We start from the raw sequence: 115,343 nt of genomic DNA on the forward strand, positions 1-115,343 counted from the left end.
TATTGAGCACTTCAAGTTTATAGATAACACATCAACAGCAGAGGATTATTTGTTTGAGGTTGAATATTATATTCCAGTAATCTATTAGTACTAAAATGGATTAGCAAAATGAATAATATCTGTTTGGTATTTCTATTTTTTGCAATTATTAATACTGCTCCTGCTGTGGCCTCTATTCACACTTCGAGATTTATTGTTGATAAATGTGAAATAAACCCATCAAATTGGCACGTAAAAAATTGCGTTGTAAACCGCGAATAGCATTTTGTGTTATCATAAAATACCTGGTTTAAATAGCAGTGGAGTAAGGGTGAATTAATGTATGATGAGATCGATTTGAAATATAGTGAGGGTCGGATAAACATTAATGGTGATAAAAGCACGGATTGCACGTTTTGGTTATACCCTCCGTTATGTTTAACACATACCGAATTACAAATACTTTATTGTATCTTACAAGGAAAATGTGTTGATGATATCGCAGAATATCGAAATAGAAGTTCAAAAACAATATGGGGGCAAAAGAAACAGATTTATTTAAAATTGGGGATTCAAAGTGACACAACGCTTTATCGTGATTTAATAAAAAAAGGAATAATTAATTTCGAAAAAAATAGCATTAAAGAATAATGGTTGACCAATGTCTGACAAAACTAATGAAGAGCACAATAACGATGAAGAGTTGGCTCCAATGGTTGATGGTCTCAGTGGTGCATTATGTATATTTATACTTATCACTACAGTCTTTATGATTAGTGGGATTGAGACTGTCGTTACCGGAGGGGGGAGATATTTCACAGGAGAGAACACCTCAGTAAACTATGATCAAAACACCATCTATTTTGAAGGTGTTATCTCTTTACCAAAAGATGATTATGATAAAGTTACTTCTAAAATAAACTCCAGTGGTGGAGATAAAATAATTTTTGAAGCATTTACTTCGGATATGTCGGAGGGTGATTCATTAAAGGCCAAAAGAAAATTAATATATAACTTATTAGAATTCAAAAAACAACTTAATATTGAAGACATGCGAATAACGCTAAAAGTTTCCGAGGTTGACTTTTGCGGCAGTGCAACATCATGTATTAAATGGAGAGTGGAATAATGTATTTGATTGGGTTCTTATTTTATATAATAATCGCACTTTCTTATTTTTATATAGATGAAATATATGAGATAGTGAATCAATCATATCTCTTGGCTCAATCGATAACAATAGGTATGGGAGTTCTGTATATTTACCCCCTTGCAATTTTTGTTTATATTTGTGCTTTATCTAAGAGAACGGATAAACACAAACATATTATAGACTCGCAAACTAAGATTGCTGCCTCGGTATCGGTGTCACTCGGGTTGATTGGTACGTTCCAGGGCTTGACTGCGATGGTCTCCTCTATTGCCAGTTCAATGGGGGGAGAGGGCGATATAGCGGAGAAAATGAATTCAATGCTTTCCGCAATTTCATCGGCGCTGTCAGCGATGTCATACGCTTTTTTGACGTCAATTCTGGGTGTGGCAGTATCCGTATTATTACTTTTAAGCCTTAATTTTTGGCTATTCTATTTTAAGGAAACATCGCCTAAAAAAAATAAAAGCCGTTCTCTTACCATCAATTACGGAAAGGTAATTGTGGATAATTTTGGGGAAGTAGAAGAAAAACTATCATTAGTAAATGAGAAACTCGATAGTCAGAGAGACATAGAACAGCAGGCTCTTCTGCTAAATCAGCAAGTGCTTGCTTCGCTATCTGATATATCAGATAGTTTGAAATCCATAAATCAACAATTAGAGGAAACACAAAAATACCAACGCGAACAAATATCCGGAATTAAGACTAATTTTGAACAGTTTAAAACGAACCTTCGAAACACAATGGAGATTTTGATCAAATGAAGTACGCAGGTATTTTTCTGTTGATATTTGTAATGGTATCAATGAAGAGTTATGCGGCTGCTAATGATTATCATAGTTATTTAAAAACAGTTCTGGATAATGCGGAAAGCGTCAAATCAAAAGAGGCTTTGGTCAATGCTGAGGAATTAAATAAACTTAGTACCCAACTTTATGCCGTACCTAAAGTGTCAGCCTCTGTAACACCAAAAGCAAGTAAAGCCAATAGCAATAAGCAATATGTCGAAAGTAAGGTAACTCTTTCCTCATTACTTTTTGAGGATACATTATTTAGCAACATCAAAGCCCAGAACTATAAACTACTGGCGTCAGTCGTTGATCTGGATAAAGAGAAGGAGAGAATCACAACCGCTATTATGAGCGATCAGATACATATTTCTTTATATGAGAAATTACGTGATAACGCTGTACAGTTGAAACGTGAAGCGGAATCACTTTATCAAAAGATAAATGTAAAGTACGATTTCGGTATCATTAAAGAAAGCGATGTACAGTTGGCCAAACTTTTAGTACAAAAGATTAATAATGAAATTGACAGTATTGAACATGCAATCGATCGTCTTAAAATAAATATTGAATCAAATGCTTTGCATCCTTATCCAACCGAAGGGATAAGGATTGAAGATTCTAAAATCGATGCGCTGTTGAAATTCAATAATAAAGAATCCGCATTAGTTAATAACTTTGATCTTCGAAAATTATCTCTCAGTAAGGATGAAGTAAAAGAAAATGCGCGTAAGCAGGATTCAATGCTGTCAGTCAGTGTTGTAGCAGAAAATAAATGGAACGATGACAAAACAGTAAAAGACGATTCTTATGTTGGCCTAAAATTTTCGGTCAATATATTTGATCTTGACAATAAGCTAGCGAAATCAGCAGGTATTGAGAATTATAAATCTCTATCCTGGGATTATGACCATAAATATAAACTGCTACTAAATCAAATCAAATTAGCGAAATTGACCTCTGAAGCAAATATTCGAGAGATCACTAACCTGGAACGTCAATATAAAACAACAAAGGAATTAATTAAAAATCAGGAACGAGAATATGGAATCAATCAGGCATCGGTATATGAGATGCTAAACACACGTTTCGATCTCTTTCAGCTAGAGAAATCTATTACTGAAATGAAAGTTTCAGAAGCGAAAAACAAAATTAATCTTTTGCAGGTTTATGGGCAAGTCCTTGATTTTTTCATGGGTGAGACTTAAAAGTGAAAAAGATTTTCAACAGCATTTATAGTAAAGTAAAAAAACATCGGTCGCCGTTTATTATGTTAACAGTGACCATGATGGTTTTTCTTTATATTATCTTTAGTGAAATTGATATCGTGTCGCCTGGGCAGGGTGTGATAACCGGAGGAAATGATAAGGTCGTTATTAAAAGCCCTAGTTCCGGATTTATTAATAGTTTTAACTTACAAGAAGGCGACCAAATTGAAAAAGGAATGGTTTTATTTTCTTATACTAATCTTGATTATACTTATAAGGGAATAACTCTTAAAGACCTTATTGCTTTCAATAATAAGAAAATAAAGTTTTTACAGCAAGATAGTAAGCTATTGGAAAGCTTATTGGCTACGCCCTCTATTCCTGTTGACCTTGATAAGGAGGCTACATCAGAATTTGGAACTCTTAGTTATTATTCCTTTAGAGAGGAAAATGATGCTCTACTGATGGAAGAACAAAGTTTACAAGAGAAGGAGAATCTTTTGAATGAGGAGGTTAAACTACGTGAGAAACAGATAGCTCATCTTCAGCGGAAGGATAATCTGTTAAGAAAAGGTGGGGCAAGTGATATTGATGTACTAACTAATACTGCGGATATAGAGCGTCAAAAAACGGACCTCATTAATGTTAAAATTAATTTTTTAACTTTAAAAAATGATATTTCAAATGCAAAGTCAAAGTTTAAAGTTAAACTTTATGAGCAAATCCATAGTATTAGAGATAAAATATCTGACCTGGAGCGGAGTAATATTGAAAATAGGGGGGAGTTAGAATTAATGAACGATAAGGTTTCTACCAATAGCGTTACATCCCCTTTCTCTGGCAAAGTTTTAAAAATAGAACACAATTTAAAAGAGGGTTCGTTTATTGAGCAATACCAGCCGATAGTGACCGTCAAGCAGGATAACATTGGTCGTGTTATAGAAGCAAAATTTGATACAAAGTATCGCCCTTATTTATATGAAGGCGCCGATGTTAAAATCGCCGTTAACTCGACGGCATTCAAGAAGAACTTCACTGGTAAAATATCCAAAATTAGTGCTGACTCTTTTGTCGATAATGCTCCAAACAACAGTGAGCAGCGTTATTATAGTGTGACGATAGATACCTTTGAAGAGATTGACCCTTCCCTCCTGCCTGAGGGGATAGAAGTTAACGTTTTTGCAACGAGTAAAAAAGTATCAATTTTTGAATATATGACTGCAACACTTAAATCTAATATTGTATTTAATGTTTGGTGAAAATATGCTTGGATTCGTCTCTGCGCTATCTTCAACACTTGCTATTGTCGTTTTAATATCATCAGTTTTATTGGTGAATCTTCTCACTTTTACCTTAAAAAAAAGTGAGAAGGATTTTCAGCTAAAGCTAAATGAAAACGTCATGAAACAAGAGGAGGCATCAAATGACGTACAGAATGGTGTACAGGGGAATGAGCAGGACAAGTCGTCAGGTATCAATTTAAGTGGAGCCAGCATTAGTAAAAATATTATTTCACTGAAGGAGTTACCACCCCGTAATTCCAATATTAAAGATATGGTGACGGGATGTTCTTTTGGTAATAACTTTAGCTACGAAGTGGCATCCAAATTATCAGCGCTAAATTATATCATTCTGGCGAAAAACTTTATGGGTACAAACGTAAAGATAACGCTTGAAAAACCAAAGCTAGATGAAAACAAAGTGAATGATTGCTGGGTAAACCTGGATGACGGAGACAAATAAAGATGCTGATGAGCGCATTTAACATTTATTGTAAAAAAATAGGTGTTACATTTTCAGTAGATCAAAATATTACATTAATGGAATTGATGAATAACATCAATGAATATATTGATGATGATTATTTTGATTATAAAGTTCAAAGTTTCGTTTGCCATGACATAGTCGAACTCCCAGATATTTTTATTCTGGAGAATAATGGCGATGAATTTCTTTTATATGAAAGGATTATGGATGATTTCTGTTGCCTTTCAGAGGGGGAGCATGCTGAGCGCAGTTCGTTTTTAGGCAAAAAAATTCTTATAATTACTTCGGAACCAAAGAGTACAGATGCAAATGATGTATATAATATAATTAAGAATAAACTTCCACGTATGAATTTTCTATTTATACCGTTGGTTGTATTTTCATTATTACTGCCGTTCTATTCGAATCTGTTCAACTCCCGGTTAGTATACAGTTCATCGTTAATGTCGGTAATTTACATCACTGTTTTTTTTATCTTCTTCGCGGTTTTGGAGAAGGTATTAAGAGGTTGGATATACCAGTTGGTCGCAAAGACCAACCATGAAAATAGTATTAAATTAAGCAGTTTTCTGGTGTGTATGTTATCAGTAAGTAAAGATAATGCTGCTCCAACAACATGCCGTACTATCGAAACATGTACTGCCGGATACTGGAAATCAGTGACGGCGTCGCTTATCGATATTGCGTTGTTTTCTGTGTTTTTTGTTTGCATTATGTTGATGCTTGGAAAATATAGCATCTTGTTGCTTTTGTACTATCTATTATTTTGTTTTTTATGCATTTATGTGCGATTTGAATCATACGAAAACACACTTAAAAATATGCAGCTAAGTACCGATCGGTTAACAGATCATTTATCTTTGCATTCTAATCGCATCCAGGCTCGGTTTGTCAAATTTGACAGTCTGCGGAATTTTTTATTTGCAAAAAACTGTGGCAGCGAAAAATTGGCCTTACAATTAAATATGCATAACCATCATTGGGGGGAGTTACTGAAGTTAAATACTTTTATTTCAATGATCGTCATGTATATTGCATGCTACCTTGCAGTTAATGCGGGAAGCTTGTCGATAGGAACGATCATCGCTGTAATGATTGTCAACTCTCGTTTATCTGCTTCATTGATAGGTTCTGTGAATGGAATATATAATATAAAGGTTCATCTACATCAGATAAAATTGAGCCTGTTGAAACTAATGGACAATATAGATTCTGTCCGGACTAAAACACATCTTAACAAAATAGAACAGGTATCAATTGAAAATGTCACTATTGAACCACATGGTAAGGCTACGCTGTCTGATTATAGTGGGAGTTTTACTTCAGGAGACATAGTAACAGTATCAGGAAAAGTGGGTGCCGGGAAAAGTACGCTATTACGTAGTTTAGTTGCTTCCAATGAGATGTATCACGGTACTATCCGATATAATCAGGTTAATATATGTAATATTAATAGAATGACTTTTGAGAAAGAGGTCGCCTTCTATGACCCTAGTTTTCAGTTCTTTACGGGCTCCTTACGTTTTAACTTTAACTTGCATGGTATCTACGCAAATGATCGTATTTTAGAACTACTTAATCAATGTTGCCCGGGGCTAGCAGTGGATTCAAGTATTCTGGATGAGGGCGATGCCGCTTCTTTAAATCTATCAGCGGGAGAAAGACAGAAGCTTATGATAGCTATGATTCTGGAGAAGAAACCATCGTTGATCGTATTAGATGAGCCAACCTCCTTTATGCCTGATCATGAAGGGTTAGTATTTTTACAAAACTTAATTAAACGTCATGAAGATGCGATATTCTTTATTGCCACACACGATCAGCGGATTAAACAACTTTCAACGGCATCAATACATATTACCCCAGAATCGGTGCACAAGAAGATCTTTATTAATACCCCGGGCCTGGTGCATAATTGCTGATGGTTGATCTCATGATTAGATAGGGCCGAAAGGGTTTATTTTATAGTCAAAGGTTTTATAAAGATGACATACAATTGTTGAAGTTTTAGCCACGCCACCAACATCGTTATTCATCATCTATATGGAGCATCTGATGAAAACTGTTAATATAAATACTTTTGATGCAAATAATTTTTCTGTTGATAATCTCAAAGTTTCTGGATTTGATGTAATTATTACTGACATCAAAGGGGAAACAATTAGAATTGCGGACGGTTTACCTGAACTTTTATTGGGTAATATCAAGCTGAAACATGCCGATGGTCAACATATTGAAACCTCCGATATATTGAAGTCAATTGATGCGAGTAAATTGGGCCTCGATGTGGCTGTTCTCGGTGGACTTATTGAAGGTTCTGATGTTAAGGGGGAGCAAAAAGGTACTAAATTACCTTCAACAGAAGATACCGCAGGTACTGATAAGAAACAACTTGATGAATTACTTGATGAAAACAAAAAGCTTAAAGAAAAACTGGCAGAAGCAGAAGAGCAACGGGAAGTGGAAAAGGCTGAGATAACTTCAGAACCTATTCAAACCGTTTCAACAGAATTGAATGAACAACCTCAGGTTCAGGCTCAGGTTCAACCTGCGCCCGTTAACGTACCGAAAAGGAAACTGCCGTTAGAGGAAGGGGGGGGAAGCTCTTCTTCCGGGTCAGCTCAAACGAAGAACGCTAATTCCGGGCAACAAGAAAATGATGCGTCCCAGGGAACTGCTATTCCATTAAGTGCTGAGCTGAAAAAGGAAAGCGATACGGGGATTGCCGGGGACAATATCACCGCTGATCCACAGCCAGTTTTTACTGGTAAGACGGCACCGCTAGCTGAAGTGCTACTAACTATCGGTGGCAGCACTTACACCACTATTGCCGGAGCTGATGGTAGCTGGAAAATTACCGTGTCCAATCCACTTCCGGAAGGTAGCAACACCTATACCGTTAGTGCTAGTACCTCTAACGGTGTTACCGGCATTCTGCAGGGTGGGATCATAATCGATACCCAATCGCAGGAGGTCACCGTGGAGCTGGACAGCATATCGGATACCGGTGTGAAAGGGGATTTCACCACTCAAGTTCAGACGCCCACCCTCAGTGGAACGGCGGAGGCAGAAGCGACGCTGATACTTGAAATCGGCGGACACAGTTACACTTTCAGCGCAGATGCATCGGGGCGCTGGAACTTTACCCTGCCTGATGCATTAGGCGAGGGAGTACATAATTATACACTTACCTCTACCGATAAAGCGGGTAACAGTACTGCCACACAGGGCATACTGACGATTGATACGACTGGTCCTCTGCTAAATGTGCAGTTGGATGAATCCAACAATATGCTTATGGATAATGTCCTTGGTAATAACCAGCCGACATTCTCAGGGAGCACTGAACCAGGCCTGACGGTAACGATTACGATCGGTGACAAAACATATCAAATCGTTGCTGATGGCAACGGAAACTGGAGCTTTACAGTGCCTGTTGCCCTGGAGAACAAGACCTGGGAATACACGGTGACGGCAACCGATGCGGCTGGCAACCAGACGTTTATTAAAGATCAGGTTGTGATTCAGCATCAGGAAAGCGTGGAAACTCTTCCTTTGACGGGAGGGCTGGATGCGGGTAGCGACTCCGGTGTCGCAGGTGACAAAATTACCAGTGTTAATAAGCCAGTTTTTAGCGGCACAACAGTACCTGGCGCCTCGGTTACCGTTTCAATCGCGGGAAATGATTACACTGCAACGGCTGATCTGAATGGGAACTGGGAGATCGAGGTAACCGATACCCTTCCCGATGGTGTATACGATTATACGATTACTGCAACAGGAGCAAACGGGGATACTGGAACAGTAAATAATTATCTGACAGTAGATACGGAACTGCCATATACGGAAATCCAGATTGATGCTGCCTCGGATTCCGGTGTTAAGGGCGATAACATCACTAATGTTAACAAACCTCTCTTAACCGGCACTACGGAACCCAATGCGATTGTCAAAGTTGTTATCCAGGGCGTGGAATATGAAACAAAAGCCGACAGTTCTGGCCAATGGAATGTACAGGTTTCCGCACCGCTCTCTGAGGGAAATAATAGCTACACCGTGACAGTGACAGATGCTGCGGGTAACAGCAGCAGCACTACGGGGGAGCTCATATTGGATTCTACGGGACCGAGCCTGTCAGGAATTAAGTTTGTCGATGGTTACGACGATCGCTATTCAAATACTTACACTCCAACGATCGGTGGATGGGCAGAGGCAGGGTCAACCGTGTATATTCAGATCGGTAGCCGGCAGTACAGTGTAACTGTGCCATCCAACCGTCAATGGCAGTTCAAAGTTCCTGCGGGATTCATTACTGAGGGTAACCCACACCAATATATTACTTTTATTGCTGAAGATGCGGCAGGTAACCGAACACAACAAACGATCAAGTTTTCCTTTATTACGGATAAACCAATAATCACAGCTGATATCTCTGTGAATACCGATACAGATATTGTAGGTGATAAAATAACAAGTAACAACAGGCCGACGTTAACCGGCACAATTGAGTGCAAGGGACAGACTGCAGCTCAAATAGCAATGGCGAAAGTCACTATTTCTATTAATGGGAAGATTTATGAGAATATTTCCGTTAGCAGGGATGGAAAGTGGACATTCGCTTTACCTGATGAATTAGTAAACGGTAATACTTATAACTATACAATTACTGTTACGGATTTCGTCGGAAACACGAATACATATCAATCTTATGTAACTATTTCGACGCTGTCGGGTTCGCTGGATGCCGGGAGTATCACTGGTCTGGGCTCTGACCAGGCTACCTCTGATGTTACGCCAACCCTCTCAGGAAAAGCTAATGCTGGATCAATGTTAACTATCCTGATTAATAATAAAAATTATCAGGTACAAGTTGGAAATAATGGACAATGGTCGTTTAAGATCCCTGACACACTTGGTGATGGGAAATATGATTATAAAATAACGGAGAGTACAACGGATGGGAAAACAAATACGTTCTCTGGCTACTTTGTCGTTGATACAAAAGCACCACAAACTCTCAGCGCAGGGCTTGAAGAGCATGCTTCAGGTGCTGTGAATATCTCGAATCGCCCCGATCTAACCCTTAAAGGCAAGACAGAGGCGTTGGCACTGGTAACCATAGTGGTTGCAGGTGTAACGTATCAGACATTAGCGAATGAAAAAGGTGAATGGTCATATACCTTTGATAAAAATGCATTCAGTATCAATACGCCTTATAACTATACGGTTACTGCCAGCGATGCTGCTGGAAATAAAACCACCATAACTGGTAATTTTACTATTGATACTATTACTGTTAGCGCGGATATTGATGATGCAACCAACTCGGGTAATACTTCAGACAATATCACTAACAACGCAAATCCCAAAATAACCGGTGTAACAGCCCCGGATGCTACTATTACTTTAGTTATCAATGGTAAAACTTATAATACGACCGCAGACAGCAATGGACACTGGTCTATAACCATAGATGATACCTTAGGTGATAACACGTACAGTTATACTGTCACGGCTGAAAAAGACGGTAAAGTTAACTATGCGACTGGTAACATTGTTATTGATACATCTTCGCTCACACCAACGCATGAGCTCGATAGTAATAGCGATTCAGGGGTTAAAAATGATCACATCACTAATGTTTCAACCCCGACATTAACGGGAAAAGCAGAAGCTGGAGCTACAATTACCGTAACATTAAACGGTACCTCTTACACAACTATTGCTGCGGATGATGGAACATGGTCATTGGTTGTCAACTTACAAGAAGGCGTTAATCACTATACCGTTATGGCAGAAGATAAAGCCGGAAACATGTCTGAAGTTGTAGAGGGTGAAGTGACTCTGGATTCACAAGCTCCTGCTACAACGTCTGGTTTAGTCAATGAAGACAACAGTGGTGATACAACGGATACCATTACTAATGTCTCAACGCCATCGTTAATGGGCAAAACCGAGCCCGGCGTGACGGTTACGGTTGAAATAAATAGCCATGTCTATACGACCATTGCGGGAGAGGACGGCTCGTGGACAATTCAGATCGTTGATCCATTAAACGAGGGAAGAAATGAATATACAGTAACAGTGGAAGATATTGCGGGTAATCAGAGTCAGACGAAGGGAGAGATCACTCTTGATACAACAGCGCCGGTAATCAGCGGGGTTAAGATGTCTGCATCTGATGATGCAGATGGCGATGGGGTAACTGAAACGAATAGACCAACCATTGAAGGCAAAGTGGATGAATATGATGTCGAGATGACAATATCATTTTCCGCAGGTGGTCCAAAATATCCTGTAGATATAAATAGCGATGGTACATGGAGTTATCAGCACCCCGAGGAGTTTGCGCCAGGAAAACATGAGTTTATCCTGGAAGTTACGGATAAAGCAGGTAACACTTCATCCAGTTCAGGATCTTTTGAAGTGGTTTCACCTGGGGGGGCGCCATTGCCTTTTGAAGAAACAACCGCACCTGTAGAATTTGAGGGTGTTACGCAAGCAGGCTCTCATGTTCAGTTATCCGTTGGCGATGATATGTACTCAACGCTTGCCGATGAATCGGGGAAATGGGCAATTACCAGTCAGAATTATTCCCAGGGTAATTATGCTTATAGCATTCAGGTTACCACGCCGTCGGGGGATATTTTCTCTGATAAAGGTGAAATAACCGTAGCTGAAGAGCGTTCAATAATGGAAAAACCGGCAAATAATCACGATTCGTCAGAAACATCGTCATTCTTTGTTAATGCTTTTGATGCTACGACTGAACTCAGCAATAGCGAAGAAACTCTATAAAAATAAATAGAGTTAATACCCTTCGTGGCTGTATTCAGCCACGAAGGTTTAGTTCTGCTGAAGGAAGATAATCCGAGAGGGTTGATGCAAAAAGCAGTGGATAAAGAAGAGACAATAGATTCTCATGCCCACCAAAATCCAACGGAAACGGCCAGCATAACGATAAAGGAGAGCGGGGTATCAAACCAGTACTTGCTGGTCACTGGTGAAATATACCCTCTCCATGCCCATTGCGTCACCTTTTACCACAATGGTTTCATTTGCGAAGCCGATATCCTTGGCAGTTGCAGCTAAATATACATCGTTGTCTATCCCACTCAACGCTAACTGATTTCAAGAAAGCAAACATGAATACTCTACCCAGAATCACCCCGCAGGTGGAGAAGCCATACCTGTCGACCGTGGCTATTTGGAAAATGTTACTTAGTCGTTTGCTGGAACAGCACTATGGTTTGACGCTAAAAGATACATCGTTCTGTAATGAAAGCGTTATACGGGAACATATCGATGCCGGTATCATTCTGGTTAATGCCGTTAACTATCTGGTAGGGAAGTATGAGTGGGTTCGTATCGATCGCACTGGATTTAGCTGGCAAGCACAAAATCCATATCTCACGATTTTGATATCATGAAAACCCGCCGAGCTCAGGGATTACTAAATCGTCATTAGTCTGATGCTAACAGTATCGCTGCTTTTGAGTGCGCCTGCGATTTAGTATCATTCGCTATCTACTGATTTATCGACAAAAGGGAACTGGATGAAATGGTAGCATCCGTGCTTTAGGGGGGGATATAAACTATAATAATAAAATTACTTTATTTTCAATTAATTAATCTCCTGTTTCGATTCCCTTCGCACTCCACTTAGTAATGTTAAATAGCGACACCGGAATCCGGTGGCAGCGTGCTGTTACCTTCACCCAGATTACGTTGTAGCAATACCGTGTCGAGCCATAGCCCATGTTTGAAGCCAATGTTTTTCAGTGTGCCGATTTCCGTAAATCCGGCTTGTTGATGGACTTTTAACGATCCCTGATTATTGCTGTCGCCGACGATGGCAATCAGTTGCCGATAGCCCTGCGCTTCAGCCCAGCTAATCACATGACGCAGTAATGCTTTTCCTACACCCTGACGCTGAGCCGTTGGAGCAATATAAATCGAATCCTCAAGGGTATAGCGGTAGGCATAGCGCTCGCGGTAGCGGGTGAGGTAGCAATACCCGATGACCTTATCTTCCTGCAGAGCGACGACCCACGGCAGCCCGAGGCTGCGGATTTTTTCCAGACGAGCAAGCATCTCGTGTGCATCCGGCGGGTCGGTTTCAAAGCTGCCGGTACCGTGAAGAACATGATGTGCATAGATATCGCGTATGGCGGGGATGTGCTTTTCTTCTGCGTTAACGATTTTCATTGACCAGCTCCCATTGGCGTCTTTGCCCAGATTACCTGAAAGACTGAGGGGAAGGTAAGTGCAAAAAGTTATGCTTCTATCAGTTGCTTGCAATGCAAATAGGCCTGCATATTGTAAGGGGAAATAATTGCTTGTGGTTGATGTTGTCAATAATACGCAAGGTTGGTAAATACATTAACGCGTAGAGTAATACACAATTATTCGTGCACGTCTTCGAGCGTGTATCCAAATACCAATTATGGTAGGTTTCGAAAATTGACGAATAAAGTTGTTTTATTTCAATGTGTTGTTACTGTATCTAATTCCTCCTGCGCCTGTACCTTTATTTTCATTTCATTGGCCCTGTTTGAACCCCAAAAATTAAGTTATATTTTGTTGTTAGCAGAGAGCCTATTATCAGATTTTTCTCTATTCCCCCTCTCAAAATAGTTACCATGCAAACAGTTGCGCGGTGTAGCTATGCTAACCAGCAATAGTAAGCATCGTCACATGATGTCACCGTGCAAACTTTGTTTAAATCCAGAATTCAATCCCAAGAGTATTAGGATTATTTAGTCTAAAATACTTTTTTGCCTAAGACTTTTCTTATTGCATAGCAACAAACTACATGGAGTGATAAAATTCCCGAGTTTATGCCTCCTGTCCAACGATTAGAGGACGCGGTGAGGGTAGTCAATAAGACGAAAGAATTAATTGCTTCATAACCCTATTACGAAATAAGCGGCAGTGCATCTTACATGGTCGACAATCGTCAAGGATTGACCTTAACTTATTGAAAACGCTTATTTTTACTCTGATGTAAGATATAAGGGCAGATATGTTCAGTATGCGTCGACATGCCAACTTCATTAAACGTTTTAAGTCTGTAAGCTGTTTATTTACAGCAAGCATTCTTTTCCCTATGCAAATCTCTGCTGCGGTATCAGATTATGATGCTTTGGTTATTGAGGCGCGGGGGGGGAATAGTGCGCCGCTATTGCGCTACCTTGAGGATCAGGGAAAGAAAAGTGCGCTAACGCCAAATCAGGTTGCCGACTGGCTGCAAGTTTCTGGTTGGGTTGAGAACAACGATAAAACAACAATTGAAATCTGGCAGCGGTATCGTGGGCAGATGGATGTGCCTGCACGGGGCAAAGTCGCAGCAGCACGTGCGTATCGTAACCAGAAAAACTGGAATGATTCATTGGCAGTGTGGGAAAGCGTTTTACAGGAAGAACCTGATAACGTGGATGTACGCACCGGCTGGATAATGACGTTGGCGGATGCGCGCTACAATCAGCAAGCCCTTACTGAAGCGAATAAATGGGCGCAGGCCCATCCGGGCGCAGATTCCGACGCACTGCTTGCCTACGTATATCATTCTCAGGGGAAAAACTGGGATGCACTGTTGGTTGCCAGCCAGGCGGATGACGTCGATCCAGGCAACAAAAATGCAAAATCCACGCTGCTGTCTGCGCTGTCGGCGAACCGTGTTTCCGGACCCGCTTTAAATATGTCGGAGGTCGTTCCCACGTCTGATCCGGTGAAGCGCCGCCTTGAGCTTGATGCGGCGGCTGAAATGGTCCGATCCTCTTATACGTCCGCACGTAATGAAGAAGAACGTTTTATCGTAGCGGATAAAGCGCTGGCCCGTTATGACCAGCTGTTGGCGGCCTGGAAAGATGAGCCGTCTGCGCAGAATGATGTCCGCCGGGCGAGAATTGACCGTATGGGTGCCCTGTTGGTGCGTAAGCGTACTGCCGAAGTCATCGAGGAATATGAGTCCCTTTCTGCGAGCGGCGAAGTACCAAACTATGCAAAACGCTGGGTGGCATCAGCATGGTTAAGCGAACGTCAGCCGGAAAAAACCGAAGCGATGCTGGCGAGCATCTACTACCCGAATGGACCTATCCCGGTCACGCCGCTCAGTCCTGAGGATCAACAAGATCTGTTCTACGCGCACATTGATAATGAAAACTTCGATGCTGCGAAAAAACAAGTCGATGATCTGATCAAAGAGAGTCCGTATCTGCGGCGTATCTATGGCTCGCCAACGCCGCAGCCTAACGATAACTGGCTGCTCGGACAGTCGCTGCTGACGCAATATCATATCGCTGCTAATGAACTGCCGGAGGCGGAAAAGCTTGCAGAGCATCTGGCACGAACTGGCTCCGGTAACCAGGGACTGCGCATTTCCTATGCCTCTGTGCTTGAAGCGCGTGGATTGCCGCATGCGGCGGAGAAAGAGCTTAAGCTGGCGGAAGTAATTGAGCCAAGCAACCTGGAGCTGGAGCGCCAGCAGGCTTACGTTGCGCTGGATCTCCAGGAATGGAAGCAGGCCGATGAACTGACGGATGACGTTATTGCCCGTAGTCCGGATGATGAAGCGACGCTGCGCCTCGCGCGTATTCGCGATGTCCACAAAATGTCGGAAGTGCGCATTAGCGGTACGCAGGGGATCTCGTCCGATAGCCCGGTCAGCGGTAAGAATGACTTTAACATCAACACGGCTATTTACAGTCCGCCGATTAATGACAACTGGCGACTGTTTACCGGGTTCAACTTCGCTACCGGTGAATTTGAGGAAGGGAAGGGCATCAGCCGCGATCTGGCGGCGGGTGCAGAATGGACTTCCCGTGATTACTGGGCGGAAATGGAAGTGTCTGGCCGAAATTATGGCGATGGTCAGAAGATTGGTGGGCGTCTATCCGGCTGGCATGACTTCAATGACAACTGGCGCGTTGGTGGTTCGGCTGAGCGCCTCTCTCGCAACACCCCGTTGCGCGCGCTGCGTAGTGGTGTGTATGCCAACGGCGGCGATATGTTCGTTCGCTGGTATCAAAACGAACGACGTGAATATCAACTGTCGTTTGCCGCATCACATTTCTCGGACGGTAACGATCGCATCGAATACGGAGTCAGCGGAAAAGAGCGCATGTGGACCACGCCTCGCTTCACGCTGGACTTTACGCCGGGTATTGGCGGGAGCACCAACACCAAAGAAAATGTTCCGTATTACAACCCGAAGAGTGATTTTTCGGTTGTCCCTGGCCTGAGCGCAGAGCAGGTTCTTTACCGCCACTATGATACCGTCTGGACGCAGCAAGGTCTGGCAGGCGTAGGTGGCTACTGGCAGCAAGGTGAAGATGCAGGCGCTATCGTCCAGGTGGGATACGGGCAACGGCTTAAATGGAACAACGTCGTAGATGGCGGGGTGATGCTGATTTGGGATAAACGCCCCTATGACGGTAAACGTGAGCGGAATATCTCCCTCGCTTTCGATTTAAATGTCAGGTTTTAAGGATTGTTCATGCTGAAAAGATGCCTGTGGCTTAGCGCATTAATCGCTGGCTGGTTGATGATTACCGCGTGCAGCAGCGCGCACAATACAACGCCTCGCTATGTTCCTCCCGGGGAGAGAACACCGCTGACGGCGGATCATCAGTGGCCGAAAAATAGTTTCCTGGTGCTGGGTTATCACGATGTTGAAGATGGTGCTGCCGACCAGCGTTACCTCTCTGTACGTACCAGCGCGTTGAGCGACCAAATGGCCTGGCTGCGTGATAATGGCTATCAGCCGATCAGCGTGCAGCAAATTCTGGACGCCCATGACGGTAAAATTGTACTGCCGGAAAAAGCGGTATTACTCACCTTTGACGACGGGTATAGCAGTTTTTATACCCGCGTCTGGCCATTGCTGAAAGCCTACAACTGGCCTGCGCTCTGGGCGCCAGTAGGCAGTTGGGTCGATGCGCCAGCCAACAAAAAAGTCGATTTTGGCGGCTTAATGACCGCACGCGACAAATTCGCCACATGGAAGATGGTCGAAGAAATGGGCAAGTCGCCGTTGGTGGAAGTCGGTGCGCACACCTGGAACTCGCACTTTGGCGCTGAGGCCAACCCGCAGGGGAGTAAAGAGCCTGCTGTAGCGAACCGCCTGTATGATAAGAAAACCGGCACTTATGAAACGGACGAACAGTACACGCGACGTATAAACACGGATATCTCTCTGATCACTAACAAGATCAAAGCGGTGACCGGGAAATCGCCGCGCGCGTGGGTATGGCCTTACGGCGCAGCCAACGGCACGACGCTAAACCTGGCCAAAGAGCATGGCTATAAGATGGCCTTTACGCTTAATGAAGGGTTGGCGAATGCCGCGTTTCTGGATGATATTCCGCGCGTGCTGATCTCTGATAACCCATCCCTTAAGCGTTTTGCCAGTCAGGTCGCTCAGGTCCGTGAACCTCAGACGATGCGCGTGATGCATGTCGATCTGGATTATGTGTATGACAAAGACCCTGCTCAGCAGAAGCGAAACATCGATAAGCTGATCCAGCGTGTTTATGACATGCGCATTTCTCATGTTTTCCTGCAGGCGTACGCCGATCCGCAGGGCGACGGGAATATTCGCGAGGTCTATTTCCCCAACCGCTGGCTGCCGATGCGTGCCGATCTCTTTAACTATATCTCCTGGCAATTACAAACGCGGGCAGGGGTGACGGTGTATGCCTGGATGCCGGTTCTGGCTTTCGATCTCGACGCGTCGATTCCACGCGTAACCGCATGGGATCCGAAAACGGGACGTACTGCTATCAATCACGAGAACTATGTTCGTCTCTCTCCCTGGGACAGCGAAGCGCGTAAACGCATCACTGAAATCTATGAAGACCTGGCGAAGCACGCCAGCTTCAAAGGTATTTTGTTCCATGACGATGCTTTCCTGACGGACTTTGAAGATGCGTCGCCGGAGGCGTTAGCCGCCTACCGTGCCGCAGGGCTTCCAGGTAGTATCGAGCAGATACGTAATAATCCTCAGGCGTTTGAGCGCTGGACTCGCCTGAAAAGTAAGATGCTGATCGACTTCACCAAACAACTGACCCGGTCGGTGCGTAATATTCGCGGTCCACAAGTGCAAACTGCGCGCAATATTTACGCCATGCCGGTACTGGAGCCTGAAAGTGAAGCCTGGTTTGCACAAAACCTGAATGATTTCCTCAATACCTATGACTGGACGGCGCCGATGGCGATGCCATTCATGGAACAGATCCCGGCCAATGATGCCAACGCATGGCTTGACCGACTGGTGAATGCCGTTGCACAAACCCCTGGGGCGCTGGATAAAACCGTGTTTGAACTGCAGGCACGAGACTGGCGTAAATCCGGGGATCAGGCTGAAATCAGCGGAAAACAAATAGCCGAATGGATGCGCCAGCTGAAATTAAGCGGTGCAGGTAACTACGGCTATTATCCGGATGATTTCATCAGCGACAAACCTGAGATGTCAGAGATTCGCTCGACGTTCTCCTCATACTGGTATCCGCAAAAATGACCGATCGCATTATTGCTTTCCTGATACTTTGCCTGATGTTCAGCCTGCCGTTTGGCGTGGCGGTCATCTTTACAGGTGAAGTGATGTTGAACTTCGTCTTCTTCTGGCCTTTGTTCATGTCTGGCTTATGGATAAGCGGCGGGGTCTATTTCTGGTTTTACCGTGAACGTCACTGGAAATGGGGAGATGACACGCCACCACCGACATTGCAGGGGAATCCACTGGTTTCCATTCTGATCCCCTGTTTTAACGAAGGGATCAACGCGCGTGAAACCATTGAGGCCGCGCTGGCACAGCGATATAAGAATATCGAAGTGATTGCCATCAACGATGGTTCAACGGATGACACCCACGACGTGCTGGAACAACTGGCAGTGGAATACCCCAGCCTGCGGGTGATTCATCTGGCTGAAAACCAGGGTAAAGCGCTGGCGCTCAAGACCGGTGCAGCCGCGGCGCGCAGCGATTATCTGGTGTGTATTGATGGCGATGCGTTACTGGAGCGCGATGCCGTCGCTTATATGGTGGCTCCGCTGATCCAGTTCCCACGCGTTGGTGCAGTGACGGGGAACCCGCGTATTCGAACCCGCTCTACGTTAATCGGTCGTGTGCAGGTCGGTGAGTTCACTTCCATTATCGGCTTGATTAAGCGCACTCAGCGAGTCTATGGGCAGATCTTTAGTGTCTCAGGTGTGGTTGCGGCGTTTCGTCGTCGCGCGCTGGCCGAGGTCGGTTACTGGAGCCCGGACATGATCACCGAAGATATCGATATCAGTTGGAAGCTGCAATTGCGCCACTGGTCGGTATTCTTTGAGCCGCGCGCACTGTGCTGGATCTTAATGCCTGAAACGTTAAGAGGGCTGTGGAAGCAGCGTCTGCGCTGGGCCCAGGGTGGTGCGGAGGTGTTTATCGTTAACATGCGTCGCCTGTGGTCGTGGGAGTTCCGCCGCATGTGGCCGCTGTTTCTTGAGTTCTGTTTTTCTACCGCATGGGCATTTGCCTATGCGATCAGTATTGTGCTGTTCCTGTTAGGGCTGATGATCCCGATGCCGGACTCGCTGTATGTACAACATCTGTTCCCACCGGCCTTTACCGGGCTTATCCTCGGTGTGGTGTGCTTGCTGCAGTTTGCGGTGAGCCTGATGATTGAACGACGCTATGAAAAAAATATTGGCGCTTCGTTGTTCTGGATTATCTGGTTCCCGGTGGTGTACTGGATGCTAAGCCTGTTCACCACTCTGGTGTCATTCCCGAAAGTGATGCTCAAACGCAAACGCGGCAGAGCGCGTTGGGTGAGCCCTGACCGTGGTATTGGGAGGATCGAATCATGAACCAGCCACTGATCTTCACGGAGCGGCGTCTGCTGCCGCGCATCATCGATGTGTTGTTGACGGCCATCGCATGGGTTGGATTTATCTATTTGATCTATAAAGGGCTGATCACAGCCCTGGCGCATTCACCGTATATGGGTGTGCGGCCCTTTTTCACCACGCTGGATACGGTCACGTTTTATATCCTTGTTGCCCTGGTCAACGGCCTGGTGCTGATTGGCTGGGCGAAGTACAACCAGTTTCGTTTTCGGGTGGAACGCCGCAGTCGCAGACCCGGGCTTGAGGATCATGAGCTGGCAGAAAGTTTGCGTATTACCCGGGAGCTGGTTACGGAACTGAACAAGGCGAGGGTGTTGACGGTCCACCATCATGAGAATGGCGAAATCAGTCATATCGATGTGGACAGGGATATTGCCGATAACCGCCTCCCGCCGCCGACGCCTGCGATGCTGGAGTATTTGCCACCAGAGCCGCAGCCGTCGATACAGAAAAAGCCTGAATGATATTTCTGCTTTCAGCCGCTTCCTTCAGCCTCGCATAGGTCTATGATTAGACCCAGACAATAAAAAATGCGAGGCAATGTCGTGGATAAGGAACTACTGGATGCAGGTTACCGGGCCTATACCGGCGAGAAGATTGACGTCTACTTCAACACGGCGATATGTCAGCATTCGGGCAATTGCGTGCGGGGAAGCGCGAAGCTGTTTAACCTGAAACGTAAACCGTGGATCATCCCGGATGAGGTGGATGTTGCGACGGTCATCAAGGTCATCGATACCTGTCCGAGCGGTGCGCTGAAATATCGCCAGAAATAAGTGAGGGAAGCATGGAAATTCTTGCAGGCCATAACAAGTTTTATGTCAATGATGCTGAGGGCAACCAGGTTGCCGAGATTGTTTTCGTGCCGACGGGCGAGCATCTGAGCATCATTGAACATACCGATGTCGATCCCAGCCTGAAAGGTCAGGGTGTCGGCAAACTGCTGGTGGCGAAGGTGGTAGAGAAGATGCGCGCCGAAAACCGCAAAGTTATTCCGCTGTGCCCGTTTGCCAAACATGAATTTGATAAAACCCGCGAGTACGACGATATCCGCGCCTGATTATCTTATGTGCACCGGAAGGTAAAACAGCCATCCGGTGCATCACGCCCGATGCAGCAAATCCTGATAAATCCCCGTCAGTATCCCTTGTGGGCCAAACTCCTTTTTAATCCACTGAGTGACTCGACCGGTTGCCGAATGCTGGGTTGCCAACAGCATTCGTGAATCCTGACGCGGGTTGTGGATCTGTCGCGTCACCAGCAACGACTTTTCCATCGCCTCGCGCACCATATAGTCTGGCAGAAAACCGATGCCCTCCCCCAGGATCTGGCACTGGCACTTGGTATTAAAATCGGGAACCAGAATCGACTCCTGCCCGTGTAACAGCCAGCCGACCTTTTTGTTGATGGTGTGTGCGGTGTCTTCCACCATGATGTTCGGGTACAGACGCAGCTGGCTCTCAGAAATGGGTTCAGGCATAAACGCCAGCGGATGATCCGGGGCAATCGCAAACGACCAACGGATCGCGCCGATCTCGGTGTAATCAATTCCGCCGCCGTCCAGTAACGTATCGGGCGCGCCAATGGCAATATTGGCGAGGTTGTTGATGATCGAATCCCAGACGCCGTTATACACCTCGGTGGTGACGGTTATCTGGCAGGTTGGAAACTGTTTCTTGAGTACTTGTAGCAGCCGCGCCGTATGTTGAGGGGTATACAACAGCTGGTTAATGCAGATGCGTACCCGGGCTTCAATTCCCTGAGCGATGGTATCAATGCTGCGCTTGATGGCGTGGAAATCATTGAGCAGGTCGGTCGCCTTGCGAAACAGGTAGCGCCCGGACTCGGTCAGCTCAATGCTACGAGTACTGCGGGTAAACAGCACCACGTCGAGACCCATTTCCATGCGCTTAATGGTGTAACTAATTGCCGATGTGGTTAAGCCAAGCTCCTCCGCCGCCTTGCTGAAACTGCTATAGCGGGCAGCCATCGTAAATGCCAGTAGGTTTTCCTCGGTAAATATTGAATTCATCTTTCTCCCCTCCGGCGACAATGCGCATCTGCAACACGATGATTGTTGAATGTATTTGTAATCCTTATACAGAGCAATCAGTTTTGAACAGAATTTAACACTAGTTTTACATTTGATTTGAAGGCAATCACACTTCTGTATTTTAATTGCAGGCCGCTATCCGTGCAGCATACCGCCTGATTTCCCGGACTACTGATTAATGGCTAAAAGGGCCCCAGCTATAAGGGAAAGATTGCACTACAGCACGTTTTGTTCTCATTGTTAAAATTGATTCAATAATCGATGCGCTAACGATGAATGAAATTTAAGCGGATGTTATTCTCTGCACTCTGTTGCTATTCTCAGGTTATTGGATATTTAAAAAGTCTAAAAAACTGCAGGAGAGCGATTATGTCAGAGAAAGAACTCATTACTGAATTTCTGCTGGCGGCAGAACAAGGCAATGCCGATGGATTAAAATCCTGCCTGGCAAAAAATGTGGATATTAATGCCACTAACCGCCAGGGGCGTACTGCCATTATTATTGCCAGCCTGAATAAACATTATGACTGTGTTTCTTTATTGATTGCAGAGGGTGCCGATATTAATAAACAAGATCAAACTTGTTTTAACCCCTTCCTGATTAGCTGCCTGACGAATGATTTAACGCTGTTGCGTACGGTATTACCGGCTAACCCCGACCTCAATTGCCTGAGCCGTTTTGGCGGCGTCGGTATTACTCCAGCCAGCGAAAAAGGCCATGTCGAGATCGTGCGTGAGCTGCTGCTGCGTACCGATATCAATGTCAACCATACTAATTTTGTTGGCTGGACGCCGCTCCTGGAAGCCATTGTGCTGAATGACGGCGGTGCGAAGCAGCAGGAGATCGTTAAGCTGCTGCTCGACCATGGCGCAAACCCGCACATGACGGATAAATACGGTAAAACCCCGCTGGAACTGGCGCGTGAGAAAGGGTACCACGAAATTGCCGAGCTGCTGATTGCGGCCGGAGCCTGACACAGGAGCGCCATTATCGCTACGTCATCACGGCGATGCGTACGGGCGCTAACCGCAGACAGCGCGTTTCTCACTTTCCGGGGAACGGGACGGGTTGAACAGGTTTTTTCCCACGCGGTAAACCTGTTGATACCCGAACAGCAGCGGCTGCTGACGTTACTGAGTGAAGATTGTGATAACGCACCTAACAGCTGTCGGGTGGCGCTGACGCATTGTGAAGACCTGTTTCACCCCGGTGAGCTGGTCAGTTTTAGCGGGTCGGGAATAGTTGTTGGCAATGATAAATGGATAGAAACCGCCGGTTGTCTGCTGTGGCGAATACCACGGTGGACATCTGATGCAGCAAGCCTTGCCGCAGTCGGCTGGCAGCATTGGGAAGAGGTTATCCGCCAACAGCTAAGAAGCGACGACACATTATTTCTGTACCAGGGTGACAATCCGTTTTATCAGGAAATCACCCGTCAATTACTCAACCGCCGACAAACATTACTGACGGCGTTGCGTACAGGAGAAAATATCACTACGGCGGTCAGCCATTTAATTGGTCTGGGGATGGGGCTGACGCCCTCATCGGATGATTATTTAGTAGGCTTAAGCACTATTTTATTTATTCCTGGACATCCGTTGAGGAAATATCGAGACGATTTTTTAGCAGCATTGCAACGTGCTGGAAATAATACAACGCTACTCAGCAAAATAACGCTAGAAGAAGCATTTAATCAGCGTTATCGGGAAAACGTCGGACGGCTGCTGAACCAATTTATTACTGAGCAACAACCCGTTTCTACGCAATATATTACTGACATTAAAAATATCGGCTCAAGTTCTGGCTGCGACATGCTGTATGGCATGGCAGATGCCTGCGCCCTGAGCCACAGGTCCGGAGGGAATTATGTCAATCAGGATAGTTGTTAAAAAGAACACGTATTTTGATTCTGTCTCACTGATGTCTATCTCCACGCGCGCAAATAAGCTAGATGGCGTTGAGCAGGCGTTTGTGGCTATGGCGACAGAGATGAATAAGGGCGTGCTGAAGAATCTCGGCCTGCTGACGCCTGAGCTGGAAGAGGCGAAAAGTGGCGATCTGATGATTGTCATTAAAGGCGCCAGCGACGAAGCAAACGCGCAAACGCTGGTGGCTATCGATGAACTGTTTACGCATAAAGAGCAGGGTGGTCAGCACGAAGCGCGCTATGCCACGCTTGCCAGCGCGAAGAAGCATGTTCCTGACAGCAATCTGGCGGTGATCTCGGTTAACGGCCTGTTCGCGGCCCGTGAAGCGCGTCAGGCGCTGCAAAATAACCTCAATGTGATGCTGTTCTCTGACAACGTCTCTCTTGAGGACGAGCTGGCGCTTAAGCAGCTGGCGCATGAAAAAGGGCTGTTGATGATGGGGCCAGATTGCGGAACCGCCATCATTAACGGCGCGGCGCTGTGTTTTGGCAATGCGGTGCGTCGCGGCAACATCGGAATTATTGGTGCCTCCGGTACCGGTAGCCAGGAACTGAGCGTACGCATTCACGAGTTTGGCGGCGGGATTTCCCAGCTGATTGGCACAGGTGGACGCGATCTAAGCGAAAAGATTGGTGGTCTGATGATGCTTGACGCGATTGGCATGCTGGAGGCCGATCCGCAAACCGAGATCATCGCGCTTATCTCCAAACCCCCTGCGCCAGCGGTTGCGCGCAAGGTGCTGGAACGTGCGCGCGCCTGTCATAAGCCCGTGGTGGTGTGTTTCCTGGGCCGTGAAGCCGCGCCTGCGGATGAAAAAGGCCTGCAGTTTGCCCGCGGTACTAAAGAAGCGGCGCTGAAAGCGGTGCTGCTGACCGGCGTGAAAAAAGAGAACCTGGATCTGCATCCGCTCAACTGGCCGCTGATTGAAGAGGTTCGCGCCCGTCTGACCCCGCAACAAAAGTATATCCGTGGCTTGTTCTGCGGTGGCACGTTGTGCGATGAGGCGATGTTTGCTGCCATGGAAAAACATGCCGAAGTTTACAGCAACATTCATCCGGATCCGGCGTTCCGCCTGAAAGATCTCAACCGCAGCGTGGCGCATACCTTCCTCGATTTCGGTGATGACGATTTTACCAACGGCAAACCGCACCCGATGATCGATCCCACCAACCGCATTAGTCGTCTGTTGCAGGAAGCGCGCGATCCTGAAGTGGGCGTGATCGTGATGGACTTCGTCCTTGGATTTGGATCGCATGAAGATCCGGTTGGCGTAATGCTCGATGCGATCGTTGAAGCCAAAGCGATCGCCGCCGCAGACGGTCGTCCGCTTGAGATCCTCGGCTATGTGCTCGGAACCGATCTTGATACGCCGTCGCTGGAAAAACAGTGTCAGATGCTGACCGACGCCGGGGTTATCTGGGCGAGCAGTAGCACCAACACCGGATTGCTGGCGCGTGAATTTATCTGTAAAGGGGAGGAAGCCTGATGAGCCAGACACTGTTTAACCAGCCGCTGAATGTGATTAACGTCGGTATCGCAATGTTCAGCGATGACCTGAAAAAGCAGAACGTACCGGTGACCCAGCTCGACTGGACGCCGCCGGGCCAGGGCAACATGCAGGTGGTAGCGGCACTGGACGACATTGCTGATTCACCGCTGGCAGACAAAATCGCGGCCGCTAACCAGCAGGCGCTGGAACGCATTATCCAGTCACATCCGGTGCTGATTGGCTATGACCAGGCGATCAACGTCGTGCCGGGTATGACCCGTAACACCATCCTGCACGCCGGACCGCCAATCCGCTGGGAAAAAATGTGTGGCGCAATGAAGGGGGCGGTAACCGGGGCGCTGGTATTTGAAGGGCTGGCGAAAGATCTGGATGAAGCCGCCGAACTGGCCGCTTCGGGTGAAATCATCTTCTCTCCGTGCCACGAGCATGACTGTGTCGGCTCGATGGCGGGCGTGACGTCCGCATCGATGTTTATGCACATCGTCGAGAACAAAACCTATGGCAACCGCGCATATACCAATATGAGCGAGCAGATGGCGAAGATCCTGCGTATGGGCGCGAACGATCAGAGCGTTATCGATCGTCTGAACTGGATGCGCGATGTGCTGGGACCGATGCTGCGCGACGCCATGAAACTGGCGGGTGAAATCGATCTGCGCCTGATGCTGGCGCAGGCGCTGCACATGGGCGATGAGTGCCATAACCGCAACAACGCCGGGACGGCGCTGCTGATTCAGGCGCTGACGCCGTGGATTATTCAGACCGGCTATCCGGTTGAGCAGCAGCGTGAGGTGTTCGAGTTCGTCCTCAGTAGTGATTACTTCTCCGGACCGACCTGGATGGCGATGTGTAAAGCCGCCATGGACGCTGCGCACGGCATTGAATACAGCACCGTGGTGACGACGATGGCGCGTAACGGCGTTGAGTTCGGTCTGCGTATTAGCGGCTTACCGGGCCAGTGGTTTACCGGTCCGGCGCAGCAGGTGATTGGGCCGATGTTTGCGGGCTACAAACCGGAAGATTCCGGACGTGATATCGGCGACAGCGCGATTACCGAAACCTACGGCATTGGCGGTTTCGCTATGGCGACGGCGCCGGCCATCGTGGCACTGGTGGGCGGTACGGTCGAAGAGGCCGTTGATTTCTCTCGCCAGATGCGAGAAATCACTCTCGGCGAAAACCCCAACGTCACCATTCCACTGCTTGGTTTTATGGGCGTACCAACTGCTATCGATATTACGCGCGTAGGCAGCACTGGCATTCTGCCGGTGATCAACACCGCCATTGCGCATAAAGATGCGGGGATCGGCATGATCGGCGCCGGAATCGTTCACCCGCCGTTCGCCTGTTTTGAAAAGGCGATCCTCAACTGGCGCGACCGCTACTGCCAATAACAATAACCGGGGCTAACGCGGTTAGCCCCACAGTAGCGAAGCGAAAAACGTTGCTTACCTGCAGGGCTGGGCGATCTCCGCGATCGCAAACGATGCTTAACCTGTTAAGGATATTCCATGAACAGCATAAAACTAGAATGGAAACGTGGTGACTGGGCGGCTTACTTTGGGCTGATGACCAACAACCTGACTAACCTGCTGACAATGATGGGGCTGCTCATTTTTGTCGTCGGGATCCCTACCGAAATTGTCTATGGTCGCATTGCGCCTGCCTTTGGTCTGGCGGTGCTGGTGGCCAGCGTCTGCTACGCCTGGTTTGGCCTGCAGATGGCAAAGCACACCGGGCGTAAAGACGTGACGGCGTTGCCGTCCGGACCGAGCGCACCGTCAATCTTTACCGTAACTTTTCTGGTGCTGATGCCGGTTTATCAGCAAACCAAAGATGCCAACTTCGCGATCCAGATAGCCCTGGTGTGGTGCTTTGTCGAAGCGTTGATCCTGGTCGGCGGCTCCTTCCTGGGCGAGACCATCCGCAAGATGATCCCGCGTACGGTACTGCTTTCTTGCTTGTCCGGCCTGGGGTTGTTGCTGCTGGCGATGAACCCGATGCTGCAGGCATTTGAAGCGCCGACGGTTTCTTTCATCGTCTTGTTGCTGATCTTCATTAACTGGTTCGGTAAGAAGCCGATTTTTGCTCGTATTCCTACCGGTTTGCTGTTGCTGATTGCCGGTACGGCCCTGGCGTGGATCTCCGGTTTACAAAGCCCGGAGGCCATTAAAGCGTCGATGTCTTCCTTTGGCTTCAACCCACCGGAAATTCATGTCGACAGCTTCCTGCAAGGTTTGCCGCACGCACTGCCGTATCTGGCTTCCGCGGTTCCTCTGGGCCTGGCGAACTACATTTTTGACCTTGAGAACATTGAAAGTGCGCACGCGGCGGGCGATGAGTACAACACCCGTAAGGTCATGATGGCGAACGGTTTTGCCTCCATGCTCGGCTGCATGCTGGGTAACCCGTTCCCGGTGACAGTGTATGTTGGGCATGCGGGCTGGAAAGCGATGGGTGCCAGCATCGGTTATACCCTCGCTTCAGGCATCACCATGTTCCTGGTGCCGCTGTTTGGGCTGGGCGCGTTTATGCTCGCCATTATTCCGATGACCGCGATAGTGCCGATTCTGGTGTTTATCGGCGTGGTGACCGCCAACCAGGTGGTGCGAGAAACGCCCAAAGTCGAGGTTCCCGTCATCTTCATCTGTCTGTTCCCGTGGATCGCCAACTGGGCGTTGACCATCGTCAACAGCGTAATGGGCGCTGCCGGAACATCCGCGGGGAAACTGGGTAGCGACTTGCTGCACAGCAAAGGTGTCTATTACGACGGACTGGTGCATCTGGGAAGCGGCGCGCCACTGGCCAGCATGCTGTGGGGCTGCGTCGCTATCTTCGCCATTATGAATAAGCCGCTGCGCGGGGCGATTGCCGCAGCCTTTGGCGCGCTGCTATCGCTGTTTGGCGTGATTCACTCCCCTGCGGTTGGCTTTGCAGAAGGCAGCTCGATGATGTTTGTTGTGGCCTACCTGATGATGAGCGGCATGTTTGTCCTCAAGCATGTTCTTGATAGCCGTGAAGCGGTGACTGCGCCTGAGCAGGAACCGACGAAAACGACCTGAATCGCCTGCAAGCGGAAGATAACACTATGAAAGAACTTGTGGTCGTTGCCATTGGCGGCAACAGCATTATCAAAGATAACGCCAGCCAGTCGATTGAACACCAGGCTGAAGCGGTGAAAGCGGTAGCGGATACGGTGCTGGAGATGCTGGCATCGGACTACAACATTGTGCTGACGCACGGTAACGGGCCACAGGTGGGGCTGGATCTGCGGCGTGCGGAAATCGCGCACGAGCGTGAGGGGTTGCCACTCACCCCGCTGGCAAACTGCGTTGCCGATACGCAGGGCGGTATCGGTTATCTGATCCAACAGGCGCTGAATAACCGTCTGGCGCGACGCGGTGAGCAAAAGGCAGTTACGGTGGTCACGCAGGTGGAGGTCGACAAAAACGATCCGGGCTTCGCTAATCCGACCAAGCCCATTGGGGCGTTCTTTAGCGAAGCGCAGCGTGATGAACTACAGCGGGTCAATCCGGGCTGGCGCTTTGTTGAGGATTCGGGGCGTGGCTACCGTCGGGTAGTCGCCTCTCCACAACCGAAGCGCATTGTCGAGGCGGAGGCGATCAAAACGCTGACCCAGCAAGGCTTTGTGGTGATTGGCGCAGGAGGCGGCGGGATCCCGGTGGTGCGTAGCGATCAAGGGGATTACCAGAGCGTGGACGCGGTGATTGATAAAGATCTCTCCACGGCGCTACTGGCACAGGAGATCCGCGCCGACATTCTGGTGATTACCACCGGCGTCGAGCAGGTCTGTATTCATTTTGGCAAACCCAATCAGCAGGCGCTGGATACGGTGGATGTCGCAACGATGACCCGTTACATGCAGGAGGGACATTTCCCACCTGGCAGCATGTTACCCAAGATCGTTGCCAGTCTGGCGTTCCTGGAGCGTGGCGGTAAACGAGTGATCATCACCACGCCGGAATGCCTGCCTGCCGCACTGCGCGGTGAAACAGGCACCCATATTGTCCATTCCTGAGAGGAGACGTGAATGAAGGAAAGTAACAGCCGCCGTGAATTTTTAAGCCAGAGCGGAAAAATGGTGACCGCTGCCGCGTTGTTTGGCGCGGTCGCTCCGGTCGCGTATGCTGCTAATCCTGTCGGGAACACCTGCGGGTCGAAGAGCACAATGACGATTAACGATAAGCACTATTACCTGGATAACGTCCTGCTGGAAGCGGGCTTTGATTACGAAAACTCAGTGGTGGTGCACACCCGCACCGCGCTGCAAACCGTTGAAATCCAGGACGGAAAAATCGTTGCGCTGCGCGAGAATAAGCAGCATCCGGATGCGACGCTGCCGCACTACGATGCGGGTGGAAAGCTGATGCTGCCCGCCATGCGCGACATGCACATCCATCTGGATAAAACCTTTTACGGCGGTCCCTGGCGTTCGCTGAACCGACCAGCGGGCACCACTATTCAGGATATGATCCGCCTGGAACAAAAGCTGCTGCCTGAACTCCAGCCTTATACGCAGGAGCGCGCGGAAAAGCTGATCGATCTGCTGCAATCAAAAGGCACCTCGATCGCCCGCAGCCACTGCAACATAGAACCGGTTTCCGGGCTGAAAAACCTCGAAAACCTGCAGGCGGTGCTGGCGCGTCGTCAACCGGGTTTTGCCTGTGAAATTGTGGCGTTTCCGCAACATGGCCTGCTGTTATCAAAATCTGAACCGCTGATGCGTGAAGCGATGCAGGCGGGGGCGCATTACGTCGGTGGTCTGGACCCAACCAGCGTCGACGGGGCGATGGAAAAATCCCTCGACACCATGTTCCAGATTGCGTTGGACTACGATAAAGGCGTAGATATCCATCTGCATGAAACCAGTCCGGCAGGCGTGGCGGCAGTGAATTACATGGTGGAAACGGTGGAGAAAACGCCGCAGTTGAAGGGTAAACTGACCATCAGTCACGCGTTTGCGCTGGCGACTCTGAACGAACAACAGGTGGATGCGCTGGCGAGCCGCATGGCGGCGCAGCAGATTACCATTGCTTCGACGGTGCCGATCGGTACCTTGCACATGCCGCTTAAGCAGTTGCGTGATAAAGGCGTGGAAGTGATTACCGGAACCGACAGCGTGATTGACCACTGGTCACCGTACGGGCTGGGAGACATGCTGGAGAAGGCAAATCTGTACGCGCAGCTCTATATTCGCCCTAACGAACTGAACCTGTCGCGGGCGCTGTTTCTTGCTACCGGCGATGTGCTGCCGCTAAACGATAAAGGCGAACGCGTCTGGCCGAAAGCGCAGGATGAAGCCAGCTTTGTGCTGGTGGATGCCTCCTGTTCGGCGGAAGCTGTCGCGCGAATTTCCCCACGCACCGCGACCTTCCATAAAGGGCAACTGGTGTGGAGGAATGTCGTCGAAAGCTAGCCTGGTTTTACGCGCAGCGGCAATCGCTGCTGCGCTCTCTTAGTGTTAACCGACGATCCCCATATAGCCGTGAATCCCCATATATAAGCCGACCATCGCAATGAGCACACTGGAAAAATAGGGTGCTTTGCGTGCCATCGTGTTAAATCCGCTCCAGCGTTTGGCTGCCTGCTGCACGCTGATTGCCGCTCCCACGCCCACCGTTACCAGCGTCAGCGCCAGCCCGAGGCTAAAGCACAGTACCATGGTGGCGCCCAGCGTGAAGGCTTTGAGCTGGATGCAAATCAGTAGCACCGTAATGGCGGCTGGGCACGGGATCAGCCCGCCGGTCAGGCCAAACAGCAAAATTTGCCCGTTGGTGACCTCTTTGCCCGCAAAGCGGCGCTGAATATCGGTGGCATGCGCCCGTTCGTGGGCATCCTGATACTCTTTCGAGCCTTCGGTGAGTCCCGCCAGTGCGGCATGGTCGTGATTATGCTCGTGCTCGTGCTCGTGATGATGATGGTGATGATCGTCATCGTGGTCATGATGATGGTGGTGATGGTCGTCATGATCATGGTGGTGGTGATGCCTGTGATCGTGGTCGTGATGCGTCTGGGCCAGCCAGTTCTGCTCTCCCTGCCACGTTCGCCAGAACATCCAGAATGCGGTCCCGAGAATAATTATCGCCGAGACAAATTGCAGCCAGGGCTCAACGGCTTGGGCGGTAAACGCTTTGCTGATATACATGCCACCGAGCGCAATCAACCAAACTACGGCGGTATGCGATAGCGTTGCTGCCAACCCCAGCATCACCGCCTGTTTGATGGTCCCCTTAATGGCAATAATAAAGGCCGCCATCATCGTCTTGGAATGCCCCGGCTCCAGGCCGTGTAACACACCCAATAGAATCGCGCTGGGAATGAAAAACCAGGCGTTGCCTTGCTGAAGAAGCGTAGAAAACTCACCCATGAGAATGATTCTTAGTTGGTTAATTTCGCTTGATTCTACTCCCCCCCAGTATCAAATACTACCCCCCAGTAGAATGTCGATGGTATTGTCCCTACAGCCAGACGTTAAAAAGGTAAAGTTATGTCACATACGATCCGCGACAAACAAAAGCTGAAAGCCCGAACCAGCAAGATTCAGGGGCAAGTAGCGGCGTTGAAAACCATGCTGGATGAACCGCATGAATGCGCGGCGGTATTGCAGCAAATAGCGGCAATCCGCGGGGCGGTAAATGGATTAATGCGTGAAGTGATTAAAGGCCATCTGACCGAGCACATTGTGCATCAGGGCGATGAAATTAAGCGCGAAGAAGATTTGGATGTGGTTCTGAAGGTACTGGATTCGTACATCAAATAAGCCAGTTTAACGGCTCATCCACGTTCAATACCGTCCAGTTAAGCATGTAGGGTGAACATGTGATTCTTTCTCAGGGTTCCGTTCACCTCAGCAGTGTTATTTTTCTGAAGCATCGATACCCGTGAACGTGTAAAGGGCGTTCTTCGCCACGCCCTTTACAATCCCGGCTCCCGGCGGGAAAATTGCCGCTCCGCGGTCCCCTCCGCTTATTCCTCCAGGCTACCGGGTCGGGCGCGAGGTAGCGTCCCTGCAAAGCGCGCCCTGAGCCAGCATCCATGCTGGCTCTCCCGGGCTTACGGAAACACGTCGGCAATTTTCAGCCGGACCAGCCCACACCTCACCATCTGCGTTTTTGGTATGAACAGCAAAACAGATTTAACTGGAAATCAGAGCGTTGAAGCGATGACTCGGGTCCGGCTGAAAATCGATGAGGAGTTGACGTCTGACCGGGGCTGTCCGCAGGGATGCGGACAGAGGGGACGGCCTGCATGGACGCAGGCTCGCGCCCGACCCGGCAGGCAGACGGCATAAGACGAATGAATCGCGTAGCGACGATTTTCCCGCCGGGAGCCTGGGTTGCAAGGGAGGCGGCGGTGAGCCTCCCTTGCACGTTCACAGGAATCGGTGCTTCAGAGAAACGATGAACATGAGGTGAACGGAACCCTTCTCTGAGATAGCATGTTCATTACTTCCGCCAACACAGGTTGATACTTTCTGAAATTGAGTCGTTAACTGAACGACATCGCACCCACTTTCAGGAGAATGAGCCGTTAAACACACGTTCTAGCCAAAAAACATCACAGATACGCACAGCAGACCGACAATCAGGGTGATCAGATTACCCACTGAACGGTACGGCTTCAGCGCCGGGATCAGATAGGTAGACAATGTCGGCATGATAAACAGAATCATGGCAATCAGTGGGCCGCTTATCGCGTAAATCATCGAAATGGCATTAGGGTTAATGCAGCAGATGATAAACGTGATAGCCGAGACCAGCATGATGGACAGAGCGCGATTAAAGGCCCGGCTTTTCTTCACTCCCACCTGATGCAACGACGTTTTTACTACCTCCGTTGCCCCTTCAATCACGCCAAAGTAGGTGCCGAGGAACGATTTTGACATCGCGACGACGGCAACGATGATCCCGGAAATCGACAGCCATGCCGGCGCGTTTGGCATCATCGACAGCGCGGACAGAATAGTCACGCCTTCATTTTTCGCGTCTTCGATATAGTTTGTCGGAATCGAAAGCAAACAGCTGAAGACGAAAAACAGTACGCTCAGGCAGATGATGACGTAGGCTACCTTCATGATTTTTTTGCATTTACCCATGGCCTGCTCGCCGTATTTCTCTCGTCTGTCGATGGCGAATGTAGAGATAATTGGCGTATGGCTAAAAGCGAAAACCATCACGGGAATAGATATCCAAACCTGATGAAGCGTGTGCTGATCGAAAGACATCTGGCCGGTGAGTAGCGTTGGCTGCCAGCTTCCGGTCAGGTAAAGCGAAAGGAACAAAAAGTACGCGATGAGCGGGAACACCAAAAAGCCCATGACCCGAATGGTGGCTTGTCGGCCCATCAGAAAAATCAGGTTCAGCACCAGCACCACGCCAAAACTGACCAGCATGCGGATCCGCAGATCGATAGCGATATGTTTTGCCAGCTGTTCAGTGAGTGAATTGGTTATCGCTACGGCGTAGATCAGCACCACCACAAAGAAAGCAATAAAATAGAGGGTGGTGATCAGGCTGCCAATCTTCTTGCCGTAGTAGTGCGTAACCGCGCCAGTGATCCCTTCACCAGCCGACGTTTTTGAGGACAGGATAAACTGGCACAATGCCTTGTGCGGCCAGTAGGTTAAAGGCCAGGCGACGAGAGCGGTGATAAACAGTACCACCGCGCCTGCAGAACCTAGCTGTATGGGGAGGAATAGGGTTCCTGCGCCGACGGCAGTCCCATATAGTGCGAAGCTCCAGAGAGTCTCTTCTTTTGACCAAAATTTCGACATTATTTGAACGTATCAACTATAAAATAAACAAAAAGAAGCGCAATTTACCACAAATGGCAGGGGCTGGGGGAGGTGTGAACAAGCGGGCGAGTGAATGGGACAATAGCCGGAACCGAGAAGATTCCGACTATTATTTTAATTATCAGGCAGTAACGCGCTGCTGGCGGCGCTTCATAACACGCTCGCGTAATGTGTCATAAGCCCAGTTATAGAACATGGTGTACGGCAGGAAGAACAGGAAGAAACCTATTTCCAGTGTGAATGCCTGAAGCAGGCTAACGTTCAGCACATACGCCACGATGCTCACCCCGATCACAATAAAACCGCTCTCGAAGCCTAAGGCGTGAAATGCTCGCACTTTCGCCGTACGTTTTACCAGGTGCGACGGCCACAGGCGATCAAACAGGGCGTTATAAATGATATTCCAGATCATCGCCGTGGTGGCGAGAAGAATGGTCAGTCCGCCCATTTCCAGTACCGAACGCTGCATCAACCATGCGGTGGTTGGTGCGAGGATCGCGGTGGCAATGCCTTCAAAGCAGACGGCATGAAAAATACGCTCCACTAACGAGCGACGTTGGACTGTATCGTGTTGCATAACCTAAAACCTTCATTGATGCCCGGATAACGGAATGGTGGCAATTTTATCGTTTTATATGATATCTAAAAGATAGTATCCATCGATAAAGTAGATAGTTCATGCGTTATTCTCCTGAAGCATTAACGGCATTTGTGGAGACCGTTTCCTGCGGTTCATTTTCTGCGGCTGCCCGGCGGCTGCGCAAAAGCCAGTCCACTATCAGTACGGCCATTGCGCATCTGGAAGCCGATCTTGGTTTTGCGCTGTTTGACCGCTCATCCCGCCAGCCGACGCTGACCGAAGAAGGTAAGCGGGTGCTGGGCTATGTGCAGGCAATTTTGACGGCCAGCGAACGCCTGGATGAAGCGGCGATCTCGCTGTCGGGTGAAACGGAAGCGCGTCTGACTTTCGTGCTTTCGGACACGCTGCATCCAGATGTGCTGGAAGAGTTGATGGTGCAGTTTGATCGCAAGTTTCCCCATACCGAGTTTGAATGCCTGATTGGCGAAGATGAGGACGTGATCGATCTGCTACAAAAAGGACGTGCGCAGGTGGGATTGATCGAAGCGCGTGAGGATTACCCGACCGACATGGGCGTTACGCGTCTGCCGATGCAAACCTGGATGGGATTATACGTGGCGGCATCGCATCCGCTCGCGGCTCAAGAAAAACTGCAGTGGGAGCAGCTACACACCTGGCGCGAGCTGCGTTTGAATACCTATCTGGAAAGCGGTACCAACGTGGCGCGCGGCCCTGTCTGGTCGGCTCCTAACTACCTGTTATTGCTAAGTATGGCGGTGCAGGGATTCGGCTGGTGCGCGCTCCCCTGTGCGCTGGTGGAGGAGTTTGCGGCAGAAAAACCACTGGTGCAATTAAAGATGCCTGGCTGGCCAAAGGCTATCTCTATCGATCTGTTGTGGAATAAGAAATCACCGCCTGGTGTGGCAGGAAGCTGGCTGCGTGACCATTTACAGCAAAGTGGCGTTCAGATTACCAATAAGTGATATGAATTTCCTTTGTGATAAAAATCACCGTTTTTAAACAACCTTGATAACTCTTTTTAACAATCATCTACTATTGCGGTGTTATTTTGCGCTGAGGTAGTGATGAAAGAGGTTGTGATCGTCGGGGCATTAAGGACACCGATTGGCTGCTTCCAGGGGACGCTGGCGCGCCACTCTGCCGTTGAGTTAGGCAGCATGGTGGTCAAGGCGTTACTGGAACGTACGGGCGTGGATGTCCACGCTGTGGATGAAGTGATCCTCGGACAGGTGCTTACCGCAGGTGCCGGGCAGAACCCGGCGCGTCAGTCTGCCATCAATGGTGGGCTACCCAATACCGTTTCCGCCATCACCATTAACGATGTCTGTGGCTCGGGTCTGAAAGCGCTGCATCTGGCGACCCAGGCTATCCAGTGTGGCGAAGCCGACATTGTGATTGCGGGTGGGCAGGAGAATATGAGCCGTGCACCGCATGTCCTTACCGATAGCCGCACTGGCGCACAGCTGGGGAACAGCCAGCTGGTCGACAGCCTGGTACATGACGGTCTGTGGGATGCCTTCAACGATTATCACATGGGCGTTACCGCGGAAAACCTGGCGCGAGAATACGGCATCAGCCGCGAATTGCAGGATGCCTACGCGCTGCACTCGCAGCACAAAGCGCGGATGGCAATTGATGCCGGACGCTTTAAAGATGAAATCGTGCCGGTGGTAACACAGCGTAACGGGCAATCGTTCGTGGTGGACACCGACGAACAACCGCGTACCGATGCCAGCGCCGAGGGGCTGGCGCGTCTGGATCCTACCTTTGACAGGCTCGGTTCGGTAACGGCGGGTAACGCGTCATCCATCAACGACGGCGCCGCCGCCGTGATGATGATGAGCGAGGCCAAGGCGCAAGAGCTGAACCTACCGGTACTCGCCCGTATTCGCGCCTTTGCCAGCGTCGGGGTAGATCCCGCGCTCATGGGGATTGCGCCAGTGTATGCAACGCGTCGCTGCCTTGAGCGTGTGGGCTGGCAACTGGCTGATGTTGATCTTATCGAAGCTAATGAGGCCTTCGCCGCGCAGGCATTATCCGTTGGGAAAATGCTGGAGTGGGACGAACGACGGGTGAATGTGAACGGCGGGGCTATTGCGCTCGGCCATCCGATTGGCGCATCTGGCTGTCGTATTCTGGTTTCGCTGGTACATGAAATGGTGAAACGCCGGGCGCATAAGGGCCTGGCAACGCTGTGTATTGGTGGTGGTCAGGGGGTGGCGCTCGCTATTGAACGAGACTAATTTTCCTTCGATTTCTCTGCTTAAACGCCTTTCCTGATGACTTTCTCCTGCATCTATAAAAAAGCCCTCCAACAGGAGGGCAAGGCCAGTTACAGAAACATACACTCTAAACCCTGCCAACATATCAAAACGTTGTTTCATTTCATGTGATTGATAGCGCACTTTGTTAGAAAAGGTGTGTGAATGACGTATGAGCCTGGCTGCGTTTTCAATATCTTATCCCTGCCACTAATGATCTACTCTTTTGTGTTTTTATCTATCTAATTGTTTTAAATAATTTTATTGAAACCATTTTTGCGATTTATTTGCGCTAGCGTGATCGCACTTACACTTTTGATAATAAGATCCGGAAAAGGTGAAACATCGTTTTAGTTATAATTGAAAACACATTCAGGGAGGGATATCATGAGCGCATAAGATAAAACGGAACAGCGTTTTGCTATTCGTTTAAGCATTCACGGTCAATTTATCACTGGAGGTAAATGTGGACGTAAGACAAAGCATCCATAGTGCGCATGCGAAAACCCTGGACACTCAGGAGCTGCGTAATGAGTTTTTGGTAGAAGAAGTGTTTGTCGCAGATGAATACACCATGGTCTACAGCCACATCGACCGCATCATTGTTGGCGGCATTATGCCAGTGGCCAAAACCGTCTCTGTGGGTGGCGAAGTCGGCAAACAGCTGGGCGTAACCTATTTCCTCGAACGTCGTGAGCTGGGTGTGATCAATATCGGCGGCCCAGGCACGATTACCGTTGACGGCCAGTGCTATGAAATTGGCCATCGCGACGCGCTGTACGTCGGAAAAGGGGCAAAAGAAGTGGTATTCGCCAGTATTGATGCGGCGAAACCGGCGAAGTTTTACTACAACTGCGCGCCGGCGCACACGACTTACCCAACTAAGAAAGTCACGCCTGCCGACGTTGCGCCAGTGACGCTGGGCGATAACCTCACCAGTAACCGCCGTACCATCAACAAATACTTTGTGCCGGATGTTCTGGAAACCTGCCAGTTGAGCATGGGGCTGACTGAACTGGCACCGGGTAACCTGTGGAACACCATGCCGTGTCATACCCATGAACGTCGTATGGAAGTCTATTTCTACTTCAATATGGAAGAAGATACCTGCGTCTTCCACATGATGGGTCAGCCTCAGGAAACGCGTCATATTGTGATGCACAACGAGCAGGCGGTGATTTCTCCAAGCTGGTCTATTCACTCCGGCGTCGGCACAAAAGCTTATACGTTCATTTGGGGCATGGTCGGCGAAAACCAGGTCTTTGATGATATGGACCATGTTGCAGTCAAAGATCTGCGCTAGTTGCGGGCGACAGCCGTGCCTGCTGCGGCGGGCATTATAAAAAATTAAGGATTTACAATGATTTTGAATGCATTCTCTCTTGAAGGTAAAGTCGCCGTTGTGACCGGTTGTGACACAGGTTTGGGTCAGGGTATGGCGCTGGGTCTGGCTGAAGCGGGCTGCGATATCGTCGGTATCAACATTGTTGAACCGACAGAAACCATCGAACGCGTGACCGCACTGGGCCGTCGTTTTTTAAGCCTGACCGCCGATCTGCGTCAAATCGACGGTATTCCGGCGCTGCTGGAGCGCGCAGTGGCAGAATTCGGCCATATCGATATTCTGGTCAACAACGCGGGTCTTATCCGTCGTGACGATGCGATCGACTTCAGCGAAAAAGACTGGGACGACGTGATGAACCTGAACATTAAGAGCGTGTTCTTTATGTCTCAGGCCGCGGCGAAACACTTTATTGCTCAGGGTAACGGCGGCAAAATTATCAACATCGCCTCTATGCTTTCCTTCCAGGGCGGGATCCGCGTGCCGTCTTACACCGCGTCTAAAAGCGGCGTAATGGGTGTTACCCGTCTGATGGCGAACGAGTGGGCAAAACATAACATTAACGTCAACGCGATTGCACCGGGTTACATGGCGACGAACAATACTCAACAGCTGCGTGCTGATGAGCAACGTAGCGCAGAAATCCTCGATCGTATCCCGGCGGGTCGTTGGGGGCTGCCGAGCGACCTGATGGGGCCAGTCGTGTTCCTGGCGTCCAGCGCATCTGACTATATCAACGGCTATACCGTTGCGGTAGACGGTGGCTGGCTGGCACGTTAATTCGCTTTCCAGAACCGTTAAACCCTGCCATCTGGCGGGGTTTTTTTTCACTTTTAATCATTAAAATCCATATTGTGGTTATAAATTATTCCATATTAAATTTCATATCTATAAGTTTATTGTTTTTAATATTCTTTAATATCAATGAATTAAATTTAATTGAGTGATTATTGGTAAATTTTAAAATTGGAATATCCATCACATAACCATGTGGTGTAGCTATTTAATCCATGTTTTTGCCGTTTCCCGCCTGACGCTTCCTGCAAGGGATCCCTTACTTTCAATGGCATGGTTACTCTGTATCTGGCAGGAAAAAATGGTCTCAATAAATAATGATGCTGCTTTAGCGCCGCGCCCAGTGCGCGATACGCGACGTATGAATATGTTTGTCTCTATCTCTGCGGCTGTCGCAGGGTTGTTATTCGGCCTGGATATTGGCGTGATTGCCGGCGCGTTGCCTTTCATCACCGATCACTTTGTGTTGACCAGCCGTCTGCAGGAATGGGTGGTAAGCAGCATGATGCTGGGTGCGGCAATTGGCGCGCTGTTTAACGGTTGGCTGTCATTCCGCCTGGGGCGCAAATACAGCCTGATGGCGGGCGCGATCCTTTTCGTCGTCGGATCTCTGGGCTCGGCGTTTGCCTCCAGCGTAGAAATGCTCATTTTTGCCCGCGTGGTGCTGGGCGTTGCGGTGGGGATCGCGTCTTACACCGCTCCGCTCTATCTCTCCGAAATGGCCAGCGAAAACGTGCGTGGCAAGATGATCAGCATGTATCAGCTGATGGTGACGCTGGGCATCGTTCTGGCCTTTTTGTCCGATACCGCGTTCAGCTACAGCGGTAACTGGCGCGCTATGCTGGGCGTGCTGGCGCTTCCGGCGGTATTGCTGATTATTCTGGTTGTTTTCTTGCCCAACAGCCCACGCTGGCTGGCGGAAAAAGGTCGCCACATTGAAGCTGAAGAAGTACTGCGCATGCTGCGTGATACCTCAGAAAAGGCTCGCGATGAGCTGAACGAAATCCGTGAAAGCCTGAAGCTGAAGCAGGGCGGTTGGGCGCTGTTTAAAATTAACCGTAATGTGCGTCGTGCGGTTTTCCTAGGAATGTTACTGCAGGCGATGCAGCAGTTCACCGGGATGAACATCATCATGTACTACGCGCCGCGCATTTTTAAAATGGCGGGGTTTACCACCACAGAGCAGCAGATGATTGCCACGCTGGTGGTTGGCTTAACGTTTATGTTCGCCACCTTTATTGCCGTCTTCACGGTCGACAAAGCAGGACGTAAACCGGCGCTGAAAATTGGTTTCAGCGTAATGGCCATCGGGACACTGGTGCTTGGTTATTGTCTGATGCAGTTTGATAATAGCACGGCTTCCAGTGGGTTATCCTGGCTGTCAGTTGGCATGACGATGATGTGTATTGCAGGCTATGCGATGAGCGCCGCGCCGGTAGTGTGGATCCTGTGTTCGGAAATTCAGCCGCTGAAATGCCGTGATTTTGGTATTACCTGTTCCACCACCACCAACTGGGTGTCGAACATGATCATTGGCGCAACGTTCCTGACGCTGCTCGACAGCATTGGCGCCGCCGGTACGTTCTGGCTTTATACCGCGCTGAACGTTGTGTTTATCGGTATTACGTTCTGGCTGATTCCAGAAACCAAAAACGTCACGCTGGAGCATATCGAACGTAAGCTGATGGCGGGCGAGAAGTTAAGAGATATTGGGGTGTAAGTCAGACAAGCATGCCGGATGGCGGTTCAGCCTTATCCGGCCTGCGAGTGGAATCTCTTACAGGCCGGGAAAGCGTCAACGCGACCCGGCTTTTTTATTTAGCACCTTACCCGTGCAGAAAATCTTCGCGAATTGGGGTAAAGGTATCCAGCAGCGTTCCCGGTTTTAAGCAGACGCAGCCATGCATAATGTTGGGCTGTTTATACAGGGTATCGCCCGCCCTAACGATATGTTTCTCTTCGCCGATGGTAAATTCAAACTCACCGGACAACACGTAAGTCAGCTGTTCGTGCGGATGATTGTGCATCGGGCCGATTGCGCCTTGCTCGAAGTTCACCTCAACCGCCATCATGTTACCGTCGTGAGCAAGAATGCGCCGGGTAACGCCATTGCCCAGATCGTCAAGCGTGGTCTCTTTATGAAAAATAAACATCCGGCCTTCCTGTAATTAATTAAAACAATGTTTCATTAAACCTATATCAGAAAATTAAAAAAAGAAATGCACGCCAACAGATGTGGAAAGTTGATCACATCTTTGGTTCACTGGAGAGACAACAACGAGTCAGGGGAAATGATGAAAACGATCGGTCTGTTAGGCGGTATGAGCTGGGAATCTACCATTCCTTATTATCGACTCATTAATGAAGGGGTAAAACAGCGTCTGGGTGGCCTGCATTCGGCGCAGATTCTGTTGCACAGCGTGGATTTTCACGAGATTGAAGTCTGTCAGTCAAGCGGTGACTGGCAGCGAGCCGGCGAGATCCTCGCACAGGCCGCCGCAGGGCTACAGCAAGCCGGAGCGCAAGGGATTGTACTGTGTACCAACACCATGCACAAAGTCGCGGAGGCGATTGAAAGCGCCTGTGATGTGCCGTTTCTGCATATTGCCGACGCGACGGGGCGGGCGATACAAAAGCAGCAGATGAACAACGTGGCGCTACTGGGGACGCGCTACACCATGGAGCAGGATTTTTACCGTGGGCGTTTACAGACTGAATTCGGCATTAGCACGCTGATTCCTGAAGCTGATGATCGGCAGAAAATAAACCAGATTATTTTCGACGAGCTGTGCCTCGGTGAGTTCAGCGAGGCCTCCCGCGATTATTACCTGGGCGTCATTGAGCAGTTGGCGAAACAGGGCGCGCAAGGGGTGATCTTTGGCTGTACCGAGATTGGTTTGCTGGTTCCCACTGAACTAAGCCCACTACCGGTTTTCGACACCGCGGCAATCCATGCGCAAGATGCGGTGGCGTTTATGCTTTCGGCTGAGGGTGTAAAATAGCCTCCAGCGGGTCAATAAGCCTCGGTAGATGGGCCTGCAGATGCGCCGTAAAAGCATCCACCAGCGCTGAAGCGGGGCGATGAAGTGGGTGAATCAGGCTGACCGTAAACGGTACCGAAATACTGAAGCGGCGGATAACGACTCCGCTGCTGGCGTAATCCAGCGCGGTCAGTGGGTTCACCACCGAGATCCCAACGCCCGCCCGCACCATTGCACAAATTGAAGCGGCGCTATGGGTTTCAATCACCATGCGACGCTTCACCTGGTGCTCATTAAACAGGGTATCCAGTAGCTGACGGTAACTGTCGGTCCGTGACAGGCTGATGTAGTTTTCTCCCTGAAAATCCTGCGGCGTTAACACCGCTTTCTTAGTCAGCGGATGCCCCTGCGGCAGCACGCACACTTCATCCAGCGCCAGCAATTCGGTGCGTTTCGTTCCGGCAGGCGTATGCAGCGTTTCCGTTAACCCCAGATCGTGGCGCTGCGCCGATAGCCACTCTTCCAGCAGCGGTGACTCCTGCGGCACTATCTGAATATTGACCTGTGGATAGCGTGCGAGGAATGGCTGTAGCAGCGGTGGTAAAAAGGACTGTGAGAATACCGGCAGGCAAACAATCGACAATTCGCCCTGGCGAAACTCGCGCAGGCTTTCGGCGGCGCTCACAATTCTGTCCAGGCCGTACCACGAACGTTGCACCTCTTCAAACAGACGTAACCCTTGCACGGTGGGGTGCAGTCGGCCACGTGTGCGTTCAAACAGCGTTAATCCCAGTACTTTCTCGAATCGGGCCAGTTCCCGACTGACGGTGGGCTGCGAGGTATGTAGCATGCGCGCGGCTTCCGTCAGATTACCTGCCGTCATGATGGCGTGAAAAATTTCGATGTGTCGCAGGTTAACGGTGGGCATGGGCAATCCTCGAATGAATTAATCCATATCATTTTTGCATAGACTCACGATAAAACGATATTTTTTATTCTTTTCGGGCTGTGGCGTAATCATAAAAAAGCCAATACCGGAGCACACCATGCCACGCCCACTCAATAGCACTGACACTGACCTGACCGCCGACAACCTGCTGCGCCTGCCTGCCGAATTCGGCTGCCCGGTGTGGGTTTATGATGCGCAGATTATCCGCGCGCAGATTGCCAAACTGAGTCAGTTTGACGTGGTGCGTTTTGCCCAGAAGGCGTGTTCGAATATTCATATTTTGCGCCTGATGCGCGAGCAGGGCGTGAAGGTAGATTCCGTCTCGCTTGGCGAAATTGAACGTGCGCTGGCGGCAGGTTTTGTGCCTGGTAAAGATGAAATCGTCTTTACCGCCGATATGATTGATGAAGCAACGCTCGCGCGGGTGCATGAATTGCGCATTCCGGTAAATGCCGGGTCGGTGGATATGCTGGAGCAACTGGGCCAGGTCTCGCCGGGCCATCGTGTGTGGCTACGCGTAAACCCTGGTTTTGGGCATGGGCACAGTCAGAAAACCAATACCGGCGGCGAAAACAGCAAGCACGGGATCTGGTATAGCGATCTTCCCGCGGCGCTGGAGGTGATTCAGCGCTATAAGCTGAAGCTGGTGGGGATTCATATGCATATCGGTTCCGGTGTGGACTACGCGCATCTGGAGCAGGTGTGCGGTGCGATGGTGCGCCAGGTGGTTGAATTTGGACAGGATCTGGAGGCGATCTCCGCGGGTGGTGGTTTATCAATCCCATATCGCGAAGGCGAAGAGGCGATCGATACCGATCACTACTTTGGATTGTGGAACGCTGCGCGTGAGCAGATTGCTAAACACCTGGGGCACCCGGTCGCGCTTGAAATTGAGCCTGGTCGTTTTCTGGTCGCGGAAGCTGGCGTGTTAGTGGCGCAGGTGCGTAGCGTAAAAGAGATGGGCAGCCGTCACTTTGTGCTGATCGATGCGGGCTTCAACGATCTGATGCGCCCGGCGATGTACGGCAGCTATCACCATATCTCCGCGCTGGCGGGGGATGGTCGCTCTCTGGAACAAACCCCGCAACGGGAAACCGTAGTGGCCGGGCCGCTGTGCGAATCTGGTGACGTGTTTACCCAGCAGGAAGGCGGAAATGTGGAAACCCGTCTATTGCCTGCGGTGGTGCCGGGCGATTATCTGGTGCTGCATGATACCGGGGCGTACGGCGCGTCAATGTCGTCAAACTACAATAGCCGCCCGCTGCTGCCGGAGGTTTTGTTTGATAACGGGGTGGCACGACTGATTCGCCGTCGCCAGACCATTGATGAGCTGTTAGCGCTGGAACTTATCTGAGGGAATGCCCGATAGTGCTGCGCTTATCGGGCCTACGGGGATGTAGGCCCGATAAGGCGCTTGCGCCGCCATCCGGCACGTTATTTGTAATACGGCCCCGTCGTCACCGAGTCACGTAATACCAGTTTGCCGGTAAACGGTGGGATTGGCTCGACGCTCTCGCCGTTGGCCAGCCGGATAGCCTGGTCGATTGCCGTGGTTATCATGGTATCAATCGGTAGATAAACGGTAGACAGCCCCGGCTCCAGCCATTTGGCGCTGGGCGCATCATCAAAACCAAACAGTGAGACGTCCGTTGGGATCCTCAGCCCGGCCTGATGTAACGCTTTTGATGCGCCTAATGCCATGTCATCGTTACAGGCGAACAGGGCGCTAAATTTCACCCCTTCTTCCAGCAGTTCACGGCAGGCTTCATAGCCTCGCGTCATCGTGGAGTCGCCGTATTTGACCTTATCGGGATCCCAGGGAATACCGTTTTTTTCCAGCGCCTTACGATATCCCATCAGGCGGGATTTACCGGTAGGCGTATGGCCTGGCACAGTGATACAAGCAATATCGCTATGGCCCTGGGAGATCAGATAATTGACCGCCTGATAGGCTGCGTCTTCCTGTTCAAAGAAAATTGCGCGATCGCGGGCCTGGCTGACATCACGGTTGATGACCAGCAAGGGCATAGCAATGCTGGTCATCAACGACATAATCGCCTTTTCACTCATATAGCGGGTATAGAGAATAATGGCGTCGCACTGTCTGTCCGCCAGCATTTGCACGGCTTCCTGCTCACGCTCTGGTGTGTCGTGTCCGTCAGTGACGATCAACTGCTTGCCATGAGATTCCGTCTGGCGTGAAGCCTGTTGCAGCAGGCGGCCAAAGTAAAAACCATCAAATGTGGAAACCACCAGACCAATGCTGTTGCTAGTGCGGTTTGCCAAAGAGCGCGCTAAAAAATTAGGCCGATAATCAAGTGCCTGCATGGCCTTAAACACTTTCTGGCGCGTGCTCTCTTTTACCTGACCCGTGCCATTCAGTACGCGCGAAACGGTCGCTTTTGAGACGCCTGCGTGTCGTGAAACGTCCAACATCGTAGTCATAACGCTATCCTGGTTAATCGTTTGACGATGAATTCCCCGGCTCTGTCAGCGTCGAAACGGAATGGCGACGCACCAGAGTTGGGTTAAAAACGTGGGTAATTTCAGGCACGGGACGCTTCTCCGCCAGCGCGAGCGCCAGTTCGGCAGCCTGGGTTGCCATCGTCACGATCGGGTAGCGCACCGTGGTCAGACGCGGGCGCACGTAGCGGGAAACCAGCACATCATCAAAACCAATCAGCGAGATTTCTCCCGGTACATCAATGCCGTTATCATTTAATACGCCCATGGCACCAGCAGCCATTGAGTCGTTGTAGCAGGCTACCGCAGTGAAGTTTTTGCCACGGCCAAGTAACTCGGTCATGGCCTGTTCACCGCCGCTTTCATCCGGTTCACCAAACGTTACCAGGCGATCGCTGACCGGTATATTGCTCTCTGCCAGCGCGTCGTAATAGCCTTGCAGACGATCTTCCGCATCTGAAATCGTGTGATTGGAGCACAGATAGCCAATGCGTGTATGGCCCTGCTGAATGAGGTGTCGGGTCGCGAGCCATGCGCCGAAACGGTCATCAAGGGCAACGCAGCGTTGTTCGAATCCTGGCAAAATTCGGTTAATTAATACCATGCCGGGGATTTGCTTCATTAGTGATGCCAGCTCAGCATCCGGGATAATTTTTGCGTGGACAACAAGGGCTGCGCAGCGGTGGCGAATGAGCTGTTCAATCGCCTGTCGTTCCTTCTGTTCGTTATGGTAGCCGTTACCAATCAGTAAAAAATTACCGGTGTTATACGCCACCTGCTCGACAGCTTTAACCATTGCCCCAAAAAATGGATCGGACACATCACCTACCACCAGACCGATGGTTTCAGTGGATTGTTGTGCCAGCGCACGCGCATTGGCGTTGGGGTGGTAGCTGAGTGATTCCATTGCACTTGTTACGGCCAGGCGCGATGCTTCGCTGGCTTTAGGGGAATCATTAATCACTCGAGAAACGGTGGCGACTGATACACCAGCTAGTCGGGCTACATCCTTTATGGTCGCCATGATAGTACCTGTTGTGGGTAAACGCTTACATTCCGTCAGTGTTACGGAAAATGGCTGGCTGTTCAAGCAGATTGCCCGTCAGAACGTCGCAAATGTGAGCGCACACGAGCGAAGTAAGACAGAAAATAGAAAATGCTAATTTTTGCTTACACTTTGCGATGTGCTGTTGCGATTGTTCGCTGGTGAGGGAACTGAGCAGATTGCTAGAGTTGAGATCCCAGAGGTATTGATAGGTGAAATCAACTTTCGGGTTGATCACTAGAATTACACCAGCCTGCGCAGATGCGCAGGTTTTTTTTTACCTTCAGCCTATCTGTAACAGTAACCGATAATTTACACAACTCGTTGCATTTGGGTTCATTCCTTTGCGTTTTCGCACTGGCGTATCTGGCTGCTGACGACCACAATCAAGATCCCAGAGGTATTGATTGGTGAGATTATTCGGTACGCACTTCGTACCTGTCTCTTGCACCAACCTGCGCGGATGCGCAGGTTTTTTTTCGGATTGTATTTACCAGTTACCTGTCGCGCCCATTCCCCAACTCGTATACTCTCCCACCATTGATGTTTATATAATTAATGGCACAGGGAGTTGAGATGCTATTTGGCTTTTTTCGTAATCTGTTTCGCGTGCTTTTCCGCATTCGCGTCACGGGCGATGTCAGCGCGCTACAGGGAGAACGCGTTCTAATCACTCCCAACCATGTCTCATTTATAGACGGCATTTTGTTGGCACTTTTTTTACCGATTCGTCCCGTCTTCGCTGTTTACACCTCGATCAGCCAGCAATGGTATATGCGCTGGCTAACCCCGCTGATTGATTTCGTACCGTTAGATCCAACCAAACCGATGTCGATTAAACATCTGGTTCGTCTGGTCGAACAGGGCCGTCCGGTGGTTATTTTCCCGGAAGGACGTATTTCGACCACTGGTTCGTTGATGAAAATTTATGACGGCGCGGGGTTTGTTGCCGCTAAGTCGGGGGCGACGGTCGTTCCTGTCCGCATTGAGGGCGCAGAACTTTCCCGCTTTAGCCGCCTGAAAGGTTTGGTTAAACAGCGACTCTTCCCGCGCATCCGCTTACACATCCTACCGCCGACACAACTGCCGATGCCGGAAGCACCGCGTGCTCGCGATCGCCGCAAAATTGCCGGAGAGATGCTGCATCAAATTATGATGGAAGCACGCATGGCGGTTCGTCCGCGTGAAACGCTATACGAGTCGCTGCTGGCGGCGAAATACCGTTTTGGCGCGGGCAAAAACTGCATTGAAGATGTCAACTTTACCCCGGACAGCTACCGCAAACTGCTGACAAAGACGCTCTTTGTGGCCCGTATTCTGGAAAAATACAGCGTCGAAGGTGAAAAAATCGGCCTGATGCTGCCAAACGCGGGGATCAGCGCAGCGGTCATTTTTGGCGCCATTGCGCGTCGACGCATTCCGGCCATGATGAACTACACCGCGGGCGTGAAAGGATTAACCAGCGCCATTACTGCGTCTGAAATTAAAACGATCTTCACTTCCCGACAGTTTCTCGATAAAGGCAAACTTTGGCATTTACCGGAACAGCTCACCCAGGTGCGCTGGGTTTATCTGGAAGACTTAAAAGCTGATGTGACCTTTAGCGATAAGCTGTGGATTTTTTCTCATCTGCTGGCACCGCATCTGGCGCAGGTGAAGCAGCAGCCGGAAGACGCTGCGGTGATCCTCTTTACTTCCGGTTCAGAAGGCCATCCGAAAGGTGTGGTTCACAGCCATAAAAGCATTCTGGCGAACGTTGAGCAGATCAAAACGATTGCCGATTTCACCGCCGATGACCGTTTTATGTCGGCGCTGCCGCTGTTCCACTCCTTTGGCCTGACGGTGGGATTATTCACGCCGCTACTGACTGGCGCAGAAGTGTTTCTTTATCCCAGCCCGCTGCATTACCGCATTGTTCCAGAGCTGGTATACGACCGGAACTGCACCGTGTTGTTTGGTACCTCAACGTTCCTCGGCAACTACGCGCGTTTCGCGCATCCGTACGATTTCCACCGCCTGCGCTATGTGGTGGCGGGAGCGGAAAAACTACAGGACACCACAAAACAGCTGTGGCAGGAGAAATTTGGCCTGCGCGTTCTTGAAGGCTATGGGGTGACGGAATGTGCGCCGGTTGTGTCGATTAACGTACCAATGGCGGCAAAATCGGGAACGGTAGGGCGCATCTTGCCTGGTATGGATGCTCGACTGTTGGCCGTTCCGGGAATTGAGGACGGTGGGCGTTTACAGCTGAAAGGCCCTAATATTATGAGCGGCTATTTGCGCGTCGAAAAACCTGGCGTGCTGGAAGTGCCGACGGCAGAGAATGCGCAAGGTGAGATTGAGCGCGGCTGGTATGACACCGGAGACATCGTGCGCTTTGATGAAAATGGCTTTGTACAGATTCAGGGGCGCGCCAAACGTTTTGCTAAAATTGCCGGAGAGATGGTGTCGCTGGAAATGGTTGAGCAACTGGCGCTGGCGGTATCAGCAGACAAAATGCACGCCACGGCGATCAAGAGTGACGCCAGCAAAGGTGAGGCGCTGGTGCTGTTCACCACCGATAGCGAACTCACGCGTGAAAAACTACAGCAGTATGCGCGGGCGCACGGCGTACCTGAACTCGCCGTACCGCGTGATATTCGCCACCTGAAGCAACTCCCCTTACTCGGCAGCGGTAAGCCGGATTTTGTTACGCTGAAAAGCTGGGTCGATGAGCCGGAAAAACATCATGAGTGAGTCAGTGCACACTAACACTTCAATCTGGTCCAAAGGGATGATGTCCGTTATCGCCGCGCAGTTTTTGTCGGCGTTTGGCGATAACGCGTTGCTGTTTGCTACGCTGGCGTTGCTGAAGGAGCAATTTTATCCGGACTGGAGCCAGCCAATCCTGCAAATGGTGTTTGTGGGCGCTTACATTCTGTTTGCACCGTTTGTTGGACAGGTGGCGGATAGCTTTGCCAAAGGCCGAGTGATGATGTTCGCGAATGCACTGAAACTGCTGGGTGCGGCGAGTATTTGCTTCGGCATTAATCCGTTTCTCGGGTATACGCTGGTGGGGATCGGCGCGGCGGCGTATTCACCAGCCAAGTATGGCATTCTCGGTGAACTGACTACCGGCGACAAACTGGTGAAGGCCAACGGCCTGATGGAAGCTTCCACCATTGCCGCGATTTTGCTCGGATCTGTCGCCGGCGGCGTTCTGGCCGACTGGCACGTGATTGCCGCGCTTTCTGCCTGTGCGTTGGCTTATGCGGGGGCCGTAGTAGCTAACCTGTATATCCCGAAACTGGCCGCGGCTCGTCCTGGCCAGTCCTGGCATCTGGGGAAAATGACGCGCAGTTTCTTCTGTGCCGCCTCCTCGCTGTGGCGCAACGGTGAAACACGCTTCTCGTTGGTGGGAACCAGCCTTTTTTGGGGCGCGGGCGTCACGCTGCGTTTTCTGCTGGTGCTGTGGGTTCCGGTGGCGCTCGGCATCACCGATAACGCCACGCCGACCTACCTCAATGCCATGGTAGCAATCGGGATTGTGGTCGGTGCGGGTGCGGCCGCGAAGCTGGTAACGCTGGAAACCGTGTCGCGCTGTATGCCTGCGGGGATCCTGATTGGCGTCGTGGTGCTGATTTTCTCTCTTCAACATTCGCTGCTTCCGGCCTACGCGCTGCTGATGCTTATCGGTGTGTCGGGTGGCTTCTTTGTGGTACCGCTGAATGCGTTGTTGCAGGAGCGGGGTAAGAAAAGCGTCGGCGCGGGTAATGCGATAGCGGTGCAAAACCTGGGCGAGAACAGCGCGATGCTGCTCATGCTGGGGATTTACTCACTGGCGGTGCTGGTGGGGATCCCGGCAGTAGCGATTGGTATTGGATTTGGTGCGCTGTTTGCGCTGGCGATTGCGGCGCTGTGGATTTGGCAGCGCCGCCATTAGTCTGTTAAATGCTGTTGTCGTATCAGGCCTACAGGGAACGCTGTCTGTAGGCCTGATAATCGCAGCGCCATCAGGCGCTAACTGTTACGGTGCAGGATAGGTATACACCTGATGCACCGCTTCAATCTCTGCCAGTACTTCTTCGCTCAACTCCAGATGCAGACTTTCAACGTTGGTTTTTAGCTGCTCCATCGTCGTGGCGCCCAGCAAAGTGCTGGCGACAAACGGCTGACGACGCACGAATGCCAGCGCCATTTGCGCGGGATCCAGATTATGGCGTTTCGCGATATCCACATAGGCCGCAACGGCTTTCTGCGTCTGCTCGCCGCTGTAGCGCGTGAAACGGCTAAACAACGTATTGCGCGCACCGGCAGGTTTCGCGCCGTTCAGGTATTTACCGGTTAACGTACCGAAGCCCAGGCAAGAGTAGGCCAGCAGCTCAACGCCTTCATACTGGCTCACTTCCGCCAGTCCAACCTCAAAGCTGCGGTTCAGCAGGCTATAGGGGTTCTGGATGGTGGCGATGCGCGGCAGATCGTGTTTGTCCGCCAGGTGCAGATAGCGCATCACGCCAAACGCGGTTTCATTGGACACGCCGATGTAGCGAATTTTCCCGGCGCGCTGAAACTCGGCCAGTGCGTCCAGCGTATCCAGCAGGGAAACGACCGGCGCGGAGTCTGTCCAGCTGTAGCCTAACTTACCAAAGCAGTTGGTCGGGCGCTGCGGCCAGTGAACCTGATACAGATCCAGATAATCGGTTTGCAGTCTTTTCAGGCTGTCGTGCAGCGCTTCACGGATATTTTTACGATCCAGCGCCTGATTCGGGCGGATGCCGCTGTCGTTGTTGCGTGATGGACCGCTGACCTTAGAAGCAACGATCAGCTTTTCACGGCTGCCGTGTTTGGCGAGCCAGTTACCTACGTAGGTTTCGGTGAGACCCTGGGTTTCAGGACGCGGCGGTACCGGATACATCTCGGCAACGTCGATCAAATTAATGCCCTGTGCTACGGCATAATCGAGCTGTGCATGTGCGTCGGCTTCGCTGTTTTGTTCACCAAACGTCATTGTGCCCAGCCCCAGTGTACTGACTTCCAGCGAGCTGTGGGGTATACGGTGATATTGCATAGCCGTTTCCTTTTTATAATCACGACATAAGGATTATAAAAATGGCTGAGGGAAGCGAAAAAGGGAAGTAAAATTGTTAAGGCCAGCGCGCTGCTGACCTCAACCATCAGCGTTCAATGATTTGAGACACATCATCGCGGTTAATCTGCATCGCATTGCCCTGCTGGTCGTGATAGCTCACCAGACCGGTATCATCGTCAATTTCTGGTTTTCCATCGGTCAGGATCATTCGACCATCTTTTGTCGCCATTACATAATCGCTGCTGCATCCGGAAACGGCAAAAGCCAGTCCTACGGCGGAAATCAAAACTGCCCATTTTTTCATCTGCTTATCCTCACATGGCCTGCATCTGACAATAGTTTAGTAATAACGCGAAGTTGTGCAGGGTAAAAGCAGTAAAATCTTAAACTGTGAGAAGGGGGAGGTGTGGCTGGCATTCGCTCCCCTTGCGGGGAGCGATGGATTTCATCAGAGCGGATTTTTTTTATTACGCCACAGGTTCAGGGTCTCTACCGCGATAGAGAAGAACATAGCGAAATAGATATATCCTTTCGGAACGTGGACGTCGAAACTTTCCAGAATCAGCGTAAAACCGACCAGAATCAGAAACGAGAGCGCCAGCATTTTTACCGAAGGGTGGCGATCGACAAACTCACCAATTGGGCGAGCAGCGAACATCATCACGCCTACGGCAATCACTACTGCCGCCATCATGATAAACAGATGATCGGACAAACCAACCGCAGTAATCACGGAATCCAGGCTGAAGATAATGTCTAACAACATGATCTGCACAATCGCGCCCAGGAAAGAAGAAACACGGGTTTTTAACCCCTCTTCCTCACCTTCAATGGATTCGTGGATCTCTTTACTGGCTTTCCAGATCAGGAACAATCCCCCCAGCAGAAGGATCAGGTCGCGTGCTGATATCGCCTCGCCAAACAGCTCGAATAGCGGGTTTGTCAGCCGCGTTACCCAGGCGATAGAAGCCAGCAGTGCCAGACGCATGATCATCGCCGCCGCCAGCCCAATACGTCGGGCATGATTGCGTTGCGCTGTCGGGAGTTTGGCTACAACCAGAGAAAGGAAAATAATATTGTCGATCCCAAGAACGATCTCCAGCAGCGTCAGCGTACCGAGCGCAAGCCAGGCGTTAGGATCGGTTATCCATGCAAATAACATCGAACAAAGTCCTGCCAAAAAAAAGAAGCGGTAATTATAGGCCCGTAACGCGGCGGGTGAAAGGCCGGACGGTGCCTATTGCGCCAGGAACAAGAAATGTCGCTCAAGCAATGCGCGGGTGAAGTTCTTTTTCAGGTAAAAGCCACGTGGCAGGGTCAGGATGGGCTCGCCGTTGGCGCCAATGGCCTCGGTAAGCGCGCGGGCGTTGGCGGCTTTAGGACGCAGTTGCAGTACTTCCCCATGGCGAGCGGTGATGCGTTCGACGTGGCCTAACACAATCATGTCCATTAACTCTTCCCAGTCCAGACGCAATTGCCGGTCTTCTTCTTCATTCGGACTCCACAGTAAGGGAGAGCCGACGCGGCGCTCAGCCAGCGGGATGCTGCGTTCACCTTCTACCGGGATCCACAGAACACGTTTGAGTTTGTGCCGTACATGGCTGGTTTCCCAGGTGACGCCAGTATTACCGGTTAACGGTGCCACGCACACAAAGGTGGTTTCCAGCGGTCTGCCAAGACTGTCCACAGGGATCGTTTTCAGCTCCACGCCCAGCGCCGCAAAATCCTGCTCTGGTTTACTGCCCGCGCTGGCACCGAGCCAGATTTCCAGTAGTACGCCAATCCAGCCTTTATCGCGCTTAAGATCCTTCGGCGTAACGATTCCCGCCATTGCCGCTAATTCTCCTAACGCGTAGCCCGAAAGCTGCCGTGCCTGGCTCAGCAACTGGGCTTCAGATTCAGGGGGAGAAAGCAACGGACGGAGTTCTGGCATCGGGTTAACCCTTAGGTGAAAAAATGAGCAATGATTTTATACCGTGTGGACAGAGTTTATCTTTTTCCACATGCTTTATTCAATTATATGATTTATATTGGTTTTTAGATTCACGTTCGCAGAGTTGCGCAACAGCGAAGCGGGTTTTCCAATTCTGGTCACTGACAATGAACAGGATCTTACACCATGTTATCCACAGAAAGATGGGATAACTGTGAAAAACCCCCACTACTGTTTCAATTTACAGCCTTGACGTGCGACGAAAATCGAATTTTCACACAAATTGTGCCTAACTTATTGGCATAATCTGTGGATAAAACCAACGCTGGTCGATCTTTCATCAGCGTGAAGATCGTATGCGTGATGCACATCACATTTCAGTGTGTTTATCTGCGTGGATCGGTTTTAACTTTATGAATGTATAAGACTATTTTTGATATGTGACGAATGTCTTATTCGGACTGTTCTGGGTTTTCCCATAGTAATTCCGTACTTCTTCACAACTATATCCACAGAAAAGGTGAATAAAATCGCCTTGCTTGCCCTTCTTCTGTTTATAACTCGGCCTTTAACTGTGAGTTATTCAATTGTTATTAGAATATCGCACCCTTAACAGAGTGGTTTACCGCCCCTCAGGAGTGTGAAACAATCGTTTGTATATAAGGTTTATGTTGAGGTAGTCCGGTGATTGATGACGATGGCTACCGCCCGAATGTAGGGATAGTAATTTGTAACCGCCAGGGGCAGGTCATGTGGGCCCGGCGATTTGGTCAGCACTCCTGGCAATTCCCACAAGGTGGGATCAACGCAGGAGAGACGGCAGAGCAGGCGATGTACCGGGAACTCTTTGAAGAAGTGGGTCTCAGTCGTAAAGATGTGCGGATCCTTGCTTCTACTCGTAACTGGTTGCGTTACAAGTTACCGAAACGTTTGGTGCGTTGGGACACGAAGCCGGTTTGTATCGGCCAGAAACAAAAATGGTTTCTTCTGCAATTGGTCAGCAGCGATGCTGAAATCAATATGCAAACCAGCAGTACACCTGAGTTCGACGGCTGGCGCTGGGTGAGTTACTGGTATCCGGTTCGACAGGTGGTGTCATTTAAACGCGATGTCTATCGCAGGGTGATGAAAGAATTCGCAAGTGTTGTCATGGCGCTTCAGGAGAGCACTCCTAAGCCGCAAAGCACACCTGCGTACAGACGTAAAAGAGGTTAAGCTACGCAAATTATGCTCACCCGCCTGCGCGAAATAGTCGAAAAGGTGGCCAGTGCTCCGCGTCTGAATGAAGCGCTGAATATACTGGTTACCGACATCTGTCTTGCGATGGATACTGAGGTCTGTTCGGTTTATCTGGCCGATCACGATCGACGTTGTTATTACCTCATGGCGACCCGGGGACTGAAAAAACCGCGTGGTCGCACTGTCGCACTCGCGTTTGATGAAGGTATCGTTGGCCTGGTTGGCAGGCTGGCGGAACCTATCAACCTCGCCGATGCGCAAAAACATCCCAGCTTTAAATACATTCCTTCGGTAAAAGAAGAGCGTTTTCGTGCATTCTTAGGCGTACCGATCATTCAGCGTCGCCAGCTTTTAGGCGTGCTGGTGGTGCAGCAACGTGAATTGCGTCAGTACGATGAAAGTGAAGAGTCTTTTCTTGTCACGCTCGCCACGCAAATGGCGGCCATACTTTCGCAGTCGCAGCTAAACGCGCTGTTCGGTCAATACCGTCAAACGCGCATCCGCGCGCTACCAGCCGCTCCCGGTGTGGCAATAGCCGAAGGCTGGCAGGATGCGACGCTGCCGTTGATGGAACAGGTCTACCAGGCTTCAACGCTGGATCCTGTGCTTGAACGCGAGCGATTGACCGGTGCGCTGGAGGAGGCGGCGAACGAATTCCGCCGCTACAGCAAGCGTTTTACCGCAGGGGCGCAGAAAGAAACGGCGGCGATCTTTGATCTTTACTCGCACTTGCTTTCCGATACCCGTCTGCGCCGCGAGCTGTTTGCGGAAGTGGATAACGGTTCGGTGGCCGAGTGGGCGGTTAAAACGATCATCGAAAAGTTTGCCGAACAGTTCGCCGCGCTGAGCGATAACTACCTCAAAGAGCGGGCCGGAGATTTACGTGCGCTCGGCCAGCGTCTGCTGTTCCACCTTGACGACTCTATCCAGGGGCCGAATGCCTGGCCGGAACGCTTCGTGCTGGTGGCGGATGAACTTTCGGCGACCACGCTGGCGGAGCTTCCTCAGGACCGGTTAGTCGGCGTGGTTGTCCGGGACGGCGCAGCCAACTCTCATGCGGCAATTATGGTTCGTGCGCTGGGTATCCCTACCGTTATGGGGGCCGATATCCAGCCGTCGGTGCTGCATCGCCGTACGCTGGTGGTGGACGGTTATCGTGGTGAACTGCTGGTCGATCCGGAACCGGTATTGATCCAGGAATACCAGCGTCTTATCAGTGAAGAAATTGAGCTGAGCCGTCTGGCGGAAGACGACGTCAACCAACCAGCACAGTTGAAAAGCGGCGAGCGCGTGAAGGTGATGCTCAATGCGGGTCTCAGCCCGGAACATGAAGAAAAACTGGGTAGCAGGATCGACGGTATTGGCCTGTATCGCACTGAAATCCCGTTTATGCTGCAAAGCGGTTTTCCTTCGGAAGAAGAACAGGTTGCACAGTATCAGGGTATGCTGCAAATGTTTAACGACAAGCCGGTGACTCTGCGTACTCTGGATGTCGGCGCCGACAAACAGCTGCCCTACATGCCGATCAGTGAAGAGAATCCGTGCCTTGGCTGGCGAGGGATCCGCATAACGCTCGATCAGCCGGAGATCTTTTTGATCCAGGTCCGCGCTATGCTGCGTGCGAATGCGGCAACCGGCAACCTCAGCATTTTGCTGCCGATGGTAACCAGCATCGATGAAGTGGACGAAGCGCGACGTTTGATTGAACGCGCCGGACGCGAAGTGGAAGAGATGATCGGTTACGAGATCCCGAAACCGCGCATAGGCATCATGCTGGAAGTTCCGTCGATGGTGTTCATGCTGCCGCATCTGACAAACCGGATAGACTTTATCTCGGTCGGAACCAACGACCTTACCCAGTACATACTGGCCGTCGATCGTAACAACACACGGGTAGCCAGCATTTATGACAGTCTGCATCCGGGGATGTTACGTGCGCTGGCGATGATTGCGCAGGAAGCCGAAAGAAGCGGTATCGATTTGCGCTTATGCGGTGAAATGGCGGGCGACCCGATGTGCGTAGCCATTCTGATCGGCCTCGGTTTCCGCCATTTGTCGATGAACGGTCGTTCCGTGGCACGCGTTAAATATCTGCTGCGTCATATCGATTTTGATGAGGCGCAAACGCTGGCGCAGCGCAGCCTGGAAGCGCAGATGGCGGCAGAAGTACGCCATCAGGTAGCGGCCTTTATGGAGCGCCGCGGCATGGGTGGTTTGATTCGCGGGGGATTGTAGGCCTGATAAGCGTAGCGCCATCAGGCATTACGGGGGATAGAGATTACCTATACAGATCTTTTACATCTTCCCGGCATCCGCTTCTAACCCCTTGTGCTATCATTCGCACCTTTGGAGCGCCTGCATTATGCAGGCGCGCTTATCAATTGCTGTCTGACTTCAGCGAAATAACAAGAACTTGTGGTGACAGATGACCAGTAGCTATCTGCATTTTCCGGATTTCGATCCGGTCATTTTCTCAATCGGACCCGTCGCGCTTCACTGGTACGGCTTGATGTATTTGGTGGGGTTTATTTTCGCGATGTGGCTGGCGACGCGCCGCGCGAATCGTCCGGGTAGTGGCTGGACCAAAAATGAAGTAGAAAACTTACTGTATGCGGGCTTCCTCGGGGTTTTCCTCGGAGGGCGTATTGGTTACGTACTGTTCTATAACTTCCCGTTATTCCTCGATAATCCCTTGTATCTGTTCCGCGTCTGGGACGGCGGGATGTCGTTCCACGGTGGACTTATCGGTGTGATCCTGGTGATGATTATCTTCGCCAAACGCACCAAGCGTTCGTTCTTCCAGGTTTCTGATTTCATTGCCCCGCTGATTCCGTTTGGCCTGGGTGCAGGACGTCTGGGCAACTTTATCAACGGTGAGCTGTGGGGACGCGTTGACCCGAACTTCAAGTACGCCATGCTGTTCCCAGGCTCCCGTACCGAAGATATTTTACTGCTGCAAACTAACCCGCAATGGCAGTCTATTTTTGATACCTACGGCTCGCTGCCACGCCACGCCTCACAGCTTTATGAGATGGCGCTGGAAGGCGTTGTGCTGTTTATCATTCTGAACCTGTACATTCGCAAACCGCGCCCGATGGGTTCGGTATCCGGTCTGTTCCTTATTGGCTATGGCGCGTTTCGTATTATCGTTGAATTCTTCCGCCAGCCGGATGCGCAGTTTACCGGCACCTGGGTACAGTACATCAGCATGGGGCAGATCCTCTCTATCCCGATGATTGTCGCAGGCATTATTATGATGGTTTGGGCGTACCGCCGCAGCCCACAGCAACACGTTTCCTGAGGAACCATGAAACAGTATTTAGAACTGATGCAAAAAGTGCTGGATGAAGGCACACAGAAAAACGACCGTACCGGAACCGGAACGCTTTCCATTTTTGGTCATCAGATGCGTTTTAATCTGCAGGAAGGGTTCCCGCTGGTTACGACTAAACGCTGTCATTTACGCTCGATCATTCATGAGCTGCTGTGGTTCTTGCAGGGCGATACTAACGTTGCCTACCTGCATGAAAACAACGTCTCAATCTGGGACGAATGGGCGGATGAAAACGGTAATTTAGGCCCGGTTTATGGCAAACAATGGCGCGCGTGGCCTACGCCAGATGGTCGCCATATCGACCAGATCACCACCGTGCTAAACCAGCTTAAAAATGACCCTGACTCTCGCCGCATCATCGTTTCTGCATGGAACGTCGGTGAGCTGGATAAAATGGCGCTGGCGCCGTGCCATGCGTTCTTCCAGTTCTACGTGGCGGATGGCAAGCTCTCCTGCCAGCTGTATCAGCGTTCGTGCGATGTGTTCCTCGGCCTGCCGTTTAATATTGCCAGCTACGCTTTGCTGGTACACATGATGGCGCAGCAGTGCGATCTGGAAGTGGGTGATTTTGTCTGGACCGGCGGTGACACGCACCTGTACAGCAATCATATGGATCAAACGCATCTGCAGCTTAGCCGTGAACCTCGCGCGTTGCCGAAACTGGTTATCAAACGTAAGCCTGAATCAATCTTTGACTATCGCTTCGAAGACTTCGAAATTGAAGGCTACGATCCGCACCCGGGTATTAAAGCGCCGGTCGCTATCTAACCTGTTTCATGCTGTCACAACCGACGCCCATGTGCGTCGGTTTTTTTTGTCTCAAATCGCGTTCTTCGGCGTGGATTCCTGAATTATTGCAACAGCCTGTAACGCACTAAATATTCCCCGTAGCTCGCCGTAGAAACCGAATTTCCCGCTCGTTATTCATTTTCCTCACGCCATACTGGCGACATGAAAAAACAACAAGGTTACACGCTTCTCGAAACCCTGATTGCGATGCTGATCGTCGCGGCGCTTGGCGCATCGGGGTTGTACGGTTGGCAGCGCTGGCAGCAACAACAGCGGCTGTGGCAGACCGCCTGCCAGGTGCGGGACTACCTGCTGCAACTGCGTGAAGATGCTAACTGGCGTAACCGCGATCACGTGATAAGCGTGATTCGGGATGGCGCATCATGGTGCTTTGTCAGCTCTGCAGCTTCGCAAACCTCGTGTCGACCCGTTTCGTCTTTGGTTTTTACACCGCCCTGGGACGGCGTTGAAATGGCTGAGATAACACCTTCACTGGCTTTTTTTGGACTGCGCAATACGGCATGGGCCGGACATATACGCCTGAAAAATACGGCAGGGGAATGGCGTGTGGTGGTGTCTGGCTGGGGGCGAATCAGGCTTTGCGAGCGCGACGAGGCCCGATTATGTTTGTAAACGAACGGGGATTTTCACTGCTGGAGGTGCTCATTGCCATGGCGATTAGCAGTATTTTACTGCTTAGCTCAGCACGATTTTTACCGGCGCTACAGCGAAATATTCTGCATAACACGCGCCAGCTAGTACTGGAAGATGAGCTCTGGCAGCGGGTCTACACCGTGGCGAAGCATCTTCAGCGGGCAGGGTATTGCCGGGGAAACTGTGTCGGAGAGGGTCTGGTGATATCGGCGAAGGGCGACTGTGTCATTGCACGCTGGGATGCCAACAGCAACGGTGTTTGGGAGGCGAGCCCCGCGAAAGAGGCTGATGCTATCGGGTTTCGTTTACAGGACAAGGCGCTGGAGACTCTGCGGGGAGCAACAGGCTGCGATGGAAAAGGGTGGGAGAAAATGACCGATCCGGCCACGATGCAGATTGAGGTATTCCAGATTGAACGGCTGAATTTCAGCGGATATTCCCCAATTTTTACGCTGCGTTTGCGTGGAGTGAGCAATGACGAACCACAAAAAGTTGTTGAAGCGGTCTACAGCGTTACGGGATTCAACCTGTGAACCGTGAGCGAGGCGTATCTTCTCTGGCAATGGTCCTGTTGCTGCTGGTGCTCGGTAGTCTGCTGCTGCAAGGCGTTAGCAGACAGGAGGCTAGTTTTGCTGCGCGAGTGGTCACACAAAGTCAGGCGCTGCAGCGTCAGGCGGTAGTGCAATCCGTAATGGAATGGGGGCGTATGCAGCCCTGGCGCTTACAACCCGCCGTACAGTGTCGGCGCGATCCCACGCAGGATGCCGCGGTTTGCCTGCGCCTGCTTACCAATAATGTCGTGCTGCTTATTGCCCACTATGAAGGGGTATCGTTATGGCGTCAGGGGACGGTTAGTGATGGCAACATAGAATTCTCGGCGCATGGCTGGATCGATTTTTGTCCGCTAAAGGAGCAGACGTTATGCCAGATCCCCTGAACAGACAACGTGGCTTTAGTCTGCCGGAAGTGATGCTGGCAATGGTACTGATGGTAATGATTGTGACCGCGTTGTCAGGATACCAGCGGGTGCTAATGAACAGCTTTATAATCAGAAACCAGTATCAGCAACTCTGGCGTTATGCCTGGCAGCAAACCCAGCTGTACCCGTTTTCATCACCTGTGAACTGGCAGGTTAACCGAATGCAGACAACGAGAGCGGGATGTGTCAGCATCAACGTTATAATTTCTTCACCCCTCGGCAGGCAGGGTCAGATGACGCGTCTGCATTGCCCGAATCGTCAGTAGTCAGGAGTCGCTATGTTAAGGGTCTACCACTCCAACCGTCTGGATGTGCTGGAAGCGTTAATGGAATTTATCGTTGAGCGCGAGCGGCTGGACGACCCCTTTGAGCCTGAGATGATCCTGGTTCAAAGTACCGGTATGGCGCAGTGGCTACAAATGACTCTTGCACAGAAGTTTAGTATTGCCGCCAATATCGATTTTCCGCTGCCCGCGAGTTTTATCTGGGATATGTTTGTGCGCGTGCTGCCGGATATCCCGAAAGAGAGTGCGTTCAGCAAACAGAGCATGAGCTGGAAGTTGATGACGCTGTTGCCGCAATTGCTGGATGGTGATGACTTCACATTGCTGCGCCACTATCTGACGGACGACACCGATAAACGTAAGCTTTTTCAGCTTTCCTCGCGCGCGGCTGACCTTTTTGACCAGTATTTAGTCTACCGCCCTGACTGGTTGACCCAGTGGGAAGCGGGGCGGCTGGTTGAGGGACTCGGCGATTCTCAGGCCTGGCAGGCACCGTTGTGGAAAGCTCTGGTGGAATACACCGCGGAATTGGGCCAGCCGCGCTGGCATCGTGCCAATTTATATCAACGATTTATTCAGACGTTGGAAAACGCGTCCGAGTGTCCGCAGGGACTGCCTTCTCGCGTCTTTATTTGTGGGATTTCGGCGCTGCCGCCGGTTTATTTGCAGGCATTGCAGGCGCTGGGTAAGCACATTGATATTCATCTGCTGTTTACCAACCCTTGTCGCTACTACTGGGGGGATATTAAAGATCCTGCCTGGCTGGCGAAGCTGATGGCGCGTCAGCGTCGGCACAGTTTTGAAGAACGCCACCTGCCGCTGTTTCGTGATAACCAGAAAGCCGAAGGATTATTTAACAGCGATGGCGAACAGGATGTGGGCAACCCGATGCTGGCCTCGTGGGGCAAGCTGGGGCGTGATTACATTTATCTGCTTTCGGAGCTGGAAAATAGTCAGGAACTGGATGCGTTTGTCGATATTACGCCTGACAACCTTTTGCATAATATTCAATCAGATATTCTGGAGCTTGAAAGTCATGCCGTGGCGGGCGTTACGCTGGAAGAATATTCCCGTAGCGACAATAAACGCCGGCTTGAGCTGAACGACACCAGCGTGACTTTCCATGTCTGCCATAGCCCACAGCGCGAGGTGGAAATTCTCCATGACCGCCTGTTGGCCATGCTGGAAGCGGACCCAACGCTGACACCGCGCGATATTATCGTGATGGTGGCGGACATCGACAGCTACAGCCCATTTATTCAGTCGGTCTTTGGCAGTGCGCCAGCCGAGCGTTACTTACCTTATGCGATTTCCGACCGTCGTGCGCGCCAGTCTCATCCCGTCTTACAGGCTTTTATTAGTCTGCTGTCTCTACCGGATAGCCGTTTTGTCTCCGAGGATGTCCTGGCTTTACTGGATGTCCCCGTGCTGGCGGCGCGTTTCAACATTGATGAAGAAGGGCTGCGCTATCTTCGCTTATGGGTCAATGAATCCGGGATTCGTTGGGGAATTGACGACGATAACGTGCGTGAACTGGAACTTCCGCCAACAGGTCAGCATACCTGGCAATTTGGTTTAACGCGTATGCTGCTCGGCTACGCGATGGAAAGCGCGCAGGGCGAGTGGCAATCGGTGTTGCCTTACGATGAGTCCAGCGGTTTGATTGCCGAGCTGGTAGGGCATTTGGCCTCGTTGCTGATGCAGCTTAATCTCTGGCGTAGAGGGTTAGCGCAGGAACGTCCGTTGGAAGAGTGGCTACCCGTTTGTCGGGAAATGCTTAATGATTTCTTCCTGCCGGATGCGGACACCGAAGCGGCGATGACGCTGATCGAACAGCAGTGGCAGGCTATTATCACTGAAGGTTTAGGGGCCGAGTACGGCGATGCAATACCGCTCTCTCTGTTACGTGATGAGCTGGCCCAGCGCCTTGACCAGGAACGTATCAGCCAGCGCTTCCTGGCGGGTCCCGTTAACATTTGTACGCTGATGCCGATGCGCTCCATTCCGTTCAAAGTGGTGTGCCTGCTGGGTATGAACGATGGGGTTTATCCACGTCAGCTTGCGCCGCTAGGCTTTGATTTAATGAGCCAAAAACCGATGCGGGGCGATCGCAGTCGTCGCGATGATGACCGCTATCTGTTCCTCGAAGCATTAATTTCGGCACAGCAGACGCTCTACATCAGCTACATTGGCCGATCTATTCAGGATAACAGTGAGCGCTTCCCGTCGGTGCTGGTACAAGAACTGATGGACTACATTGGGCAAAGCCACTACCTGCCGGGCGATGAATCATTGACCTGCGATCAAAGCGAGGCAAGGGTAAAAGCGCACATAACCCGTTTGCATACCCGTATGCCCTTTGATGCACAAAACTATTTGCCGGGTGAACAGCAAAGCTATGCCCGGGAATGGCTGCCTGCGGCGAGTCTGTCAGGAAAAGCGCACACGGATTTTGTGCAGCCTCTTCCTTTTGAAATGCCAGAAACGCTAACGCTGGAAACGCTGCAGCGATTTTGGGCACATCCGGTACGCGCCTTTTTCCAGATGCGTTTGAGGGTCAACTTCCGCTCTGAAGAGAGCGAGATCTCGGATACGGAACCTTTCACTCTTGAAGGGTTAACCCGCTACCAGCTTAATCAGCAATTGCTTAATACGCTGGTTGAAGAGAACGATGCTGAACGACTGTTCCGCCGTTTTCGTGCGGCGGGCGCGCTACCCTATGGGCCGTTTGGCGAAATTCTGTGGGATACGCAGCGTCAGGAGATGCAGTCGCTGGCTGAACGCATTATCGCCTGTCGTCAGCCCTGTCAGAGTATGGAAATCGATCTTAACTGTAACGGCGTGCAAATCACCGGTTGGCTGCCGCAGGTGCAAGAAGATGGTTTGTTGCGCTGGCGCCCATCTTTGATAAGCATTGCGCAGGGGGTGCAACTTTGGCTGGAACATCTTGTCTATTGTGCCAGCGGCGGTATGGGAGAGAGCCGGTTGTTCCTGCGTAAAGACGGGGAATGGCGTTTTCCGCCGCAGGATGCAGAACAGGCGTTGCTGTACCTGTCGCAACTCATTGAGGGGTATCGGGAAGGCATGTCGTCACCGTTGCTGGTATTGCCCGAAAGCGGCGGTGCATGGATAAAAACCTGTTATGACGCCGCAAATGATGCCATGTTAGATGACGATACAACGTTGCAAAAAGCGCGCAGTAAGTTTCTGCAAGCCTATGAAGGCAACATGATGGTACGTGGCGAAGGTGATGATATCTGGTATCAGCGTCTTTGGCGTCAACTGGATGCCGATACGCTTGAGGCTATTGTTTTACAGTCTCAGCGCTACCTGTTACCGATTTTTCGCTTTAATCAGTCATGATGATTGTATAAAAATTGCGCAATTCGATGGCTTCCACTATGATGCGCATTCTGTCACGGACTGATTCTTACAAAGAGAAGATGCTGGCTCGTTCAGCACATAGTCTTGCCCTGTTCAGATCATGTATTTATGCGTGGTTTGTAGTGAGCAGGTGAATACGTTAATGATGAGGTTTGTGAATGCCCCGCAGCACCTGGTTCAGCGCATTACTGTTGTTCGTCGCCCTTTGGGTTCCCGTAAGTCAGGCAGATACCGGTTGGCAGCCTTTAGCTGAAACCATCCGTAAAAGTGATAAAGACACCCGTCAGTATCAGGCCGTGCGCCTTGATAACGGCATGGTTGTGCTGCTGGTATCCGATCCTCAGGCCGTGAAATCCCTTTCTGCACTGGTAGTCCCTGTGGGCTCGCTGGAAGATCCGGACGATCATCAGGGGCTGGCGCACTATCTGGAACACATGTGTCTGATGGGGTCGAAAAAATACCCACAGCCGGACAGCCTGGCTGAATTCCTGAAAATGCACGGCGGTAGCCACAATGCCAGCACTGCGCCTTATCGTACGGCCTTCTATCTTGAAGTCGAAAACGACGCGCTGGTGGGGGCGGTGGATCGCCTGGCGGATGCTATTGCCGATCCATTACTGGATAAAAAATATGCCGACCGCGAGCGTAACGCGGTTAACTCCGAGCTGACGCTGGCGCGTACCCGAGACGGGATGCGTATGGCACAGGTGAGCGCTGAGACTATCAACCCGGCGCACCCTGGCTCGCGTTTTTCTGGCGGGAATCTTGAGACATTAAGCGACAAACCGGGCAACCCGGTGCTGCAGGCATTACAAAAATTTCATGAAAAGTACTACTCTGCGAACCTGATGAAGGCGGTGATTTATAGCAATAAACCGCTGCCTGAGCTGGCGCGGATAGCGGCTGACACCTTTGGGCGCGTACCGAACAGGAATATCGCAAAGCCTGAGATTACCGTACCGGTCGTTACTGACGCACAAAAGGGCATCATCATCCACTATGTTCCGGCAATGCCGCGTAAAGTATTGCGTGTCGAGTTTCGTATCGATAACAACAGCGCGCAGTTCCGCAGTAAAACCGATGAACTAGTGACCTACCTGATTGGCAATCGTAGCCCGGGAACGTTGTCTGACTGGCTGCAAAAGCAGGGTCTGGTTGAAGGTATTCGTGCGGACTCCGATCCGGTGGTCAACGGGAACAGCGGCGTGTTAGCCATTTCCGCGACGTTAACCGACAAGGGGCTGGCGAACCGCGATGAAGTTGTCGCGGCAATCTTTAGCTACCTCAATTTGTTACGCGAGAAAGGCGTCGATAAACGCTATTTTGATGAGCTGGCACACGTACTGGATCTCGATTTCCGTTATCCCTCCATCACCCGTGATATGGACTACGTGGAATGGCTGGCTGATACCATGATCCGCGTTCCTGTCGAACATACGCTGGACGCAGTGAATATTGCTGACCAGTACGATGCGAAAGCCGTTGAGCAACGTCTGGCAATGATGACGCCTCAGAATGCGCGTATCTGGTATATCAGCGCGAAAGAGCCGCATAATAAAACCGCTTATTTTGTCGATGCGCCTTACCAGGTGGATAAAATCAGCGACAAAACCTTTGCCGACTGGCAGCAAAAAGCGCAGGGCATTGCGCTGTCGTTACCGGAATTGAACCCCTACATTCCGGATGACTTCACGCTGATTAAAACGGATAAAAAATACGCTCACCCGGAACTGATTGTTGATGAGCCGGATTTACGCGTGGTGTATGCCCCGAGCCAGTATTTTGCCAGTGAGCCGAAGGCTGACGTCAGCGTGATCCTGCGTAACCCGAAAGCCATGGACAGCGCCCGTAACCAGGTCTTATTCGCTCTTAACGATTACCTGGCGGGGATTGCGCTCGATCAGTTAAGCAACCAGGCGTCGGTAGGTGGAATTGGTTTCTCTACCAACGCTAACAATGGCTTGATGCTTAACGCCAACGGTTACACCCAACGTCTGCCGCAGCTTTTTCAGGCGCTGCTGAGCGGCTATTTCAGCTACACCTCAACGGATGAACAACTGGAACAGGCGAAATCCTGGTATGCCCAGATGATGGATTCCGCAGAGAAGGGGAAGGCCTACGATCAGGCGATTATGCCGGTGCAGATGCTTTCTCAGGTGCCGTACTTCTCACGTGATGAGCGTCGTCAGCTGCTGCCTTCCATCACCCTGAAAGAGGTGATGACCTACCGCGACGCCTTAAAAACCGGTGCGCGACCTGAATTCCTGGTCATTGGCAATATGAGCGAAGCTCAGACGACGAGCATGGCGCGGGATATCCAAAAACAGCTTGGTGCGAACGGGTCACAATGGTGTCGCAACAAAGATGTGGTTGTGGACAAGAAGCAGTCCGTCATCTTTGAAAAAGCAGGCAGCAGTACGGATTCAGCGCTGGCGGCGGTATTTGTGCCAACCGGATACGATGAATACGCCAGTTCAGCCTACAGCGCTATGTTAGGTCAGATTGTTCAGCCGTGGTTCTACAATCAGCTGCGTACTGAAGAACAGTTAGGCTACGCCGTATTTGCTTTCCCGATGAGCGTTGGCCGTCAGTGGGGAATGGGGTTCCTGCTGCAAAGCAGTGATAAGCAGCCGTCTTACCTCTGGGAGCGTTATAAAGCGTTCTTCCCGACGGCGGAAGCGAAGCTGCGGGCGATGAAACCTGAAGAGTTCGCGCAAATTCAGCAGGCGATTATTGCGCAAATGCTGCAGGCACCGCAAACGCTGGGGGCAGAAGCCTCACAGTTAAGCAAAGATTTTGATCGCGGCAATATGCGCTTCGATTCACGTGATAAAATAGTGGCTCAGATTAAACTGCTGACGCCGCAAAAACTTGCCGACTTCTTCCATCAGGCGGTGGTTGAGCCGCAAGGCATGGCGATATTGTCACAGGTTTCCGGCAGTCAGAATGGGAAAGCAGAATATGTGCACCCGGAAGGCTGGAAAGTGTGGCAGACCGTCAGCGCGTTGCAGCAAACCTTACCCCTGATGAGTGATAAGAATGAATGATGCCGCTGAGTCCCTTGATCCACTGCGCTTGCCCCTGACGGGCGAGCGTCTGATTGAAGCCTCTGCGGGCACCGGTAAAACCTTTACCATCGCCGCCCTGTATTTACGTTTACTGCTTGGACTGGGCGGCTCTGCCGCCTTTCCTCGTCCTCTGACCGTCGAAGAACTGCTGGTGGTCACCTTCACCGAGGCGGCTACCGAAGAGTTGCGCGGTCGAATTCGTAGCAATATTCATGAACTGCGAATTGCCTGCCTGCGTGAAACTACCGACAACCCGCTATATGCCCGTTTGTTAGATGAAATTGCCGATAAAAAACAGGCCGCTCAGTGGCTGCTTTTGGCTGAAAGACAGATGGATGAAGCGGCGGTGTTTACCATCCACGGCTTTTGTCAGCGTATGCTCAGTCTCAACGCCTTTGAGTCAGGCATGCTGTTCGAACAGCAACTGATAGAAGATGAATCGCTGCTGCGCTATCAGGCCTGCGCTGATTTCTGGCGTCGGCACTGCTACCCGCTGCCCCGCGACATTGCGCAGGTGGTTTTTGAAACGTGGAAAGGACCGCAGGCGCTGCTGAGAGATATCGATCGCTATCTGCAGGGGGAAGCGCCGGTTATTAAGGCCCCACCGTCTGATGACGAAACGCTGGCCTCCCGGCATGAACAAATTCTCGCACGCATTAACCAGATCAAGCAGCAATGGCGTGATTCTGTTGATGAGCTGGATGGCCTGATGGAAGCCTCCGGAATTGATCGGCGCAAATTTAATCGCGGTAATCAGGGGAAGTGGATCGAAAAGATCAGCGCATGGGCGCAGGAAGAAACCCAAAGTTACCAGCTTCCTGACGCGCTGGAGAAATTCTCACAGCGTTTTCTGGAAGATCGCACCAAAGCGGGCGGCATAACCCCTCAGCACCCGCTGTTTGTTGCTATTGATGAACTGCTTAGCGAACCGTTAACCCTGCGCGATCTGGTGATCACCCGGGCGCTGGCGGAGATCCGTGCGGCGGTTGCCGAGGAAAAACGTCGCCGCGGCGAGCTGGGTTTTGACGATATGCTCAGCCGTCTGGATTCCGCATTGCGCAGTGAAAGCGGCGATGCGCTGGCGACGGCTATTCGTACCCGTTTTCCGGTCGCCATGATCGATGAATTCCAGGATACCGATCCGCAGCAGTACCGTATTTTTCGTCGGATCTGGCAGCATCAGCCGGATACCGCACTGCTGCTGATTGGCGATCCGAAACAGGCGATTTACGCGTTTCGCGGCGCGGATATCTTCACCTATATGAAGGCGCGCAGCGAAGTCAGCGCACACTATACGCTCGATACCAACTGGCGTTCGGCCCCCGGCATGGTCAATAGCGTGAATACGCTTTTCAGCCAGATGGACGACGCCTTTATGTTCCGCGAGATTCCCTTCAGTCCAGTGAAATCCGCAGAAAAAAACCAGCCGTTACGGTTTGTTTTGCACGGTGAAACGCAGCCAGCTATGAGTATGTGGCTGATGGAAGGAGAAAGTTGCGGCGTAGGCGATTATCAGAGCTACATGGCGCAGGTGTGCGCCACGCAAATTCGCGACTGGCTTAAGGCCGGGCATTCTGGCGCTGCGCAACTGGTCAGTGGTAAAACGTCCAGTCCGGTACGCGCGTCGGACATTAGCGTATTGGTTCGTAGCCGCCAGGAGGCGGCGCTGGTCCGTGATGCACTGACGCAACTGGCCATTCCCTCTGTCTACCTCTCCAACCGTGACAGCGTATTTGAAACGCTGGAAGCACAGGAGTTGCTGTGGGTGCTGCAGGCGGTGATGACGCCGGAGCGTGAGAACACGCTGCGTAGCGCGCTGGCGACCTCAATGATGGGGTTGAATGCGCAGGATCTTGAAGCGTTAAATAACGATGAAAATGCCTGGGATGCGGTGGTCGAAGAGTTCGACGGTTATCGTCAGATCTGGCATAAACGCGGCGTGATGCCGATGCTGCGCGCGCTGATGACAGCTCGCCAGATTGCGGAGAACCTGCTGGCGACGGCGGGAGGCGAACGTCGACTGACCGACATTTTACATATCAGCGAACTGTTGCAGGAAGCGGGCTCGCAGCTGGAAAGCGAGCATGCGCTGGTGCGCTGGTTGTCCCAGCATATTCTTGAACCCGACAGCAACGCGTCAAGCCAGCAGCTCAGGCTGGAAAGCGACAAGCATCTGGTCAAAATCGTCACCATCCATAAATCGAAAGGGCTGGAGTACCCGCTGGTCTGGCTGCCGTTTATCACCAATTTCCGCGTCCAGGATCAGGCTTTCTATCACGATCGCAGCTCTTTTGAAGCGGTGCTGGATCTCAGCGATGCCGAGGAGAGCGTTGAGCTTGCCGAAGCAGAGCGTCTGGCGGAAGACCTGCGTTTGCTGTATGTCGCGCTAACCCGTTCGGTATGGCACTGCAGCCTTGGCGTTGCGCCGTTGGTACGACGTCGGGGCGATAAAAAAGGGGATACCGATGTGCATCAGAGCGCCCTTGGTCGCCTGTTGCAAAAAGGTGAGCCGATGGATGCCGTGGGTCTGCGTAGTGCGATTGAAGCGCTTTGCAGCAACGATATTGCTTGCCAGACTCCCGCGCAGCCTGACGGTGAACCCTGGCAGGTTGCGCAGGCTGTTAGCAGCGAACTGAGTGCGAAAATACTGCAGCGTAAGCCCGGCGATAGCTGGCGCGTGACCAGTTATTCCGGTCTGCAACAGCGTGGACAGGGTATCGCGCAGGATCTGATCCCTCGACTGGATATCGATGCCGCAGGCGTCGGTGAGGTTATTGAAGAATCAGGACTTACACCGCATCAGTTCCCGCGTGGCGCTTCGCCGGGTACGTTCTTGCATAGCCTGTTTGAAGATCTCGACTTTACTAAATCGGTGGATCCGCGCTGGGTCGAGGAGCAACTGGCGTTGGGTGGTTATGACGCGCACTGGACGCCGGTTTTGACCGAATGGCTGGACGCCATTTTGCAAGCGCCTCTCAACGAGACGGGCGTGAGTTTGAGCCAGCTTTCCGCGCGTGAAAAACAGGTGGAGATGGAGTTTTATCTGCCGATTTCGCAGCCGTTGATGGCCAACCAACTTGATGCGTTAATTCGCCAATACGATCCGCTCTCGGCGGGGTGCCCTGCGTTGGACTTTATGCAGGTGCGCGGCATGCTGAAAGGCTTTATTGACCTGGTATTCCGCCACCAGGGACGTTATTACCTGCTCGATTACAAATCGAACTGGCTGGGTGAAGACAGCTCAGCCTATACGCAGCAGGCGATGGCCTCTGCCATGCAGGCGCATCGCTATGACCTTCAATACCAACTTTATACCCTGGCGCTGCATCGCTACTTACGCCATCGCATTGCTGATTATGATTATGAACGCCATTTTGGCGGCGTTATCTATCTCTTCCTGCGCGGCGTTGACAGTGAAAATCCGCAGCAGGGAATTTACGCGACCCGACCTGACGGAGAGTTGATTGCGTTGATGGACGAGATGTTTGCCGGTGCGGTGCAGGAGACGATGTTATGACAATCCAGAAACGATTTCTGGAGGCTGTTGAGCAAAAACAACTCCGGCCTCTGGATGCCCAGTTCGCGCTGGCGGTTGCCGGAAGTGACAACCCAGCCGTTGCGCTGGCTGCGGCGTTGCTCAGCCGCGAAGCGGGAGAAGGGCACGTCTGCTTACCGCTTTCACGGTTATCCCTGAGTGAAGACGCGCATCCTCTGTTAAGCGCCTGGCTTGCTGAAGCGGGCGAGCCTGAAGACTGGGCGGAATGTCTGTTGGCTTCCAGTGCGGTAAGTCGTGGCGAGCAACCTACGCCGCTGGTGCTGTACGGCGATCGCCTGTATCTGAACCGGATGTGGCATAACGAACGTACGGTAGCTCGCTTTTTTAGTGAAGTGAACCACGCCATTGAAGTGGATGAACAACGGCTGACCCACACGCTGGCATCGCTGTTCCCATCCTCTGAAGGGGTTAACTGGCAAAAAGTGGCCGCTGCTGTCGCGCTGACCCGCCGGATATCGGTGATCTCCGGCGGACCGGGGACGGGAAAAACGACAACGGTCGCAAGGCTGCTGGCGGCGTTGATTCAAATGGCAGACGGTGAGCGCTGCCGTATTCGTCTGGCTGCGCCAACGGGAAAAGCGGCAGCGCGCCTGACCGCCTCATTGGGAGCGGCGCTACGAGAGCTACCGCTAACCGACGAGCAAAAAAAACGCATCCCCGATGACGCCAGTACGCTGCATCGATTATTAGGCGCTCAGCCTGGCAGTCAGCGTCTGCGTCACCACGCGGGAAACCCGCTGCATCTGGATGTGCTGGTGGTGGATGAAGCCTCGATGATCGATTTGCCTATGATGTCGCGCCTTATTGATGCGCTGCCGCCGCACGGACGGGTGATTTTTCTGGGCGATCGCGACCAGCTCGCTTCCGTCGAAGCGGGGGCGGTGCTGGGGGATATCTGTGCTTTCGTCGGTGACGGGTTTACCCCGGAACGCGCCCGCCAGCTCAGTCGCCTGACCGGAAGCGCTATTCCTGCCGGTTCGGGAAATCAGGCGGCTGCGTTGCGCGACAGTCTGTGCCTGCTGCAAAAGAGCTACCGTTTCGGCAGCGATTCCGGAATAGGTCAGTTGGCCGCTGCGATTAATTGCGGCGATAAATCTGCGATAAAAACGATTTTCCAGCAGGGATTTAGCGACATCGAAAAACGCACGCTACACAGCAGCGAGGATTACGCCGCGATGCTGGATGAGGCGCTGGCGGGTTATGGGCATTACCTGGATTTGCTGCGTGAGGGCGCAGAGCCGGGAGCTGTCATTCAGGCCTTCAATGAGTATCAACTGCTATGCGCCCTGCGGGAAGGTCCGTTTGGCGTTAGTGGTTTGAATGAACGCATTGAGCAGGTGATGGCGCAAAAACGTAAAATACATCGTTCGACGCATAGCCGCTGGTATGAGGGAAGGCCGGTGATGATCGCGCGCAATGACAGTTCGCTGGGATTATTTAACGGTGATATCGGCATTGCCCTCGACCGTGGACAGGGCCTGAGGGTGTGGTTTGCGCTGCCGGATGGTTCTATCAAATCAGTGCAGCCCAGCCGCTTGCCTGAACATGAAACCACCTGGGCGATGACGGTGCACAAATCGCAGGGATCTGAGTTTGACCACGCGGCGTTGATTTTACCCAGCCAGCATTCACCCGTGGTTACCCGCGAGCTGATCTATACGGCCGTTACCCGCGCGCGTCGTCGTCTGTCGCTGTACGCCGATGAGCGGATATTGAGCCGCGCCATTGCCACCCGCACCGAACGTCGCAGCGGACTGTCAGCATTATTTAATGACGGCATGATATAGATGTAGGCCGGATAAGCGTCAGCGCCATCCGGCCTATAAAAGATGTGCCAGCGATGTAGGCCGGATAAGGCAGTTATGCCGCATCCGGCAACCACTCCTATGCCAAATCCGCCATCAGTACTTTTGACCGCCGTTGATAGTTATACATCTCTTTCTTGCTTTCCGGCAGCAGGTCGATATCCACCGGCGTGAAGCCGCGCTCCTGGAACCAGTGGATGCTGCGTGTGGTTAACACAAACAGCTTGCTCAACCCCATTTGCCGGGCCTGCGCGGCGATCCGTTCCAGCAACACTTCCCCGCGCGACGAGCTACGGTAGTCCGGATGCACTGCTACGCACGCCATTTCGCCAATTCTCTCTTCCGGGAAAGGATACAGAGCGGCACAGGCGATGGTCAGGTTATCACGCTGAATAATCGTGAATTTGTCGATCTCCATTTCCAACTGCTCGCGCGAGCGGCGGACCAGAATACCTTGCTGTTCCAGCGGGCGGATAAGCTCCAGAATCCCGCCGATATCGTTAATGGTAGCGCGACGGATCTGCTCGGCGCTTTCCATCACGATCTGCGTACCGATCCCGTCGCGGGAGAACAGTTCTTGCAGCAATGCACCATCTTCTTGATAGCTGATCAGATGGCAGCGACGTACGCCACTGCGACAGGCTTTCACTGCTCCGCGCAGGAAGCGCACCGTGCCGGAGCTGTAATCGCCTTTCTCTTCCTGCAACTCAACGCGAGCCTGAGCTTCGTTAGGAAACAGCTCGGAAATAATATCGCCGTCATCGTTGGTGACACCCTGAGACGAGCAGAAGCCGATCATTTTCTCTGCCTTCAGTTTGATAGCCAACTGCGTGGCGACCTCTTCTGACGTCAGATTAAAGCTCTCACCGGTGACGGAAACGGCGACCGGACCCATCAGCACAATCGCGCCGCTGTCTAACTGGCGGTGAATGGCATCTTCATCAATACGACGAATACGCCCGCTATGGCAGTAATCTACGCCGTCATCAACGCCCAGCGGCTGGGAGATAATAAAATTGCCACTGACCACATTGATGTGTGCACCCTGCAATGGCGTATTATTCAGGCTCATCGACAAGCGGGCGGTAATATCAAGCTGAAGTAATCCCGCAGCCTGTTTGACCAGCTCCAGCGTTTTAGCGTCGGTAACGCGCGTATTTTTGTGGTACACCGGCTCATGATGATGCGCCGCAAGATTGGCATCAATCTGCGGTCGTGCGCCATAGACCACGACGAGGCGGATGCCGAGGCTATGAAGAAGACCAATGTCGTTGACGATACTGGAAAAGTTTTCATGCTCGATGGCTTCGCCGCCCAGCATAATGACAAACGTTTTTCCCCGATGGGTATTGATATAGGGAACAGAATGGCGGAATCCCTGTACCAGTTCGGTTCTACGCTCCTTCACCACGGCACACCCTCATTGCATGATTATTCGTAATTTGTGTATTTTTATTCTGTTTTTGCGCTATGCGCAAGCGTAATTTTTACTCATGCCGAAGATTTTTCTCAGTAATGCCGTGAATATAAAAAGAATGTTTACCCTTTTATTGATGACAGATTATGCGTCATTCGCTAAAGTTTCCGGTCAATTCGGACGTTTTACGTATTACCTCTAAAAAGATTTCTTTTGCTCGGGAGAAGCATGTCGGGATCCAATTCAGCAATCAGTCGCCGCCGTTTATTGAAAGGTGCGGGTGCTATGTGGCTTTTGAGCGTCAGCCAGGTGGGTCTGGCGGCCGTGAGTCAGGTCGTTGCCGTACGTATCTGGCCTGCGTCCAGCTACACTCGCGTCACGGTAGAATCTAACCGTCTGCTGAAATACAAACAGTTTGCCCTGAGTAATCCTGAGCGTGTGGTTGTGGATATTGAAGACGTTAATTTGAACTCGGTGCTCAAGGGCATTGGGACGCAGATTCGTCCTGACGATCCGTATATTAAGTCTGCGCGCGTTGGCCAGTTTGATCCAAAGACCGTGCGAATGGTGTTCGAGCTGAAACAGAATGTGAAGCCGCAACTTTTCGCGCTGGCTCCGGTGGCAGGCTTTAAAGAACGTCTGGTGATGGATCTCTATCCCGCGAATGCCCAGGACGTTCAGGACCCGCTGCTGGCATTGCTGGAAGATTACAACAAGGGCGATCTGGATAAACAGGTGCCACCTGCACAAAGCGGCCCGCAGCCGGGTAAAGCGGGGCGCGATCGTCCCATTGTCATTATGCTGGATCCGGGCCACGGCGGAGAAGACTCCGGTGCGGTGGGGAAATACAAGACGCGTGAAAAAGATGTGGTACTGCAGATTGCCCGTCGCCTGCGAGCCCTCATAGAGAAGGAGGGCAACATGAAGGTCTTTATGACACGAAATGAAGATATCTTCATTCCGCTTAAAGTCCGCGTGGCGAAAGCGCAGAAGCAGCGTGCTGACCTATTTGTCTCTATTCACGCCGATGCCTTTACCAGTCGACAACCCAGCGGTTCGTCGGTGTTTGCGCTCTCGACCAAAGGCGCGACCAGTACCGCCGCGAAATATCTGGCGCAGACCCAGAACGCCTCGGATCTCATCGGTGGCGTCAGTAAGAGCGGTGACCGCTACGTCGACCACACCATGTTCGACATGGTGCAGTCGCTGACCATCGCCGACAGCCTGAAGTTTGGTAAAGCGGTATTGAGTAAGCTTGGTAAAATCAACAATCTGCATAAGAACCAGGTTGAACAGGCCGGGTTTGCGGTACTAAAAGCGCCGGATATCCCGTCCATTCTGGTCGAAACGGCATTTATCAGTAACGTTGAGGAAGAGCGTAAACTCAAAACGGCGACCTTCCAGCAGGAAGTTGCAGAGTCGATTCTGGCAGGGATTAAAGCCTACTTTGCCGATGGGGCAACGCTGGCGAGAAGGGGATAACAAAAAAGCGCTGAAAAGCGCTTTTTTTACGGACTGCAGATACAAAAAAACACCCATCAGGGTGTTCATAATGTTGGTTGCGGGGGCCGGATTTGAACCGACGACCTTCGGGTTATGAGCCCGACGAGCTACCAGGCTGCTCCACCCCGCGTCCGTCTTTTTGCTTCGTTGCAAAAATTTCACATCAGATTTTAATTGGTTGCGGGGGCCGGATTTGAACCGACGACCTTCGGGTTATGAGCCCGACGAGCTACCAGGCTGCTCCACCCCGCGTCCGTCATTACTCTTCCATCGAGTAACGTTACTGCTTCTGATTTTAATTGGTTGCGGGGGCCAGATTTGAACTGACGACCTTCGGGTTATGAGCCCGACGAGCTACCAGGCTGCTCCACCCCGCGTCCGTGGATGCGCACTATACTCTGCTCGCATTTTCATGCAACCCTTTTTTCACCTTGATCACGTTTTTAGGGTGAAAATGAACAAAAACAACGCATTCTGGATTATTTTTTGCTCAAAATTTGCGTTCGGGTATGTATACGCATTTCATTAGGTACGGGGGTTTGTTATCTTCGTCTCGCATTCAGGCAATATAAGACGAGAACAATGAAAGGACGTTGGGCAAAATATCTTCTGGCGGGAGCAGTAGTCGCGATGCTCGCCGCGTGTTCCTCAAAACCCACCGATCGTGGGCAGCAGTATAAAGACGGGAAATTTACCCAGCCTTTCTCACTGGTGAACCAGCCTGATGCGGTTGGCGCACCAATCAATGCCGGTGATTTCGCCGAGCAGGTTAATCAGATTCGCAGCGCTTCGCCACGTTTGTACGGTAACCAGAGCAACGTCTACAACGCTATCCAGCAATGGTTACGTGCGGGCGGTGATACGCGCAGCATGCGCCAGTTTGGTATTGATGCCTGGCAAATGGAAGGGGCGGACAACTACGGTAACGTCCAGTTTACCGGTTACTACACGCCGGTTATCCAGGCGCGCCATACGCGCCAGGGCGAGTTTCAGTATCCTATCTATCGCATGCCGCCAAAACGTGGGCGCTTACCATCTCGTGCCGAGATCTACGCGGGCGCGCTAAGCGACAATTATATTCTGGCATACAGCAACTCCCTGATGGATAACTTCATTATGGATGTTCAGGGCAGTGGTTACATCGATTTTGGCGATGGCAGCCCGCTCAACTTCTTTAGCTATTCCGGGAAAAACGGCCACGCCTATCGCAGTATCGGTAAAGTGCTTATCGACCGTGGCGAAGTGAAAAAAGAAGATATGTCGATGCAGGCTATCCGCCATTGGGGTGAAACGCACAGCGAAGCCGAAGTGCGTGAGCTGCTGGAGCAGAACCCATCGTTTGTCTTCTTTAAACCGCAATCTTTTGCTCCGGTAAAAGGGGCCAGCGCGGTGCCGCTGATTGGCCGCGCGTCAGTGGCTTCTGACCGCAGTATCATTCCTGCGGGCACAACGTTACTGGCGGAAGTCCCGTTACTGGACAATAACGGCAAGTTTACCGGCCAGTACGAACTGCGTCTGATGGTGGCGTTAGATGTGGGTGGGGCTATTAAAGGGCAACACTTCGATATCTATCAGGGCATTGGCGCTGACGCCGGACACCGTGCCGGGTGGTATAATCACTACGGTCGCGTATGGGTACTAAAAACAGCGCCGGGTGCGGGTAACGTGTTCAGCGGTTAATTGCCGGATGGCGCTTCGCTTATCAAGCCTACATTATTGAGTAGGCCTGATAAGGCGTAGCCGACATCAGGCAGTCAGACTGCTCGGTATTAATGAATTTGAGGTTCTATGTCTGTGGTTATTAGCGATGCCTGGCGCCAACGTTTTGGCGGTACGGCACGTCTGTATGGCGAAAATGCGTTGCAGTTGTTTGCCCAATCGCACGTTTGCGTGGTCGGGATTGGCGGAGTAGGGTCATGGGCGGCGGAAGCGCTGGCGCGAACCGGCATTGGCGCCATCACGCTTATCGATATGGATGATGTGTGCGTCACCAATACAAACCGCCAGATCCATGCGCTGCGTGATAACGTCGGCCAGGCAAAAGCTGAAGTGATGGCGGAGCGTATCCGACAGATTAACCCGGAGTGTCGGGTGAATGTGGTCGATGATTTTGTTACGCCAGATAACGTTGCTGAATATATGAATGCGGGATTTACGTATGTTATCGATGCGATTGATAGCGTGCGTCCAAAAGCGGCACTCATCGCGTATTGTCGGCGTAACAAAATTCCGCTGGTGACCACCGGTGGTGCGGGCGGACAGATCGATCCTACGCAAATTCAGGTCGTTGATTTGGCAAAAACCATCCAGGATCCGCTGGCGGCCAAGCTACGTGAGCGGCTGAAAAGCGATTTTGGCGTGGTGAAAAACAGCAAAGGCAAGCTGGGCGTGGACTGCGTGTTCTCGACCGAAGCGCTGGTTTACCCGCAGGCGGATGGCTCGGTATGTGCGATGAAAGCGACGGCGGAAGGGCCGAAGCGTATGGATTGCGCGTCCGGATTTGGTGCGGCCACTATGGTGACTGCCACCTTTGGCTTTGTTGCCGTCTCCCATGCGCTGAAGAAGATGATGGCGAAAGCGGCGCGTCAGGCCTGATTGTGTCGGATGGAGCTATGCTTATCCGACCTACGGTTCGTGCAGTATTGTAGGCCGGATAAGACGCATCAGCGCCGTCATCCGGCTTTCTGAGCAGCCTCAAGAATAGCTTCGTTAAGAGCATGCAGGCCCTGGCTACGCGAGGCGCTGAGCTGCGCGCGTAAACCCAGTTCGTCAAATAACGCCATCGGCGAACGCGTCAGTAACTCGGCTGCCGTTTTACCTTCGACTGCGGTGAGTAATACCGCCAACAGCCCGCGTACTATCCGACCTTCGCTGTCACCGAAGAAATGCAGAGTGCCATTCTCATGAAAAGTATGCCCCAGCCAGACGCGGTTTTCGCAGCCCGAAATTTCTTTGGCCTGCGCCTTTAGCGCATCCGGGAGCGCCGGCAACTGCTTACCCAGCAGAATCAGCTGGCGATATTTATCTTCCCACTGAGTAAGCGGGATAAAGGTATTGCGTAACGTCTCTTCGGTTACGGTTGTGCCAAACGGGTGTCCGGCGAACAGAGGGCTTGTCATTAATCCACCAATATTTCCAGCGCGCGGTCGACGGCTGCGACCAACGCATCCACATCGCTTTGCGTATTATAAGGGGCAAATGAGGCGCGTAGTGTTCCGGATACGCCCAGTTCCGCCAGCAGCGGTTGTGCGCAGTGTTGTCCCGCACGCAGCGCAATGCCATATTCGGCCAGCAGAGTGACCATATCGCTGTGATGAACACCCGCGAAATCAAAGGCTAACAGACTGGAGTCCTGGCAGCGGAAGGAACGAAAGCCAGGGCGTTTCGCCAGGGCATCTTCTGCCAGCGTCGCCAGGCCTCGGCTCCAGTTTTCGGCCTGCGCAACGTCGACTTCCGCCAGCCATTCGAGCGCCGCGCTTAGCCCGATAACGCCAGCAACGTTAGGCGTACCGGCTTCCAGCTTCCATGGTGCGGGCTGGGTGGTGAAACCGTCAAAACTGACTTCGCTAATCATCTTACCGCCCCCAAGCCAGGGAGACATGGCTTCCAGCAGTTCCGGTTTACCGTACAGCACGCCAATGCCGGTGGGGCCATACAGCTTATGGCCAGAGAACGCATAGAAATCAATATCCAACTGCTGTACATCGGCAGGGTAATGCACAATTCCCTGGGCGCCATCAACCATCACCACCATGCCAGCCGTATGGGCGAGCGTAATAGCGCGGGCCAGATCCGGGCAGCCGCCGGTGACGTTCGACATCTGCCCGAGCGCCAGAATGCGGCTGCGCGGGGTAATGAGTTGTGTGAGGCGCTCAACGTCTGGCAATAAATGGGTATTGAGTGGGAGTTTGACGACCTTAGCCCCCGTTTGCTCCGCGACCATCAGCCAGGGAACGAGGTTGGCGTGATGTTCCGCTGCGCTAACGATAATCTCATCACCCGGTTGAAGACGTGGACGCGCATAGCTTTGGGCAACCATGTTGATCGCTTCCGTTGTGCCGCGAGTCCAGACGATGGTTTTGTCATCCGGCGCATTAATCAAGTGTGCGACTTTTTCCCGCGCGGCTTCATAGCGAGCGGTCAGGCGCTGGGCTTCGGCAAACTGGCTGCGGTGGACGTTTCCGGCGCTCAGGCTATAAAACTGGTGGGTAGCCTCGATCACCGCCTGCGGCTTCAGTGCTGTAGCAGCGCTGTCGAGATAGACGCCAGCATCGTTGAGTGCGGGAAATTGCGCGCGAAACTGCGCGGGATTAAAAGCGTTCATGGTATTCCTCAGTTCAGTAAACCGATCGTGGCGCAAAAAAGGCATTGATACAAGGGTTGTGCTAACCATCGGAATACTCTGGATATCCAGGCAAAGCCCGCTCAGTGTCTTATGCTAAATAGCGTTAGGCGAACAATTTTGCCTGTTACGGAGTATGTTTTTAATAGCATAAATCGCTTTAAGGAGAAGAAGATGAAAAAGACTGCCGCCATAATTTCTGCCTGTATGCTGACTTTTGCCCTGAGCGCCTGTTCTGGTTCGAATTACGTGATGCACACCAATGATGGTCGATCAATCGTAGCTGATGGTAAGCCACAGACCGATAATGAGACGGGGATGATTTCGTATAAAGACGCTAATGGCAACAAACAGCAGATTAACCGTACTGACGTGAAAGAGATGGTAGAACTGGAGAAATAATAGCCGGTCGGCCATCGACAAAACGTGGACAAAAAAAAGCACCGCAATTTGGCGGTGCTACATTAATCACTATGGACAGACAGGGTAAATGTACAGGAAGTGAAAAAGGGTAGCTTTGCTACCATGGTCTGAATCGCAGACCAATTGCAAACACAACAACACAACATCACAACCGTAAGCCAAAAGCCCACCAGAACACGCATTCCGATAAAACTTTTCGTTCCGGCTTCAGGAAGTGCCGCCACTATAGGTATTTGCTGGTAGAACCTCAACGGACAATTTATAATGGCTCAGATAAAAAAAACTAATAGGTTACAGCCTGTTAGCTAATTGTTAAATTCATTTAACATCAAAGCCTAAAAGTCATGTCAAAACGATTACCACCCTTAAATGCGTTGCGTGTTTTTGATGCTGCAGCGCGTCATTTGAGCTTTACTCGCGCAGCAGAAGAGCTTTTTGTGACGCAGGCCGCAGTAAGTCACCAAATCAAGTCACTTGAGGATTTTTTGGGGCTAAAACTGTTTCGTCGACGCAATCGATCTTTGCTGTTAACGGAAGAAGGTCAAAGCTACTTTCTCGACATTAAAGAGATTTTTTCGCAATTAACTGATGCGACGCGTAAACTTCAGGCACGCAGTGCAAAAGGTGCGCTTACCGTTAGTTTATTGCCCAGTTTTGCGATCCAATGGCTGGTGCCCAGACTCTCTAGCTTTAACTCAGCTTATCCGGGAATCGATGTCAGGATCCAGGCGGTGGACCGTCAGGAAGACAAACTGGCTGATGATGTTGATGTAGCGATTTTCTACGGACGCGGCAACTGGCCGGGTCTGCGCGTGGAAAAATTGTACGCAGAATATTTATTGCCGGTCTGCTCTCCGCTGTTGCTTACCGGTGATAAACCGCTAAAGACACCGGACGACCTGGCAAAACACACTTTATTGCACGATGCTTCACGACGAGACTGGCAAGCCTATACGCGCCAGCTTGGCCTGAATCATATCAACGTACAGCAAGGACCTATCTTCAGCCATAGCGCCATGGTGCTACAGGCTGCAATCCATGGACAGGGGATCGCACTGGCTAACAACGTCATGGCGCAGTCCGAAATTGAAGCCGGACGCCTGGTCTGTCCGTTTAACGATGTTCTGGTCAGCAAAAACGCATTTTATCTGGTTTGTCATGACAGTCAGGCAGAACTGGGTAAAATAGCCGCCTTCCGTCAGTGGATTCTGGCGAAAGCGGCCACGGAACAAGAAAAATTCCGCTTTCGTTATGAACAATAATTTACGTAGGGTATTCAAATGACCAGCCGTTTTATGCTGATTTTTGCCGCCGTAAGTGGCTTTATCTTTGTGGCGTTGGGCGCCTTTGGGGCACATGTTCTGAGTAAAACCCTCGGTGTTGTTGAAATGGGGTGGATCCAGACCGGCCTTGAGTATCAGGCGTTTCATACGCTGGCTATCTTTGGCCTGGCCGTCGCGATGCAACGGCGCATTAGTATTTGGTTTTACTGGAGTAGCGTGTTTCTGGCATTAGGTACAGTGCTGTTTAGCGGCAGCCTGTATTGTCTCGCGCTCTCTCATTTACGCCTGTGGGCGTTTGTTACCCCTGTCGGCGGCTTCAGCTTCCTCGTAGGCTGGGCGCTGATGTTAGTGGGCGCTATTCGATTGAAACGTAAGGGCGTTAGCCATGAATAAGGTTGTATTGTTGTGTCGCCCAGGTTTTGAAAAAGAGTGCGCCGCAGAGATTACGGATAAAGCAGGACGCCGGGAAATCTTCGGTTTTGCCCGCGTGAAAGACAATGCGGGTTACGTCATCTTCGAATGCTATCAGCAGGATGATGCTGAAAAGTTAGTGAAAGAGTTGCCGTTTAGTTCGCTGATTTTTGCCCGTCAAATGTTTGTGGTGGGCGAGCTGCTGCAATACTTACCGCCGGAAGATCGCATTACGCCGATCGTTGGCATGTTGCAGGGCGTGGTGGAAAAGGGTGGCGATCTACGAGTAGAAGTTGCCGACACCAATGAAAGCAAAGAGCTGGTTAAATTTTGCCGTAAATTTACCGTACCGTTGCGTGCAGCGCTGCGCGAAGCGGGCGTACTGGCAAAATATGAAACGCCAAAGCGTCCGGTGGTTCACGTCTTCTTTATCGCCCCTGGCTGTTGTTATACCGGCTATTCCTGGCCTGACAATAACTCACCGTTTTACATGGGGATTCCGCGTCTGAAGTTTCCAGCCGATGCACCGAGTCGTTCAACGCTCAAGCTGGAAGAAGCGCTGCACGTATTTATCCCAGCCGATGAATGGGATGAGCGTCTGGCGAACGGAATGTATGCAGTGGATTTAGGGGCCTGCCCGGGCGGATGGACCTATCAGCTGGTTAAACGCAACATGTGGGTTTACTCCGTGGATAACGGTCCGATGGCGCAAAGCCTGATGGATACCGGACAGGTCACCTGGCTGCGCGAAGACGGATTTAAGTACCGTCCGAATCGCAACAATATTTCGTGGATGGTCTGCGATATGGTGGAGAAGCCGGCGAAGGTTGCTGCGCTGATGGCACAATGGCTGGTCAACGGCTGGTGTCGTGAGACGATCTTCAACCTCAAGCTGCCGATGAAAAAACGCTACGAAGAGGTATCGCAGAACCTGGCTTACATTCAGGCTCAGCTTGATGAACACGGCGTAAACGCCCAGATTCAGGCGCGTCAGTTGTATCATGACCGTGAAGAAGTAACCGTTCACGTGCGTCGTCTGTGGGCTGCCGTCGGCGGTCGTCGCGACGAGCGATAAGGCTACAATCCAGGCCGGATGGCGGCGTAATCGCCCTATTCAGCCTGGATTGCTTCAATCAGCTGTGTATCTGAAACAATATGCGTCACATCATCCAGATGCCCAATTCTGGCCTCTCCCGAACGATTAAATTTACTTTTATCGATCAGCAATAAAGATTGCGATGCTCGCTTAAGCAGAATGGATTTGAAGTCTGCGTTGGTCGCATTTGAGTCCCAGAGCGCGCCGTCGCTGTCGATCCCTTCGCAGGAAAAAATAAACAGGTCAATCTCGAGTGGTTTTAGCTGCGAGATAAGCGAGGGATTAACGTAGCAACCGTATTTGCGCTCGAGGCGACCGCCAGAGCTGATAAGCTGAATGTGTTCACGTTTAGCCAATTCCTGGCAGATGGGCTGGCTGTTGGTAAAAACGTGAATGTTGATGTCCGGTAACTGTCGCGCCAGATACCAGCAGGTAGAGCTGGCGTCTAAGGCAATCACCATACCTTCTTCGATCCATGCCAACGCTTCCCTGGCGATATCCGCTTTGTGTGCATAGTGGCTTTTGAGTCGAATATGAAATGGGTCACCGCTGTCCTGATTTTCCCGGTGAATAACTTTGGCCCGACCGTGGTTGCGTAATACTTTTCCCTGGACCTGTAACTCGCTGAGATCGCGGCGGATGGTCTCTTTGCTGACGTTAAGCTGCAAAGCCAGGGCTTCGGTTGTCAGGCTTTTGTGGTTAGTAAGCAGATCTACGATTGCCTGCTGGCGCGCCGCTTTCATGTTCTGATCCTCATCTTATGATGAATGCCCGTACCTGACGGGCATTCTGACCAGAGATTACGGCGTTACCCCTTTTTTTAAAAGAATATTCCCGTACTTTGCCCGCTCTCCTGTGATAACGATCGCAAACGCCTTTTGTGCTCGCTCGTAAAAGGCGTAGCGGTCAATACGCGTGATATCGGGGCATGGGGTTTGCAATGAAAGCGCCTGACGATAGCGAGTCTCAACGTCAGGATCGAGAGTGTCGCCTTCAACCGCGGCCATCATCACCAGCGGTGGGGCGTAGCTGTCCAGTTCAAATAGCGGAATAAGCGCCCGCAGCAGATCGCTGACCAGCAGACCGTCAGCGCGGATGACCTGCGGTCCCATGCTGTTGGCCGGGAAGTGGGCATCGGAAAAGATAATCTCATCGCCGTGTCCCATTTCGGCCAGCACTTTCAGTAAGTCGGGGGAAATTAAGGGAGATATCGTTTTAAGCATGTTACTCGACTCCTGTGAGTTCGGATTCGGTTTGCGGATAGAAGTAACGGTACTGATAGCGCACCTGTTCACGTGCCTGCTGCGGAGAGGTAAATTCCCCGATGCCTGACCAGGCAAACATTGCCGCACCCGCCACGGTGGTTTCGGCATCATCCAGCACTTTGACAGGGATCCCGAGCACGTTCGCTTTGATTTGGTTCCACAAGATGTTGCGGCTGCCCCCGCCAACTAATAGCAGTTCAGTGGCCTGGAAATGGCCGATTTTTTCCAGCGTTTGCAGATTCCGCTGCAGCTGTTCTGTCAGTCCTTCCAGCGCGGCGCGATAAAAGTGCCCACGAGTCGTATTGAGGGTAACCCCTTGCCAGCCCGCATTCTGACAGGCCAGCAGGTCGCAGTGCATCTTCACCCCTTCGGCACCAGCGGGAATATCCCGAGCTTCATCAATCAACGTTTGCCAGGGCGTGTCGGCTGTCCATAACAGCTTACGAACCCATTCAAGCACGCCGGAAGCCAGCCACTGCATACCGGGATTGTTAAGCCCTGGCTGGCTATCCAGCTCACAGGTGGAGCCCGCATAATGGCTGAGCAGGGAGGTATTTACCTGCGCACTGCGCACCATCAGAATTTCCCATGTGCCGGAAGAGAGTACCGGTTCATCCTGTTGGGCTCCTGCGCCAAATAGCGCAAATTGTGTGTCGTGTCCGGCAGAGATGACCGGAATACCCTCTGGAAGTCCGAGCTGGCTGGCGGCCTTGCGTTGCAGTACTCCAATTTGTTCGCCTGCTTCAACCAGGCGCGGAAACAGGCGACGCGGTATGCCTGTTGCCTGCAAAATGTCCTGGCTGAAATCACGTTGCTGGATATCCAGCATCTGGCTGGTTCCCGCCATGGTGATGTCAGTTGTGAACTCGCCGGTTAAACGTTGGTTGATAAGCGACGAGATAAACAGCCAGGCGTGCGCCTGTTCCAGTAATTGCGGGTGGTTCTCTTTCAGCCACACCAGTTTGTACAGCGTATTGAAGCTAAATGCGCCAACGCCGGAGATTTCCTGCAGTTGCTGCGGTGACATGTAGTGATGGATATTCTCCATTACCGCTGCGGTACGTGGGCATTTCCAGCTGATCACCGGGTACAGTTGTTTGCCGTTCTTATCTACTAATGCGCCATCCACGCCGAAGGTGGTAACGGCGATCCCGCGAATTTGGCAGGCGGCCAGTTGTGAGGAAAGCCGCTGACAGCAGTCGGCAAAGCGTTGCAGAATGGCCTCCAGCGACCATTGGTGCCAGGCACTGTTTTCTGCGGCGATGTCACTGGCATTCGGGGTCGCTGCGCGGGCGACAATCTTTCCCTGTCGGTCAACGGCAATGGCCCGTACGTTGGTCGCGCCACAGTCGAGAACCAGAATAACCTCTTGTTTCATAATTGCTCCTGGGAGATTACCTGTTGCCGGATGGCGGCTTCGCCTTATCCGGCCTACAAAACCGTGTGCTTCGTAGGCCGCGCCGCCATCAGGCAATCGCTCGATGTTTAACGCTTATACAGCGGACCGTAGTTCTGGCATGCGCGGTAATCCTGACCTTCCGTATCCATACCGTGGGCGGCCCAGGAGGAAGGACGATAAATTTTCTCGTCTTCCACGTTGTGCATGCACACCGGGATACGCAGCATGGCGGCCAGAGTGATGAAGTCCGCACCTACGTGACCAATCGTCAGCACCCCGTGGTTAGCGCCCCAGTTAGCCATGACGGAATAGACATCGCTGAACGGGCCTTTACCGGTTAAACGCGGGGCAAACCAGGTGGTCGGCCATGTGGAGTTGGTACGCGCATCAAGCTGGTCGTGCATATCTTTCGGCAATTCCACGCTCCAGCCTTCCGCGATTTGCAGCACCGGTCCCAACCCTTTGATGATGTTGATACGGCTCATGGTGAACGGCACACCACCTTCAGTCAGGAAGCGAGATGAGTAACCGCCCCCGCGGAAGTATTCGTGAATAGCCGGGCACCATTCGGTTGCCGCCAGGCATTCATCCGCCTCTTTCTGCGAGATTTCCCAGTGCGGTTTCATGGTCGGTTTACCTTCGCTGTCGCGCTGTTTGCAGGAACCGTCCAGTGCCGCAGAACCGGAGTTAATCAGGTGAATGATGCCGTGCTCAGCAAGGCCGGTCAGTGGTTTCCCCGTGACGCGTTCAACCGCCTCTGGCGACCAGTAGGTGCGCACATCGGCAAAGACCTGAGCCGTGCCGGTGAGTTGATGGCCGAACAGCATCGCCACGCCGTTCAGGCTGTCGTTTTCGGTCGCGACAACGAACGGTTCACGAACGCCATTCCAGTCAAAGGAGCTGTTGAGCAACGCTTCGGCGGTATCGCCATTTGGGTATTGATCGGTCCAGTGACGCTGGCCCTGGAAGCCTGCGGCGATCGCGTTATAGCCCAGGGATTCTTCGACCAGACCTTTGTCTGCCAGCTTTTTGTTACCCTGCATCATGTCGCGAATGCACATGGCCATCAGCAGGCTTTCTTTCAGCACTGCGCGGCTTTGTTCTGCGTTACGCTTATATTGCTGCGCGTTCTGATCTTCGCCGTAGCGGAAGTTTTTGTCCGCCCACGCCAGCGCCATTTCCAGCTCGGTTTCATCATAGATTTTCTGGTCAATGCGACGACGCAGCTCGGTCATATCAACCGCCTGCACCTTCATACCCAGCCAGGATTCAAAGAAGTTATGGTCGACGATAGAACCGGCGATGCCCATTGATACACCGCCGACAGACAGGTAGCTTTTACCTTTCATACTGGCGACCGCTAAGCCGGCACGGGCAAAGCGCAGCAGTTTCTCTTCAACATCGGCAGGGATAGATGTGTCGTCTGCATCCTGTACGTCATGACCATAGATGGAGAAGGCAGGAAGTCCTTTTTGGCTGTGAGCTGCCAGCGCGGCGGCCAGGTAAACCGCCCCCGGACGTTCTGTGCCGTTGAAGCCCCAGATCGCTTTCGGGCGCATCGGATCCATGTCGATGGTTTCACTGCCGTAGCACCAACATGGGGTAACGGTAATCGTCACGCCAACGTTCTGGCTGCTGAATTTTTCTTCACAGGCCGCGGATTCCGCCATGCCGGCGATACAGGTATCGGCAATCACACATTCAATTTGTGCGCCGCAGGCATGACGAAGTTTTTCCGTAATAAGCGCTGCGGTAGCTTTAGCCATATTCATGGTTTGCTCTTCGAGCGACTCACGTACACCCATACGACGTCCGTCAATAACCGGGCGAATACCAATTTTTGGTAAGCTGATTTTTTTCATCACAGATTCCTCACGTTATTCGGATAAATATTCAGTTGGCTGCCGTTTGTGAACGGAAGCGGGCAAAAATAAAGATGATGGCGAAGCAAAGCGCCGGGACCAGTTCAGCTGTCGGGATATTGCCAGCGGCATCGCTGACAAAGCCCATCACCGGGGTCACAATGCCGCCGCCAATGATGGTCATGACGATAAAAGACGAGCCGTATTTGGTGTCTTGTCCCAGATTTTTGATCCCCAGAGAAAAAATGGTTGGGTACTGAATCGACATAAATGCACTGCACAGCGTCAGGGCCAGCAGGCCGATCTGACCACCTGTGAAGGCGGAAATGAGGCACAGGATCATGGCAAGCAGGGCATATGCGGCCAGCACTTTATGCGGCGCAAAGCGACTGATAAGCCAGGTGCCGGAGAAACGACCGATAAAGAAGCACACCATGGTGCCGGTCAGATAGTTGGCGGCGAAACCTGGCGTCATGCCTGGGATCTCTTCGATTGCGTAGCGAATCAGGTAGCTCCAGCAGGCAGTTTGTGCACCGACGTAGCAGAACTGCGCCAGTACCGCCCAACGCCAGTGGCGAATGCGCACAAGGCGGGAAAGGGACGCGGAGAATGAACTCTGAGCGTTGTCACTGTGGTCGTCACTTTGCAGGGTCGGAAACTTGGTAAACATGATCAGCAGGGCGACCAGCAAAACGACCGCGACGATGATCATATAAGGGGTTTGAACCGATAACACCAGGCTGTGCTTGTAGGCGCTTAGCTGTTCTGGCGCCATCTTATCGAGTACGTCTTGAGATTGATGTGGCACATTAGACAAAATAAGACTTTGCCCAAAAACAACCGCAATAATGGCACCGAATGAGTTAAAAGTTTGCGCGAGATTTAATCGGAAGTGACCACCGCTTTCCGGGCCCAGTACGGTTACAAAGGGGTTGGCAGCCGTTTCCAGACAACCTAAGCCCGCCGCAATAATAAATAGACCAATCAGGAATAAGGTGTAATTCATTACCTCAGCCGCTGGCCAGAATAATGCTGCACCGATGGCATATAAGAATAGTCCGGTAATAATGCCTGCTTTATAACTTAGTTTTTTCATCAGGATCCCGGCTGGGATTGGAATGACGAAATAACCAAAATAAAAAGCAGATTGAATCAGACCTGCCTGAAAGTTTGTTAATGTAAAAGCTTGCTGAAATTGTGGTAATAAAATGTCATTAAGATTATTGGCAACGGCCCAAAGAAAAAACAGGGAACAGAGTAACGCGAAGGGAATGACATAGTTTTTTGTCTGCCCCCGCTCTACCGCATGAAAACTTTGTGTTTGTATTGATGTGTTTCCCATAGCATCCTCATCAGTTCATAAGCATGTTCAACAGCTTAAGAGTACGGTTGGTGATTTTTACCAACCTGCTAATCCAGGTGAGTTCCGGTAATCTGCCAGATAAAATTGGCCTTCATGAATGAACTCATGAATTCATTTTCAAATAAAAACCGGTCATTAATATGATGGTGGTCACATTTATGCTCAGGGCGTGGGTTTATGTGATTATCATCACTTTAATTTCTTTAAAATAATGACCGTTTGAGAAAAATAAATTAAAAAGCCACAGAGATAATGCCCGAATTAATTAGTTAAGTGGAAAACGGGCAATGGTAACAATTTATTCGCAAATGACCGTTTTACAATGGTTTTATTAAGAACGGACATTTTGCAATTGCAATATTATGCCTGCATGTTTTTATTCAGCGTTATTAGTTGATGAACATCACAAAATCCAGTGCTAAAAATTCCCTTCTCTTTATTCAGCATGATGATAGTTAGCAAATACCCGCTTAAATCAACAGAGCGTCGAGGTATTAGCAATGTTCTGTTGTCGCATTTTGACTCACTGAGAGAGGTAAGTAATGGAACGAAATACGCTGGCACGGCAGATTATCAATACCTGCCTGGAAATGACCCGTCTGGGGTTGAATCAGGGGACTGCGGGTAATGTAAGTGTGCGTTACCAGGACGGGATGTTAATTACCCCGACGGGTATTCCCTATGACAAACTCACCGAATCCCACATTGTGTACATCAATGCTGAGGGGCAGCACGAAGAAGGGAAATTACCTTCCAGCGAGTGGCGGTTCCATATGGCAGCTTATCAGACGCGTCCCGATGCTCAGGCGGTGGTTCATAATCATGCCGTGCATTGTACTGCTGTTTCTATTCTCAATCGGCCAATCCCGGCAATCCATTACATGATTGCGGCGGCTGGCGGTAACTCAATTCCCTGTGCGCCATATGCGACGTTTGGTACGCGTGAGCTTTCCGAGCACGTTGCAGTCGCGCTGAAAAACCGAAAAGCAACGCTGTTGCAGCATCATGGGCTGATCGCTTGCGAAGAAAATCTGGAAAAAGCCCTGTGGTTAGCGCATGAAGTGGAAGTGCTGGCGCAGCTTTATCTCAGTACGCTGGCGATTACCGATCCGGTTCCGGTACTGGACGATGAGGCTATCGCTATTGTGCTGGAAAAATTCAAAACATATGGATTGCGTATTGAAGAATAGGAGATAAAACGATGGCGAACAGAATGATTCTGAACGAAACGGCATGGTTTGGCCGGGGAGCTGTTGGCGCATTAACCGATGAAGTTATTCGTCGCGGGTATCGCAAGGCGTTGATTGTGACCGATAAAAATCTGGTGCAGTGCGGCGTTGTTGAGAAGGTGACTTCCCGAATGGATGCTGCAGGTCTGGCATGGGAAATCTATTCAGGCGTTATTCCTAATCCAACCATTGCGGTAGTGCAGGAAGGATTGAGTGTCTTTCAGCAAAGTGGCGCAGACTATCTGATAGCCATTGGCGGAGGCTCCCCGCAGGATACCTGTAAAGCGATTGGCATTATCAACAATAACCCGGAGTTTGCGGATGTACGCAGCCTTGAAGGGTTATCGCCGACACGCTTTCCGAGCGTGCCGGTTATGGCTATCCCAACCACCGCGGGAACAGCGGCGGAAGTGACCATTAACTACGTGATCACTGACGAAGAGAATCGGCGTAAGTTTGTTTGTGTCGATCCACATGATATCCCACAGGTGGCATTCATCGATGCAGACATGATGGACGGCATGCCCGCTGCATTAAAAGCGGCTACTGGCGTAGATGCACTGACTCATGCCATTGAAGGTTACATCACTCGGGCGGCGTGGGCGCTTACCGATGCGCTGCACATTAAAGCCATTGAAATTATTGCCGGGTCATTACGCGGTTCTGTTGCGGGCGACAGCCAGGCGGGTGAAGCGATGGCCCTGGGCCAGTACGTTGCCGGGATGGGTTTCTCCAACGTAGGTCTGGGATTAGTGCATGGCATGGCACACCCGTTAGGCGCGTTCTACAATACGCCGCACGGCGTCGCGAATGCCATTTTACTGCCGCACGTGATGCACTATAACGCCGAATTCACCGGGGAAAAATTCCGTGATATCGCCCGGGTAATGGGGGTTAAGGTTGAAGGACTGACGCTGGCAGAGGCACGCAAAGCGGCGGTGGATGCCGTCTTCGCCCTTAATCGCGATGTAGGGATCCCACTGCATTTACGCGATGTTGGCGTCCGTAAAGAAGATATTCCTGCGCTGGCACAAGCTGCATTTGACGATGTTTGTACCGGGGGAAATCCGCGTGAAGCGAGCCTTGGGGATATCGTTGAGCTGTACCATACCGCCTGGTAATCACCTGGCGTTTATCTGGCCTACAGGGTTGTACGATAAGTAGGCCGGATAAGCGCAGCGCCATCCGGAAATAAGACTACCGTGCCAGCCGTAGCTGCTGTAAGTTTCCGTCGATATGTAAGTCCGTTTGCAGCCGCGCGATATCGCGGCACAAAAATGCCATCTCCCGATGTTCTTCGAGTTTCTTACGCCATTTCTCCGGTACGTCATCCAGGTGTTCATACAGCGCTTCCAGAGTTGGAAACTGCGCCAGCAGTTGTGTGGCGCTTTTAGGACCAATACCGGCAACCCCCGGTATTTTAGAACTGCTGAGCCCGGCCAGCCCCCAGTAATCAGGCAGCTGTTGCGGCAGTACGCCGAACTCTTTCTCGATAAACGGCGCATCCAGCCAGCGTTTCTGGAAATAATCGCGAATACGCAGCGTTGGGGAGAGTAGCTGACAGTAGCCCTTATCGGTTGAGACGATAGTCGCCTGATGCCCCGCCAGGCTAACTTTCACCGCCAGAGTGGCGGCTAAATCATCGGCTTCATTCCCGCTGGAGACCCAGCAGCAGACACCGCGTTGTTCAAAAGCAGCGCGTAAGGCGGGCATTTCCTGGTGTAAATCGTCAGGCATCGGCGGGCGACCTGCTTTGTAGTCAGGCAACCGTTGATGACGCCAGCCGCTGTTGCGCGCTTCGTCATCAAATACCGCCACAGCGTGCGTGGGCTGACTGTGCACAATTAGCTGATCGAGCGCGTGCTGGCACGTCTCCACGCAGGGGGAGCCCTGTACGGCATGAATACGGCGGATGAGATTCAGTGCATCAACAATGAGCAGGTGGACGGCCACGGTGTTCTCCCTAACAAATCAGTCTGTAGGGTAACATTCACGACAAGTGGAGGCGAATAGTTGGCAGAAAAACAGGAAGAGGCCTCGCAAAAGAGGCCTCTTCAGGGAACTTAATCGCAGGTGACAATCTTCATCGCCAGACCACCACGAGAGGTTTCGCGGTATTTGGCATTCATGTCTTTACCGGTTTCGTACATGGTCTCGATAACTTTATCGAGGCACACGCGCGGTTCACTGGTACGGCGCAGCGCCATACGTGCAGCGTTCACCGCTTTAACCGAAGCAATGGCGTTACGCTCAATGCACGGTACCTGAACCTGGCCAGCAACCGGGTCGCAGGTCAGACCCAGGTTGTGTTCCATACCGATTTCTGCCGCGATACACACCTGCATTGGGCTACCGCCCAGCAGTTCCGCCAGACCAGCCGCTGCCATGGAGCAGGCGACGCCAACTTCACCCTGACAGCCGACTTCGGCACCAGAGATAGAGGCGTTCATCTTGTACAGCGAACCAATAGCACTTGCGACCAGCATGTAGCGCGCCAGTGAGTTAGCGTTCACTTCACGGATAAACTTGTCGTAATACGCCAGTACGGCAGGAACAATCCCGCATGCACCGTTGGTTGGTGCAGTCACCACGCGTCCACCGGCTGCGTTTTCTTCGTTCACGGCCAGCGCGAACATGTTGATCCAGTCAACAACCGCCATCGGGTCGGTGGTGGTTTTGTCGCTGCTGACCAGCATGCGACGCAGCGCAGCAGCACGACGCGGAACGCGCAGTTTGCCCGGCAATACGCCTTCGGTGGTGATACCGCGTTCAATCCCGCTACGCATCACTTCCCAGACGTTAGCAAAGTGCTGTTCCAGCTCTTCTTTGCTGTGCAGCGCTAGTTCGTTTTGCATCATCAGACCGGAAAGTGACAGACCGGTTTCCTGGCAATGACGTTGCAAATCAGCTGCGGATTTATACGGATATGGCACGTTTACCGGAGAGTTGTTCGGTAAACCAAAATGTTCTTCATCAACGATGAACCCACCGCCAATGGAATAGTAAGTCTGGCTGTAAATGGCTTTTTCGCCCGCCAGTGCGGTAATTCGCATCCCGTTTTCGTGCAGGGACAGATTGTCCGCATGGAAATTCATGCACTTGTCGACAGGGAACTCGACCTCATGTTGACCGTCTGCCAGCAGCAAACGCCCATGAGTATTCACATCCTGGATAAAGGACGGGATGGCATCAATGTCTACGGTATCCGGCAGATTACCCGCCAGGCCCATAATAATCGCGATGTCGGTATGGTGACCTTTTCCCGTCAAAGACAAAGAGCCATAGACATCAACCACTACGCGGGTTACGTCAGTGAGAATTCCGCGTGCAATCAGGTCATCCGTGAATTGTTTGCCTGCTTTCATCGGGCCAACAGTGTGGGAGCTGGAAGGGCCAATGCCGATTTTGAAAATATCGAATACGCTAATCATGAGGCGTCCATTGTGTATCGAGGTGCGCCGCCCCGAAGAGCGGCGCAGGGGAATTAACTGAACAGAGAGTAGAAAATAGCGGAGATAGCGATCAGGCCCATAATCACAACGAAGACGTTGCTGATATGGCCGCTGTACTTACGCATTGCCGGTACTTTCTGAATGGCATACATCGGCATCAGGAACAGAATCATCGCGATGATTGGGCCACCCAGGGTCTCAATCATGCCGAGGATGCTTGGGTTCAGCGTCGCCACAATCCAGGTGGTTACCAGCATGAACAGCGCAGTGATTTTGTTCAGTTTGTTGATTTCGATGGATTTGCCTTTGCCGCGCAGAGACTTAATCACCATACCATTGAAGCCTTCACGTGCGCCCAGGTAGTGGCCCAGGAAGGATTTGGTGATAGCGATAATCGCGATGATCGGTGCCATCCAGGCAATAATCGGCGCGTTAAAGTGGTTCGCCAGGTAAGACAGAATCGAGATGTTCTGCTCTTTCGCTGCTGCCAGGTCTGCCGGAGTCAGGCTGAATACGCAGCTGAAGACGAAGAACATAACGGTCAGTACCATCATGATGTGAGCGAATGCCAGAATCTTGGAGCATTTTTTCTCTGCTTCATCACCGTACTCTTCACGCTTCGCCACGGCGAAGGAGGAGATGATCGGGGAGTGGTTGAAGGAGAACACCATTACCGGAATTGCCAGCCACAGGGTCAACAGCAGACCGTTGCCGGTGGTTGCCGCAGAGTCAAAAGACAGGGTTTCCAGAATCGCACCGCTCCACTGAGGGATCAGGTACAGCGCCAGCAGCATCAGAGCCGCAACGAACGGGAATACCAGGATGCTCATCGCCTTAACGATCATCTGCTCACCGAAGCGCACGATGGTCATCATGCCGACAATCAGGATCAGAGACAGGATTGCGCGCGGCGGCGGCGTAATCGCCAGCTGGTGGGTCAGGAAGCTTTCAACCGTGTTGGTGATTGCTACGCTGTAAACCAACAGAATCGGGTAGATAGCGAAGAAGTAGAGCAGGGTAATCAGTTTACCCGCGCCAACGCCAAAGTGTTCTTCTACAACTTCGGTGATGTCTTCACCCGGATTTTTACCGGACAGCACAAAGCGAGTCAGACCGCGGTGTGCAAAGAAGGTCATTGGGAAGGCAAGGATCGCCATGATGATCAGCGGGATCAGACCGCCTACGCCTGCGTTAATCGGCAGGAACAATACACCCGCCCCAATCGCCGTGCCGTAAAGGCCCAGCATCCACATGGTGTCTGTCTTGCGCCATGCGCTGCGGGTCTGGCCCGTAACGATAGTGCTGGTTTGAGTGTTTTCCATCTATTTCTCCTGGAGGAAGCTTAAAAAGTCGGGTTTTGGGTCAATCCAATGAGAAAGTACCCGACTGTAAATCGAAATTCGTTGAGCGATTTTTATATAATTTTTCGCCGTAATAATTTTCGGGCGGAAAGATACATTTTAGTAATGAATGTATCAGTGATCGGGATCCCAAATGCAATAATCCACCTTTTATGTGGATAAATTTGGGCCATTAATCTGTTAAAAAATAGTCAAAGCGAATTTACGGGCGCGAAGGCTAACATTAACGACATATCTCATGAAAGCGAAGGCGCGAAGATAGGCGTGTTCAGCTGTAAAAACTGTTGTTTTTAGATGATTTCGGCAACTAATGATAATTTACTAAGATAAATCACGGTTGGTTTTTTAAGGTAATCGTTTGCGTGGTGCGATGTTTTTAATGAATTATCACTGGCATTTATATGATTGTCAGAGCTATGTGACTGGTATCACTAAAAAAAGCCGGGAGGCAAATGCGCCAAACCCGGCTTTGATATGGACAAAACTGTCACCGCAATAGCATTTGCTGGCGGCTGTTGGAGGTTAGGCGCAGATCTCGTAGCAAGGGATATACGCAGAGCCTGGTAACTTCATACGATGTTGTGCAACAAAGCCCTGCAGGAGATCGTCCATGCGGCGCATCATTTCGCGGTCACCGTGGATTTTGTACGGGCCAAACTCTTCAATAGCGCGGATCCCGACTTCCTTCACGTTACCTGCCACAATACCGGAGAATGCACGACGTAAATCGGCGGCCAATACTTCAACGGGTTGATCCGGGTACAGCTTCAGGTTGGCCATGTTTTCATGGGACGGTTCGAACGGCATTTGCAGATCGGGCGCGATACGAATCGACCAGTTAAAGCTGTAAGCATCACCTGTGTCGCGACGGTTTTCTTTCACCAGAGGCATCGCTTTTTTCATCAGACGCGCCACTTCCGCCGCATCGTCAATGATAATGCGATAGTGGCGACGCGCATCTTCCCCCAGCGTGTGCACGATAAATTCGTCCAACACGCGGAAGTAATCCGCACTCTCTTTTGGTCCGGTCAGGATCAGCGGCAGCACTTGATCTTTGTTTGCCGGATTCATCAGGATCCCCAGCAGATACAGCAGTTCTTCTGCTGTCCCCACGCCGCCCGGGAAGATGATAATACCGTGGGCGATACGCACGAACGCTTCCAGACGTTTTTCAATGTCCGGCATGATGATCAGTTCGTTGACCAGCGGGTTAGGCGGTTCAGCGGCGATGATTGACGGTTCGGTCATGCCAATAAAGCGGCTGTCTTTGTATCGCTGCTGGGCGTGGCCGACCGCAGCGCCTTTCATTGGCGCTTCCATGGCTCCTGGGCCGCAGCCGGTGCAGATGTTCAGCTCACGCAGGCCCAGTTGAGTGCCGACGCGACGGGCATACAGGTACTCATTTTCGTTGATTGAGTGACCGCCCCAGCAGACAACCATGTTCGGTGCTTCACCGACATGTAGCGCCCGGGCATTACGCAGAATTGAGAATACGAGGTTGGTAATATGCACCGAGCTTTCGAGATCCAGATGCTGAAAACGGCCAGCGTTATGAATCTGGCCATTGACGAACAGAATGTCGCGCAGCACGGCAAACAGGTTAGCCTGTAGCGCACGAATAATGCGTCCGTCAACAAACGCATCTTCAGGCGGGTTGATCAGTTCCAGCTTCACGCCCCGTTCGCGGCGCAGTACGTTAATATCGAAACTTTCAAAGCGTGACAGCAGTTCTTTGCTGTTGTCGGTCAAACTGCCGGAGTTCAGAACGGCAAGCGAACAGTTACGAAACAGTTGATACAGGTCGCTGCTGGCCGTGCGTTTAAGCATATCGACTTCCAACTGCGACAACATGTCCATTGAGCCAAGCGGGCTAATATGTGTAATCAAGTAAACTCCTTATGGGACGCAACACGTCATTCCCTATTGATTACAATAGCCCTGGCTTATGACCTTTCACAAGCTTGCGCGCGGAATCCGGCACGCAAAATTGAGAAAAAAGATTACTGTCGTACCAGACGACCCGTTGCCGGAGTGAAATCGGTGTTGGTGCGCCATGGGTTAATGTCCAGACCACCACGTCGCGTGTAGCGTGCGTAGACGCTCAGTTTCTCCGGCTGACAGAAACGCAGAATGTCATTGAAAATGCGCTCCACGCACTGCTCGTGAAATTCATTATGGTGGCGGAAGGAGACCAGATAACGCAGCAGCTTCTCCCTGTCGATTTTCCGTCCGCGATACTGAATTTGTATGGAGCCCCAGTCGGGCTGATGAGTAATCAGACAGTTGGATTTCAGTAGATGGCTGACCAGTGTCTCTTCCACTGCCTTTTCACCGCTCACGGCATTTTCCAGATACGCAGTGCTGAACTGGTAGTTGTCGATGACGATATCCTGATTGTCGATACAGGTCCCATTAAAGTGAGCTATCGGCTGCCCTTCCAGTTCGTCAAGGCGGTACAGCGCCACGCTGACATCGCCCTGAGCGCAGGCGCGAAGATCGTTTTCCAGTGTCTGGCGTACCGCATCCCAGGAATCAAAACGCGTCTGGTTAAAACTGTTCAGGTAAAGCTTAAAGCTTTTCGATTCAATCAGATTTACGCTGGTGTAATCCAGTTCCACGTGACCGACCGCGACCTGCGGTAAGCCGTTGGCATTCAGCCACGACAGTTCATACAGCGTCCAGATATCCGCACCGTGAAAAGGCAGGTTATCGGCCTTTAAATCCAGCGGGTCGCGATTCAGGCTGCGCGGAACGCCCTGCAACAGACTTGCATCGTAATTGTCTCGGTAATCCGTTGATTTACCGAGAGTCAGGCCGTTAAGCGCCTGATGATTTTCATAAGAGGACATGTTTCACCGTCATAAACCAGATACACTATGCGACAAGTGTATCCTGGCTTTTGTGAAGAGAGAAATCAGTGGACGAATTGACAGCGCAGGCGTTGATAGCCTTTACGACGCGTTATTGCGACGCATGGCATGAAAAAAACAACAGTTGGCCGCTCAGCGAAGAGCTGTATGGCGTACCTTCTCCGTGCATTATTTCTTCCACAGACGATGCCGTATTTTGGCAGCCTCAACCTTTTGTCGGCGAAAATAACCTCAATGCGGTTGAACGGGCCTTTGATATTGTGGTACAACCCGCTGTTCACGCTTTTTACACCACCCAGTTTGCCGGGGATATGCACGCGCAGTTTGCGGATGAAAAGCTGACGCTGCTGCAAACCTGGAGTGAAGATGACTTCAGGCGCGTTCAGGAAAACCTGATTGGTCATCTGGTTACGCAAAAGCGACTTAAGCTTTCGCCTACGCTTTTTATTGCCACACAAGATAATGAGCTTGACGTCATTTCGGTGTGCAATCTGTCCGGTGAAGTGTGCAAAGAAACGCTGGGCACCCGTAAACGAACGGTGCTGGCGGCCTCACTTGCGGAATTCCTCACTCAACTTAAGCCAGTTCTGTAATCCAGTTTGCCCTGAATCTTGTGAGAGATCTCTTACAAGCCCTGTAGGACATTGCCAGGTGATAAGTAAAGACTTAATGAATTGATAAAATAATAATTTATTATTATTCAACTGGTTATTGTTTTATTGTCAACTTTCATACGAAAATAATCGTAAGAGTAAGCCTGTAAGCATCTTGTAAGACAAAGCGAAACAGGCGATTCTATATCTGTCGACAAGGAGTCGCACAACGAAGAGAACATCAGGATGATGGCTCTTCGCCAGGACACACCAGGACGGTGTTGCAAGGACAGGCTTCAGGACGAAGCAAAGAGGAAAACGCTGGATGCGTTAAAGGACACCTCCAGGATGGAGAATGAGAGCCGGTCAGGATGTTCGGCGGGTCTGGATGGCCAGGATACTTCAGGATGAAGTTTTCACATCGGGGTGATGTGAGCAGGATGCAAAAGTTCAGGATGAACACGGTCGCAAGACCACAGGAAAAGTTGTCACGGATGAGCAGGGAGCACTAAAAGTAGCTGGAATGCTGCGAAACGAACCGGGAGCACTGTTTTTACAGTGCTCCCTTTTTTTATTTCCCTCCACTAGTGCTATTCTTCGCGCCAGATTTTTTCATCATTGAGGTTAATTTCATGACGACTCATGACCGTGTGCGCCAGCAGTTGCACGCACTTGAAGCGCTACTGCGTGAACATCATCACTGGCGGATGGATGAGCCAGCAGAGCATCTGTTTACCAGTACGCAGCCTTTTTGTATGGATACCATGGAGCCCGTCGAGTGGCTGCAGTGGGTGTTGATTCCCCGCATGCATACGTTGATTGATAACGCGCAGCCGCTTCCGCAGGCATTTGCCGTCGCACCGTATTACGAAATGGCGCTGGCAGCCGATCACCCGCAACGCGACATTCTCCTGGCGGCATTGCAGGAGCTGGATGCGCTGTTTACAAGTGATAACGCCTGATGCTGGAAATTCTTTATCAGGACGAATGGCTGGTCGCCGTCAATAAACCTTCGGGCTGGTTGGTTCACCGCAGTTGGCTCGACCGGGATGAGAAAGTGGTGGTGATGCAAACGGTGCGCGACCAAATTGGTCAGCACGTATTTACCGCCCATCGACTCGACAGGCCAACCTCCGGCGTGCTGTTGATGGGACTGTCCAGCGAAGCCGGACGTTTGCTGTCCCAGCAGTTTGAACATCATCAAATTCAGAAACGCTATCATGCGATTGTGCGTGGCTGGCTGATGGATGATGCCGTGCTGGATTACCCGCTGGTCGAAGAGCTGGATAAGATTGCCGATAAGTTTGCCCGCGATGATAAAGGCCCGCAGCCTGCTGTCACCCATTATCGTGGCCTGGCAACGGTAGAAATGCCGGTAGCGACCGGGCGTTATCCAACTACCCGTTACGGGCTGGTGGAGCTGGACCCTAAAACCGGTCGCAAGCACCAGCTCAGACGCCATCTGGCGCACTTGCGCCATCCGATTATCGGCGACAGTAAGCATGGTGATTTGCGGCAAAATCGCAGCGCCGCAGAGCATTTTGGTTGTCAGCGATTGATGCTGCATGCCAGCCAGCTTGCGCTGACCCATCCTTTCACCGGCGAACCGCTGGTTATTCGCGCCGGGCTGGATGACGTCTGGATGCAGGCGCTATCACAGTTTAGCTGGCGTGGACTTCTCCCTGAGAATGAAAGGGTTGAGTTCAGCGGGCTGTCAGGTCAGGATGAGCAGATAGATTCTTAAGTCCCAGGAGATTACGGTTATGGCGGAAATTGGAATTTTTGTCGGCACGATGTACGGAAACGCGCTGCTGGTTGCCGAAGAGGCCGAAGCTATTTTGACGGCGCAGGGTCATAAAGCTACGGTGTTCGAAGATCCGGAGCTTAGCGACTGGCAGGTATATCAGGATAAATATGTGCTGGTAGTGACCTCAACGACCGGGCAGGGCGATCTGCCGGACAGCATCGTGCCGCTGTTTCAAGGGATTAAAGATAATCTCGGTTTCCAGCCAAATCTGCATTACGGTGTTATTGCGCTGGGCGACAGTAGCTACGTTAATTTCTGCAATGGCGGCAAACAGTTCGATGCTTTGTTGCAGGAACAAAGCGCCCACCGGGTAGGGGAAATGCTGCTGATTGATGCCAGCGAGCATCCTGAACCGGAAAGTGAATCCAATCCCTGGGTAGAAAACTGGGGAACTTTGCTTAAATAATCTCTCGCCCGGCGGCGATTTGCTTGCACGGGCCTGTAACAAATGATGGACATGGAGAGACCAATCTGATTATCAATAAGGAAAATTTTCTTTAATTTATCTGTATTATAAATACAATCGCATAGTTTTATTTCTAACCCGAATTTATACAAATTAAATTCGGGTTTTTTATTATTTATGATAGCAAAAGCACAAACAAGTAACCCAGTTATCATGCTTTAATAAAAACAGGCTTAAAAAACTGGGTTTTGTGAATGAATTAATGAGATGAATAAATGAGATAAAATGATAATAACGGAAATTATTAAACTAAGGAGGGGAACTTGTTTACTTTGTATAACACTCGGGATTTTAGCCAAAGTGCCAGATTAGAGGACTTTGAAAAAATAGTGTCACCTAAAGAAGGTCTTAGGCTAGCAAGGGTATATTATGAACTTGATAATAAAAATCAGCGCTCAGCTATAGTTGGTCTACCACAGAGAAAATGGAATGTAAACCAATATTCTTCCGTTGCGTATGAAAGCCCCACCAATGGTAGATCTAATCCCATTTATGATGAGATACAACACAAATTATACGTGGGCTGGATAATAGCGATTGATTGTGGTGAGCATTGGTCCTGGGACAGAAATCCTTTTTATTTTGATGAGGACGGAGAGTTAGTTTATGAACCATTTATGCCCGATGTATTCGACAGCATCTTCGAAGAGAGCGTAAGGAGAGCTTATCAGGAAACTCTCGACAGAGAACAGGGGAGAAAAACCAGGCCTACTCGAAAGATTGAGTATGGCGCACCAGGTTATATTGCACCCACACTAAAACCTCTTACCGTAGTACCAGGGCCTTCATGTCCGGTTGAAGAGGATAAACCGCCCCGCGAACCTGTAGATGCGGGATTTTGTGTACTGCCCTATGAGGCCACACCGTCATCTTTCGAATCCAGGTTTTTTATTAATCCTCCGGATGGTACACGTGAGTTATACCACAAGCTCAATCCAGATATAAAAAAACAACCGGGTTCAATTCTGCTTGTAGTTGATCCTGAAATGCAAGATCAGCAACAGATTGAAACATTGCAAAAAGCGCGTGATAGAATTGATAAAGCGCTTGCACCATTAACACTGCCAGAAGCCCGAGTGTTACACGAAAACAGAGCTTCCGTAGATATTTTTTCTTCACAATTATACAGCGATGCTTTAGGACAAAGCGGGGATATCCTGGGTTATATAAAGGATGCCGGTGGGGGGTATTATGAAGAAATAAATAAAACACTCAATGAAATACAGGAGCTTTATAAGAAAACATATAGTGGTAATTCTGGTCGTATTTCTGGAGAGGAGTTTTTTGGTCAACGAGAACGGCTATTTAAAAAATTAGACGGTATTTTGAATAAATTTTCAAAAGAACGGCTAAATTTAAAACAATATGAAGATATAAAGCAGGTATTAGGTTTATCAACCAAATCAATTATGCATAAGTGGGATCAAACAGGAGTAAAAGATATTGAGGGGTATGCAAGCTATATAGAAACATCAGCGAAACTGATAAAAATAATGAGAACAACAGGCTATATAGGTGTTGGTCTTGATTTTGCGAGTTATACCACTAACGTTTATGAGGCTTGCGCAAAAGGACGTGAAAGCGAATGTAGAAAGGCAGCGATAACGGAGTACAGTAAATTCGGCCTCAAACAAACAGCAAGTTTTGCTGGCGGAGCTGCCGGGGGAATTATGGGGAGAGCCGCTTGTACATGGGTTCTGGGATTGATTACATCAGAAGCTGGAGGTATTGGCGCAAGTGTATGTCTGGTAAGTGGCATTGCTTCAAGTATTGCAGGAAGTAAATATTCGGAAAAAGTGGGTGAGAAACTAGGTGATAGGTTTGGTGGATTAGTGAATGACGATCTTGATAATCCAGAATTTAAACGATATGACCCAGATTCATTTAATGAAGCAGCAGGTGTCATAATATATGAAAAAGTTTTTAACAGATAATCTAGATGTCATTAATATGAGCCTTGGCATAATGCTGGTTATTATAACGTTGATCTTAATATTTATGTCTTATGTGATAAATGATGAGAAGTATAAAAAAATAGTGATATTATACGAGGGGAAATTTGGTCGTCTTCCTATCACTGCAAGTTTGGCGAGAACAGCAAGTTTAATTGGTACTCCCGGTATCTACTTTGCAAAGATAGATTTCATTATGTCTAGTCTGATTTTTCCCTATAATAGGGTTTTTAATAATGATATGAGTATTGAAGCATATCATTTTATTCGTTCCTTACCCAAAGAGTTAACCACGGGGTTTAAAGTTGAAGCGGCGTTCTGGTTTGTTGAATTTATTGTTCTGGCTTTTTTGGTGATCCTTTATTATTTTTTATGAAAAATCTAATGTTAATAGGGACTCCAATAAACTAGAGTCCCTTTTTTATTTCAATTTCCCAAATTCCTGAACAACAATCTCATCATAAGTTGCAGCAGGTAATAACCCACTAAAAAAATTTGAGTTACGTTAGGCGTTGGTCCGCAATCTAAGAGATCAGCTTCCCAAATTCTTAGTCATCATAAGTCGTTGCGCCTTAAACCCAGATGAGTACCGCTGGTTAGATGTTGCCACCACGCGGTAACAAAACGCCCACCAAACGCCAATTTCGTGAAGCATCTTCAATTCCCTTAGGCTTATGCCATAAACAACCTCATTCCCCCCTCGCAATGTTGTGTTTTTGCACGGTGAGGGTCAGTGGCACTCCTTCATATACTTTTCCCGTCAGTTCCCGGAATGGCAGCGAGTCAGAATAAAACGGCCCTGAGCTGTACCAACACTGCCACACACTAACCTCTCATTCTGATCACCCTACAGGTGCTGTACAGAATGAACTGGCGAAAGCCAGGATTCAGGAGTGCAACAATGAGTTCATTAAGTCAGGCGGCGAGCAGCGCGGAAAAACGCACTAACGCTCGCTACTGGATAGTGGTGATGCTGTTTATCGTCACATCCTTCAACTACGGCGATCGCGCCACCTTATCCATTGCCGGTTCGGAGATGGCCAAAGACATTGGTCTGGATGCGGTAGGGATGGGTTATGTATTCTCCGCTTTCTCATGGGCCTATGTTATCGGCCAGATCCCAGGCGGCTGGTTGCTCGACCGCTTTGGTTCAAAACGCGTTTATTTCTGGTCCATCTTTATTTGGTCCATGTTTACCCTGCTGCAGGGTTTTGTCGATATCTTCAGTGGCTTCGGCATTATTGTTGCGCTGTTTACTCTGCGCTTCCTCGTCGGTTTAGCTGAAGCGCCCTCCTTCCCGGGCAACAGTCGGATTGTGGCGGCGTGGTTCCCGGCGCAGGAAAGGGGCACGGCGGTGTCGATTTTTAACTCCGCTCAGTACTTTGCCACCGTTATCTTCGCGCCAATCATGGGTTGGCTGACCCACGAAGTGGGCTGGTCGCATGTGTTCTTTTTTATGGGCGGCCTCGGGATCATCATCAGCTTTGTCTGGCTGAAGGTGATTCATGAACCTAACCAGCACCCAGGTGTGAACCAACAAGAGCTGGATTACATTGCCGCAGGCGGGGCACTGATCAACATGGATCAGGCGAATGCCAAAGCGAAAGTGCCGTTTAGCGTCAAGTGGGGGCAAATCAAACAGCTGCTGGGTTCACGGATGATGATCGGTATTTACATCGGTCAATACTGCATAAACGCGCTGACCTACTTCTTTATCACCTGGTTCCCGGTTTATCTGGTACAGGCACGCGGTATGTCGATTTTGAAAGCCGGTTTTGTCGCTTCGGTCCCGGCCATTTGCGGATTCGCCGGCGGCGTGCTCGGCGGCATTATTTCCGACTGGCTGATGCGCCGTACCGGTTCGCTGAATATCGCCCGTAAAACGCCAATCGTACTCGGCATGCTGCTGTCGATGGTGATGGTGTTCTGTAACTACGTCAACGTGGAGTGGATGATCATCGGCTTTATGGCGCTGGCCTTCTTCGGCAAAGGTATCGGTGCGCTGGGATGGGCGGTGATGGCTGATACCGCACCGAAAGAGATCAGCGGTCTGAGCGGCGGTTTGTTCAACATGTTTGGCAACATCTCCGGCATCGTCACGCCAATTGCTATCGGCTACATCGTCGGGACTACCGGCTCGTTTAACGGCGCGTTGATTTACGTCGGAGTGCATGCGCTGATTGCTGTGGTGAGCTATCTGGTGCTGGTGGGTGATATTAAACGTATCGAACTGAAACCTGTCGCAGGACAATGATGATGACAACACAATCGAGTCCCGTTATTACCGATATGAAGGTCATCCCGGTGGCCGGTCATGACAGCATGCTGCTCAATATTGGCGGCGCGCATAACGCATACTTTACTCGTAATATCGTGGTGCTCACCGATAACGCCGGAAATACCGGTGTCGGTGAAGCGCCTGGTGGCGAAGTGATTTATCAGACGCTGGTGGACGCGATTCCACAGGTGTTGGGCCAGGAAGTCGCGCGTCTGAATAAGGTGGTGCAGCAGGTGCATAAAGGCAACCAGGCCGCTGATTTTGACACCTTTGGCAAAGGCGCCTGGACCTTTGAGCTACGGGTCAATGCGGTTGCGGCGCTGGAAGCCGCATTGCTCGACCTGCTGGGTAAGGCGCTGAACGTGCCGGTCTGTGAACTGTTAGGGCCGGGCAAACAGCGCGATGCGGTCACCGTACTCGGCTATCTGTTCTACGTGGGCGATCGCACAAAGACCGATTTACCGTATCTGGAAAGCACGCCGGGAAACCATGAGTGGTATCACCTGCGTCATCAGCAAGCGATGAACAGTGAGGCTGTGGTACGTCTGGCTCAGGCTTCGCAGGATCGCTATGGCTTTAAAGATTTCAAACTCAAGGGCGGTGTACTGCCTGGCGAGCAGGAAATCGACACCGCTCGTGCGCTGAAAAAATGCTTCCCTGATGCGCGTATTACGGTTGATCCCAACGGTGCCTGGCTGCTGGATGAAGCCATCTCCCTGTGTAAGGGGCTGAACGATGTTCTGACCTACGCCGAAGATCCATGCGGCGCTGAACAGGGTTTTTCTGGCCGCGAAGTGATGGCCGAGTTCCGCCGTGCAACCGGTCTGCCGGTAGCAACGAACATGATAGCCACCAACTGGCGCGAAATGGGCCATGCTGTGATGCTGAACTCAGTAGATATTCCGCTGGCCGATCCGCACTTCTGGACCCTTTCCGGCGCGGTACGCGTGGCACAGTTATGCGATGACTGGGGCCTGACCTGGGGCTGCCATTCTAACAATCATTTTGATATTTCCCTGGCAATGTTTACCCACGTCGGCGCTGCTGCACCGGGTAATCCAACGGCTATCGATACCCACTGGATCTGGCAGGAGGGCGATTGCCGCCTGACCAAAAATCCGCTGGAGATTAAAAACGGAAAAATTGCGGTACCCGATGCGCCCGGTCTGGGCGTGGAACTGGATTGGGATCAGGTACAGAAAGCGCATGAAGCCTATAAGGCGCTGCCCGGCGGTGCGCGTAATGACGCAGGCCCAATGCAGTATCTGATCCCCGGATGGACTTTTGACCGTAAACGTCCCGTTTTCGGCCGCCACTAATTTTGAATAAGGACTTAATTATGAGCGCACAATTTTCTACCCCATTGGTTACCTCTATGCAGGTTATTCCGGTTGCGGGTCATGACAGTATGCTGATGAACCTGAGCGGCGCACATGCCCCGTTCTTCACGCGTAATATTGTGATTATTAAAGATAACTCCGGTCATACCGGCGTGGGTGAAATTCCCGGCGGCGAAAAAATTCGTAAAACGCTGGAAGATGCGATCCCGCTGGTGGTGGGCAAAACGTTAGGTGAATACAAAAACGTGCTGAATGCGGTACGCAATACTTTTGCCGATCGTGATGCGGGCGGTCGCGGTTTGCAGACCTTCGATTTACGTACCACTATTCATGTGGTTACTGGGATCGAAGCGGCCATGTTAGATCTGTTAGGTCAGCATCTGGGTGTAAACGTCGCCTCTTTGCTGGGTGATGGCCAGCAGCGTAGTGAAGTTGAAATGCTGGGTTACCTGTTCTTCGTGGGTAACCGTAAGGCAACGCCGCTGCCGTACCAGAGTCAACCGGATGAGAAGTGCGACTGGTATCGTCTGCGTCATGAAGAAGCGATGACCCCGGACGCGGTAGTGCGCCTGGCGGAAGCCACGTATGAGAAGTATGGTTTCAACGACTTTAAACTGAAAGGCGGCGTGCTGGCCGGGGAAGAGGAAGCGGAATCTATCGTTGCGCTGGCGAAGCGCTTCCCGCAGGCCCGCGTCACGCTGGATCCGAACGGCGCGTGGTCGCTAAATGAAGCGATTAAGATCGGCAAATATCTGAAGGGATCTCTGGCTTATGCGGAAGATCCGTGCGGTGCCGAGCAGGGCTTCTCTGGTCGTGAAGTGATGGCGGAATTCCGCCGCGCCACCGGTCTGCCGACCGCCACCAACATGATCGCCACCGACTGGCGTCAGATGGGGCATACGCTGTCGTTACAGTCTGTGGATATTCCGCTGGCGGACCCGCACTTCTGGACCATGCAGGGTTCTGTTCGCGTGGCGCAAATGTGCCATGAGTTTGGGCTGACCTGGGGCTCGCACTCTAACAACCATTTTGATATTTCGCTGGCGATGTTTACGCATGTCGCAGCGGCGGCTCCGGGCAAAATTACCGCTATCGACACCCACTGGATCTGGCAGGAAGGCAACCAGCGCTTGACCAAAGAGCCGTTTGAAATCAAAGGCGGCATGGTGCAGGTTCCGGCAAAACCGGGTCTGGGCGTGGAACTGGATATGGATCAGGTCATGAAAGCGCATGAGCTGTACCAGCAACATGGACTGGGGGCGCGTGATGATGCGATGGGAATGCAGTATCTGATCCCGAACTGGACGTTTGATAATAAGCGTCCGTGCATGGTACGCTAAGCGAACTGGGACCGCTCCCACAAGGGGCGGTTTTTATCCTGGTATATGCTTAAAACAGTCAACATGCGTAAGGATGCTTTATGAAAATAGTAATCGCACCGGATTCCTATAAGGAAAGTTTGAGTGCGCTTGAAGTGGCAACGGCTATTGAGCAGGGGTTTCGCGAGATCTGGCCCGACGCGGATTACGTGAAGATTCCGGTTGCAGATGGTGGTGAAGGAACGGTCGAAGCGATGGTTGCCGCAACGCAAGGTCACCTTGTGCATGTTGATGTTACCGGCCCTTTGGGCAACACAATTCAGGCATTTTATGGTTTATCCGGTGATGAGCGCTCGGCGTTTATCGAAATGGCGGCTGCCAGCGGACTGGAACAGGTTCCTGCGGGATTACGCGATCCGCTGAAAACGACATCCTGGGGAACCGGGGAGTTAATCCGTCATGCGTTGGACGCTGGCGTTGAGCATATCATTATCGGGATTGGCGGCAGCGCCACCAATGATGGCGGTGCCGGGATGGTGCAAGCGCTGGGAGCAAAATTGCTGGATGCGCAAAATAACGATATTGCCCATGGCGGGGCTGGCCTCGAATCGCTCGCCCGAATTGATATTTCTCATTTAGACCAGCGACTTGCCGCGTGTCGTATTGAAGTAGCCTGCGATGTGACCAACCCGTTGACTGGAAAAGAGGGCGCTTCTGCGGTTTTTGGCCCGCAAAAAGGGGCGACGCCGGAGATGATTACCCGCCTGGATCGGGCACTCACGCACTATGCGCAACTCATTGTTCGCGATCTGGACGTCAACGTGCTGGATCTGGCCGGCGGTGGCGCTGCTGGTGGTATGGGGGCGGCACTCTATGCGTTTTGCGGCGCACAGCTACGCTGCGGTATTGAGATAGTAACGGATGCGTTACACCTCGACGCCTGCGTTGCGGATGCGGATTTGGTGGTGACGGGTGAAGGGCGAATCGACAGCCAGACTATTCACGGTAAGGTTCCGGTTGGCGTGGCGAAAGTCGCAAAGCGTTACAACAAACCGGTTATTGGCATTGCCGGTAGCCTGACGGCGGATGTCGGTGTGGTCCACGAGCATGGGCTGGATGCGGTTTTCAGCGTCATCTATACCATCTGTACTCTGGATGAGGCGCTAAAGAACGCGAGCGACAATGTGCGAATGACTGCGCGAAACGTGGCCGCAACGCTTAAAGCAGGGCAGCAATTACGCTGAGTTGTAGGTCGGATAAGGCGTTTACGCCGCATTCGGCGATGTGCCCGATGCGCAATGCTTATCGGGCCTACGGTAAACCGCGAAACCTGTAGGCCGGATAAGGCGGTCACGCTCCCGCCTTCGGTGACTATCACCCCAACATGCGTTTTGCTTCGCGCGCAACGTTATCCATTTCATCCAGAAGTTCTAAAAACTCAGGCTCCAGCTCTTCTTCTTTGGTCCCGCTGCGTAATTGCTGCTCAATAAGCTGACACAGGTTTTTCATGCGGGGAACGCCGCTATAGCCACAACTGCCGTGCAGCTTATGGATCATATCGACCAGCCCTTCAGGGTTTTCACCGACCAGCTGTTCTTCAATTTTATTACGCACCTCAGGCAGAAAATCGAGCAGCATTTGCAGCATATCGCGCGCCAGATCGTTTTTACCCGCAGCTTGTCTTAACGCCAGCTGCCAGTCGAGTGTTGTATTCGGATTGACGACTGGCTCAACAGGTTCAACGGCGAGCGCTCGCAGCGATGTGCCTGCACCGGGTTTGTAACGTAGCAGCAGATTATGCAGCTTATCTTCCTCGATAGGCTTCGCCAGGTAATCGTTCATTCCGGCGCTGAGCAGTTTCTCTTTCTGCCCGGCCATGGCATGCGCGGTGACCGCAATGACCGGTGTCTGCTGTTGATGAGGAAGCTGGTGGATCAGTTCACAAGCGCGAATGCCGTCCATATCAGGCATCTGAATATCCATCAGGATCAGATCAAATTGCATTTGTCTGGCGCGATCCACTGCCTGATGCCCGCTGTCACACAGCACGACGTGCTGCACCTTATCTTCCAGCAGCGCGCCAATCAGCTTGAGGTTCGCCGGGTTGTCGTCCACTGCCATGACGGTCATCGCGATTTTACTTTCGTCTACCAGCAGCGGATCCGCGCTGTGGTTCAGCTGACAATACTCTGTCAGTGCAGGCAGTAAGCGGGTTGAGGTAAGAGGTTTCAACAGACACGCCGCCGCGCCGCCCTGTTTTAACTTCTCGGCGTTAATCTGCGCATGGCAAGGCAGGGCTAGCAACAGGAAGTCGGTCATTGCCGCAGCGCTTGCCAGCCGCTCATGCTGCATGGTGAGCGGTTCGCGTAAAGTGACCGGAATGCCGAGCAGCAGAATATCGTAGTGCTCATTCGGCAGCCCGGAGAATGAAGGGCTGTAAATCACCTCCAGCGGCGTTTCACTCAAGATATCTAACGTGCATTGCGCGGCAGTGGCGTTAGGTTCGACGTAGGCCAGTCGTTTACCGGCCAGGCAGAGCGTGGTTGAGCGGTCAACGAGAACGTTAGGGTTGAGATCGAGGCTGATATGGAACCAGAACGTAGAACCCCGGTTCGGCTGGCTGTGGAAGGAGATATCCCCACCCATTTCGTTGACCAGTTTTTGCGTAATGACCAGACCCAGCCCGGTCCCGCCATGACGCCGGGAAATACTGGCATCCGCCTGGCGGAAGGCCTGGAACAGGCGTGACTGATCGCGCTCAGGAATACCAATTCCGGTATCGCGGATTTGTACTTCAATCTGCACTTTCGTATTACTAAGGGCGCGCTTCTCGACCAGAATGTCGATATTGCCGCCTTCGGTAAATTTGATGGCATTGCCAACCAGATTGGTGATCACCTGCTGTAAGCGCAGCGGATCGCCGATGACGTTGTCCGGCACGTCATTCTTAATATTCAGCGTTAGCTCAAGCCCTTTATCATGGGATGAATGCGCTAACAGCGTAACGACGTCATCCAGCGTGCTGCGCAGCGGGAACGGAATGCTTTCCAGAATCAGCTTGCCCGCCTCAAGTTTGGAGAAGTCGAGCACATCATTGATGATGGCCAGCAGATTGTTAGCCGAGCGTTCAATGGTATTCAGGTGATCTCGCTGAGTGGTGTTGAGCTCGGTTTTTAGCGTCAGACGGGTGAAGCCAATCACGCCATTCAGCGGTGTTCGCAGCTCGTGGGACATGTTGGCCAGAAACTCAGACTTAATACGTGCCGCTTCCTGGGCGCGTTTCTTTGCCAGATCAAGTTCGACGTTCTGGATTTCCATCTGCTCCAGCGTTTCGCGCAGGTCAGAGGTGGCCTGATCGATATTGTGCTGCATCTCTTCATGGTAAGCCGCGAGAGACATCGCCATCGAGTTGATACCATTTTTAAGCATATCCAGCTCGCCCAGCATGAAACCTTCCACGCGGCTGTCGAGCTGCCCTCTACGTATTCGGTCAACGGTATTCACCATATTGCGAATCGGGCCGGTCACGTCGCGCATCAGACGCCAGCCAAAAATTAACGCAATACCAATACAAAACAGCATCATTACGCTGGAGATAAAGATCTCTTTGTACTGCTGTAATCGCACGGACTTAAGATCCAGCTCAAGCGCCACATACCCCAGCATATTTTTGGTGTTTTTCGCATCGCTAACGGCGGATTCATCCGGTGAATAGCTTTCCGATATAATAGGGGTACGCAGGATCATGATATCCCCGTGCCGGGTGACGCTTAATTTACGGGGAAACGGTGAACCCGTCGCCAACTGCATTTCAGACGGATCGAGATGAAAATTAGAGGTGACGAACAGCCGGTTATTTTCATCATAAACAGAAATTGCCCGCACGATATCGGAATGGCGACGATGCAGCACGCTGATAAGCTGGCCGATGGATTCCCTGTTTTGCAGGTTCATGCCATATTCGCTGGAGACCGCGAGTGGTTCAATGATGCTGGCACCAGCATCTTCCAGTTGACGCTGCAAGTCGTTATAGCGATGCACAACAAAAAAGATACTGAGCAACAAACCTATCAGGACGGTCGGGGCCAGGATCAGAATCATCATGCGTGCGCGCAGGCTGTAGTTGGTCATGGAGTTCCGTTATGGGACAATTAGGGTCACACTGTTAAATAGAGAAATATCTCGTCGATGGCGCAATTCTACTCTGCAAAACGACGCGTGACGACGCGTCAGATCATAACCGTTACCGTCAATGACCTCGATCCTTTTGGTCAGGGCGTCGCTCGCCATAACGGAAAAGCGTTGTTTATACCGGAATTGCTACCCCAGGAAAGCGCCGAGGTGGTGATTACCGAAGATAAAAAACAGTTTGCCCGCGCGCAAGTAAAACGACGTTTAAACGACAGCCCGCAGCGTGAAGTGCCACGTTGCCCGCATTTTGGCGTGTGCGGCGGTTGCCAGCAGCAGCATGCCAGCATCTCATTGCAGCAGCGTAGCAAAAGCGCGGCGTTGTCGCGTTTAATGAAATGTGAGGTGTCGGATGTTATAGCGGATGCCCCGTGGGGCTATCGTCGTCGCGCACGTTTGAGCCTGAACTATCGGCCAAAAGAACAAAAATTGCAGATGGGGTTTCGTAAATCAGGCTCCAGCGACATTATCGATGTCAAACAATGCCCTATTTTGGTGCCCCAGCTTGAGGCGCTATTGCCCCACATCAGGGCGTGTCTGGAAAGTCTGCAAGGGTTACGTCATCTTGGTCATGTCGAGCTGGTGCAGGCGGGGAGCGGAACGCTGATGATTTTGCGCCACATGGCGCCATTGAGTGCTGCGGATAAAGAAAAACTGGAATGCTTTTCGCATTCTCAGGAGCTGTCTTTGTTTCTGGCCCCGCAAAGCGAGATACTGGAATCAATATCAGAAGAATCGCCCTGGTATGATTCAAATGGACAACGGTTAACCTTCAGCCCGCGCGATTTTATTCAGGTTAACGAAGGGGTAAACCAACAAATGGTCGCCCGTGCGCTGGAATGGCTTGATGTGCAACCTGAAGATCGCGTACTCGATCTGTTCTGCGGAATGGGAAATTTTACCCTACCGCTGGCAACTCGGGCAGCAAGCGTGGTTGGCGTGGAAGGTGTTCCGGCATTGGTGGAAAAAGGCCGAGAAAACGCGCTGAATAACGGATTACACAATGTGACATTCTTTCATGAAAACCTTGAGGAAGATGTTACCCGACAGCCGTGGGCAAAAAACGGATTCGACAAAGTATTACTCGATCCTGCGCGTGCGGGGGCTGCAGGTGTGATGCAACATATTATAAAATTAGAACCTATACGCGTTGTTTATGTATCCTGTAACCCAGCAACGCTGGCTCGTGACAGCGATGCTTTGCTCAACGCTGGATACGCCATACGGCGACTGGCGATGCTCGATATGTTTCCGCACACTGGACACCTGGAATCAATGGTCCTGTTTGAGCGTTTGTAATGAATTTTGTACCCATTGGATTTCGGGTTGTAATGCAGCATGAAAGACAATGGGTAGGGCTTGTCGACTTCGACAGGCCTGGCCCCATAAGGAGAGGACAATGGTTGCGGTAAGAAGTGCACATATAAATAAAGCTGGTGAGTTTGATCCAAAAAAATGGATCGCGAGTCTGGGGATCTCCAGCCAGCAGTCGTGTGAACGCTTAGCCGAAACCTGGGCGTACTGCCTCCAGCAAACACAGGGGCATCCGGATGCGGATCTGCTGCTGTGGCGTGGCGTGGAGATGGTAGAAATTCTCTCCATGTTGAGCATGGATATCGACACGCTGCTTGCAGCGATGCTGTTCCCTCTGGCTGATGCCAACGTGGTAAGTGAAGACATCCTGCGCGAGAGCGTGGGCAAATCCATTGTTCATCTTATCCACGGCGTGCGTGATATGGCGGCGATACGCCAGCTTAAAGCCACACATACCGATTCAGTTTCCTCCGAGCAGGTCGATAACGTCCGCCGCATGCTGCTGGCAATGGTAGATGACTTCCGCTGTGTGGTTATCAAGCTGGCAGAGCGGATTGCCCATCTGCGCGAAGTAAAAGACGCGCCGGAAGATGAACGCGTTCTGGCGGCAAAAGAGTGCACCAATATCTATGCGCCGCTGGCCAACCGTTTGGGCATCGGGCAATTAAAGTGGGAGCTGGAAGATTATTGCTTCCGTTATCTGCACCCGGCTGAATACAAACGTATTGCCAAGCTGCTGCATGAACGTCGTATCGACAGGGAACATTACATTGATGAGTTCGTCGGTCATTTGCGCTCAGAGATGAAAACGGAAGGCGTCAAAGCCGAAGTGTACGGACGCCCGAAGCATATCTACAGCATCTGGCGCAAAATGCAGAAAAAGCAGTTAGCCTTCGATGAACTGTTTGATGTACGCGCAGTGCGTATCGTGGCAGAGCGTTTACAGGACTGCTATGCCGCACTCGGGATAGTACATACTCACTATCGCCATCTGCCGGATGAATTCGATGACTACGTCGCTAACCCGAAACCCAACGGCTACCAGTCAATCCATACGGTTGTGCTTGGGCCGGGCGGGAAAACCATTGAGATTCAGATTCGTACCAAACAGATGCACGAAGATGCCGAACTTGGCGTTGCGGCACACTGGAAGTACAAAGAGGGCACTGCTTCAGGCGCGGCGCGTTCTGGCCATGAAGATCGCATTGCGTGGCTGCGTAAGCTGATCGCCTGGCAGGAAGAGATGGCGGACTCCGGTGAAATGCTGGATGAAGTCCGTAGCCAGGTCTTTGATGACCGCGTGTATGTCTTTACGCCAAAAGGCGACGTTGTGGACTTACCTGCGGGCTCCACGCCGCTCGATTTTGCTTATCACATTCACAGCGATGTGGGGCATCGTTGCATTGGCGCGAAAATTGGTGGGCGCATCGTACCGTTTACCTACCAGCTGCAGATGGGCGATCAAATTGAAGTTATCACCCAGAAACAGCCAAACCCAAGCCGCGACTGGTTGAACCCTAACCTTGGCTACGTAACCACCAGTCGTGGGCGTTCGAAGATCCACGCCTGGTTCCGTAAACAGGACCGTGATAAGAACATCCTTGCTGGCCGCCAGATCCTCGACGATGAGCTGGCGCATTTAGGTATTAGCCTGAAAGAGGCGGAAAAACACCTGCTACCGCGCTACAGCTTCAATGAGTTGGATGAACTGCTGGCGGCGATTGGTGGAGGAGACATCCGCCTCAACCAGATGGTGAACTTCCTGCAGGCGCAGTTTAATAAGCCAAGCGCTGCCGAACAGGATGCCGCCGCGCTGAAACAGCTTCAGCAGAAAACGCAGGCACCACAGAGTCGTCGTAAAGACGACGGTCGTGTGGTGGTGGAAGGGGTAGGTAACCTGATGCACCACATCGCGCGATGCTGCCAGCCGATTCCAGGCGATGAGATTGTCGGGTTTATTACCCAGGGACGCGGTATTTCCGTGCACCGGGCGGATTGTGAACAGCTGGCTGAGCTGCGCTCACATGCGCCGGAACGTATTGTTGATGCGGTCTGGGGTGAAAGCTACTCAGCGGGGTATTCGCTGGTGGTTCGTGTCCAGGCCAACGATCGCAGCGGCTTGTTACGTGATATCACCACGATTCTCGCCAACGAAAAGGTGAACGTGCTGGGTGTTGCCAGCCGGAGTG

Annotated in this window: 92 protein-coding genes, 3 tRNA genes and 1 pseudogene (1 of these 96 running past the window's edge); 66 read left to right on the forward strand and 30 right to left on the reverse strand. The window is 51.2% G+C overall.

Translation table 11 applies throughout. The features are described from left to right. Nucleotides 1-318 precede the first annotated feature (318 nt). The 10 genes and pseudogenes from OGY83_RS25210 to OGY83_RS20175 all read left to right on the forward strand — a co-directional run bounded on the left by OGY83_RS25210 (nt 319) and on the right by OGY83_RS20175 (nt 12,363). Entirely contained in the window at nt 319-630 is a 312-nt protein-coding gene (locus OGY83_RS25210; RefSeq protein WP_353622053.1) for a helix-turn-helix transcriptional regulator, read from the forward strand. A gap of 10 nt (nt 631-640) precedes the next feature. After that, nucleotides 641-1,108 carry a hypothetical protein gene (locus tag OGY83_RS20135; RefSeq protein ID WP_286636775.1) on the forward strand — a complete coding sequence of 156 codons (468 nt, stop codon included), beginning with the start codon at nt 641-643 and terminating at the stop codon, nt 1,106-1,108. Continuing rightward, the gene (locus OGY83_RS20140) at nt 1,108-1,896 is read left to right on the forward strand and encodes a hypothetical protein (protein WP_286636777.1); all 789 of its coding nucleotides are present in this window, start codon (nt 1,108-1,110) and stop codon (nt 1,894-1,896) included. The genes OGY83_RS20135 and OGY83_RS20140 overlap by 1 nt, the downstream gene beginning before the upstream one ends. Further along, a complete protein-coding gene (locus OGY83_RS20145) occupies nt 1,893-3,128 on the forward strand; it encodes a TolC family protein (protein WP_286636778.1) in 1,236 nt (411 codons plus the stop codon). Before OGY83_RS20140 ends, OGY83_RS20145 begins: the two co-directional genes overlap by 4 nt. Before the next feature lie 2 nt (nt 3,129-3,130). After that, complete coding sequence (locus tag OGY83_RS20150) at nt 3,131-4,387, forward strand: HlyD family secretion protein (RefSeq protein ID WP_286636779.1); 1,257 nt, start codon at nt 3,131-3,133, stop codon at nt 4,385-4,387. A 4-nt stretch (nt 4,388-4,391) separates the two neighbouring features. Next, complete coding sequence (locus OGY83_RS20155; protein ID WP_286636780.1) at nt 4,392-4,871, forward strand: hypothetical protein; 480 nt, start codon at nt 4,392-4,394, stop codon at nt 4,869-4,871. 2 nt (nt 4,872-4,873) lie between these two features. Further along, nucleotides 4,874-6,817 carry an ATP-binding cassette domain-containing protein gene (locus OGY83_RS20160; protein WP_286636781.1) on the forward strand — a complete coding sequence of 648 codons (1,944 nt, stop codon included), beginning with the start codon at nt 4,874-4,876 and terminating at the stop codon, nt 6,815-6,817. A 133-nt stretch (nt 6,818-6,950) separates the two neighbouring features. Continuing rightward, entirely contained in the window at nt 6,951-11,693 is a 4,743-nt protein-coding gene (locus OGY83_RS20165; RefSeq protein ID WP_286636782.1) for an Ig-like domain-containing protein, read from the forward strand. A gap of 84 nt (nt 11,694-11,777) precedes the next feature. Then, nucleotides 11,778-11,987, forward strand: coding sequence for a type IV toxin-antitoxin system YeeU family antitoxin (locus OGY83_RS25335; protein ID WP_370616438.1), 210 nt, complete (start codon nt 11,778-11,780; stop codon nt 11,985-11,987). Nucleotides 11,988-12,040: 53 nt separating this feature from the next. Next, a pseudogene (locus tag OGY83_RS20175) lies at nt 12,041-12,363 on the forward strand (TA system toxin CbtA family protein). Between the two features lie 203 nt (nt 12,364-12,566). On the opposite strand, the gene OGY83_RS20180 reads toward OGY83_RS20175, so the two are convergent. Further along, nucleotides 12,567-13,103, reverse strand: coding sequence for a GNAT family N-acetyltransferase (locus tag OGY83_RS20180; protein ID WP_286636783.1), 537 nt, complete (start codon nt 13,101-13,103; stop codon nt 12,567-12,569). Between the two features lie 817 nt (nt 13,104-13,920). Here OGY83_RS20180 and pgaA point away from each other — a divergent pair. The 6 genes from pgaA to OGY83_RS20210 all read left to right on the forward strand — a co-directional run bounded on the left by pgaA (nt 13,921) and on the right by OGY83_RS20210 (nt 20,844). After that, complete coding sequence (pgaA, locus tag OGY83_RS20185) at nt 13,921-16,383, forward strand: poly-beta-1,6 N-acetyl-D-glucosamine export porin PgaA (RefSeq protein ID WP_286636784.1); 2,463 nt, start codon at nt 13,921-13,923, stop codon at nt 16,381-16,383. A gap of 9 nt (nt 16,384-16,392) precedes the next feature. Then, nucleotides 16,393-18,414, forward strand: coding sequence for a poly-beta-1,6-N-acetyl-D-glucosamine N-deacetylase PgaB (gene pgaB, locus OGY83_RS20190; protein ID WP_079938625.1), 2,022 nt, complete (start codon nt 16,393-16,395; stop codon nt 18,412-18,414). Then, on the forward strand, nt 18,411-19,745 hold the full coding sequence (gene pgaC / locus OGY83_RS20195) for a poly-beta-1,6-N-acetyl-D-glucosamine synthase (protein ID WP_048236716.1): 1,335 nt from the start codon (nt 18,411-18,413) through the stop codon (nt 19,743-19,745). Before pgaB ends, pgaC begins: the two co-directional genes overlap by 4 nt. Further along, on the forward strand, nt 19,742-20,248 hold the full coding sequence (pgaD, locus tag OGY83_RS20200; protein WP_003825542.1) for a poly-beta-1,6-N-acetyl-D-glucosamine biosynthesis protein PgaD: 507 nt from the start codon (nt 19,742-19,744) through the stop codon (nt 20,246-20,248). The genes pgaC and pgaD overlap by 4 nt, the downstream gene beginning before the upstream one ends. An 81-nt stretch (nt 20,249-20,329) precedes the next feature. Beyond that, nucleotides 20,330-20,560, forward strand: coding sequence for a 4Fe-4S mono-cluster protein YjdI (gene yjdI / locus OGY83_RS20205; protein WP_047413384.1), 231 nt, complete (start codon nt 20,330-20,332; stop codon nt 20,558-20,560). Between the two features lie 11 nt (nt 20,561-20,571). Then, on the forward strand, nt 20,572-20,844 hold the full coding sequence (locus tag OGY83_RS20210) for a GNAT family N-acetyltransferase (protein ID WP_016157396.1): 273 nt from the start codon (nt 20,572-20,574) through the stop codon (nt 20,842-20,844). Nucleotides 20,845-20,886: 42 nt separating this feature from the next. Here OGY83_RS20210 and OGY83_RS20215 read toward each other — a convergent pair whose 3' ends face one another. Beyond that, entirely contained in the window at nt 20,887-21,816 is a 930-nt protein-coding gene (locus tag OGY83_RS20215) for a LysR substrate-binding domain-containing protein (RefSeq protein ID WP_003825551.1), read from the reverse strand. Between the two features lie 390 nt (nt 21,817-22,206). Here OGY83_RS20215 and OGY83_RS20220 point away from each other — a divergent pair, with 390 nt between their 5' ends. The 7 genes from OGY83_RS20220 to OGY83_RS20250 all read left to right on the forward strand — a co-directional run bounded on the left by OGY83_RS20220 (nt 22,207) and on the right by OGY83_RS20250 (nt 30,713). After that, entirely contained in the window at nt 22,207-22,812 is a 606-nt protein-coding gene (locus tag OGY83_RS20220) for an ankyrin repeat domain-containing protein (protein ID WP_003033877.1), read from the forward strand. 15 nt (nt 22,813-22,827) lie between these two features. Next, nucleotides 22,828-23,727, forward strand: coding sequence for an oxamate carbamoyltransferase subunit AllH family protein (locus tag OGY83_RS20225; protein ID WP_502873136.1), 900 nt, complete (start codon nt 22,828-22,830; stop codon nt 23,725-23,727). Next, nucleotides 23,705-25,252, forward strand: a complete 1,548-nt coding sequence (gene fdrA / locus OGY83_RS20230; protein WP_286636786.1) for an acyl-CoA synthetase FdrA — start codon at nt 23,705-23,707, stop codon at nt 25,250-25,252. Before OGY83_RS20225 ends, fdrA begins: the two co-directional genes overlap by 23 nt. After that, a complete protein-coding gene (locus OGY83_RS20235; RefSeq protein WP_008785728.1) occupies nt 25,252-26,670 on the forward strand; it encodes a YlbE family protein in 1,419 nt (472 codons plus the stop codon). Before fdrA ends, OGY83_RS20235 begins: the two co-directional genes overlap by 1 nt. A 117-nt stretch (nt 26,671-26,787) precedes the next feature. After that, on the forward strand, nt 26,788-28,338 hold the full coding sequence (locus OGY83_RS20240) for a hypothetical protein (RefSeq protein WP_003840986.1): 1,551 nt from the start codon (nt 26,788-26,790) through the stop codon (nt 28,336-28,338). A 26-nt stretch (nt 28,339-28,364) separates the two neighbouring features. Continuing rightward, nucleotides 28,365-29,315 (forward strand): carbamate kinase family protein, encoded by a 951-nt coding sequence (locus tag OGY83_RS20245; protein ID WP_103284757.1) that lies wholly within the window; start codon nt 28,365-28,367, stop codon nt 29,313-29,315. A 12-nt stretch (nt 29,316-29,327) separates the two neighbouring features. Next, nucleotides 29,328-30,713 carry an amidohydrolase family protein gene (locus OGY83_RS20250; RefSeq protein ID WP_286636787.1) on the forward strand — a complete coding sequence of 462 codons (1,386 nt, stop codon included), beginning with the start codon at nt 29,328-29,330 and terminating at the stop codon, nt 30,711-30,713. 45 nt (nt 30,714-30,758) lie between these two features. Here OGY83_RS20250 and OGY83_RS20255 read toward each other — a convergent pair whose 3' ends face one another. Continuing rightward, a complete protein-coding gene (locus tag OGY83_RS20255) occupies nt 30,759-31,664 on the reverse strand; it encodes a nickel/cobalt efflux protein RcnA (protein ID WP_286636788.1) in 906 nt (301 codons plus the stop codon). Between the two features lie 120 nt (nt 31,665-31,784). On the opposite strand from OGY83_RS20255, the gene rcnR reads away from it, so the two are divergent. Next, nucleotides 31,785-32,057, forward strand: coding sequence for a Ni(II)/Co(II)-binding transcriptional repressor RcnR (gene rcnR / locus OGY83_RS20260; RefSeq protein ID WP_003825567.1), 273 nt, complete (start codon nt 31,785-31,787; stop codon nt 32,055-32,057). Between the two features lie 783 nt (nt 32,058-32,840). Here the strand turns inward: rcnR and OGY83_RS20265 are convergent. Together OGY83_RS20265 and OGY83_RS20270 are read right to left on the reverse strand one after the other, a co-directional pair. Further along, nucleotides 32,841-34,070, reverse strand: coding sequence for an amino acid permease (locus tag OGY83_RS20265; protein WP_079938617.1), 1,230 nt, complete (start codon nt 34,068-34,070; stop codon nt 32,841-32,843). Nucleotides 34,071-34,212: 142 nt separating this feature from the next. Next, the gene (locus tag OGY83_RS20270; protein WP_079938616.1) at nt 34,213-34,668 is read right to left on the reverse strand and encodes a multidrug/biocide efflux PACE transporter; all 456 of its coding nucleotides are present in this window, start codon (nt 34,666-34,668) and stop codon (nt 34,213-34,215) included. A gap of 101 nt (nt 34,669-34,769) precedes the next feature. Between OGY83_RS20270 and OGY83_RS20275 the strand changes: the two genes are divergently transcribed. The 5 genes from OGY83_RS20275 (at nt 34,770) to araE (ending at nt 40,810) form a co-directional block, all read left to right on the forward strand. Then, nucleotides 34,770-35,654, forward strand: coding sequence for a LysR family transcriptional regulator (locus OGY83_RS20275; RefSeq protein WP_174771108.1), 885 nt, complete (start codon nt 34,770-34,772; stop codon nt 35,652-35,654). Between the two features lie 102 nt (nt 35,655-35,756). After that, nucleotides 35,757-36,935 (forward strand): acetyl-CoA C-acetyltransferase, encoded by a 1,179-nt coding sequence (locus OGY83_RS20280; RefSeq protein ID WP_032944867.1) that lies wholly within the window; start codon nt 35,757-35,759, stop codon nt 36,933-36,935. 484 nt (nt 36,936-37,419) lie between these two features. Then, nucleotides 37,420-38,256, forward strand: a complete 837-nt coding sequence (kduI, locus tag OGY83_RS20285) for a 5-dehydro-4-deoxy-D-glucuronate isomerase (protein ID WP_286636789.1) — start codon at nt 37,420-37,422, stop codon at nt 38,254-38,256. A 57-nt stretch (nt 38,257-38,313) separates the two neighbouring features. After that, complete coding sequence (gene kduD / locus OGY83_RS20290; protein ID WP_003033923.1) at nt 38,314-39,075, forward strand: 2-dehydro-3-deoxy-D-gluconate 5-dehydrogenase KduD; 762 nt, start codon at nt 38,314-38,316, stop codon at nt 39,073-39,075. Nucleotides 39,076-39,391: 316 nt separating this feature from the next. After that, the gene (gene araE / locus OGY83_RS20295; protein ID WP_286636906.1) at nt 39,392-40,810 is read left to right on the forward strand and encodes an arabinose-proton symporter AraE; all 1,419 of its coding nucleotides are present in this window, start codon (nt 39,392-39,394) and stop codon (nt 40,808-40,810) included. 106 nt (nt 40,811-40,916) lie between these two features. Here the strand turns inward: araE and OGY83_RS20300 are convergent, their stop codons facing one another. Next, on the reverse strand, nt 40,917-41,243 hold the full coding sequence (locus tag OGY83_RS20300; protein WP_048225407.1) for a cupin domain-containing protein: 327 nt from the start codon (nt 41,241-41,243) through the stop codon (nt 40,917-40,919). A 141-nt stretch (nt 41,244-41,384) separates the two neighbouring features. On the opposite strand from OGY83_RS20300, the gene OGY83_RS20305 reads away from it, so the two are divergent. Then, complete coding sequence (locus OGY83_RS20305) at nt 41,385-42,092, forward strand: aspartate/glutamate racemase (RefSeq protein WP_286636907.1); 708 nt, start codon at nt 41,385-41,387, stop codon at nt 42,090-42,092. On the opposite strand, the gene OGY83_RS20310 is transcribed toward OGY83_RS20305, so the two are convergent. Beyond that, nucleotides 42,064-42,999, reverse strand: a complete 936-nt coding sequence (locus OGY83_RS20310) for a LysR family transcriptional regulator (RefSeq protein WP_286636790.1) — start codon at nt 42,997-42,999, stop codon at nt 42,064-42,066. The genes OGY83_RS20305 and OGY83_RS20310 overlap by 29 nt on opposite strands. Nucleotides 43,000-43,117: 118 nt before the next feature. Here OGY83_RS20310 and lysA point away from each other — a divergent pair, with 118 nt between their 5' ends. After that, nucleotides 43,118-44,374 carry a diaminopimelate decarboxylase gene (gene lysA / locus OGY83_RS20315; protein WP_079938610.1) on the forward strand — a complete coding sequence of 419 codons (1,257 nt, stop codon included), beginning with the start codon at nt 43,118-43,120 and terminating at the stop codon, nt 44,372-44,374. A gap of 80 nt (nt 44,375-44,454) precedes the next feature. On the opposite strand, the gene OGY83_RS20320 is transcribed toward lysA, so the two are convergent. After that, complete coding sequence (locus tag OGY83_RS20320; protein ID WP_194211342.1) at nt 44,455-45,465, reverse strand: LacI family DNA-binding transcriptional regulator; 1,011 nt, start codon at nt 45,463-45,465, stop codon at nt 44,455-44,457. Nucleotides 45,466-45,478: 13 nt separating this feature from the next. Next, the gene (gene galR / locus OGY83_RS20325; RefSeq protein ID WP_003033945.1) at nt 45,479-46,507 is read right to left on the reverse strand and encodes an HTH-type transcriptional regulator GalR; all 1,029 of its coding nucleotides are present in this window, start codon (nt 46,505-46,507) and stop codon (nt 45,479-45,481) included. A gap of 597 nt (nt 46,508-47,104) precedes the next feature. On the opposite strand from galR, the gene aas reads away from it, so the two are divergent. Further along, the gene (aas, locus tag OGY83_RS20330) at nt 47,105-49,264 is read left to right on the forward strand and encodes a bifunctional acyl-ACP--phospholipid O-acyltransferase/long-chain-fatty-acid--ACP ligase (RefSeq protein WP_191228216.1); all 2,160 of its coding nucleotides are present in this window, start codon (nt 47,105-47,107) and stop codon (nt 49,262-49,264) included. Next, complete coding sequence (lplT, locus tag OGY83_RS20335; protein WP_008785713.1) at nt 49,257-50,450, forward strand: lysophospholipid transporter LplT; 1,194 nt, start codon at nt 49,257-49,259, stop codon at nt 50,448-50,450. Before aas ends, lplT begins: the two co-directional genes overlap by 8 nt. An 84-nt stretch (nt 50,451-50,534) precedes the next feature. On the opposite strand, the gene OGY83_RS20340 is transcribed toward lplT, so the two are convergent. The 4 genes from OGY83_RS20340 to mutH form a co-directional block, all read right to left on the reverse strand. Continuing rightward, the gene (locus OGY83_RS20340; protein WP_003033954.1) at nt 50,535-51,575 is read right to left on the reverse strand and encodes an NADP(H)-dependent aldo-keto reductase; all 1,041 of its coding nucleotides are present in this window, start codon (nt 51,573-51,575) and stop codon (nt 50,535-50,537) included. A 106-nt stretch (nt 51,576-51,681) separates the two neighbouring features. Continuing rightward, nucleotides 51,682-51,900 carry a lipoprotein YgdR gene (gene ygdR, locus OGY83_RS20345; protein ID WP_000758660.1) on the reverse strand — a complete coding sequence of 73 codons (219 nt, stop codon included), beginning with the start codon at nt 51,898-51,900 and terminating at the stop codon, nt 51,682-51,684. A gap of 144 nt (nt 51,901-52,044) precedes the next feature. Continuing rightward, nucleotides 52,045-52,758: a TerC family protein gene (locus OGY83_RS20350; RefSeq protein WP_003033961.1), complete on the reverse strand. Its 714-nt coding sequence runs from the start codon at nt 52,756-52,758 to the stop codon at nt 52,045-52,047. A gap of 75 nt (nt 52,759-52,833) precedes the next feature. Then, on the reverse strand, nt 52,834-53,529 hold the full coding sequence (gene mutH, locus OGY83_RS20355) for a DNA mismatch repair endonuclease MutH (RefSeq protein ID WP_079938605.1): 696 nt from the start codon (nt 53,527-53,529) through the stop codon (nt 52,834-52,836). 684 nt (nt 53,530-54,213) lie between these two features. Here mutH and rppH point away from each other — a divergent pair. The 12 genes from rppH (at nt 54,214) to recD (ending at nt 72,603) form a co-directional block, all read left to right on the forward strand. After that, nucleotides 54,214-54,744: an RNA pyrophosphohydrolase gene (gene rppH, locus OGY83_RS20360; RefSeq protein ID WP_003033982.1), complete on the forward strand. Its 531-nt coding sequence runs from the start codon at nt 54,214-54,216 to the stop codon at nt 54,742-54,744. Between the two features lie 12 nt (nt 54,745-54,756). Continuing rightward, nucleotides 54,757-57,003 carry a phosphoenolpyruvate--protein phosphotransferase gene (ptsP, locus tag OGY83_RS20365; RefSeq protein WP_003033984.1) on the forward strand — a complete coding sequence of 749 codons (2,247 nt, stop codon included), beginning with the start codon at nt 54,757-54,759 and terminating at the stop codon, nt 57,001-57,003. 190 nt (nt 57,004-57,193) lie between these two features. Next, on the forward strand, nt 57,194-58,069 hold the full coding sequence (lgt, locus tag OGY83_RS20370) for a prolipoprotein diacylglyceryl transferase (RefSeq protein WP_003825606.1): 876 nt from the start codon (nt 57,194-57,196) through the stop codon (nt 58,067-58,069). Between the two features lie 6 nt (nt 58,070-58,075). Then, nucleotides 58,076-58,870 (forward strand): thymidylate synthase, encoded by a 795-nt coding sequence (gene thyA, locus OGY83_RS20375; RefSeq protein ID WP_003033990.1) that lies wholly within the window; start codon nt 58,076-58,078, stop codon nt 58,868-58,870. A gap of 183 nt (nt 58,871-59,053) precedes the next feature. Then, the gene (locus tag OGY83_RS20380) at nt 59,054-59,524 is read left to right on the forward strand and encodes a prepilin peptidase-dependent protein (RefSeq protein ID WP_286636791.1); all 471 of its coding nucleotides are present in this window, start codon (nt 59,054-59,056) and stop codon (nt 59,522-59,524) included. Further along, nucleotides 59,515-60,078 (forward strand): prepilin peptidase-dependent protein, encoded by a 564-nt coding sequence (locus tag OGY83_RS20385; protein WP_286636792.1) that lies wholly within the window; start codon nt 59,515-59,517, stop codon nt 60,076-60,078. Before OGY83_RS20380 ends, OGY83_RS20385 begins: the two co-directional genes overlap by 10 nt. Next, nucleotides 60,075-60,482: a DUF2509 family protein gene (locus tag OGY83_RS20390; RefSeq protein ID WP_286636793.1), complete on the forward strand. Its 408-nt coding sequence runs from the start codon at nt 60,075-60,077 to the stop codon at nt 60,480-60,482. The genes OGY83_RS20385 and OGY83_RS20390 overlap by 4 nt, the downstream gene beginning before the upstream one ends. After that, complete coding sequence (locus OGY83_RS20395) at nt 60,467-60,790, forward strand: prepilin-type N-terminal cleavage/methylation domain-containing protein (RefSeq protein ID WP_123268009.1); 324 nt, start codon at nt 60,467-60,469, stop codon at nt 60,788-60,790. Before OGY83_RS20390 ends, OGY83_RS20395 begins: the two co-directional genes overlap by 16 nt. Nucleotides 60,791-60,802: 12 nt before the next feature. Next, nucleotides 60,803-64,171 (forward strand): exodeoxyribonuclease V subunit gamma, encoded by a 3,369-nt coding sequence (recC, locus tag OGY83_RS20400; RefSeq protein WP_286636794.1) that lies wholly within the window; start codon nt 60,803-60,805, stop codon nt 64,169-64,171. Between the two features lie 179 nt (nt 64,172-64,350). Beyond that, complete coding sequence (gene ptrA / locus OGY83_RS20405) at nt 64,351-67,239, forward strand: pitrilysin (protein ID WP_286636795.1); 2,889 nt, start codon at nt 64,351-64,353, stop codon at nt 67,237-67,239. Further along, on the forward strand, nt 67,232-70,777 hold the full coding sequence (gene recB / locus OGY83_RS20410; protein WP_286636796.1) for an exodeoxyribonuclease V subunit beta: 3,546 nt from the start codon (nt 67,232-67,234) through the stop codon (nt 70,775-70,777). Before ptrA ends, recB begins: the two co-directional genes overlap by 8 nt. After that, nucleotides 70,774-72,603 carry an exodeoxyribonuclease V subunit alpha gene (gene recD, locus OGY83_RS20415; RefSeq protein WP_286636797.1) on the forward strand — a complete coding sequence of 610 codons (1,830 nt, stop codon included), beginning with the start codon at nt 70,774-70,776 and terminating at the stop codon, nt 72,601-72,603. The genes recB and recD overlap by 4 nt, the downstream gene beginning before the upstream one ends. Nucleotides 72,604-72,700: 97 nt before the next feature. Here recD and argA read toward each other — a convergent pair whose 3' ends face one another. Next, nucleotides 72,701-74,032, reverse strand: a complete 1,332-nt coding sequence (argA, locus tag OGY83_RS20420) for an amino-acid N-acetyltransferase (RefSeq protein ID WP_003034012.1) — start codon at nt 74,030-74,032, stop codon at nt 72,701-72,703. A 234-nt stretch (nt 74,033-74,266) separates the two neighbouring features. Here argA and amiC point away from each other — a divergent pair, with 234 nt between their 5' ends. Further along, entirely contained in the window at nt 74,267-75,520 is a 1,254-nt protein-coding gene (gene amiC / locus OGY83_RS20425) for an N-acetylmuramoyl-L-alanine amidase AmiC (protein ID WP_048215635.1), read from the forward strand. 74 nt (nt 75,521-75,594) lie between these two features. On the opposite strand, the gene OGY83_RS20430 is transcribed toward amiC, so the two are convergent. The 3 genes from OGY83_RS20430 to OGY83_RS20440 form a co-directional block, all read right to left on the reverse strand. Further along, a tRNA-Met gene (locus OGY83_RS20430) sits at nt 75,595-75,671 on the reverse strand. Nucleotides 75,672-75,716: 45 nt separating this feature from the next. Then, a tRNA-Met gene (locus OGY83_RS20435) sits at nt 75,717-75,793 on the reverse strand. A gap of 48 nt (nt 75,794-75,841) precedes the next feature. Then, nucleotides 75,842-75,918 (reverse strand) — tRNA-Met (locus OGY83_RS20440). 205 nt (nt 75,919-76,123) lie between these two features. On the opposite strand from OGY83_RS20440, the gene mltA reads away from it, so the two are divergent. Both mltA and tcdA read left to right on the forward strand, forming a co-directional pair. Beyond that, nucleotides 76,124-77,221, forward strand: a complete 1,098-nt coding sequence (mltA, locus tag OGY83_RS20445) for a murein transglycosylase A (protein WP_003034021.1) — start codon at nt 76,124-76,126, stop codon at nt 77,219-77,221. A gap of 108 nt (nt 77,222-77,329) precedes the next feature. Beyond that, nucleotides 77,330-78,136, forward strand: a complete 807-nt coding sequence (gene tcdA, locus OGY83_RS20450; protein ID WP_079938595.1) for a tRNA cyclic N6-threonylcarbamoyladenosine(37) synthase TcdA — start codon at nt 77,330-77,332, stop codon at nt 78,134-78,136. Between the two features lie 77 nt (nt 78,137-78,213). On the opposite strand, the gene csdE is transcribed toward tcdA, so the two are convergent. Both csdE and csdA read right to left on the reverse strand, forming a co-directional pair. After that, nucleotides 78,214-78,660: a cysteine desulfurase sulfur acceptor subunit CsdE gene (csdE, locus tag OGY83_RS20455; protein WP_191234754.1), complete on the reverse strand. Its 447-nt coding sequence runs from the start codon at nt 78,658-78,660 to the stop codon at nt 78,214-78,216. Next, the gene (gene csdA, locus OGY83_RS20460) at nt 78,660-79,865 is read right to left on the reverse strand and encodes a cysteine desulfurase CsdA (protein WP_286636798.1); all 1,206 of its coding nucleotides are present in this window, start codon (nt 79,863-79,865) and stop codon (nt 78,660-78,662) included. Before csdA ends, csdE begins: the two co-directional genes overlap by 1 nt. Before the next feature lie 192 nt (nt 79,866-80,057). On the opposite strand from csdA, the gene OGY83_RS20465 reads away from it, so the two are divergent. The 4 genes from OGY83_RS20465 to rlmM all read left to right on the forward strand — a co-directional run bounded on the left by OGY83_RS20465 (nt 80,058) and on the right by rlmM (nt 83,075). Then, a complete protein-coding gene (locus tag OGY83_RS20465) occupies nt 80,058-80,285 on the forward strand; it encodes a YgdI/YgdR family lipoprotein (RefSeq protein ID WP_079938592.1) in 228 nt (75 codons plus the stop codon). Nucleotides 80,286-80,650: 365 nt separating this feature from the next. Then, on the forward strand, nt 80,651-81,568 hold the full coding sequence (gene gcvA, locus OGY83_RS20470) for a glycine cleavage system transcriptional regulator GcvA (protein WP_003034035.1): 918 nt from the start codon (nt 80,651-80,653) through the stop codon (nt 81,566-81,568). A gap of 18 nt (nt 81,569-81,586) precedes the next feature. Next, nucleotides 81,587-81,982, forward strand: coding sequence for a DUF423 domain-containing protein (locus OGY83_RS20475; protein ID WP_003034037.1), 396 nt, complete (start codon nt 81,587-81,589; stop codon nt 81,980-81,982). Next, nucleotides 81,975-83,075, forward strand: a complete 1,101-nt coding sequence (gene rlmM, locus OGY83_RS20480; RefSeq protein WP_003034040.1) for a 23S rRNA (cytidine(2498)-2'-O)-methyltransferase RlmM — start codon at nt 81,975-81,977, stop codon at nt 83,073-83,075. The genes OGY83_RS20475 and rlmM overlap by 8 nt, the downstream gene beginning before the upstream one ends. Before the next feature lie 35 nt (nt 83,076-83,110). On the opposite strand, the gene fucR is transcribed toward rlmM, so the two are convergent. The 5 genes from fucR to fucP form a co-directional block, all read right to left on the reverse strand. Further along, on the reverse strand, nt 83,111-83,839 hold the full coding sequence (fucR, locus tag OGY83_RS20485; protein ID WP_286636799.1) for an L-fucose operon activator: 729 nt from the start codon (nt 83,837-83,839) through the stop codon (nt 83,111-83,113). A gap of 57 nt (nt 83,840-83,896) precedes the next feature. After that, entirely contained in the window at nt 83,897-84,319 is a 423-nt protein-coding gene (gene fucU, locus OGY83_RS20490) for an L-fucose mutarotase (RefSeq protein ID WP_008785698.1), read from the reverse strand. A 1-nt stretch (nt 84,320) separates the two neighbouring features. Then, nucleotides 84,321-85,739, reverse strand: a complete 1,419-nt coding sequence (fucK, locus tag OGY83_RS20495; RefSeq protein ID WP_286636800.1) for an L-fuculokinase — start codon at nt 85,737-85,739, stop codon at nt 84,321-84,323. A 107-nt stretch (nt 85,740-85,846) separates the two neighbouring features. Then, complete coding sequence (fucI, locus tag OGY83_RS20500; protein ID WP_003825648.1) at nt 85,847-87,622, reverse strand: L-fucose isomerase; 1,776 nt, start codon at nt 87,620-87,622, stop codon at nt 85,847-85,849. Nucleotides 87,623-87,653: 31 nt separating this feature from the next. After that, on the reverse strand, nt 87,654-88,964 hold the full coding sequence (gene fucP / locus OGY83_RS20505; protein WP_008785696.1) for an L-fucose:H+ symporter permease: 1,311 nt from the start codon (nt 88,962-88,964) through the stop codon (nt 87,654-87,656). A 563-nt stretch (nt 88,965-89,527) separates the two neighbouring features. Here fucP and fucA point away from each other — a divergent pair. After that, on the forward strand, nt 89,528-90,175 hold the full coding sequence (gene fucA, locus OGY83_RS20510) for an L-fuculose-phosphate aldolase (RefSeq protein ID WP_003825656.1): 648 nt from the start codon (nt 89,528-89,530) through the stop codon (nt 90,173-90,175). Nucleotides 90,176-90,186: 11 nt separating this feature from the next. Further along, complete coding sequence (gene fucO / locus OGY83_RS20515; RefSeq protein ID WP_079938588.1) at nt 90,187-91,335, forward strand: lactaldehyde reductase; 1,149 nt, start codon at nt 90,187-90,189, stop codon at nt 91,333-91,335. A 76-nt stretch (nt 91,336-91,411) separates the two neighbouring features. On the opposite strand, the gene xni is transcribed toward fucO, so the two are convergent. From xni to queF, 5 genes are all read right to left on the reverse strand, one after another. After that, nucleotides 91,412-92,167 (reverse strand): flap endonuclease Xni, encoded by a 756-nt coding sequence (gene xni, locus OGY83_RS20520; protein WP_286636801.1) that lies wholly within the window; start codon nt 92,165-92,167, stop codon nt 91,412-91,414. A gap of 110 nt (nt 92,168-92,277) precedes the next feature. Further along, on the reverse strand, nt 92,278-93,645 hold the full coding sequence (locus OGY83_RS20525) for an L-serine ammonia-lyase (RefSeq protein WP_003034070.1): 1,368 nt from the start codon (nt 93,643-93,645) through the stop codon (nt 92,278-92,280). Between the two features lie 53 nt (nt 93,646-93,698). Then, a complete protein-coding gene (locus tag OGY83_RS20530) occupies nt 93,699-94,988 on the reverse strand; it encodes an HAAAP family serine/threonine permease (protein WP_079938586.1) in 1,290 nt (429 codons plus the stop codon). Nucleotides 94,989-95,549: 561 nt separating this feature from the next. Then, nucleotides 95,550-96,914: a nucleotide 5'-monophosphate nucleosidase PpnN gene (gene ppnN / locus OGY83_RS20535; protein ID WP_003840366.1), complete on the reverse strand. Its 1,365-nt coding sequence runs from the start codon at nt 96,912-96,914 to the stop codon at nt 95,550-95,552. 113 nt (nt 96,915-97,027) lie between these two features. Continuing rightward, the gene (gene queF, locus OGY83_RS20540) at nt 97,028-97,876 is read right to left on the reverse strand and encodes an NADPH-dependent 7-cyano-7-deazaguanine reductase QueF (RefSeq protein WP_003825665.1); all 849 of its coding nucleotides are present in this window, start codon (nt 97,874-97,876) and stop codon (nt 97,028-97,030) included. Between the two features lie 68 nt (nt 97,877-97,944). Between queF and syd the strand changes: the two genes are divergently transcribed. The 10 genes from syd (at nt 97,945) to OGY83_RS20590 (ending at nt 108,896) form a co-directional block, all read left to right on the forward strand. Continuing rightward, nucleotides 97,945-98,490 (forward strand): SecY-interacting protein, encoded by a 546-nt coding sequence (syd, locus tag OGY83_RS20545; RefSeq protein ID WP_032944836.1) that lies wholly within the window; start codon nt 97,945-97,947, stop codon nt 98,488-98,490. 632 nt (nt 98,491-99,122) lie between these two features. Beyond that, entirely contained in the window at nt 99,123-99,452 is a 330-nt protein-coding gene (locus OGY83_RS20550) for a YqcC family protein (protein ID WP_003825670.1), read from the forward strand. After that, nucleotides 99,452-100,234: a tRNA pseudouridine(65) synthase TruC gene (truC, locus tag OGY83_RS20555; RefSeq protein WP_079938582.1), complete on the forward strand. Its 783-nt coding sequence runs from the start codon at nt 99,452-99,454 to the stop codon at nt 100,232-100,234. The genes OGY83_RS20550 and truC overlap by 1 nt, the downstream gene beginning before the upstream one ends. Before the next feature lie 19 nt (nt 100,235-100,253). After that, entirely contained in the window at nt 100,254-100,703 is a 450-nt protein-coding gene (locus OGY83_RS20560) for a flavodoxin (protein ID WP_286636802.1), read from the forward strand. 323 nt (nt 100,704-101,026) lie between these two features. Beyond that, on the forward strand, nt 101,027-102,697 hold the full coding sequence (locus OGY83_RS20565; protein ID WP_262484640.1) for a DUF8093 domain-containing protein: 1,671 nt from the start codon (nt 101,027-101,029) through the stop codon (nt 102,695-102,697). Further along, entirely contained in the window at nt 102,675-103,091 is a 417-nt protein-coding gene (locus tag OGY83_RS20570; RefSeq protein ID WP_286636803.1) for a hypothetical protein, read from the forward strand. The genes OGY83_RS20565 and OGY83_RS20570 overlap by 23 nt, the downstream gene beginning before the upstream one ends. A gap of 525 nt (nt 103,092-103,616) precedes the next feature. Beyond that, on the forward strand, nt 103,617-104,969 hold the full coding sequence (gene gudP, locus OGY83_RS20575) for a galactarate/glucarate/glycerate transporter GudP (protein ID WP_079938695.1): 1,353 nt from the start codon (nt 103,617-103,619) through the stop codon (nt 104,967-104,969). A gap of 2 nt (nt 104,970-104,971) precedes the next feature. After that, nucleotides 104,972-106,312 carry an enolase C-terminal domain-like protein gene (locus OGY83_RS20580; protein ID WP_048215648.1) on the forward strand — a complete coding sequence of 447 codons (1,341 nt, stop codon included), beginning with the start codon at nt 104,972-104,974 and terminating at the stop codon, nt 106,310-106,312. Nucleotides 106,313-106,332: 20 nt separating this feature from the next. Next, entirely contained in the window at nt 106,333-107,673 is a 1,341-nt protein-coding gene (gudD, locus tag OGY83_RS20585; protein WP_286636804.1) for a glucarate dehydratase, read from the forward strand. A gap of 80 nt (nt 107,674-107,753) precedes the next feature. Beyond that, nucleotides 107,754-108,896, forward strand: coding sequence for a glycerate kinase (locus tag OGY83_RS20590; protein WP_286636805.1), 1,143 nt, complete (start codon nt 107,754-107,756; stop codon nt 108,894-108,896). A gap of 130 nt (nt 108,897-109,026) precedes the next feature. Here the strand turns inward: OGY83_RS20590 and barA are convergent, their stop codons facing one another. Then, on the reverse strand, nt 109,027-111,783 hold the full coding sequence (barA, locus tag OGY83_RS20595) for a two-component sensor histidine kinase BarA (protein WP_191234764.1): 2,757 nt from the start codon (nt 111,781-111,783) through the stop codon (nt 109,027-109,029). Nucleotides 111,784-111,840: 57 nt separating this feature from the next. On the opposite strand from barA, the gene rlmD reads away from it, so the two are divergent. Next, the gene (gene rlmD, locus OGY83_RS20600; RefSeq protein ID WP_286636806.1) at nt 111,841-113,139 is read left to right on the forward strand and encodes a 23S rRNA (uracil(1939)-C(5))-methyltransferase RlmD; all 1,299 of its coding nucleotides are present in this window, start codon (nt 111,841-111,843) and stop codon (nt 113,137-113,139) included. A 100-nt stretch (nt 113,140-113,239) separates the two neighbouring features. Then, nucleotides 113,240-115,343, forward strand: the 5' portion of a protein-coding gene (gene relA / locus OGY83_RS20605) for a GTP diphosphokinase (RefSeq protein ID WP_286636807.1). Its footprint extends 131 nt past the window's final position; only the first 2,104 of its 2,235 coding nucleotides appear in the window; the start codon lies at nt 113,240-113,242; the stop codon falls past the right edge of the window.

It is taken from the genome of Citrobacter sp. Cpo090 (assembly GCF_030332665.1).
Taxonomy (GTDB): Bacteria; Pseudomonadota; Gammaproteobacteria; order Enterobacterales; family Enterobacteriaceae; genus Citrobacter; species Citrobacter portucalensis.

Excerpts from the sequence above, each read along its gene's own strand:
- OGY83_RS25210 (WP_353622053.1), top strand. The coding sequence starts at position 319 with ATGTATGATGAGATCGATTTGAAATATAGTGAGGGTCGGATAAACATT.
- OGY83_RS20135 (WP_286636775.1), top strand. The coding sequence starts at position 641 with ATGTCTGACAAAACTAATGAAGAGCACAATAACGATGAAGAGTTGGCT.
- OGY83_RS20140 (WP_286636777.1), top strand. The coding sequence starts at position 1,108 with ATGTATTTGATTGGGTTCTTATTTTATATAATAATCGCACTTTCTTAT.
- OGY83_RS20145 (WP_286636778.1), top strand. The coding sequence starts at position 1,893 with ATGAAGTACGCAGGTATTTTTCTGTTGATATTTGTAATGGTATCAATG.
- OGY83_RS20155 (WP_286636780.1), top strand. The coding sequence starts at position 4,392 with ATGCTTGGATTCGTCTCTGCGCTATCTTCAACACTTGCTATTGTCGTT.
- OGY83_RS20160 (WP_286636781.1), top strand. The coding sequence starts at position 4,874 with ATGCTGATGAGCGCATTTAACATTTATTGTAAAAAAATAGGTGTTACA.
- OGY83_RS20165 (WP_286636782.1), top strand. The coding sequence starts at position 6,951 with ATGAAAACTGTTAATATAAATACTTTTGATGCAAATAATTTTTCTGTT.
- OGY83_RS25335 (WP_370616438.1), top strand. The coding sequence starts at position 11,778 with ATGCAAAAAGCAGTGGATAAAGAAGAGACAATAGATTCTCATGCCCAC.
- OGY83_RS20180 (WP_286636783.1), bottom strand. The coding sequence starts at position 13,103 with ATGAAAATCGTTAACGCAGAAGAAAAGCACATCCCCGCCATACGCGAT.
- pgaA (WP_286636784.1), top strand. The coding sequence starts at position 13,921 with ATGTTCAGTATGCGTCGACATGCCAACTTCATTAAACGTTTTAAGTCT.
- pgaB (WP_079938625.1), top strand. The coding sequence starts at position 16,393 with ATGCTGAAAAGATGCCTGTGGCTTAGCGCATTAATCGCTGGCTGGTTG.
- pgaC (WP_048236716.1), top strand. The coding sequence starts at position 18,411 with ATGACCGATCGCATTATTGCTTTCCTGATACTTTGCCTGATGTTCAGC.
- pgaD (WP_003825542.1), top strand. The coding sequence starts at position 19,742 with ATGAACCAGCCACTGATCTTCACGGAGCGGCGTCTGCTGCCGCGCATC.
- OGY83_RS20210 (WP_016157396.1), top strand. The coding sequence starts at position 20,572 with ATGGAAATTCTTGCAGGCCATAACAAGTTTTATGTCAATGATGCTGAG.
- OGY83_RS20215 (WP_003825551.1), bottom strand. The coding sequence starts at position 21,816 with ATGAATTCAATATTTACCGAGGAAAACCTACTGGCATTTACGATGGCT.
- OGY83_RS20220 (WP_003033877.1), top strand. The coding sequence starts at position 22,207 with ATGTCAGAGAAAGAACTCATTACTGAATTTCTGCTGGCGGCAGAACAA.
- fdrA (WP_286636786.1), top strand. The coding sequence starts at position 23,705 with ATGTCAATCAGGATAGTTGTTAAAAAGAACACGTATTTTGATTCTGTC.
- OGY83_RS20235 (WP_008785728.1), top strand. The coding sequence starts at position 25,252 with ATGAGCCAGACACTGTTTAACCAGCCGCTGAATGTGATTAACGTCGGT.
- OGY83_RS20240 (WP_003840986.1), top strand. The coding sequence starts at position 26,788 with ATGAACAGCATAAAACTAGAATGGAAACGTGGTGACTGGGCGGCTTAC.
- OGY83_RS20245 (WP_103284757.1), top strand. The coding sequence starts at position 28,365 with ATGAAAGAACTTGTGGTCGTTGCCATTGGCGGCAACAGCATTATCAAA.
- OGY83_RS20250 (WP_286636787.1), top strand. The coding sequence starts at position 29,328 with ATGAAGGAAAGTAACAGCCGCCGTGAATTTTTAAGCCAGAGCGGAAAA.
- OGY83_RS20255 (WP_286636788.1), bottom strand. The coding sequence starts at position 31,664 with ATGGGTGAGTTTTCTACGCTTCTTCAGCAAGGCAACGCCTGGTTTTTC.
- rcnR (WP_003825567.1), top strand. The coding sequence starts at position 31,785 with ATGTCACATACGATCCGCGACAAACAAAAGCTGAAAGCCCGAACCAGC.
- OGY83_RS20265 (WP_079938617.1), bottom strand. The coding sequence starts at position 34,070 with ATGTCGAAATTTTGGTCAAAAGAAGAGACTCTCTGGAGCTTCGCACTA.
- OGY83_RS20270 (WP_079938616.1), bottom strand. The coding sequence starts at position 34,668 with ATGCAACACGATACAGTCCAACGTCGCTCGTTAGTGGAGCGTATTTTT.
- OGY83_RS20275 (WP_174771108.1), top strand. The coding sequence starts at position 34,770 with ATGCGTTATTCTCCTGAAGCATTAACGGCATTTGTGGAGACCGTTTCC.
- OGY83_RS20280 (WP_032944867.1), top strand. The coding sequence starts at position 35,757 with ATGAAAGAGGTTGTGATCGTCGGGGCATTAAGGACACCGATTGGCTGC.
- kduD (WP_003033923.1), top strand. The coding sequence starts at position 38,314 with ATGATTTTGAATGCATTCTCTCTTGAAGGTAAAGTCGCCGTTGTGACC.
- araE (WP_286636906.1), top strand. The coding sequence starts at position 39,392 with ATGGTCTCAATAAATAATGATGCTGCTTTAGCGCCGCGCCCAGTGCGC.
- OGY83_RS20300 (WP_048225407.1), bottom strand. The coding sequence starts at position 41,243 with ATGTTTATTTTTCATAAAGAGACCACGCTTGACGATCTGGGCAATGGC.
- OGY83_RS20305 (WP_286636907.1), top strand. The coding sequence starts at position 41,385 with ATGAAAACGATCGGTCTGTTAGGCGGTATGAGCTGGGAATCTACCATT.
- OGY83_RS20310 (WP_286636790.1), bottom strand. The coding sequence starts at position 42,999 with ATGCCCACCGTTAACCTGCGACACATCGAAATTTTTCACGCCATCATG.
- lysA (WP_079938610.1), top strand. The coding sequence starts at position 43,118 with ATGCCACGCCCACTCAATAGCACTGACACTGACCTGACCGCCGACAAC.
- OGY83_RS20320 (WP_194211342.1), bottom strand. The coding sequence starts at position 45,465 with ATGACTACGATGTTGGACGTTTCACGACACGCAGGCGTCTCAAAAGCG.
- galR (WP_003033945.1), bottom strand. The coding sequence starts at position 46,507 with ATGGCGACCATAAAGGATGTAGCCCGACTAGCTGGTGTATCAGTCGCC.
- aas (WP_191228216.1), top strand. The coding sequence starts at position 47,105 with ATGCTATTTGGCTTTTTTCGTAATCTGTTTCGCGTGCTTTTCCGCATT.
- lplT (WP_008785713.1), top strand. The coding sequence starts at position 49,257 with ATGAGTGAGTCAGTGCACACTAACACTTCAATCTGGTCCAAAGGGATG.
- OGY83_RS20340 (WP_003033954.1), bottom strand. The coding sequence starts at position 51,575 with ATGCAATATCACCGTATACCCCACAGCTCGCTGGAAGTCAGTACACTG.
- ygdR (WP_000758660.1), bottom strand. The coding sequence starts at position 51,900 with ATGAAAAAATGGGCAGTTTTGATTTCCGCCGTAGGACTGGCTTTTGCC.
- OGY83_RS20350 (WP_003033961.1), bottom strand. The coding sequence starts at position 52,758 with ATGTTATTTGCATGGATAACCGATCCTAACGCCTGGCTTGCGCTCGGT.
- mutH (WP_079938605.1), bottom strand. The coding sequence starts at position 53,529 with ATGCCAGAACTCCGTCCGTTGCTTTCTCCCCCTGAATCTGAAGCCCAG.
- ptsP (WP_003033984.1), top strand. The coding sequence starts at position 54,757 with ATGCTCACCCGCCTGCGCGAAATAGTCGAAAAGGTGGCCAGTGCTCCG.
- lgt (WP_003825606.1), top strand. The coding sequence starts at position 57,194 with ATGACCAGTAGCTATCTGCATTTTCCGGATTTCGATCCGGTCATTTTC.
- thyA (WP_003033990.1), top strand. The coding sequence starts at position 58,076 with ATGAAACAGTATTTAGAACTGATGCAAAAAGTGCTGGATGAAGGCACA.
- OGY83_RS20380 (WP_286636791.1), top strand. The coding sequence starts at position 59,054 with ATGAAAAAACAACAAGGTTACACGCTTCTCGAAACCCTGATTGCGATG.
- OGY83_RS20385 (WP_286636792.1), top strand. The coding sequence starts at position 59,515 with ATGTTTGTAAACGAACGGGGATTTTCACTGCTGGAGGTGCTCATTGCC.
- OGY83_RS20395 (WP_123268009.1), top strand. The coding sequence starts at position 60,467 with ATGCCAGATCCCCTGAACAGACAACGTGGCTTTAGTCTGCCGGAAGTG.
- recC (WP_286636794.1), top strand. The coding sequence starts at position 60,803 with ATGTTAAGGGTCTACCACTCCAACCGTCTGGATGTGCTGGAAGCGTTA.
- ptrA (WP_286636795.1), top strand. The coding sequence starts at position 64,351 with ATGCCCCGCAGCACCTGGTTCAGCGCATTACTGTTGTTCGTCGCCCTT.
- recB (WP_286636796.1), top strand. The coding sequence starts at position 67,232 with ATGAATGATGCCGCTGAGTCCCTTGATCCACTGCGCTTGCCCCTGACG.
- recD (WP_286636797.1), top strand. The coding sequence starts at position 70,774 with ATGACAATCCAGAAACGATTTCTGGAGGCTGTTGAGCAAAAACAACTC.
- amiC (WP_048215635.1), top strand. The coding sequence starts at position 74,267 with ATGTCGGGATCCAATTCAGCAATCAGTCGCCGCCGTTTATTGAAAGGT.
- mltA (WP_003034021.1), top strand. The coding sequence starts at position 76,124 with ATGAAAGGACGTTGGGCAAAATATCTTCTGGCGGGAGCAGTAGTCGCG.
- tcdA (WP_079938595.1), top strand. The coding sequence starts at position 77,330 with ATGTCTGTGGTTATTAGCGATGCCTGGCGCCAACGTTTTGGCGGTACG.
- csdE (WP_191234754.1), bottom strand. The coding sequence starts at position 78,660 with ATGACAAGCCCTCTGTTCGCCGGACACCCGTTTGGCACAACCGTAACC.
- csdA (WP_286636798.1), bottom strand. The coding sequence starts at position 79,865 with ATGAACGCTTTTAATCCCGCGCAGTTTCGCGCGCAATTTCCCGCACTC.
- OGY83_RS20465 (WP_079938592.1), top strand. The coding sequence starts at position 80,058 with ATGAAAAAGACTGCCGCCATAATTTCTGCCTGTATGCTGACTTTTGCC.
- gcvA (WP_003034035.1), top strand. The coding sequence starts at position 80,651 with ATGTCAAAACGATTACCACCCTTAAATGCGTTGCGTGTTTTTGATGCT.
- OGY83_RS20475 (WP_003034037.1), top strand. The coding sequence starts at position 81,587 with ATGACCAGCCGTTTTATGCTGATTTTTGCCGCCGTAAGTGGCTTTATC.
- rlmM (WP_003034040.1), top strand. The coding sequence starts at position 81,975 with ATGAATAAGGTTGTATTGTTGTGTCGCCCAGGTTTTGAAAAAGAGTGC.
- fucR (WP_286636799.1), bottom strand. The coding sequence starts at position 83,839 with ATGAAAGCGGCGCGCCAGCAGGCAATCGTAGATCTGCTTACTAACCAC.
- fucU (WP_008785698.1), bottom strand. The coding sequence starts at position 84,319 with ATGCTTAAAACGATATCTCCCTTAATTTCCCCCGACTTACTGAAAGTG.
- fucK (WP_286636800.1), bottom strand. The coding sequence starts at position 85,739 with ATGAAACAAGAGGTTATTCTGGTTCTCGACTGTGGCGCGACCAACGTA.
- fucI (WP_003825648.1), bottom strand. The coding sequence starts at position 87,622 with ATGAAAAAAATCAGCTTACCAAAAATTGGTATTCGCCCGGTTATTGAC.
- fucP (WP_008785696.1), bottom strand. The coding sequence starts at position 88,964 with ATGGGAAACACATCAATACAAACACAAAGTTTTCATGCGGTAGAGCGG.
- fucA (WP_003825656.1), top strand. The coding sequence starts at position 89,528 with ATGGAACGAAATACGCTGGCACGGCAGATTATCAATACCTGCCTGGAA.
- fucO (WP_079938588.1), top strand. The coding sequence starts at position 90,187 with ATGGCGAACAGAATGATTCTGAACGAAACGGCATGGTTTGGCCGGGGA.
- OGY83_RS20525 (WP_003034070.1), bottom strand. The coding sequence starts at position 93,645 with ATGATTAGCGTATTCGATATTTTCAAAATCGGCATTGGCCCTTCCAGC.
- OGY83_RS20530 (WP_079938586.1), bottom strand. The coding sequence starts at position 94,988 with ATGGAAAACACTCAAACCAGCACTATCGTTACGGGCCAGACCCGCAGC.
- queF (WP_003825665.1), bottom strand. The coding sequence starts at position 97,876 with ATGTCCTCTTATGAAAATCATCAGGCGCTTAACGGCCTGACTCTCGGT.
- OGY83_RS20550 (WP_003825670.1), top strand. The coding sequence starts at position 99,123 with ATGACGACTCATGACCGTGTGCGCCAGCAGTTGCACGCACTTGAAGCG.
- truC (WP_079938582.1), top strand. The coding sequence starts at position 99,452 with ATGCTGGAAATTCTTTATCAGGACGAATGGCTGGTCGCCGTCAATAAA.
- OGY83_RS20560 (WP_286636802.1), top strand. The coding sequence starts at position 100,254 with ATGGCGGAAATTGGAATTTTTGTCGGCACGATGTACGGAAACGCGCTG.
- OGY83_RS20570 (WP_286636803.1), top strand. The coding sequence starts at position 102,675 with ATGAAAAAGTTTTTAACAGATAATCTAGATGTCATTAATATGAGCCTT.
- gudP (WP_079938695.1), top strand. The coding sequence starts at position 103,617 with ATGAGTTCATTAAGTCAGGCGGCGAGCAGCGCGGAAAAACGCACTAAC.
- OGY83_RS20580 (WP_048215648.1), top strand. The coding sequence starts at position 104,972 with ATGACAACACAATCGAGTCCCGTTATTACCGATATGAAGGTCATCCCG.
- gudD (WP_286636804.1), top strand. The coding sequence starts at position 106,333 with ATGAGCGCACAATTTTCTACCCCATTGGTTACCTCTATGCAGGTTATT.
- OGY83_RS20590 (WP_286636805.1), top strand. The coding sequence starts at position 107,754 with ATGAAAATAGTAATCGCACCGGATTCCTATAAGGAAAGTTTGAGTGCG.
- barA (WP_191234764.1), bottom strand. The coding sequence starts at position 111,783 with ATGACCAACTACAGCCTGCGCGCACGCATGATGATTCTGATCCTGGCC.
- rlmD (WP_286636806.1), top strand. The coding sequence starts at position 111,841 with ATGGCGCAATTCTACTCTGCAAAACGACGCGTGACGACGCGTCAGATC.